76 protein-coding genes, 7 tRNA genes, 3 pseudogenes and 1 riboswitch (1 of these 87 cut by a window edge) are annotated in these 92,056 nt (G+C 60.5%); of the genes and pseudogenes, 54 read left to right on the top strand and 32 right to left on the bottom strand.

Translation table 11 applies throughout. The features are described 5' to 3' along the window. Positions 1-22 precede the first annotated feature (22 nt). From ACIQLI_RS06845 to ACIQLI_RS06825, 5 genes are all read right to left on the bottom strand, one after another. A tRNA-Val gene (locus ACIQLI_RS06845) sits at positions 23-97 on the bottom strand. A 25-nt stretch (positions 98-122) separates the two neighbouring features. Continuing rightward, positions 123-195: transfer RNA gene (locus tag ACIQLI_RS06840), tRNA-Gly, on the bottom strand. Between the two features lie 57 nt (positions 196-252). After that, positions 253-327 (bottom strand) — tRNA-Val (locus ACIQLI_RS06835). Between the two features lie 39 nt (positions 328-366). Further along, a tRNA-Cys gene (locus ACIQLI_RS06830) sits at positions 367-437 on the bottom strand. Between the two features lie 46 nt (positions 438-483). Next, a tRNA-Gly gene (locus ACIQLI_RS06825) sits at positions 484-556 on the bottom strand. A 249-nt stretch (positions 557-805) separates the two neighbouring features. On the opposite strand from ACIQLI_RS06825, the gene ACIQLI_RS06820 reads away from it, so the two are divergent. Both ACIQLI_RS06820 and ACIQLI_RS06815 read left to right on the top strand, forming a co-directional pair. Next, positions 806-880 (top strand) — tRNA-Val (locus ACIQLI_RS06820). 253 nt (positions 881-1,133) lie between these two features. Continuing rightward, positions 1,134-1,217, top strand: a pseudogene (locus ACIQLI_RS06815) (hypothetical protein); the annotation flags it as partial. Between the two features lie 878 nt (positions 1,218-2,095). Here ACIQLI_RS06815 and ACIQLI_RS06810 read toward each other — a convergent pair. The 6 genes from ACIQLI_RS06810 to ACIQLI_RS06785 all read right to left on the bottom strand — a co-directional run bounded on the left by ACIQLI_RS06810 (position 2,096) and on the right by ACIQLI_RS06785 (position 5,452). Further along, the gene (locus ACIQLI_RS06810; protein ID WP_400386457.1) at positions 2,096-2,242 is read right to left on the bottom strand and encodes a hypothetical protein; all 147 of its coding nucleotides are present in this window, start codon (positions 2,240-2,242) and stop codon (positions 2,096-2,098) included. Between the two features lie 369 nt (positions 2,243-2,611). Next, positions 2,612-3,031, bottom strand: coding sequence for a hypothetical protein (locus ACIQLI_RS06805; RefSeq protein WP_400386454.1), 420 nt, complete (start codon positions 3,029-3,031; stop codon positions 2,612-2,614). Between the two features lie 150 nt (positions 3,032-3,181). Further along, positions 3,182-3,577: a hypothetical protein gene (locus ACIQLI_RS06800; RefSeq protein WP_311214270.1), complete on the bottom strand. Its 396-nt coding sequence runs from the start codon at positions 3,575-3,577 to the stop codon at positions 3,182-3,184. A gap of 122 nt (positions 3,578-3,699) precedes the next feature. Then, complete coding sequence (locus ACIQLI_RS06795) at positions 3,700-3,972, bottom strand: hypothetical protein (RefSeq protein WP_400386451.1); 273 nt, start codon at positions 3,970-3,972, stop codon at positions 3,700-3,702. Beyond that, positions 3,947-5,107 (bottom strand): alpha/beta hydrolase, encoded by a 1,161-nt coding sequence (locus ACIQLI_RS06790; RefSeq protein WP_400386448.1) that lies wholly within the window; start codon positions 5,105-5,107, stop codon positions 3,947-3,949. Before ACIQLI_RS06790 ends, ACIQLI_RS06795 begins: the two co-directional genes overlap by 26 nt. Positions 5,108-5,200: 93 nt before the next feature. Continuing rightward, on the bottom strand, positions 5,201-5,452 hold the full coding sequence (locus ACIQLI_RS06785) for a hypothetical protein (RefSeq protein WP_400386446.1): 252 nt from the start codon (positions 5,450-5,452) through the stop codon (positions 5,201-5,203). Positions 5,453-5,551: 99 nt separating this feature from the next. Here ACIQLI_RS06785 and ACIQLI_RS06780 point away from each other — a divergent pair, with 99 nt between their 5' ends. Then, positions 5,552-5,782, top strand: a complete 231-nt coding sequence (locus ACIQLI_RS06780; protein ID WP_400386443.1) for a helix-turn-helix domain-containing protein — start codon at positions 5,552-5,554, stop codon at positions 5,780-5,782. A gap of 34 nt (positions 5,783-5,816) precedes the next feature. On the opposite strand, the gene ACIQLI_RS06775 is transcribed toward ACIQLI_RS06780, so the two are convergent. Beyond that, positions 5,817-6,344 carry a hypothetical protein gene (locus ACIQLI_RS06775; RefSeq protein WP_400386440.1) on the bottom strand — a complete coding sequence of 176 codons (528 nt, stop codon included), beginning with the start codon at positions 6,342-6,344 and terminating at the stop codon, positions 5,817-5,819. Positions 6,345-6,374: 30 nt separating this feature from the next. Continuing rightward, a pseudogene (locus ACIQLI_RS06770) lies at positions 6,375-6,545 on the bottom strand (ankyrin repeat domain-containing protein); the annotation flags it as partial. A 202-nt stretch (positions 6,546-6,747) separates the two neighbouring features. On the opposite strand from ACIQLI_RS06770, the gene ACIQLI_RS06765 reads away from it, so the two are divergent. Beyond that, positions 6,748-6,912: a hypothetical protein gene (locus ACIQLI_RS06765; RefSeq protein ID WP_400386437.1), complete on the top strand. Its 165-nt coding sequence runs from the start codon at positions 6,748-6,750 to the stop codon at positions 6,910-6,912. 51 nt (positions 6,913-6,963) lie between these two features. Here the strand turns inward: ACIQLI_RS06765 and ACIQLI_RS06760 are convergent, their stop codons facing one another. Continuing rightward, complete coding sequence (locus tag ACIQLI_RS06760; RefSeq protein ID WP_400386434.1) at positions 6,964-7,164, bottom strand: hypothetical protein; 201 nt, start codon at positions 7,162-7,164, stop codon at positions 6,964-6,966. A 965-nt stretch (positions 7,165-8,129) separates the two neighbouring features. On the opposite strand from ACIQLI_RS06760, the gene ACIQLI_RS06755 reads away from it, so the two are divergent. From ACIQLI_RS06755 to hisF, 14 genes are all read left to right on the top strand, one after another. Beyond that, positions 8,130-9,014, top strand: coding sequence for a cytochrome (locus ACIQLI_RS06755; RefSeq protein WP_400386431.1), 885 nt, complete (start codon positions 8,130-8,132; stop codon positions 9,012-9,014). A 70-nt stretch (positions 9,015-9,084) separates the two neighbouring features. After that, a complete protein-coding gene (gene def, locus ACIQLI_RS06750) occupies positions 9,085-9,657 on the top strand; it encodes a peptide deformylase (RefSeq protein WP_400386428.1) in 573 nt (190 codons plus the stop codon). Continuing rightward, the gene (gene fmt / locus ACIQLI_RS06745) at positions 9,654-10,574 is read left to right on the top strand and encodes a methionyl-tRNA formyltransferase (RefSeq protein WP_400386425.1); all 921 of its coding nucleotides are present in this window, start codon (positions 9,654-9,656) and stop codon (positions 10,572-10,574) included. Before def ends, fmt begins: the two co-directional genes overlap by 4 nt. After that, a complete protein-coding gene (locus tag ACIQLI_RS06740) occupies positions 10,571-12,121 on the top strand; it encodes an RsmB/NOP family class I SAM-dependent RNA methyltransferase (protein WP_400386423.1) in 1,551 nt (516 codons plus the stop codon). Before fmt ends, ACIQLI_RS06740 begins: the two co-directional genes overlap by 4 nt. 45 nt (positions 12,122-12,166) lie before the next feature. Continuing rightward, positions 12,167-12,841, top strand: coding sequence for a ribulose-phosphate 3-epimerase (gene rpe / locus ACIQLI_RS06735; protein WP_400386419.1), 675 nt, complete (start codon positions 12,167-12,169; stop codon positions 12,839-12,841). Between the two features lie 77 nt (positions 12,842-12,918). After that, positions 12,919-13,074: riboswitch (FMN riboswitch) on the top strand. An 89-nt stretch (positions 13,075-13,163) separates the two neighbouring features. Continuing rightward, complete coding sequence (pnuC, locus tag ACIQLI_RS06730; RefSeq protein ID WP_400386417.1) at positions 13,164-13,868, top strand: nicotinamide riboside transporter PnuC; 705 nt, start codon at positions 13,164-13,166, stop codon at positions 13,866-13,868. Continuing rightward, on the top strand, positions 13,865-15,004 hold the full coding sequence (gene ribD / locus ACIQLI_RS06725) for a bifunctional diaminohydroxyphosphoribosylaminopyrimidine deaminase/5-amino-6-(5-phosphoribosylamino)uracil reductase RibD (RefSeq protein ID WP_400386414.1): 1,140 nt from the start codon (positions 13,865-13,867) through the stop codon (positions 15,002-15,004). The genes pnuC and ribD overlap by 4 nt, the downstream gene beginning before the upstream one ends. Continuing rightward, complete coding sequence (locus ACIQLI_RS06720) at positions 15,004-15,633, top strand: riboflavin synthase (RefSeq protein WP_354225644.1); 630 nt, start codon at positions 15,004-15,006, stop codon at positions 15,631-15,633. Before ribD ends, ACIQLI_RS06720 begins: the two co-directional genes overlap by 1 nt. Next, positions 15,630-16,325 (top strand): 3,4-dihydroxy-2-butanone-4-phosphate synthase, encoded by a 696-nt coding sequence (gene ribB / locus ACIQLI_RS06715; protein ID WP_400386411.1) that lies wholly within the window; start codon positions 15,630-15,632, stop codon positions 16,323-16,325. The genes ACIQLI_RS06720 and ribB overlap by 4 nt, the downstream gene beginning before the upstream one ends. After that, a complete protein-coding gene (gene ribA, locus ACIQLI_RS06710) occupies positions 16,322-17,026 on the top strand; it encodes a GTP cyclohydrolase II (protein ID WP_400386408.1) in 705 nt (234 codons plus the stop codon). The genes ribB and ribA overlap by 4 nt, the downstream gene beginning before the upstream one ends. 18 nt (positions 17,027-17,044) lie before the next feature. Next, complete coding sequence (gene ribH, locus ACIQLI_RS06705; protein ID WP_207597207.1) at positions 17,045-17,530, top strand: 6,7-dimethyl-8-ribityllumazine synthase; 486 nt, start codon at positions 17,045-17,047, stop codon at positions 17,528-17,530. A gap of 113 nt (positions 17,531-17,643) precedes the next feature. Next, on the top strand, positions 17,644-17,907 hold the full coding sequence (locus tag ACIQLI_RS06700) for a phosphoribosyl-ATP diphosphatase (protein WP_024820576.1): 264 nt from the start codon (positions 17,644-17,646) through the stop codon (positions 17,905-17,907). 82 nt (positions 17,908-17,989) lie between these two features. Continuing rightward, positions 17,990-18,850 carry an ATP phosphoribosyltransferase gene (gene hisG / locus ACIQLI_RS06695; RefSeq protein ID WP_089594621.1) on the top strand — a complete coding sequence of 287 codons (861 nt, stop codon included), beginning with the start codon at positions 17,990-17,992 and terminating at the stop codon, positions 18,848-18,850. A gap of 47 nt (positions 18,851-18,897) precedes the next feature. Further along, complete coding sequence (gene hisF / locus ACIQLI_RS06690; protein ID WP_089594622.1) at positions 18,898-19,674, top strand: imidazole glycerol phosphate synthase subunit HisF; 777 nt, start codon at positions 18,898-18,900, stop codon at positions 19,672-19,674. Positions 19,675-19,734: 60 nt separating this feature from the next. Here the strand turns inward: hisF and ACIQLI_RS06685 are convergent, their stop codons facing one another. Further along, on the bottom strand, positions 19,735-20,379 hold the full coding sequence (locus ACIQLI_RS06685; protein ID WP_207597537.1) for a TIGR03085 family metal-binding protein: 645 nt from the start codon (positions 20,377-20,379) through the stop codon (positions 19,735-19,737). Positions 20,380-20,468: 89 nt separating this feature from the next. On the opposite strand from ACIQLI_RS06685, the gene hisI reads away from it, so the two are divergent. From hisI to pyk, 11 genes are all read left to right on the top strand, one after another. Further along, complete coding sequence (gene hisI / locus ACIQLI_RS06680; RefSeq protein WP_400386401.1) at positions 20,469-20,885, top strand: phosphoribosyl-AMP cyclohydrolase; 417 nt, start codon at positions 20,469-20,471, stop codon at positions 20,883-20,885. A gap of 57 nt (positions 20,886-20,942) precedes the next feature. After that, positions 20,943-22,526: an anthranilate synthase component I gene (locus ACIQLI_RS06675; RefSeq protein ID WP_354225658.1), complete on the top strand. Its 1,584-nt coding sequence runs from the start codon at positions 20,943-20,945 to the stop codon at positions 22,524-22,526. Beyond that, the gene (locus ACIQLI_RS06670) at positions 22,523-23,128 is read left to right on the top strand and encodes a Trp biosynthesis-associated membrane protein (RefSeq protein ID WP_400386397.1); all 606 of its coding nucleotides are present in this window, start codon (positions 22,523-22,525) and stop codon (positions 23,126-23,128) included. The genes ACIQLI_RS06675 and ACIQLI_RS06670 overlap by 4 nt, the downstream gene beginning before the upstream one ends. Positions 23,129-23,260: 132 nt before the next feature. Continuing rightward, positions 23,261-23,533 carry an HGxxPAAW family protein gene (locus ACIQLI_RS06665; RefSeq protein ID WP_354225662.1) on the top strand — a complete coding sequence of 91 codons (273 nt, stop codon included), beginning with the start codon at positions 23,261-23,263 and terminating at the stop codon, positions 23,531-23,533. A gap of 2 nt (positions 23,534-23,535) precedes the next feature. Beyond that, positions 23,536-24,354: an indole-3-glycerol phosphate synthase TrpC gene (gene trpC, locus ACIQLI_RS06660; RefSeq protein WP_354225664.1), complete on the top strand. Its 819-nt coding sequence runs from the start codon at positions 23,536-23,538 to the stop codon at positions 24,352-24,354. A 114-nt stretch (positions 24,355-24,468) separates the two neighbouring features. Next, positions 24,469-25,845, top strand: a complete 1,377-nt coding sequence (gene trpB, locus ACIQLI_RS06655; RefSeq protein ID WP_400386393.1) for a tryptophan synthase subunit beta — start codon at positions 24,469-24,471, stop codon at positions 25,843-25,845. Next, positions 25,845-26,657, top strand: a complete 813-nt coding sequence (gene trpA / locus ACIQLI_RS06650; RefSeq protein WP_400386390.1) for a tryptophan synthase subunit alpha — start codon at positions 25,845-25,847, stop codon at positions 26,655-26,657. Before trpB ends, trpA begins: the two co-directional genes overlap by 1 nt. A 20-nt stretch (positions 26,658-26,677) precedes the next feature. Beyond that, complete coding sequence (gene lgt, locus ACIQLI_RS06645) at positions 26,678-27,832, top strand: prolipoprotein diacylglyceryl transferase (RefSeq protein WP_400386387.1); 1,155 nt, start codon at positions 26,678-26,680, stop codon at positions 27,830-27,832. 259 nt (positions 27,833-28,091) lie between these two features. Then, positions 28,092-32,705: a glutamate synthase large subunit gene (gltB, locus tag ACIQLI_RS06640; RefSeq protein ID WP_400386384.1), complete on the top strand. Its 4,614-nt coding sequence runs from the start codon at positions 28,092-28,094 to the stop codon at positions 32,703-32,705. Continuing rightward, positions 32,698-34,155 (top strand): glutamate synthase subunit beta, encoded by a 1,458-nt coding sequence (locus tag ACIQLI_RS06635; protein ID WP_400386381.1) that lies wholly within the window; start codon positions 32,698-32,700, stop codon positions 34,153-34,155. The genes gltB and ACIQLI_RS06635 overlap by 8 nt, the downstream gene beginning before the upstream one ends. 54 nt (positions 34,156-34,209) lie before the next feature. Beyond that, positions 34,210-35,703, top strand: coding sequence for a pyruvate kinase (gene pyk / locus ACIQLI_RS06630; protein ID WP_089594632.1), 1,494 nt, complete (start codon positions 34,210-34,212; stop codon positions 35,701-35,703). 150 nt (positions 35,704-35,853) lie between these two features. Here pyk and ACIQLI_RS06625 read toward each other — a convergent pair whose 3' ends face one another. Further along, complete coding sequence (locus ACIQLI_RS06625) at positions 35,854-36,459, bottom strand: ANTAR domain-containing response regulator (RefSeq protein WP_026540371.1); 606 nt, start codon at positions 36,457-36,459, stop codon at positions 35,854-35,856. A 198-nt stretch (positions 36,460-36,657) separates the two neighbouring features. Here ACIQLI_RS06625 and ACIQLI_RS06620 point away from each other — a divergent pair. The 5 genes from ACIQLI_RS06620 (at position 36,658) to ACIQLI_RS06600 (ending at position 46,587) form a co-directional block, all read left to right on the top strand. After that, positions 36,658-36,739: transfer RNA gene (locus ACIQLI_RS06620), tRNA-Leu, on the top strand. Between the two features lie 86 nt (positions 36,740-36,825). Further along, positions 36,826-37,956, top strand: a complete 1,131-nt coding sequence (locus ACIQLI_RS06615) for a tyrosine-type recombinase/integrase (RefSeq protein WP_400386377.1) — start codon at positions 36,826-36,828, stop codon at positions 37,954-37,956. A gap of 1,566 nt (positions 37,957-39,522) precedes the next feature. Then, the gene (locus ACIQLI_RS06610) at positions 39,523-41,184 is read left to right on the top strand and encodes a hypothetical protein (protein WP_400386374.1); all 1,662 of its coding nucleotides are present in this window, start codon (positions 39,523-39,525) and stop codon (positions 41,182-41,184) included. A gap of 232 nt (positions 41,185-41,416) precedes the next feature. After that, positions 41,417-44,800: an AAA domain-containing protein gene (locus ACIQLI_RS06605; RefSeq protein ID WP_400386371.1), complete on the top strand. Its 3,384-nt coding sequence runs from the start codon at positions 41,417-41,419 to the stop codon at positions 44,798-44,800. Further along, positions 44,797-46,587, top strand: a complete 1,791-nt coding sequence (locus ACIQLI_RS06600) for a S1 RNA-binding domain-containing protein (protein ID WP_400386368.1) — start codon at positions 44,797-44,799, stop codon at positions 46,585-46,587. Before ACIQLI_RS06605 ends, ACIQLI_RS06600 begins: the two co-directional genes overlap by 4 nt. A gap of 32 nt (positions 46,588-46,619) precedes the next feature. Here ACIQLI_RS06600 and ACIQLI_RS06595 read toward each other — a convergent pair whose 3' ends face one another. Then, positions 46,620-47,807, bottom strand: a complete 1,188-nt coding sequence (locus tag ACIQLI_RS06595; RefSeq protein ID WP_400386365.1) for a protein kinase family protein — start codon at positions 47,805-47,807, stop codon at positions 46,620-46,622. 1,416 nt (positions 47,808-49,223) lie between these two features. On the opposite strand from ACIQLI_RS06595, the gene ACIQLI_RS06590 reads away from it, so the two are divergent. The 4 genes from ACIQLI_RS06590 to ACIQLI_RS06575 all read left to right on the top strand — a co-directional run bounded on the left by ACIQLI_RS06590 (position 49,224) and on the right by ACIQLI_RS06575 (position 52,378). Then, positions 49,224-49,715, top strand: coding sequence for a hypothetical protein (locus ACIQLI_RS06590; protein ID WP_400386362.1), 492 nt, complete (start codon positions 49,224-49,226; stop codon positions 49,713-49,715). Beyond that, the gene (locus ACIQLI_RS06585) at positions 49,712-50,728 is read left to right on the top strand and encodes a hypothetical protein (RefSeq protein ID WP_400386359.1); all 1,017 of its coding nucleotides are present in this window, start codon (positions 49,712-49,714) and stop codon (positions 50,726-50,728) included. The genes ACIQLI_RS06590 and ACIQLI_RS06585 overlap by 4 nt, the downstream gene beginning before the upstream one ends. Beyond that, a complete protein-coding gene (locus ACIQLI_RS06580; protein WP_400386357.1) occupies positions 50,725-51,183 on the top strand; it encodes a hypothetical protein in 459 nt (152 codons plus the stop codon). The genes ACIQLI_RS06585 and ACIQLI_RS06580 overlap by 4 nt, the downstream gene beginning before the upstream one ends. 298 nt (positions 51,184-51,481) lie before the next feature. Further along, positions 51,482-52,378 carry an alpha/beta hydrolase family protein gene (locus ACIQLI_RS06575; protein WP_400386354.1) on the top strand — a complete coding sequence of 299 codons (897 nt, stop codon included), beginning with the start codon at positions 51,482-51,484 and terminating at the stop codon, positions 52,376-52,378. A gap of 103 nt (positions 52,379-52,481) precedes the next feature. Here the strand turns inward: ACIQLI_RS06575 and ACIQLI_RS06570 are convergent. Continuing rightward, positions 52,482-52,613: pseudogene (locus ACIQLI_RS06570) on the bottom strand (helix-turn-helix domain-containing protein); the annotation flags it as partial. 199 nt (positions 52,614-52,812) lie between these two features. On the opposite strand from ACIQLI_RS06570, the gene ACIQLI_RS06565 reads away from it, so the two are divergent. Next, positions 52,813-53,319, top strand: coding sequence for a hypothetical protein (locus tag ACIQLI_RS06565; protein ID WP_400386351.1), 507 nt, complete (start codon positions 52,813-52,815; stop codon positions 53,317-53,319). Here ACIQLI_RS06565 and ACIQLI_RS06560 read toward each other — a convergent pair. Beyond that, on the bottom strand, positions 53,273-53,596 hold the full coding sequence (locus ACIQLI_RS06560) for a helix-turn-helix transcriptional regulator (protein WP_306878561.1): 324 nt from the start codon (positions 53,594-53,596) through the stop codon (positions 53,273-53,275). The genes ACIQLI_RS06565 and ACIQLI_RS06560 overlap by 47 nt on opposite strands. Positions 53,597-53,778: 182 nt before the next feature. Between ACIQLI_RS06560 and ACIQLI_RS06555 the strand changes: the two genes are divergently transcribed. Together ACIQLI_RS06555 and ACIQLI_RS06550 are read left to right on the top strand one after the other, a co-directional pair. Beyond that, complete coding sequence (locus ACIQLI_RS06555; protein WP_400386348.1) at positions 53,779-54,678, top strand: sigma factor; 900 nt, start codon at positions 53,779-53,781, stop codon at positions 54,676-54,678. A 1,341-nt stretch (positions 54,679-56,019) separates the two neighbouring features. Then, complete coding sequence (locus ACIQLI_RS06550) at positions 56,020-56,547, top strand: C40 family peptidase (protein WP_400386346.1); 528 nt, start codon at positions 56,020-56,022, stop codon at positions 56,545-56,547. 111 nt (positions 56,548-56,658) lie between these two features. Here the strand turns inward: ACIQLI_RS06550 and ACIQLI_RS06545 are convergent, their stop codons facing one another. The 3 genes from ACIQLI_RS06545 to ACIQLI_RS06535 form a co-directional block, all read right to left on the bottom strand. Further along, positions 56,659-57,234, bottom strand: a complete 576-nt coding sequence (locus ACIQLI_RS06545; RefSeq protein ID WP_400386343.1) for a hypothetical protein — start codon at positions 57,232-57,234, stop codon at positions 56,659-56,661. Positions 57,235-57,288: 54 nt separating this feature from the next. Beyond that, entirely contained in the window at positions 57,289-58,230 is a 942-nt protein-coding gene (locus tag ACIQLI_RS06540; RefSeq protein ID WP_400386340.1) for a hypothetical protein, read from the bottom strand. Between the two features lie 186 nt (positions 58,231-58,416). Continuing rightward, positions 58,417-59,220: a hypothetical protein gene (locus ACIQLI_RS06535; protein WP_400386337.1), complete on the bottom strand. Its 804-nt coding sequence runs from the start codon at positions 59,218-59,220 to the stop codon at positions 58,417-58,419. 366 nt (positions 59,221-59,586) lie between these two features. Between ACIQLI_RS06535 and ACIQLI_RS06530 the strand changes: the two genes are divergently transcribed. The 9 genes from ACIQLI_RS06530 (at position 59,587) to ACIQLI_RS06490 (ending at position 68,733) form a co-directional block, all read left to right on the top strand. Next, positions 59,587-59,886: a hypothetical protein gene (locus ACIQLI_RS06530; RefSeq protein ID WP_050684098.1), complete on the top strand. Its 300-nt coding sequence runs from the start codon at positions 59,587-59,589 to the stop codon at positions 59,884-59,886. Between the two features lie 12 nt (positions 59,887-59,898). After that, a complete protein-coding gene (locus ACIQLI_RS06525; RefSeq protein ID WP_400386334.1) occupies positions 59,899-61,314 on the top strand; it encodes a type IV secretion system protein in 1,416 nt (471 codons plus the stop codon). After that, positions 61,307-62,797 (top strand): SCO6880 family protein, encoded by a 1,491-nt coding sequence (locus ACIQLI_RS06520; protein WP_400386331.1) that lies wholly within the window; start codon positions 61,307-61,309, stop codon positions 62,795-62,797. The genes ACIQLI_RS06525 and ACIQLI_RS06520 overlap by 8 nt, the downstream gene beginning before the upstream one ends. 722 nt (positions 62,798-63,519) lie before the next feature. After that, complete coding sequence (locus ACIQLI_RS06515; protein ID WP_400386329.1) at positions 63,520-64,254, top strand: hypothetical protein; 735 nt, start codon at positions 63,520-63,522, stop codon at positions 64,252-64,254. A 26-nt stretch (positions 64,255-64,280) separates the two neighbouring features. Further along, positions 64,281-66,053 carry a type IV secretory system conjugative DNA transfer family protein gene (locus tag ACIQLI_RS06510; RefSeq protein WP_400386326.1) on the top strand — a complete coding sequence of 591 codons (1,773 nt, stop codon included), beginning with the start codon at positions 64,281-64,283 and terminating at the stop codon, positions 66,051-66,053. Further along, a complete protein-coding gene (locus tag ACIQLI_RS06505; protein WP_400386323.1) occupies positions 66,050-66,550 on the top strand; it encodes a hypothetical protein in 501 nt (166 codons plus the stop codon). The genes ACIQLI_RS06510 and ACIQLI_RS06505 overlap by 4 nt, the downstream gene beginning before the upstream one ends. 84 nt (positions 66,551-66,634) lie before the next feature. After that, positions 66,635-67,792: an ArdC-like ssDNA-binding domain-containing protein gene (locus ACIQLI_RS06500; protein ID WP_400386320.1), complete on the top strand. Its 1,158-nt coding sequence runs from the start codon at positions 66,635-66,637 to the stop codon at positions 67,790-67,792. Positions 67,793-67,844: 52 nt separating this feature from the next. Beyond that, positions 67,845-68,351 (top strand): single-stranded DNA-binding protein, encoded by a 507-nt coding sequence (locus tag ACIQLI_RS06495; RefSeq protein WP_400386317.1) that lies wholly within the window; start codon positions 67,845-67,847, stop codon positions 68,349-68,351. A 100-nt stretch (positions 68,352-68,451) separates the two neighbouring features. Continuing rightward, a complete protein-coding gene (locus ACIQLI_RS06490) occupies positions 68,452-68,733 on the top strand; it encodes a hypothetical protein (RefSeq protein WP_400386314.1) in 282 nt (93 codons plus the stop codon). 602 nt (positions 68,734-69,335) lie between these two features. Here the strand turns inward: ACIQLI_RS06490 and mobF are convergent. Together mobF and ACIQLI_RS06480 are read right to left on the bottom strand one after the other, a co-directional pair. Continuing rightward, a complete protein-coding gene (gene mobF / locus ACIQLI_RS06485; protein WP_400386311.1) occupies positions 69,336-72,902 on the bottom strand; it encodes a MobF family relaxase in 3,567 nt (1,188 codons plus the stop codon). Beyond that, the gene (locus tag ACIQLI_RS06480; protein ID WP_400386308.1) at positions 72,899-73,237 is read right to left on the bottom strand and encodes a hypothetical protein; all 339 of its coding nucleotides are present in this window, start codon (positions 73,235-73,237) and stop codon (positions 72,899-72,901) included. The genes mobF and ACIQLI_RS06480 overlap by 4 nt, the downstream gene beginning before the upstream one ends. Before the next feature lie 835 nt (positions 73,238-74,072). On the opposite strand from ACIQLI_RS06480, the gene ACIQLI_RS06475 reads away from it, so the two are divergent. The 4 genes from ACIQLI_RS06475 (at position 74,073) to ACIQLI_RS06460 (ending at position 80,597) form a co-directional block, all read left to right on the top strand. After that, the gene (locus tag ACIQLI_RS06475) at positions 74,073-74,825 is read left to right on the top strand and encodes an SDR family NAD(P)-dependent oxidoreductase (protein ID WP_400386305.1); all 753 of its coding nucleotides are present in this window, start codon (positions 74,073-74,075) and stop codon (positions 74,823-74,825) included. Between the two features lie 123 nt (positions 74,826-74,948). Then, positions 74,949-76,409 carry a CocE/NonD family hydrolase gene (locus ACIQLI_RS06470; RefSeq protein ID WP_400386302.1) on the top strand — a complete coding sequence of 487 codons (1,461 nt, stop codon included), beginning with the start codon at positions 74,949-74,951 and terminating at the stop codon, positions 76,407-76,409. Positions 76,410-76,721: 312 nt separating this feature from the next. Beyond that, a complete protein-coding gene (locus tag ACIQLI_RS06465; protein WP_400386299.1) occupies positions 76,722-79,130 on the top strand; it encodes a family 78 glycoside hydrolase catalytic domain in 2,409 nt (802 codons plus the stop codon). A 120-nt stretch (positions 79,131-79,250) separates the two neighbouring features. After that, positions 79,251-80,597, top strand: coding sequence for a family 43 glycosylhydrolase (locus ACIQLI_RS06460; RefSeq protein WP_400386296.1), 1,347 nt, complete (start codon positions 79,251-79,253; stop codon positions 80,595-80,597). 1,245 nt (positions 80,598-81,842) lie between these two features. On the opposite strand, the gene ACIQLI_RS06455 is transcribed toward ACIQLI_RS06460, so the two are convergent. The 8 genes from ACIQLI_RS06455 to ACIQLI_RS06420 form a co-directional block, all read right to left on the bottom strand. Next, entirely contained in the window at positions 81,843-82,997 is a 1,155-nt protein-coding gene (locus ACIQLI_RS06455; RefSeq protein ID WP_400386293.1) for a serine hydrolase domain-containing protein, read from the bottom strand. A gap of 223 nt (positions 82,998-83,220) precedes the next feature. After that, complete coding sequence (locus ACIQLI_RS06450) at positions 83,221-84,186, bottom strand: zinc-binding dehydrogenase (protein WP_400386290.1); 966 nt, start codon at positions 84,184-84,186, stop codon at positions 83,221-83,223. A gap of 54 nt (positions 84,187-84,240) precedes the next feature. Next, the gene (locus ACIQLI_RS06445) at positions 84,241-85,101 is read right to left on the bottom strand and encodes a fumarylacetoacetate hydrolase family protein (RefSeq protein ID WP_400386287.1); all 861 of its coding nucleotides are present in this window, start codon (positions 85,099-85,101) and stop codon (positions 84,241-84,243) included. Between the two features lie 42 nt (positions 85,102-85,143). Further along, entirely contained in the window at positions 85,144-86,055 is a 912-nt protein-coding gene (locus tag ACIQLI_RS06440; protein WP_400386284.1) for an SMP-30/gluconolactonase/LRE family protein, read from the bottom strand. After that, complete coding sequence (locus ACIQLI_RS06435) at positions 86,052-86,840, bottom strand: IclR family transcriptional regulator (RefSeq protein WP_400386281.1); 789 nt, start codon at positions 86,838-86,840, stop codon at positions 86,052-86,054. Before ACIQLI_RS06435 ends, ACIQLI_RS06440 begins: the two co-directional genes overlap by 4 nt. 35 nt (positions 86,841-86,875) lie before the next feature. Continuing rightward, positions 86,876-87,553, bottom strand: a complete 678-nt coding sequence (locus ACIQLI_RS06430) for an SDR family NAD(P)-dependent oxidoreductase (protein WP_400386278.1) — start codon at positions 87,551-87,553, stop codon at positions 86,876-86,878. A gap of 16 nt (positions 87,554-87,569) precedes the next feature. Beyond that, positions 87,570-90,467 (bottom strand): FAD-binding and (Fe-S)-binding domain-containing protein, encoded by a 2,898-nt coding sequence (locus ACIQLI_RS06425; protein ID WP_400386276.1) that lies wholly within the window; start codon positions 90,465-90,467, stop codon positions 87,570-87,572. Beyond that, positions 90,454-92,056, bottom strand: the 3' portion of a protein-coding gene (locus ACIQLI_RS06420; RefSeq protein ID WP_400386273.1) for an IlvD/Edd family dehydratase. 113 nt of this gene lie beyond the right edge of the window; the window shows 1,603 of its 1,716 coding nt (coding positions 114-1,716); its start codon lies beyond the right edge, outside the window — the gene reads right to left on this strand; the stop codon is at positions 90,454-90,456. The genes ACIQLI_RS06425 and ACIQLI_RS06420 overlap by 14 nt, the downstream gene beginning before the upstream one ends.

The following is a 92,056-nucleotide window of genomic DNA, read 5'->3' as shown; positions in this document are numbered from 1 at the left end:
CAACAAACAAGTTGCCTTGTTCTGGTGGGCGATACTGGGATCGAACCAGTGACCTCTTCCGTGTCAGGGAAGCGCGCTACCGCTGCGCCAATCGCCCGTTTCCGGGTCCTACCGAGTAGGAGAGCGGACGACGAGATTCGAACTCGCGACATCCACCTTGGCAAGGTGGTGCTCTACCAGCTGAGCTACGTCCGCACATGTTGCCTGCCGGGCTGCTGCCTGGCCGTCAACAACAAACAAGTTGCCTTGTTCTGGTGGGCGATACTGGGATCGAACCAGTGACCTCTTCCGTGTCAGGGAAGCGCGCTACCGCTGCGCCAATCGCCCATGCATCCAGCCAGCTGCTGGAAGACATGGTTTTCACCGAGGTGGGTACGGGATTCGAACCCGTGTATACGGCTTTGCAGGCCGCTGCCTCGCCTCTCGGCCAACCCACCGTGTAAGCAGGATTCCGAGGAATTCTTGCCTTGACAGTGCCTTGCGAGCGGACGACGAGATTCGAACTCGCGACATCCACCTTGGCAAGGTGGTGCTCTACCAGCTGAGCTACGTCCGCAGTGTGGTTTTGACGGCCAGCCCTGCAGGCTTTCCGTCGCTTTCCGACGAGTAAAAACTCTATAGGAGGTTGTTGCAAACTCCAAATCGACGGCGGGGATTTGGTTTCGGAGGCCGCTGGATCCTTGTCTTTACGCGGTCTGCGGCGAGTTTCACGGTTGTAATTCCACCGCTGTAGTTTGGTGCGGTCATGGCGGTGCTGACCGGTTTTGCAATCAGGCCGGGGTCGGTTAGTGTTTTCTATGCACCCGGGCGATTGGCGCAGTGGTAGCGCGCTTCGTTCACACCGAAGAGGTCACTGGTTCGAACCCAGTATCGCCCACCAAGAGAAACCCCCGGAATTCCGGGGGTTTCTGGGTTTCTGAGGCATTTTCCTCCACTCCGTGGTACCTGCGTGGGACTCGCGAACGAGGTCCTTGAATCTTGCTCGGCAGGATGATGCCTACCTATTGGTCCCAAGTACCACGGGGACACCACTCCGGTACTACGGTGGGTACCACGACGAATACGTTTGTGTCAGGAGATGACACTCTCGACCTGCACGTGCCGAGGATGTTCTCCGCGCTTATTCCCTTCCCGATGTTGCTGAACGCATGGGCGTCAGCCTGAAGACCATCCGCCGGATGGTGGATTCCGGTGAGCTAGAGACCTTCCACCCCTAACGTAAGGGCCGGACCGTTCGCGTAAGCGAGCAGACGCTCCGCGAGCTCTTTGCCGCTGGTGATACGTAGTCTGATGGCCGATGGCGTGTGGAAGAACTTATTGGGTCTGAAAAGTTAGTGGGCTGCCATTTGTGGCCGTCGATGAAACCCCCACACGGGTTGGTTTCGGAAACGCCGATTGCTGGGACTCCGTGAGGAAAGCCATACCTCTGCATTGTTATGTTGACCGCTTTGATGGGCTAGAGGCGCATAGCTCATGGCTCCTCTGTGTGGTCTGCCGAAGAAACATGGAGCCTCTCGATCGCGAGCGTCAGCGTCATTGGCGGTGCACCTTCACCAAGGGGCAGGCTGTGCTGTCTTTCGACGTCGGTAGGACCCGTCTCAGCTCAGAAGATGGTGGCCGTGTAGTGGGGGATCTCGGCACTTCCAAAGCGTACCCAGCCCGAGTGCCGGCCAAGCGCCGGTCCAGTCTTTCGGGGGACCACCCCCAGTGTTCCATCGACCCAATGGCCGTCTGCGAGCCGTTCCTGACAAAAGTCCATGCGCACCTACTCCAGCAGTGGTGGCACCGATAACGGATAGGACATCCCCTGGCCGGCCAACGGTTCCGTCCAAGTGCGACTGGACAAATTAGACGACGAAACGTGCCTCGGTGCTGTCCAGCCGTGCGGCAAACTGGCGCTTCGCTTCTGTGCGAACCGAGCTAATCCCACGCTCACTGACTCGCATGCGAAGCCGTCCGTAAGCTGGTCTGCTGTGGTGTCCGGATATCTGCGCCAGATGTCGAGTCTGGGATCGCTGGTTATATAGCCACTGATAAGCGCTGGAAGGCTACGCAAGGTTTGGCTGAGGTAAAGCTTCCTCAGCGCGCAACTCCATCAGCGTGCGCCCAGATGTTCAGCCAACAGCGAGTCTGGATGCGCTGCTGCATCCCAGGTGAGCGTGAATGACCAGAAGTAGAAGTTGCTCAGGAATTCGTGAATCCCACCGTTGGAGTAGAAGCCGTTGATTCTTTGCTGTGTCATGGGAGCCTCATTTCGTAGGAGAAGCATGTGGCTGTAGCTGGGGTTCTCCTAACAGGCTCCGCCGGCGCTCTCTGCCGGTCATTCTCCATTTCTCGTGCCCCGGATTGAAGATAGACTCCCTCTGGAAATGCTGCGGGCACAGCCTCGACATAAGAGGGGGAAGCACGACATGAGCCAGGAACTTCAGCCGCAGGCAGACCGCACTGTGGCATCAGCGCAGCCCCTCGCCCACAGCGCCCATAATGCGACGAGGTCGCGCCGTTGTGGAGAGCGCACGCCTGCCAGCATCAACACCCAACCAGCTAGTCGCTTCTCGGCTTATGAGATCTGTCATTGTCCGTCGCGGCCTGACAATCGCCTTTTGATGGACTACTTACTGCCTTCCGGGTCCTGAACGCAGGGGCTGCTGCCATCTACGGATGTGTTGAGGTCACCGGTGTAGAGCTGGATGACCAAACCGTCCGGGCCGAAGCCGTTGGTCATGATGAGCTTGTTTGTGGTCGTTGATTGATCGAAGGTCTTCACGCTGTACCCATGAGAAACATAAAACTGCTGAACTCTTTGCATGAGTGTCTCGCGCTCGGTGGTGCTTAGGGGTCCCAGGGTCCGCGCACCAGCGAACGATTTGCCGTTTCCGGTTTCCTGGAAGTTGCAGTAGCCACCGGCCGGTACGTCCTCGTTCGCCCAGTCGCCTGGTGACAAGGCCTGAATCTCATCGAGGAGTCCGAAGAACTCCGTTCTGGCTGCTTCCGGGCTCGTGGTAACGCTCTTCCCGTCATCGGGAACCATGTTGCTCGCTGCGGTTTGAGAGGGTGATGGGGCTGTAACAGCACTCCTACCCGAAGACCCAGCGGCGCATCCGGACACAAGCAGCAGCAAGACGGTACCCGTAGAAAGTACGCGCCAGTACCGGCGGCGGTGCAGGGTCGTCATCGTTTCCTACCGGAATTTGCCTTCCGGGTCGGGAACGCAACGGGTATTTCCGCCGAGGGAGATGCCATATTTGCCGGTGACGAATCCCATGACGAACTTGTCGGGGCCGAACACGTCCGTGCTTCTGATGAAGTTTGGGCCACCATCGGTCTCTTGCTTGACGGTGAACCCGGTGGCTTCGAAAAGTGTCTTGACCTTGTCGTGAAGAATGTCCATTTCTTCCCGGCTCACCGGGTCCCGATGGAGATCAATTGAGAATTGCGTGCCGTCAGACCTGTCCGGGAGCCGGCAAACATCGCCTTTGATGTCAGGGGGGATTACAACACCCCAGTCTCCTGGGGCTAGAGCTTGGATTTGGGTGAAGAGGTCGAGGTATTCTTTGCGGGCTTGTTCTGGGTCCATGGTTTGCTCCGCGGTGCTGGTAGATGGGTTGGTGCTTGGCGTTGTCCCGCACCCTGCAAGGGTGAGAAGAAGGATCGCAGCGGCGGGAAGGACGCGCCGGCATGGGGCAGGGGTTTTGGTTGTCATCGTTTCGCATTCGTGAGTTGGTCGACCACGCCCAGGGCGATCCTGGCCTGGTTTTTACTTGACTCGGTTCTCCTGTCGAAGTACCCGTGGATGCCGTCCGTGCCACCGGTTTGTCCGTCGTGGGTTTTCGTGGGGTGCTCGATGGCACCATCAGATCCTGTGGTGCCGTCCGTGCCAAAGGTGACAGCGCCGAATCCGGAGTCGTCGGTACTCTTACGCTGCCAGCCGAGCCCATGCCCGACCTCAGCTACGTGGTCCCAGTCGCACACCCAGACCCTGGGCCGGCTCAACACCAATCCAGGCAACAACGGCAAGACGGTCCCGGTCGATCCCGGCCGGGTCCGCAAGCAAGCGTTGATCGAGTCGTTGATCATTGGCCTGGCTGGTTTTTGATGCCATGTCCTTGTCGATGGTGGTGTCCAGTCCCGGGAGCTGGTACGTGACGTGCTTGGCGGTGTCAAGGTCTCCCACGGAAATAGATGCACCGAACCCAGTCTCCGATCCTTGCCCCAGACCAAAAGGAACGAAGCTGATCAGTTGCCGGATGCCGGACGGATCCAGAGAATTAATTTTCGGCCTGGCCTCGCTGTCGTAGAGCGATTCCCAGACTTTGTTGACCATGCCTTCCTGGGAGCCCTCATCAGCTTCTCCGCCGTGCTCGTCGTGGTACTTCTTCAAGTAGTCGTGCATCTGCAGCAACTTCTTGCGGTTGGCTAGGTCCCTGGCGGTCGCGGTGACACCGTTCAGGTTCCCTATAAGTTCCGGCAGTGCATCGATCAGGAGCTGCTGTTCTTCACCGACGGTAACTTTCCCGGTGGCAGGCTCGACGGAGTGGCCGAGGCCAGACCACCACGTGGCTGTGGCTACGGGGTCCAGTCCTGGTTGGGTCAGTAGTTCCCGCAGCCGGGCGGTGCCGCCATTACCGAGCCAAACCTTCAATTGCGCTGCACTCATGGTTCCGAGGTCGTTCAGGCCGACTTGGTTTGGTGCTGCGTACTGGATGAAGAGGCCGTTGAGCATGCTGTCTGCGATAGCGCCGCTGCCGGCTGTTTTGAATGCGGTGGCGACCTGCTCTATCCAATCGGCGTCTGCTGCGTTGGCGGCGAGCAGCCGCTCAAAACCAGCAACAAGAGATTCAGTCTCGATGGTCACCCAGGAACACGATGCTGTGAAGCTGCTCCAGGCGTTCCGGACTGCGACAAAGTGTGAGCTCAGGGTGTTCGTGGCCGTCCGGGACACTGACGCGAAGCCGCGCAGTTTGCCCGGGTCAGCCGAGGTGGTTCCGGTTCCTGGTCCGCCGGCGAACCGGGGCCGGTCCCGCGGCGAAAACACCGCTGAAAGAGCCGGTGCAGGGACCGGCGTGCTCTCGGGCATCGGGTCCAGGATCATGGTGGCAACTGTCACTGATGCTTCGGCGATGTTCCCGGAGAGCAGGTGCTGTTTGCGGATGTTGTCGCGTTGCTGCCAGGCTTCGATGTTCTTTTGCCGGGCTTTCTCTTACTGCGCCCTGTGCTTGGCCTCGCCGACGTCCTCGGCCAGAACCGCGAGGACACCTGCCAGCTTGCCGCGATCATCGGACCTGATGCCGCAGGCGTCCTTGAACAGGCGCCCGTAGCCGCCGTTGAAGTCCTGCACTGCCTGCTCCACGGCCCCGTACAGGAAGCCTCCCTCGGCACGCAGGAGTTCGTCGGCGGAGTTCGCGGCACGGATCAGCGCGTCGGCTGCGCCGTCATCAAAAGCAATTCCCATGCCTGCCCCCAAACCAGAACAATAAATCCAACGACTAGCATAACTGCTGATTGCTTCTCTTGAGGGTCTACGCAGCCGGACGGATTTAAGGATGGACGGGTGTCCGACGAAAAGAAGAAGCGCCGGTTCCTGACAACTGAACAGGTGCCCGAGGAGCTGAATGTGTCAGTGAAGCAGATCAGGGCGCTGCTCAAAGCCGGCGATCTGCGGGGTATTCAGGTCGGAGGCCGGAGCGTCTGGCGCATTGCTGCCACCGACGTCGAGAGCTACATCGCTGAGGCGTACAAAGTCACAGCAGAGCGCATCGCCGCCGGCGAACTACCGGAGTGATGGCCAGGCGAAAAGGCTTGAAGCGATGCTGCGCCTAGCGGCGGCTTCCCCACGTCTTGTGCCAGTACTCGGCGCTCTGGCTGCCGGTACGCAGGATGGCGTCGGGTTCTGGCGTAGCTGGCCACATCTCCAGGAGGTAATGATCGACGACTTCTTCGGAGAACTCTCCATCTTCTCCTGCATCACGGCCCTTCGCGCTGACCCGCAAACGGTAGTCGCCGGGCGGTACGTTAGCTAGTTCTCCGGTCGTCTCATCGGCCCACGAGGCCCAACGCAGATCGTGTCCTGGGGGGAGTGTGAAGGATAGCTCGACGATGTCCTCCCACGAGGAATCGCTGTTCATCCCAGCTGGCTCATCCAGGAGAATGATGCGCACGTCTGACCGGCCGGATCGCCGGCCGAAGTGTACGTAGATCCCGTAGGGATTGGACGCCCCGACCAGGCCGTTGGCCTGGCCCTCGAAGAAACGTTCAAAGATCCCGTCAAAGCCATAGCCGGCCCACAGAAGGTCGAACTGGCCGTAGTCGGTCCGGATGACTTGATCGAGCAGGACTCTCTCCACAGGATCAGCCTACGGGTGGAGCAGCGAAGGCTATTCAGCTACGTCGGTGAAGTACTGCGCGACGTCGTAGTTGCCGATCAGGCGTGCCAGCCCTACGGGAGTCTGGCCACTACCGTTGACGCAGTGTGGATCAGCGCCGTGCGATCGGAGGAGTTTGATCAGTTCGCCACGGCCGTTTGAATTGAAGACCGCAGTAAAGAGCGCAGTGTTACCCTAGCCGTTTTGAAGATCAACGGTGGCGCCGGCATCAAGCCACTACCGAAATCGCGGAACTCTTCGGCGTGGCCCGTTCCACCGTCTACCGGGCGATTCAGCGCGCCGCATCATCCTCGCGACTTCGTCGTCCGCGGGGATCTCTTCGTGCGCGGCGCGTGTCGTGTGAGGGCGCTGCGCTTCTAGGATGGTGACACGACGTACAGGGATACGCATTGAGCTCGATATGGGGACCGTGGTGATTCACCCCGCGGTTGATGAGGTCTATGTCGAGATTGCTATGCTCATGGGCTTCGAAGACCGGTCCTGGATGGTCTGGCGCCCTGGCGAGGACAGCTTCGAGGACCTGCACTAGCTGGAAAATAACTTGCTCATCCGTGAAAGCGTGACTGGCATTTGCAGAGAGCTAGTTGGGGCTGGTCTGTTTCTTATCGTTCTGGCCTCTGGCCGTGGCGAGAAAAACAGCCACGCCGAGGATGAACGAAGTAGAGATCGCGGCGGCCGCTGGGATATTCCCGTTAACCCACAGCGCCGCAAAAAGCGAGAACGCCGCAACAGCCAGTCCTGAGAGTATCGAAAAGGTCATCGTCTTGCCGTTTGTCCCCATGCGCCCAGTGTAGGGCACCCCTGAGAGCTGGCAGGCATCTGTTTTGCCTTTACCTGATGACGTGGTTTCGAGCAGCCGACCATCCAAGCGCGGCTGAACTTAGGACCGTCGTGCAGGAGGGTCCGGAGCGCGTTGCGACTTCGCGGACGCAGGACGATTGACCCAAAGCGACTGACTATCTGCCGGTCAGAGACGTTGCCCGTTCTAACGTGAGCTGGCGCTGACTCGCTTCGAAGAAGACCGCGACAGACCCCTGACTCCGAAATAATTAGATAGGGCTGCCCAACCGATAGCTACGGCGGCTGTCGCATAAGTCCACCAGCCGTCCGGGGTGGCTATGAGGAACACGCCGATTACGGCAGAGGCAAGACTCAATACGAGCATGGCCCGACCGTAGGCGCGAGGTACCGGTTTGGCTGTGGCGTCCAAATTCTCACTCATAGCTACGAGTCTTGTGATGGTGCTTGAAGGCATGGTGCGGTTCACTGCCATTGGCTGCAGCGATGCTCCTGGTCCTGTGAGCCCACACGTGTACTGGAGCAGCGGCGCCGGATATGAGCAACTGACCTCGGTGTCTGAGGATGGAAAATTGTCGATCCGCGTCGGCCCGGAGTTTCAGGCCGTGCTGGAAGCAGTTATGTCCAGCGACTGAGCTTTTTACCGTCCCGTTCACCTGAGGTGTCGGTTGCACATAGGGCGCATGGCGGGGCTTTAATTGCACGGCATTCGACAACCCCGATGGGTATTTCGCGTCACGAAACGCTTCATCGGAGCACTTTCTCAACATGCGTGCAGATGATGAAGCTGATGTGCCTTGGAGCGCTCTTGACCCTGGGCTGCCCTCTGCGGAGCTGGAGGTGACGGCTCCAATCCTTGCGGCGAAGCTTGCCAGGCTGGCACCGGAGCAACTGGCAATGATCTTCCCTCCGGAGAATTCTGTCGGCCCTGTATGACACAGTCTTTATATGACTGCTCCACTGCTTGCCCACGCTACTGACTACGGCCGGATGTATGCCCGCTCCACTACGGAGCAATTTTCGGTTCCCTCCATCACCACGGTGATCGGACAACAGGCCCACTCGCTGGACGGTTGGTTCAGCTACATGGGTGCGAGCAGTCTCGCTGCGGATCCGGAGCTTCCGGCGATTCTTGGAAGCCCGGCTAAAACCCGCCAAGCGATTAACAAGGCGGCCAAAGCTGCTGAGGTATATAGGGATGCGGCAGCCGCTCGAGGCGACCGGGTCCACACCTACTGCGAGCAGGTGGCCCTGCGTGCTCTGGGCCGCCCCCACCGGATGCAGGAATGCCGCGATGACCTCGCAGCCCATGGTGAGCAGGCCTTCGCTGCCCGTTTCGACGAATGGTGGGAGCTGTACCGGGTGGAGCCTTTAGCCCCGGAGATCACCGTGTGGAACAAGACGGTGGGCTATGCCGGGACACTTGACCTTGTAGCCCGGATCAACGGGCGTATCTGCCTGATCGACTACAAGACCAAGGGCTCTACCAGGGACGGAACGGTCAAGGCCTTGGATGACAAAGTGGTCATGCAGCTCGCCGCCGGAATGAAGGCGGAGGAAAGCCTGGTCGATCCCGTTGCCGGTGAATGGGAGCCGTGGAAATACGGAGATAACCCCATGCTGCTCGCTGTAGCCATCGGAGAGACCGAAGTCAGGCCGATGCGGGCCAACCCGGAAATCCTCAAGCACCACTGGTGGAAGTTCTGCGCGCTTCGCCGCGTCTGGGAAATGTCGGCAGATGTCTCTGCGGCGGGACAAGCACTGTTGCCTGTTGCTCCGCCGGTGTTCGCAGCGGTCGGTGCCGGAGCCGCCAACAGCAGCAGCGGCGAATGACCTCAACTAAACTGGCTTAGGCTCCGCAACACCCGGAGCCGGGTTTGACGATAGTGAGGACTGACAGCACATGGCAATTTTGAGTATCCGAATCATCGGGGATCCGGTGTTGCGCACCGTAGCGGACCCCGTCACCGATTTCGGTCCGGAGCTCGCCAAGCTGGTAGCTGACATGACGGAAACCATGGAGGACGTGGAAGGCGCAGGCCTCGCTGCACCTCAGATCGGCGTCAGCCAGCGTGTTTTTACGTACCGCATTGGGGGAGTGGAAGGCCACATCATCAACCCTGTCCTGGAAAACAGCGATGACTTCCAGCCGGACGAAGTAGAGGGTTGCCTCTCGATCCCCGGCTTGGGCTTCCCGGTCCGCCGTTTCCGGACAACCAGGGCTACTGGTGTTGATATCAACGGCAACCCGGTTTCGGTGGAAGCCGAGGGCATGCTTGCCCGGTGCTTCCAGCACGAGACGGACCACCTTGACGGCATTTTGTACACGGACAGGTTGGAAGGGGAGGGCCGGAAGGCAGCTCTCCGCGCCATCCGGAACGCTAACTACCACGCCATCACGGAGAAGACTACGTCCCAGCGTGCCACCAGCGTGGGATCAAGCTTTGGTGGCGGCAGTTTCGGGGCTCCCGAGTGAGGGTCCTTTTTGCTGGCACCCCAGCCGTGGCGGTCCCGTCTTTGGACGCACTGGTTAAGGCAGGATTCGACGTCGTTGCTGTCCTGACGCGCCCGGACGCGCCGGTCGGCCGGAAGAGGGTCCGGACACCTTCACCCGTCGCAGCGCGGGCGATGGAACTGGGTATCGCCGTCATTCGTGCGGTCAGGGTCGATGCGGACACCACCGCCCGGATCTCGGAGTTCGCCCCGGATGTCGCCGCCATTGTTGCCTACGGGGGGATTGTTCCGAAGGCAGCTTTGGGAGTTCCGACGCATGGGTGGGTCAATCTGCATTTCTCCCTCCTTCCTGCTTGGCGGGGCGCTGCCCCGGTCCAGCGTTCAATCATCGCGGGAGACGAGATCACCGGTGCCGTGACGTTCCAGCTCGAGGAAGGCCTGGACACCGGGCCAGTCTTCGGTACCCTCACTGAAGCTGTTCGGCCAGACGACACCGCCGGAGACCTCCTTGAACGCCTCTCCATCAGCGGGGCCGTGCTTCTTAGCCAGACGCTTTCTGCGATCGACGCCGGTCAGGCTGCCCCGCAACCGCAAACCGGGGAAGTCTCCCTCGCTCCTAAATTGGGGCTGGATGATGGCCGCCTTGACTGGCAGTTGCCTGCCCTGGCTCTCAGTCGCCGGGCTCGTGGCGTCACTCCCGAGCCGGGGGCATGGACAACGCTGGAAGGCCAGCGGATCAAACTTGAACCAGTGACCCTCCGTCCTGAGGTTAAGGACTTGGCTCCCGGCACCATCAGGGTGGATGGCAAATCTGTTCTGGTAGGCACCGGATCCCACGCCGTTGAGCTCGGCAGGATCCAGCCGGCCGGTAAGAAAATGATGTCGTCGGCTGACTGGGCCCGCGGCTTGGCAACACCCGAGAGAGTGGTATTCGAATGAGTGAGTCCGGCCGGCGAGGCCCCAACAACAGCGGGAACCGGGACGGCGCCGGACAAGGCAACCGGGGTGCGCGTGGCGAAAGCCGGCGTGACGCCCAGGGTCGGGAGCGAAACCGTGGCCCTCAGCGGGGCTTCACGAACAATGCCCCCTCGCAGCGTACGCGCCGCGCTGACCCGGCCCGCCTGGTGGCCTTCGAAGTGCTCCGTGCTGTTGCTTCCGAGGATGCCTACGCTAACTTGGTGCTTCCAGCCCGCATCCGGGAACACCGCTTGGATCGCCGGGATGCCGGCTTTGCCACGGAGTTGAGCTATGGCGCTTTGCGGGGCCAAGGCACCTATGACGCCATTCTGGCCCGCTGCGTGGACCGCCCCCTTGAGCAGCTGGATCCTGCCATCCTGGATGCCCTGCGGATTGGCGCCCATCAGTTGCTCTCGATGCGTGTTCCTGCGCATGCAGCCTTGGACCAGACCGTTGGCTTGGCGCGTGCCGTCATAGGCGCAGGTCCGTCTGCCCTGATCAACGCCGTCCTGCGCAAGGTCACTGCCCACAGCATGGGCGAGTGGCTGGACATCCTGTTGGCCAACGAAACCGATGAAACCCGGATCGCCTCGCTCCGGCATGCCCATCCTGAATGGATCGTCCGCGCACTGCGCCAGTCGCTGGTCAACCACGGCCGTCCGAAGTCGGAGATTGATGACCTGCTGGAGGCGGACAATGCCGCGCCGGTGGTCAATCTTGTGGCGCTGCCGGGTTTGGGAAGCCTGGACGAGGCTTTCGACAATGGGGCCACGGCTGGCGAACTGGTGGAAGATTCGGCGTTGTCCGCCGGCGGAGACCTCGGCCGCCTGGAGACGGTCCGTCGCGGAACCACCCGTGTCCAGGATGTCGGATCCCAGCTGGTTGCCCGGGCTCTGGCTGGCGTGGACCTTGGCGGAGGCACTTCCGAAAGTGAACGCTGGCTGGACTTGTGCGCAGGTCCGGGAGGCAAGGCCGCTCTTCTGGCTGCCCTGGCGCACCGGGACGGCGCTACTTTGTTGGCCAATGAGCCCGCGCCACACAGGGCGAAGCTCGTTCAGCAGGCCCTTTCAGCTGTTCCGGAGGACACTTGGTCGGTACGGACCGGTGATGGACGCGACGTTGGGTCGGAGCAGGCGGAATCTTTCGACCGCGTACTGGTTGATGTTCCCTGCAGCGGGCTGGGAGCGTTGCGCAGGCGGCCCGAATCGCGCTGGCGGCGCTCACCCAAGGACATTGGCGACCTCGGCCCGTTGCAACGTGATCTCCTGAAGTCTGCAATTGACGCAGTGAAGCCCGGCGGGGTGGTTGCCTATGTGACATGCTCGCCGCACCCGGCCGAAACCACTGCGGTTGTCAGCGACGTCATGTCCAAGCGTGAGGACCTGGAACTGCTCGACGCCGGGCAGGCGCTTGACGATGCCAGCCTCACCGGACACTTGGGTGCCGGTCACGAACAAACGGCCCAGTTGTGGCCGCACGTCCACCAAACGGATGCCATGTTTATGGCCATCATCCGTAAAAAGCCGTAACTGCCGGAACCCGGCTTTCGTTCCCACCGACCCAGAGGGGCTGCTTTGTCTCAGTGCTGTATCAACCCGAGCATCTTGTCTGCCGATTTCGTCAACCTTGAGGCGGAACTGCAGCGGATCAGCAATGCCGATGCCGTCCACGTCGACGTCATGGACAACCACTTTGTCCCCAACCTGACGCTGGGCCTGCCGGTGGTGCAGCGGATCCAAGCAGTCAGCCCGGTACCGTTGGACGCGCACCTGATGATTTCCGACGCCGACCGTTGGGCGCCTGCCTACGCGGATGCCGGCGTCGCTTCGGTGACGTTCCATGCGGAAGCCGCCATGGCCCCCGTCAAGCTGGCACGCGAACTGCGTGCTAGAGGGTCCAAAGCTGGAATGGCCCTTCGTCCCGCCACACCGGTTGAGCCCTACCTGGACATGCTCAGCGAGTTGGACATGCTGTTGATCATGACGGTGGAGCCCGGATTCGGTGGGCAGTCCTTCCTGGACATCACCCTGCCCAAGATCCGACGTGCGCGGGCCGCTGTGGAGGGCTCCGGCATCGGCGTGGCCATCCAAGTGGATGGGGGCATTACCGAGGAGACGATCATCAGGGCTGCGGAAGCAGGGGCCAACGTGTTCGTGGCAGGCTCGGCAGTCTATGGGCACCAGGACCCAGCGGCGGCGATCGAGCGGCTCCGTGCAGCGGGCCAGGCTGTGACGGCGACGTTCGCCTGACGATCGTCACCACATGTTACGAAGATGGCTGGGAATAGCCTGGCCATCTTGGTAGTTGTGGCAGAATAACAACACACATACGTGCTCCGGGGTCGGTGTAAGTCCGAACCGGCGGTTATAGTCCGCGACCCGCGAGCCATCGGATTCCAAGCTATTGGAGCTTCGATGGCAGACGGTTGAACCGGTGAAATTCCGGTACCGACAGTTAAAGTCTGGATGGGAGAAGCACGTACAGTCATGCCGTGGGCGTTCCTTTAGCGACGCCCGGCATTGCGCTGTCGTACACCCCCGGAGTCATCGCGGCTAACTGGGAAGGAACGGCATGGACTTTCTGCGATGGCTCTTCGAAGCACAGATCCCCGTTGGAGGATCTGCTCTTGTCTTACGCGAAGTGCTTGGAAACATCTTTGGGCTCCTCAGCGCCCTCGGCGGTATGCGCCGCAAAGTCTGGGCTTGGCCGATCGGCATAGTCGGCAACATCCTCCTGCTCACGGTCTTCCTGGGTAACGTCTTTGGTGCTGCAGCGCCGGCTACCCTGTGGGGGCAAGCAGCACGGCAGGTGATGTTCATCGCCGTCGCCGTTTACGGCTGGTATCGGTGGCAGCAAGGCCGGCAATCGAGCAGCCAAGGGCGCGCCATTGTGCCCGGCTGGGCCAGCAACAAGGTCCGCATCGCTCTGGTTGGCGCCATGGTGGCCGGCACGGCAGCACTGACGCCTTTGTTCGATGCCCTCGGCTCCTACCCGCCGGTCTGGGCCGACGCCTGGACCTTCATGGGGTCACTTCTGGCAACCTACGGCATGGCCCGTGGATGGACTGAGTTCTGGCTGATCTGGGTTGCCGTGGACATCGTGGGTGTGCCGTTGCTGTTCAGCGCCGGCTACTACGCCAGTGCGGTCATGTACCTGTTTTACGGCTTCTTCACCTTGGCCGGCTTCTTCGTCTGGTGGCGGGCCGAAAAGCGCGAACGTGCCGGTCGCGATGCCAGCACACCGGACATTGCCGTACCGGCAGGAGCTGGACGATGACCGCCGATACAACCCTCTACACTCCGGCGGAACACGCGGCGATGGATACTGCACTCGCCGCAGCCCTTGCCGGTCCCCGCGGAGCCAACCCGTTGGTTGGAGCAGTCATCCTCAGTCCCGGCGGCGAACAGTTGGCGACGGGGTACCACCGGGGTGCCGGCACGGCCCATGCCGAAGCAGACGCGATCTCCGAAGCCCGCAAGCAGGGCATCGACACTGTGGGAACAACCATGGTGGTGACCTTGGAACCGTGCAACCACGTGGGCCGCACGGGACCCTGCGCGCAGGCAATCATGGCGGCGGGAATCTCAAAGGTGATTTACGCCGTCGACGATCCTCACGACCCCGCTGCGGGCGGCGCCCGCACGCTCCGCTCCGCCGGCGTGGAGGTCCGTTCCGGGCTGGCGCTCGACCGGGCGTTCGACCTCAACCGGGACTGGTTCGACGCCGTTGCCGCCAAGCGCCCGTTCGTCACGTTGCATATCGCCCAGACGCTGGACAGCCGCATTGCGGCCGACGACGGCACCAGCCAATGGATCTCCAGTCCGGAGTCGCTCGCGGACAACCATGGGCTGAGGGGACTCATCGACGCCATCCTGGTGGGCACGGGTACCGTCCTGATTGACAATCCCCGGCTCACTGCGAGGGACGCGGAGGGAGAACTCTCCAGCCGGCAGCCGGTCCGGGCCGTGATGGGTCTACGGGACGTTCCTGAAGATGCCGCCGTCCGGGGAGCCGACGGGCGCTTCGTGCACCTGCCGACACGGGATCCGGCAGAGGCTTTGGGCATGCTGTTCGACCAGGGCGTCAGGCACGTCATGGTGGAAGGAGGCTCGTCCATCCTGAGCACATTCCTGGGTGCGCACCTCGTGGACGAACTGATCGTCTACATGGCTCCGACGTTGCTGGGGTCCGGAATACCTGCACTGCACGACCTCGGAATCACCACGCTGAAGGACGCCCAGCACTGGTCCTGGGACGACGCCGGAGGCGGAGCAGTCCGGATGCTCGGCAACGACCTTCGGTTGCACCTGAGGTCCCCAAGGGGCACCGCCGGCACCATCAAGAATTCGGCACTACACAAGAGTTTGGTTCCGCGCAGTGAAGCTGCGGAACACGTCACAGGAGGACACTGATGTTTACGGGAATCGTTGCAGAACAAGGCACCGTGCTGGGCATTGATCACGACGGCGATGCCAGCGCCACGCTGCGGCTGAAAGCACCCACCACCACCGATGGCTTGGCCTTGGGTGGATCCATCGCCGTCAATGGAGTGTGCCTGACCGCCACGCAGATCGACGGGCAGGACTTCAGCGTTGATGTCATGGGCGAAACCCTCGTCCGGACCACTATCGGCGGGTTGGCCCCGGGGGACACCGTAAACCTTGAACGCTGTGTTCCAGCAGGCGGACGCCTGGACGGCCACGTGGTGCAGGGGCACGTGGACGGTGTGGGGGAGTTGCTGGAGCGCGAGGCCTTGGGCAACTGGGATCGGCTGCGCTTCGGCGTCCCGGCCCCGCTGGCACGCTACATTGCCGAGAAAGGTTCGATCGCCGTCGACGGTGTCTCACTGACGGTGACCGCCGTCAGCGCTGCAGCCGAACCGGCGCCGTGGTTTGAGGTGGGGCTGATCCCCACAACGCTGGAAGAAACCGGGCTGGGAGCCAAGCCAGTGGGTGGCCGCGTCAACCTTGAAGTGGACGTGTTGGCAAAGTACACCGAACGCCTCCTGTCCTTCGCGCCGCAAGCAGGGAGCACACGATGAGCGCCCCTGCCAAGACATCACAGGCCGGAACACCCCGTACTGGACTGGATCCCGTGGAAGCCGCCATTGAGGCCATGGCCGCGGGCCGGGCAGTGATCGTGGTGGACAACGAAGACCGTGAAAACGAAGGCGACATTATTTTCGCCGCCCAGCACGCCACGCCCACCCTCATGGGATGGACCATCCGGTATTCATCCGGCGTCATCTGCGTCCCTTTGGACGGCGAACGTGCGGACGCGCTGGTGCTGCCCGCCATGGTGGAGATCAACGAGGACGCCAAGGGGACCGCATACACCGTTTCCTGCGATGCGGCGATCGGCGTCAGCACAGGCATATCGGCTACGGACCGGGCTCTGACGGCCCGCATTCTGGCTGATCCGAGCAGCACCCCGGCCTCAATCACCCGTCCCGGGCATATTTTCCCGTTGCGTGCGGTTAACGGGGGAGTGCGGGAACGTCCGGGTCACACGGAAGCTGCTGTGGACCTGTGCCGTCTTGCCGGGCTGGCCCCGGTGGGTGTGATCGCAGAGTTGGTACATGATGATGGTGAAATGATGCGCTTGGACAGCCTGCGCGACTTCGCCGCCGAGCATGGATGCCCCCTCATCTCCATAGAGGACCTGGTGTCGTATGTTGAGGCGGTAGAGTCCCAGGCGGCACATATTTCACAGGAGGACGAGGAGAAGCGATGACCGCATCGACCACGCGCAGCAGTGACCATTCCGGCCCGGCGCCGCATCCCGTCAGCGGTGGACCCGTGGTGCAGCTGCCCACGGCATTTGGAGACTTCGTGGCACAAGCCTGGACGGACCACGTGACCGGTGTTGAGCATCTCGCCGTCAGTTCGCCCAATCCGCCCAAGGACGGCCGTGCGCCCCTGGTACGGCTGCACTCCGAATGCCTGACCGGCGATGTTTTCGGCTCATACCGCTGCGACTGCGGAGAACAGCTTGCTTTCGCCCTGGAACTCATCCATGCCGAAGGCGGAACGCTGCTCTACCTGCGCGGCCAGGAGGGCCGTGGCATCGGACTGGCCAACAAGATCAAGGCCTACGCCTTGCAGGAAGCCGGGTTCGACACCGTTGAAGCCAATGAGCAGCTGGGCCTGCCGGTGGATGCACGTTCGTACAGTGCTGCAGGGCAGATCCTGGCCGAAATGGGCCTCCACGAAGTCCGGCTGCTGAGCAACAATCCCGACAAACAGCACCGGCTCGACAAAGCCGGAGTGACCGTAGTGGAAATGGTGCCCACCGAGGTGCCCTCACGCGAACAAAACCTGCGCTACCTGCAAACCAAGAAGGACCGGATGGACCACCGGCTGACGCTCGATGTCGAGCCCGTCAGCAATGGCAAGACGCCTTCGAACCACACCTTTGACAACAACCAAGACTGAACGGATCCCCAGCACACCATGAGCGGACACGGCGCGCCCACTATTGACCTCACTACCCTCAACCCTGAGGAAACCTCGCAGCTCAAGCTCGCCATTGTGGCGGCAAGCTGGCATACACAGATCATGGACGGACTGGTGGATGGCGCACTTCGCGCCGCCAAGGAAGCCGGTATTGCCGAGCCCACACTCCTGCGGGTCCCGGGCAGCTTTGAGCTTCCTGTCGCCGCCGCCAGGCTCGCACCGCACTTCGACGCAGTGGTGGCACTCGGCGTAGTCATCCGCGGCGGGACACCGCACTTTGACTACGTATGCCAAGCCGCGACGTCGGGACTCACCGATGTCAGCGTCCGCACCGGCGTTCCGGTGGGCTTCGGTGTCCTTACCTGTGACACCGAGCAGCAGGGCCTGGACCGCGCAGGCCTGCCCGGTTCCAAGGAAGACAAAGGCCACGAAGCTGTCACGGCGGCCCTCGCCACGGCAGTGACGCTGAAGCAGTTCAGCTAAAGCCGTTGCCTGCGGGCACTCAAGGGGATGTGGGTGTGTCTTCACTCACATCCCCTTCGTCATGCAACGCCCCAACAAGCGGTGTCCGCCCCGGAGCAAGTAGTCTGGAGGGCGTGAAGAATTTCGAGACGCTGTTCGCAGAACTGAGTGAGAAAGCAGCGACCCGCCCGGCAGGCTCGCGCACGGTTGCCGAACTGGACTCCGGAATCCACGGCATCGGCAAGAAGGTGGTCGAAGAGGCCGCCGAAGTCTGGATGGCCGCGGAGTACGAATCGGACGAAGCCGCCGCTGAGGAAATCTCCCAGTTGCTGTACCACCTGCAGGTCCTCATGCTCGCCAAGGGCCTCACCCTGGAGGACGTTTACAAGCATCTCTAGCCACGCCACTCCACTTGCCTGTAGTGGAGCCCCTGCGTGGCCCGGTGCCTGAAAACCTCCCTTCCAACAAGAAAGTCTCCCCATGCTCCGTGTAGCAGTCCCCAATAAGGGATCCCTGTCCGAAGCCGCCTCGGCCATGTTGTCCGAGGCCGGTTACCGCCAACGCCGCGATACCCGCGAGCTGGTCATGGTGGATCCCGACAACGACATTGAGTTCTTCTTCCTCCGTCCCCGTGACATCGCTGTTTACGTGGGTCAAGGAACGCTGGACGTCGGCATTACCGGCAGGGATCTCCTGCTCGATGCGAAGGTCGAAGCCGAGGAAATACTTCCCTTGGGCTTTGCGCCATCCACCTTCCGTTTCGCCGGTCCGGTAGGTGACTTTGCCGGCGTCGAACAGCTTGAAGGCAAGCGCCTGGCCACCAGCTATGACGGCCTCCTGCGCGACTACCTCGCCGAGCGCGGCGTGAACGCCACGGTGGTTCGACTGGATGGTGCTGTGGAGTCCTCCGTACGCCTCGGTGTCGCGGACGCTATTGCCGACGTCGTTGAAACCGGCAACACCCTCAAAGCAGCCGGCATGGAGATCTTTGGCGATCCCATCCTGAAGTCCGAGGCCGTGCTCATCCGCCGCTCCGGTTCAGGTGGAGCAGCCAACGGTACTGCCAAGGAAATCGAGATCCTCATCCGCCGGCTCCAGGGCGTCCTGGTGGCCCGCCAGTACGTGCTGATGGATTACGACATCCGCAAGGACCTGGTGGAAGATGCCGCTGCGCTGACTCCCGGCCTTGAGTCGCCCACGGTATCGCCCCTGCGTGATTCCGAGTGGGTTGCCGTGCGTTCCATGGTTCCCAAGAAGGAAACCAACCGCATCATGGACGAGCTCTACGACCTCGGTGCGCGCGCCATCCTGGTCAGCAGCATCCACGCCTGCCGCATCTAGCCCACGCAGTGATCGAGTAGAGCCCCAGCAGAACTGAGGAGCAGCACATGGCTGTAGCCGTCCGCGTCATACCCTGCCTTGATGTCGACGCAGGCCGCGTCGTCAAAGGCGTCAACTTTGAAGGCCTTCGCGACGCCGGTGATCCGGTGGAACTTGCGCACCGTTACGACAATGGCGGGGCCGATGAACTGACGTTCCTGGACGTCACCGCCTCTTCCGGGAACCGCGAAACCACGTTCGACGTCGTCCGCCGCACGGCTGAGGAAGTCTTCATTCCCCTCACTGTGGGTGGTGGCGTTCGTGGCGTGGCCGAGGTGGACAAGCTCTTGCGCTTCGGCGCGGACAAAGCGTCCATCAATACGGCGGCTGTTGCGCGTCCGGAGGTCATTGACGAAATTACCCGTCACTTCGGCTCGCAGGTCCTGGTGCTCTCCGTGGATGCGCGCCGTACCCGCGAAGGTGATGTCCCGACGTCGTCCGGTTTTGAAGTGACCACCCATGGTGGCCGCACCGGAACCGGCATCGACGCCATCGCCTGGGCCAAGGAAGCAGCGGACCGGGGTGTGGGCGAAATCCTGCTCAACTCGATCGACGCCGACGGTACCAAGGACGGCTTCGACCTTGAATTGATCCGCTTGGTCCGTGCTGCGGTGAACATTCCGATTATTGCCTCGGGCGGCGCCGGCGAGCCGGCACACTTCCCGCCCGCCGTAGAAGCAGGAGCTGATGCCGTACTGGCCGCCTCCGTGTTCCACTTCGGGCCGGACGACATGATTGCCCAGGTCAAGGCCGCCATCCGCGAGGCCGGCTTCGAAGTCCGCTGATCCACTGAGATTTAAAAAGCAAAGGGACGGTCACCGTGCAGGTGACCCTCCCTTTGTTGTTTAGAGGCCGATGTCGGCTGACTGCAACAGCGCGACGGCGTCCGGCTGGCCTTCGAAGGTAACCAAAGCCTGGCTGGTGCGGCCGTGCGCATGCATGAGCAATTCGCCCGGTTCGCCTACAATGGCGACGGAAACGGGGGCGCGCTTGGCGACATGCCGCGGCCCGGTGGGGCGTACCAGCACGATGCCGAGGTCTACGCCGCGGTACAGGAAGGCAGCCCGTTTGATGAGGTCGTCCCAGAGGGCATCTGAATACGCTTCATCGAGTGCCCGGGGCGCCCAACGGTCGCCGGCGCGGCGGACATCCTCGGTGTGGACAAAGTACTCAATGAGGTTGGACGTCTCATCCAGGGCTTTGATCTTCAAGGGGGAGAGGGCCGGAGGGCCGGCGCGGAACGTCTTGATGAGGTCCGCGTAGGCGTCAGGGCTCTTGAGCTTGGCTGCAAGTTTGGAGGTGGCCTTTTCCGAGGCCTTGCCCAAACTGGGAATCAGAAGGCCCAAACCCACTGCAATCTTCCGTTCGCGCAGATACAAATGCGCAGCAAGATCCCGCGTCTGCCACCCTTCGCAGAGCGTGGGGGAGTCAGGTCCGGCCGCCAGCAGGGTTTCGGCCAGTACTTCTCGGGAAGGATCGACGAAATGCATCACTTGTGAAACTAGCACGATCGGGGCGCTCTTGCGCACTGGAACCGCCGCAGAATCCGCCTCCCGTCAAAGGCACTAGACTTGATCTGATGTCAGAGCAGTCCGCCCCCAGCCACTCTCCCGCCGTGGAGCTCTCCAGCGACCCCGCAGGCCCCCTGCCCCAGGAGATCGCCAGCGCCCTCAAGCGTGATTCATCCGGGCTCGTCGCCGCGATCGTGCAGCAGCACGATACCAACGAGGTCCTCATGCTCGGCTGGATGGATGACGAGGCGCTCCACCGCACCATGACCACGGGACGCGTGACGTTCTACTCGCGCTCCCGGCAGGAGTACTGGCGCAAGGGCGACACCTCCGGACACGTACAGTTCGTGAAGTCTGTCGCCCTTGACTGCGACGGCGATGCCCTCCTGATCCGCGTGGACCAGATCGGCGCAGCCTGCCACACCGGCACCCGGACCTGCTTCGATGGTCGCGACTTCACAGTCGTTACGGGCCACCGCGACTAAGGCACCCACTACTTTCCACTGACGCACCACCTCAGACAAAAGGCGGAGAACATAGCCATGCAGGACCTTGGAATCATCAGCCCGGGCCTGGAAGAGTTCCGCGAACTCGCCGTCCACAGCCGTGTCATCCCTGTCCGACTCAAGGTCCTGGCAGACGCCGAGACTCCCATTGGCTTGTACCGGAAGCTGGCCAAGGGACAGCCCGGAACATTCCTCTTGGAATCCGCGGCGGTTGGCGGCGCGTGGTCGCGCTACTCCTTCATCGGATCCAAGTCCCGTGCCACGCTGACCACCAAAGACGGACAGGCCCACTGGATTGGTGAGCCGCCCGTGGGTGTTCCCGTCTCGGGTAACCCCGTTGACGCGGTGCGGGACACCATTGCGGCGCTCCAAACTGACCGCTTTGATGGGTTGCCGCCGTTCACGTCCGGTTTGGTGGGCTTCCTCGGGTGGGAAGCTGTCCGTCACTGGGAGCGGCTGACGTCCCCTCCCGAAGACGACCTGCAGTTGCCTGAGATGGCACTCAACCTGGTCACGGACATGGCCGTTCACGACAATATGGACGGCACCGTCCTCCTGATTGCCAACGCCATCAACTTTGATGACAGCTCTGAGCGCGTGGACGACGCCTGGCATGACGCCGTCGCCCGCGTGAAGGGTTTGCTGGACCAGATCAGCACCCCTGTGGCCCAGCCGGTCTCCGTGCTGGAAACCGCCGCCCTGGACTTCGCTTCCAGCGTGCAGGAACGTTGGGATGAAGCCAAGTACCTCGAGGCGATCGACCGCGGCAAGGAAGCCATTGTTGACGGCGAGGTTTTCCAAGTGGTGATCTCGCGGCGCTTCGAAATGGAGTGCGCGGCAGACCCCTTGGACGTTTACCGCGTCCTGCGTAACACCAACCCGAGCCCGTACATGTACCTCTTCAGCCTGGAGGATGCGGACGGCCGCGAATACTCGATTGTGGGTTCATCACCGGAAGCGCTTGTGACGGTCACCGGGCAGGAAGTCATTACCCACCCCATTGCCGGTTCGCGTCCCCGTGGCAAGACCGTTGAGGCGGACAAGGCCCTGGCGACTGAACTGCTTGCTGACCAAAAAGAGCGGGCCGAGCACCTCATGCTGGTGGACCTGTCGCGCAACGATCTGTCGAAGGTCTGTGTGGCAGGAACGGTGGACGTCACGCAGTTCATGGAAGTCGAGCGGTTCAGCCACATCATGCACCTCGTGTCCACCGTGGTGGGGGAGCTCGCTCCCCAGGCCAAGGCCTACGACGTCCTCAAAGCAACGTTTCCGGCGGGCACGCTGTCCGGTGCTCCCAAGCCCCGCGCGCTGCGCCTGCTCGACGAACTGGAACCCCACCGGCGTGGCATCTACGGCGGCGTGGTGGGTTACCTGGACTTCGCCGGTGACATGGACATGGCGATTGCCATCCGGTCAGCCCTGCTCCGTGAGGGCCGCGCCTATGTCCAGGCCGGCGGTGGAATCGTGGCCGATTCGCACAAGCCATCCGAAGCGCTGGAGACAGTGAACAAGGCGGCCGCGCCCCTTCGGGCCGTCCACACCGCTGGATCGCTGCAGAACATTTCCGCAGAGACGGTAGGAACTACAGACATCCACGACGACGGGACCTCCGCCTCATGAGCACGGCACCGTCAGCGTCTCCCGTCAGGCAGCCGCCGCGCTGGGCACGCAAATCCACGCTGGTCCTGGCCACCACCATCCTTGCCCTGGCGGTATTCGGCGCCACCACGCAGACCTGGATCGAGGTCCGGCTGGACCCCACCGGAGCGTCCAACAGCGACCTCCACGTCCAAGGCAGCAAGGCAGCCACTGCGGTGACCGCACTCGCGGTGGTCGCCTTGGCCGGCGGACTGGCAGCGTCCATCGCCGGAAAAATCGCGCGCTGGATCATCGCGGTCCTCATTGTCCTGTCAGCGGCAGGGATCATCCTTGCCGCAATCACCGTCCTGCTTGACCCGCTGGGTGCCGCCCAAGGGGCCATTGCGGCGGCAACAGGCGTTTCCGGAGGGCAGGCTGACGCTGCCTCCACAGCGTTCCCGGTGGTGGCCATTGTGGCTGGAGCCCTGCTGGCCCTGTGCGCTGTTGCCTTGCCTCTGGCCGGCCGCCATTGGACCTCGCGGACCAAGTACGACGCCGGCGCGCGGGGACGGAAGAGCAGCAACGAACCGGTCGACGAGATTGACAGTTGGGACAGCCTTTCACGCGGTGAGGACCCCACGTAGCCAGCCATAGGGGGCTCGCGGGCGGGTGCGGCGCAACAAAAGCCCACACGCCTGTCCTGACGTCGGACGATGTCCCGGACGCCGCCAATAAATGGCAGAATGTAAGCAGTATTCATCCTGAGGAGATTTCACATGAGCAAAACCACAGTGTCCGCAAACCAAACTGAATCCACCATGGCCAGCCACGCTGACGCCATCGGCCACGGAAACAGCCCGGCTGCCTGGACCTGCGTACTTGTGATGCTGGTCGGTGCCCTGATTTCCTCCATCGCGTTCGTCATCGCCAGTACCCCGATCTTCATCGGTGGACTGGTTGTCATGGTCATCGGCCTGATCGTGGGCTTCGTCATGCGCAAGGCGGGCTACGGAGTTGGCGGCAGCAAGCTGCAGAACAACGGCCACTAATCGTGACCGTTCTTGATGACATCATTGTTGGCGTCAAGGAGGAGATGGAGACGCGCAGCCGTCTCGTGTCCCTTGCGGAGCTGAAGGACCGCGCCGCAGGTGCCGCCCCGGCCCACGATGCATGGGCCGCCCTGGGCGGTCCCTCATCCGTCCGCAACGACCTCAAGGTCATCGCAGAAATCAAGCGTCGCAGCCCCTCCAAGGGCGACCTCGCGCCCATCGCGGATCCCGCCTCCCTGGCGGTGCAGTACGCCGACGGCGGAGCTTCCGTCATCAGCGTCCTGACCGAACAGCGCCGTTTCGGCGGCTCGCTGGCCGACCTCGATGCCGTCCGTGCCGCCGTCGATGTTCCCTTGCTGCGCAAGGACTTCACGGTGGACGAGTACCAGATCTGGGAAGCCCGTGCCCACGGCGCCGACCTCATCCTGCTTATTGTCGCGGCGCTGTCCGACGCGGAACTCGCCGAGTACAGCGCGCTGAGCCACGAGCTCGGCATGAACGTGCTGGTGGAAACCCACACGGAAGAAGAGATCGAACGCGCCGTCGCGGCCCAGGCCAAGATCATCGGCATCAATGTCCGCAACCTCAAGACGCTCGACGTCGACCGCTCGGTTTTCGGTTCCCTGGCCGGATTGATTCCTGCCGGGGCCGTCATCGTGGCCGAATCGGGTGTCAGGGGCGCGGACGACGTCTCGCATTACGCCGCGGGCGGCGCCAACGCCATCCTGGTGGGGGAGGCGCTGGTCAGCGACTCCACGCCGCGCGAACGCATCACCGAATTCAAGGCAGCTGGAGCTGCCGCCATCGCCGTGAGGAACTGAGGCAGTCACTGAATCACGGCGAACAGCCGCAAGGCAGCCCGGGCTTGAGCCTGCGGCTGCCTTGTGGCACGTGGAACTACCCAATGAACTAACTTGAACAGGACGGTGAGACTGATGGTCGACGCGCCAACAGCCGGCTCAGAAGAGAATGCGGCTGACGCATTCCTGCAAGGTGGCCCTTCGCTGCGCAACGCCTCCGGGCCCTACTTCGGCAACTACGGCGGACGCTGGATGCCCGAGTCCCTCATCGCCGCCCTCGACGAAGTCCAGGACACCTTCGAGAAGGCCAAGGCTGACCCCGATTTCATCGCTCAGCTCAAGGACCTCAACAAGAACTACTCCGGCAGGCCTTCCCTGCTCACTGAAGCCAAGCGCTTCTCAGAGCACGCCGGGGGAGCACGCATCTTCCTCAAGCGCGAAGACCTGAACCACACCGGGTCCCACAAGATCAACAACGTCCTGGGCCAGGCCCTCCTCGCCAAGCGCATGGGCAAAACCCGTGTCATCGCGGAAACCGGCGCCGGCCAGCACGGCGTTGCCAGCGCCACTGCCGCTGCCCTGCTGGGGCTCGAGTGCGTGGTGTACATGGGTGCCGAGGATTGCCGGCGCCAGGCCCTGAACGTTGCCCGCATGCAGTTGCTTGGTGCCACCGTGGTGCCCGTGACCAACGGCTCCCAGACACTCAAGGACGCCATTAACGACGCCCTGCGCGATTGGGTCTCGAACGTGGAGCACACCCACTACCTTCTGGGTACCGCAGCCGGGGCGCATCCGTTCCCTGCCATGGTCCGCTACTTCCACGAAGTCATCGGCGAAGAAGCCCGCAGCCAGATCCTGGAGCAGACGGGCAAGCTGCCCGATGCCATTGCCGCATGTATCGGTGGTGGGTCCAACGCAATCGGACTGTTCCACGCTTTCCTTGACGATTCATCCGTGAAGATCTACGGCTTTGAAGCCGGCGGGGAGGGTGTCGAAACCGGCCGCCACGCGGCTGCGATCTCCCTTGGCCGTCCCGGCGTCCTTCACGGCGCCCGTTCCTACCTCATGCAGGACGAAGACGGCCAGACCATCGAGTCCCACTCCATCTCGGCGGGCCTGGACTACCCCAGCGTGGGTCCGGAGCACTCGTACCTGGCCGACATTGGGCGCGTCACGTACGAGGCCGTCACGGATACCGAAGCGATGGACGCCTTCAGCCTCCTGTGCCGGACCGAGGGCATCATTCCTGCCATCGAGTCCTCGCACGCTTTGGCCGGCGCCATCAAGATCGGCCACCGGCTGACCGAAGGCAAGGAAAACCCTTCCGACGTCACGGTGATCGTGAACCTGTCCGGTCGTGGAGACAAGGACGTGGAAACAGCCGCGGCCTGGTTCAACATGTTGGATGAAGAAGGGCACGTCAAGGGCACTACGTTGTCTACACGTAAGCCCAAGGGCCCCACCGAGCGCACGTCCGATGCAGCCGTGGATGTCAACGAGGACCAGAACTGATGACTGAAGAATTCGCCAGCAAATCTGCTGCCGCCATCGATCGTGCCAAGACAGAAGGCCGCGCCGCCTTGGTCGGCTACCTTCCTGCGGGGTACCCCACGGTCCAGGAGAGCATCGAGGCGGGCATCGCCTTGGCCCGCAATGGCGCTGACCTTATCGAAATCGGCATCCCGTATTCCGATCCCGTGATGGACGGCCCGGTCATCCAGGCAGCCACCACCGAGGCGATCGCCAACGGATTCCGTGTCAGCAACGTTTTCGACGTTGTTGCCGGCATCACCGCCGCTACCGATGCGGCCGTGCTGGTCATGACCTACTGGAACCCGGTCATGCGCCTGGGCGTCGATGAATTCTCACGTCGCCTGGCCGAAGCCGGGGGAGCAGGGCTGATCACCCCCGATCTGGTCCCTGACGAGGCTCATGAGTGGTTCGAGGCCTCGGATAAGTACGGCTTGGACCGGGTGTTCCTTGTGGCACCTTCTTCCACCCCTGAGCGGCTGGACATGACCGTCAAGGCAAGCCGTGGATTCGTCTACGCTGTCTCGATCATGGGCGTCACCGGAACGCGCACCTCTGTCAGCAGCAGCGCTGAAGATGTGGTGGCCCGGGCGCACGCTGCCGGAGCCGAGCGTGTGTGCGTCGGTTTGGGCGTGTCCAACCCGGACCACGTCCGCGAAATTGCTGCCTATGCTGACGGCGTGATCGTTGGAACCGCCCTGGTGGCGGCCCTCCGCGATGGCGGCGTGGACGCTGTAGGGCAACTCACCAAGAACCTCAGCGCCGGCCTTGGCCGCGCAGCTGCAGAAGCCTAGAAAAGGAAACAGCGAAGCGTATGCAGACCGTCCTCCACGCCGCGGCAATGGTCCCCATGAGTATCCCGAGCCCGTCGTGGTCCGGTTTCGACATTCCGCTGCCGTGGGGGACGCTGCGTATCCACGCTTACGCCCTCTGCATCCTGGCGGGCATCATCGTTGGCCTGTGGCTGACGTCAGCCCGATGGAAGCGCCGCGGCGCTCCCGAAGGCAGCCTGTGGGATATAGCCATCTGGGCAATTCCTTTCGGCATCATCGGCGGCCGGCTCTACCACGTGTTCTCCTCGCCTGACGCGTACTTCGGTCCGGGCTTTGACGGTACCGGGGACCTGTCCCTGATTCCGCAGATACAGCGAGGCGGACTGGGTATTTGGGGTGCCGTCATCCTGGGTGCGGTAGGCGCATGGATTGGTTGCCGCCGGGCGGGCGTCAAACTGACGGCCTTCCTGGACGCAGCAGCGCCCGGACTCCTCCTGGCCCAGGCAATCGGCCGTTTGGGGAACTGGTTCAACCAGGAACTCTTCGGGGCGCCGACCACCCTGCCTTGGGGACTGGAGATTGATCCCGCCAACGCGAACTTCCCGCCGGATATGGCTGCAGGCACGCTGTTCCACCCCACGTTCCTCTACGAGATGCTGTGGAACCTGGTGGGCGTGGCTATCCTGCTGCTGCTGGACAAGAAGTTCAACTTCCGGTGGGGACGGCTCTTCTGGCTCTACGCGGTGTACTACACCCTGGGCCGTGTGTGGATCGAGGCGTTGCGCATCGATGATGCTGAACAAATCAACCTGTTTGGCATTACCACCAGGCTCAACGTGTGGACCAGCATCTTTGTCTTCATTGCAGCACTGGCCATCTTCTTCATCCTTGGCCGACGCGGACGTCCGGTGCCCGATACCCCTTATTTGGCGGGGCGCGAGCCGGAAGAGAAGGCCGAAAAAGAGCCGATGCCGGTGACGAGCGTCACCAGTCATGATGTGGACGCATCTGTCTCAGATACTGGTTCGCGTGGTAATCTCCCTGATAACCAAAGCGATTCGGGCCACGTTGACGAGCCGCAGGAAACAGTAGGGAAGCCGGAAAAGGACACCACGTCCGCCACGGATTCCACATCTGCTGCAACTGCCGCAAGGAAGGCCCCCGGATCCACGCCGAAGGCTGACGACACCAAGTAGTCACGTTCGGTAAAGGGGCAACAGAGTCACCGCTCGTAGGGCCCAGTCCACAGCGTCGTGGCACCCCGGAAACCGGACCGCAGCACACCGATGTTCACTGGTCAAGCCGGGGCCAGAGGTCTGCGTAACTGTTCGTTGCGCTGGATCGGCTGGCCTACAATTCCAATTACTAGCGCTTTGTTGTGCCCGTCACAGGGCAGGCAAGGTGGGGCCAACGTTGTCCCTTCCATACGCACGATCTCGAGGAAGGACGTCTCCCATGACCCATCTTCATAACCCCGGTTGGTCCGAAAATATCGAACCTCAGGGTGCCATGTCTCCGTTCAAGCGCTTTGCCGCGCTCCCGGAGGCCCAGGGTCTTTACAACCCTGATACGGAGAAGGACGCCTGCGGCCTGGCCATTATTGCCACGCTCCGCGGGGAACCGGGATACGACATCGTGGAAGCGGCCCTGACCGCCCTCCGCAATCTCGAACACCGCGGCGCCGTGGGCGCCGACGAAGGTACTGGCGACGGTGCGGGCCTGCTCATGCAGGTTCCGGATGAGTTCTTCAGGGCCGTCACCGAATTCGAACTGCCTGCTCCCGGCCAGTACGTGGTGGGCACTGCCTTCCTTCCTGCTGAGTCCCGCGAGGCGGAGACCGCCAAGGCCGGCATTGAAGCCCTTGCCGCTGATGAGGGCCTGACAGTCCTCGGCTGGCGTGAGGTTCCCGTGGTCGCTGACCTCGTAGGCGCCATGGCACGGGCTTGTATGCCGTACTTCTCGCAGCCGTTCTTCGCCTCCGCCACCGGCGAGCAGTTGGAACACAACGAGCTGGACTCCCGCGCCTGGCGTATCCGCAAGCGTGCCCAGAACAAGTTCGGCGTGTACTTCCCATCGCTGTCCTCGCGCACCATTGTGTACAAGGGCATGTTGACCACTGCCCAGCTGGAGCCGTTCTATCCGGACCTCTCGGACCAGCGTTTCAAGACCAAGCTCGCGATCGTCCACTCGCGCTTCTCCACGAATACGTTCCCGTCGTGGCCCTTGGCGCAGCCTTTCCGCACCATCGCGCACAATGGCGAGATCAACACAGTCAAGGGCAACCGCAACTGGATGCGTGCGCGCCAATCGCAGCTGGCAAGCCCGCTGCTGGGCTCGGTTCCCGAAGAGCTGTACCCGATCTGCACACCCGGTGCCTCGGACTCCGCTTCCTTCGACGAGGTTGCCGAGCTCCTGTGGCTGTCAGGCCGTCCCATTACGCACTCCATCATGATGATGATCCCGGAAGCGTGGGAGAACCACGCCACCATGGATCCTGCCCGCCGTGCTTTCTACGAGTACCACTCACTGCTCATGGAGCCGTGGGATGGACCGGCTGCAGTCTCGTTTACCGACGGCAACCTCGTTGGGGCAACGCTGGACCGCAACGGCCTGCGCCCGGGACGCTACTGGATCACCGAAGACGGCCTCATCATCTTCGCCTCCGAAGTCGGCGTGATCGAGGTAGAGCCTTCCAACGTGGTCAAGAAAGGCCGCGTCGCCCCCGGCAAGATGTTCCTGGTGGACACCGAAGCCGGCCGCATCATTGACGACGCCGAGGTCAAGGCCGAGGTCGCTGCTGCAAACCCGTGGGCCGAATGGCTCAAGGACAACCTGATCGACATCAACGAGCTCCCTGAGCGCGAGCACGTGGTCCACACCGCTGCGTCGGTCAACATCCGCCAGCGCACGTTCGGGTACACCACCGAAGAACTCAAGATCCTCCTCGGACCCATGTCCCGCACCGGTGCCGAGCCCTTGGGTGCCATGGGCTCTGACACCCCTGTCGCTGTCCTTTCCAAGCGCCCGCGCCTGCTGTTCGACTACTTTGTGCAGTCCTTCGCCCAGGTCACCAACCCGCCGCTGGATGCCATCCGCGAAGAGCTGGTGACCTCCCTGAAATGCGCCATCGGACCCAACGGCAACCTTTTGGACGGCAAGCAGGTCCGCCAGCCGCAGATCTCCCTGCCGTTCCCCGTGATCAACAACGATCAGCTGGCCAAGATCGCGAATATCGAGACGCCCGACGGCGACCGCATCGCCATGAAGGTCCGCGGACTTTACCGCCCCGAGGGTGGAGAAGCGGCACTTCGTGCACGCCTGACCGAAATCTGCGAACAGGTTTCCGGGGCCATCAACCGCGGCGTGCAGTACGTGGTGCTCTCCGACCGTGACTCGAACGCCCAGTGGGCGCCGATTCCCTCGCTCCTGCTGGTCAGCGCCGTCCACCACCACCTGCTCCGCAGTGCCAACCGCACCAAGACAGCACTTGTTGTTGAGGCCGGCGATGTCCGCGAGACGCACCACGTGGCGGTACTTATCGGTTACGGCGCATCTGCCGTCAACCCGTACCTGGCCATGGAATCGGTGGAACAGCTGATCTCCAACGGCGACGTCACCGGCGTCACTGCAGAAGACGGCGTCTACAACCTCATCAAGGGCCTCGGCAAGGGTGTCCTGAAGATCATGTCCAAGATGGGCATCTCCACGGTGGCTTCCTACACCGGCGCCCAGACCTTCGAGGCACTGGGCCTGTCCCAGGAACTCGTGGACGAATTCTTCTCCGGCACCCACTCCCAGCTGGGTGGCGTCGGCCTTGATGTCATCGCAGCCGAAGTTTCCGCACGCCACCAGATGGCCTACCCGGAGGGTGGCATCGAGCACCCGCACCAGCCGCTGCTCGGCGGCGGCGAGTACCAGTGGCGCCGCGACGGCGAACCGCACCTCTTCAACCCCGAGACGGTCTTCCGCCTGCAGCACGCTACCCGCGAACGCCGCTACGACATCTTCAAGTCCTACACCAAGGGCATTGATGACCAGTCCGAGAACCTGATGACCCTGCGTGGGCTCCTGAAGTTCAAGGACGGTGTTCGGCCTGCGGTTCCGCTCGAGGAAGTGGAGCCCGTCTCCAGCATCGTCAAGCGGTTCTCCACCGGCGCCATGAGCTACGGCTCCATCTCCAAGGAAGCGCACGAGACCCTGGCCATTGCCATGAACCGTTTGGGCGCAAAGTCCAACACCGGTGAAGGTGGCGAGGACGTTGACCGCCTGTTGGATCCTGAGCGCCGCTCCGCCATCAAGCAGATCGCCTCGGGCCGCTTCGGCGTCACCAGTTTGTACCTGACCAACGCCGACGACATCCAGATCAAGATGGCCCAGGGTGCCAAGCCCGGCGAAGGCGGCCAGCTGATGGCCCAGAAGGTCTACCCCTGGGTTGCCCGGACGCGTCACTCCACCCCTGGCGTCGGACTTATTTCCCCGCCCCCGCACCACGACATCTACTCGATCGAAGACCTCGCGCAGCTCATCTACGATGCCAAGCGCGCCAACCCTTCGGCCCGCGTGCATGTGAAGCTGGTTTCGGAAGTCGGGATCGGCACGGTGGCGTCCGGCGTCACCAAGGCCAAGGCCGACGTCGTACTTGTTTCAGGTCACGACGGCGGTACCGGGGCCTCGCCGCTGAACTCGCTGAAGCACGCGGGCGTCCCGTGGGAGCTCGGCCTGGCCGAGACCCAGCAGACCCTCATGCTCAACGGTCTCCGCGACCGCGTGGTGGTTCAGGTGGACGGCCAGCTCAAGACCGGCCGCGACGTCGTCATTGCCGCCCTGCTGGGTGGCGAAGAATACGGTTTCGCGACTGCCCCGCTGGTGGTTTCAGGCTGCATCATGATGCGCGTCTGCCACTTGGACACCTGCCCCGTTGGTGTTGCCACACAGAACCCCGAGCTCCGCTCCCGGTTCAACGGCAAGCCCGAGTTCGTGGTCAACTTCTTCGAGTTCCTCGCAGAAGAAGTCCGCGAAATCCTTGCAGAACTCGGTTTCCGCAGCCTGGAAGAGGCCATCGGCCACGCCGAGGTGCTGGACACCCGCGAAGCGATCAACCACTGGAAGGCCGAAGGGCTGGACTTGGATCCCATCCTGCACGGGCTGGAGTTCGACGACGACGTGCCGCTGCGCAACATGACCGGCCAGAACCATGAGCTGGACAAGCACTTTGACCAGCGGCTCATCACCATGGCCCAGGAAGCCCTCAGCGACCGCATGCCCGTCAAGATCACCCTGGACGTCATCAACACGGACCGTTCCGTGGGTACGATGCTGGGCCACGTGGTGACCAAGACGTTCGGCATCGATGTCCTGGTGACCGATACCATCGACGTCACGCTCAACGGCACCGCAGGCCAGTCGCTCGGAGCGTTCCTGCCCGCAGGCATCACGCTGCGGATGTTCGGCGATTCCAACGACTACGTCGGCAAGGGTCTTTCCGGCGGCCGCATCATCGTCCGCCCGGACCGCACCAACGTGTTCCAGGCAGAGCGCAACGTCATTGCCGGCAACGTCATCGGCTACGGTGCCACCAGCGGCGAGATGTTCCTGCGTGGCCAGGTGGGCGAACGCTTCCTGGTCCGCAACTCCGGTGCGACCGCCGTCGTCGAAGGTATTGGCGATCACGGGTGCGAGTACATGACCGGTGGGCAGACTCTCATCATCGGCCGCACCGGCCGTAACTTCGGTGCCGGCATGTCCGGTGGTACGGCATATGTGCTGGACCTGCAGCCCGAGCGTGTCAACAAGATGGCCCTCGATACCGGCGAACTCCAGCTCCTGGAGCTCGACGCCGAGGACCGCGAAATCGTTCACGGCCTGCTCACCAAGCATGTTGAGGAAACCGAATCCGTCCTGGCCGGTCGTCTGCTCGAGAACTTCGACGACACCGCCGCCCGCATCACCAAAGTGCTGCCGCGCGATTACGCCGCAGTCCTGCAAACCCGCCTCGACGCCATTGAAGAGGGCCTTGACCCCGATGGTGAAGAAGTATGGTCACGAATCCTGGAGGTAACCGGTGGCTGATCCACGCGGATTTCTGAAAGTCCGGCAGCGCGAAACGCAGCCACGCCGTCCCGTTCCCGTCCGCATCATGGACTGGAAAGAAGTGTACGAAGCCCAGGAAAAGGGCGTCCTGAAGAGCCAGGCCGGCCGCTGCATGGACTGCGGTGTTCCGTTCTGCCACCAGGGCTGCCCGCTGGGTAACCTCATTCCCGAGTGGAACGACCTCGTGTGGCGGGACAAGGGTGAAGAAGCTATTGAGCGCCTTCACGCCACGAACAACTTCCCGGAGTTCACCGGCCGTCTGTGCCCTGCTCCCTGCGAAGCGTCCTGCGTGCTGGGCATCAACCAGCCTGCTGTGACCATCAAGCAGGTTGAGGTTTCGATCATCGACCAGGCGTTTGATAACGACTGGGTCCAGCCCCTGCCGCCGACGCGCCTCACCGGCAAGACAGTGGCCGTGGTGGGTTCCGGCCCGGCCGGATTGGCCGTGGCACAGCAGCTGACCCGCGTCGGCCACACCGTTGCCGTGTACGAGCGTGACGACAAGATCGGCGGCCTGCTCCGCTACGGCATCCCCGACTTCAAAATGGAGAAGGACCAGGTTGACCGCCGCCTGGAGCAGATGAAGGCCGAAGGCACCCGTTTCCGGACCGGCGTCGCTGTTGGTACGGATGTGACCTGGGAGCAGCTGCGCCGCCGTTACGACGCCGTCGTAGTCGCCACCGGTGCCACTGTGCCGCGTGACCTGCCCATCCCGGGCCGTGACCTTGAGGGTGTCCATTTCGCCATGGATTACCTGGTTCCTTCGAACCGTATGGTGGCAGGGGAGAACCCCGAAAACCACATCGATGCCCGCGGCAAGCACGTTGTCATCCTTGGTGGCGGCGATACCGGTGCTGACTGCATCGGCACCGCCCACCGCCACCAGGCCGCTTCGGTGACCACGCTCGCGATCGGCAAGCAGCCGCCGTCGGAACGTGCAGGACACCAGCCGTGGCCGACGTTCCCCACCCTGTTCGAGGTCGCCAGCGCCCACGAAGAAGGCGGCGAGCGTACCTACCTTGCCTCAACCGTTGAGTTCGTTGGAGAAAACGGCAAACTCACCGGCGTCAAAGTTGCTGAAACCGAGTTCGTGGACGGCAAACGCCTGCCCAAGGCCGGTACAGAACGGATCATCCCAGCTGACCTTGTCTTCCTGAGCCTTGGCTTTACCGGCGCTGAGCCGGCAGGAATCACGGAGCAGGTCAGCGCAGAGTTCGACGGTCGGGGCAACGTTGCCCGCGACGGCTACTACATGACGAACACCGAGGGCGTGTTTGTTGCCGGCGATGCCGGACGTGGCCAGTCACTGATTGTGTGGGCCATTGCGGAAGGCCGTGCATGTGCGGCCGCAGTGGACAAGTTCCTGATGGGAAGCACCATTCTCCCGGCACCGGTCGCCCCCACCGACCGGGCGATAGCGGTCTTATAGCGCCGGCAGGAACAACCTTTTACTCAATCAGCATGAACTACTTAGGGTAGGTATATGAGACGCGCAAAAATTGTGGCAACTTTCGGCCCGGCTATCTCCAGCTTCGACAACACCCTCGCGGTGCTGGAGGCCGGCGTCGACGTTGCTCGCATGAACATGAGCCACGGCGACTACTCCGTGCATGACATCACCTACGAAAACGTCCGCAAGGCTGCGGCGCAGCTGGGCAAGCCCGTTGCGATCATGGCTGACCTCCAGGGACCCAAGATCCGTCTTGGCCGTTTTGTTGACGGGCCCCACGAGCTGGCCGTCGGCGACACCTTCACCATCACCACCGAAGATGTGCCCGGCACCAAGGACATCTGCTCCACAACGCTCAAGAGCCTCACAGAAGACGTCAACGTGGGCGATGCCCTGCTGATCGACGACGGCAAGGTGGCCATGCGCGCCATCGAGGTTGACGACGTCAAGGTAGTTGCCACCGTGACTGTTGGCGGCAAGGTTTCCAACAACAAGGGCATCAACCTGCCCGGTGTTGCCGTCAACGTCCCCGCCTTGAGCGAAAAGGACGAGGACGACCTCCGTTGGGCCCTCAAGCGCGGCGCCGACCTCATCGCCCTCTCGTTCGTGCGTGATGCCTCAGACATCAAGCGCGTCCACGAGATCATGGACGAAGAAGGCCGCCGCGTTCCGGTGATCGCCAAGATCGAAAAGCCGCAGGCAGTGGAGCAGCTCCACGAAATCATCGACGCCTTCGACGCCATCATGGTTGCCCGTGGTGACCTCGGCGTCGAACTGCCGCTCGAAGAGGTGCCGATTGTCCAGAAGCGCGCCATTGAACTGGCACGCCGCTGGGCCAAGCCGGTCATCGTGGCCACCCAGGTCCTGGAATCCATGATCGACAACCCGCGTCCGACGCGCGCCGAGGCTTCAGACTGCGCCAACGCAGTGCTCGACGGCGCCGATGCAGTCATGCTCTCCGGCGAAACTTCCGTGGGCCAGTACCCCATCGAAACCGTCAAGGTCATGGCCCGGATCATCGAGTCCACCGAAGTCCACGGCCTCGAGCGCGTCCCCCCGCTGGGCACCAAGCCCAAGACCCGCGGTGGCGCTATCACCCGTGCCGCCGTCGAAATCGCGGATCAGCTGGATGCCAAGTACATCTGTACTTTCACCCAGTCCGGTGACTCGGCACGACGCCTCTCGCGTCTTCGCCCCGTCAAGCCTGTGTTCGCCTTCACGCCTGTGGAGCACGTGTGGAACCAGCTCGCCCTCACCTGGGGCATCCAGCCGGTACTGGTTCCCTCCGTGGGCCACACAGACGAGATGACCGCACAGGTGGACAAGAGCCTGCTGGAAATGGATCTTGTGGACGAAGGCGACCTGGTTGTCATCGCTGCCGGTTCCCCTCCAGGACAGGCCGGTTCCACGAACTCGCTGAAGGTCCACAAGGTGGGCGACCTCGCCGATACCTCCAAGGTTGACGACGGTTCCCGCAAGGAACCTGTTGGCCCGTGGCCGGAAAAGAAGTCCAAGACCAAGAGCTAGTTTCTTCGGTTTGTGAAAGTGGGTCCCGCCTGTTTGGCGGGGCCCGCTTTTGTTTTGTTGGTTTTAGGGGAGCGCGACGGCTTTGGTGAGTACGACGGCGGCCGCCTACCTCGCGTGAGGTGAGCGGCCGCCGTCGTGCGTTGCTTGAGGTTAGTTGACCTGGTTGATGATGGTTTCGGCTACCTCGCGCATGCTGAGGCGACGGTCCATGGAGGTCTTCTGGATCCAGCGGAAAGCTTCCGGCTCCGTCAGGCCCATCTTGGTGGTCAGGAGGCTCTTGGCGCGCTCTACAAGCTTGCGCGTGGCGAACTGCTCCTGGAGGTCGGAAACCTCGTTCTCAAGGGCCTTGATTTCCTCATGGCGGGAGAGAGCAATCTCAATGGCCGGGATCAGGTCCGCGGGGGAGAACGGCTTGACGACGTAAGCCATGGCACCGGCGTCGCGTGCCCGCTCCACCAGTTCCTTCTGGCTGAAAGCAGTCAGCAGGACAACAGGCGCGATGCGTGCCTTGACGATCTTCTCAGCCGCCGAGATGCCGTCCATCACGGGCATCTTCACGTCCATGAGGACAAGGTCAGGCTTCAGTTCCTCGGCCAGCTGCACAGCTTTCTCGCCGTTGTCTGCCTCGCCGACGACGTCGTACCCCTCGCCCTTCAAAATCTCGATAATGTCCAGGCGGATGAGCGTCTCATCCTCGGCTACGACAACGCGTCGGGCCGGCTGGGCTGTGGGTGTGGACTCCGTCTGTTCGGTCACGGGATCTCCTTGAAAAGGTTCGGCGGGTTCATGTCCATCTTAGTGTGGACTCTTTGATGGCTGGTTTTTGTTGCATCAGCGCGCCCGGTTCTTTGAATCAGCCTATCTGCATGTAGAGTAGTTTCGCGTGCTGGGAAAGGATCGCGTTGCTCACAGAAATGAGAGCAGTCAGCGAGATTTAACTTCCCGGTAATCCGCGCCCGAGTGGCGGAATTGGCAGACGCGCTGCACTCAAAATGCAGTATCGAAAGGTGTGTGGGTTCGAGTCCCACCTCGGGCACTGTATTGTCGCAGGTCAGGGGCCTATATGGCCCCTGACTGTTGACAAAACCCCCAAATCTGTTGACACGGAACTAGCATTTTTATGTGGCTAGTATCCGGAAACGCGTCAAAAAGGACGGCTCTTCGTCCTTCATGGTGGTCTGGCGCGACCCCAAGATCCGGAAGCAGCAGGGCATCACTGTCGACTCCGCGCATGAGGCTGAAACGCTCAAGCGGTTGCTCGATGCGAACGGTCAATCCTTCGAAATCGCGCAGCAGGCACTGTTAGACAACAGGGCGAAGATACCCACGGTTGGCGAAGTCATTCAGGAGCACATCGACCTGCTGATCCGGCCGTCCAGCGGGACCGTCAAGACGTATCAGACGATGCTTGATCTCCATGTGAAAAAGGTCATCGGGCACGTCCCCGTCGACAAGCTCGACTATCGGATGATTGCCTACTGGGTGAAGTCGATGATGGCCAAGGGTCGCTCACCGAAGACGATCAAGAATGTGCATGGGCTGATATCTGCTTCGATGAACACTGCGGAGATGCTGGGGTACATCACCCGCAATCCTTGCCGCGGCGTGCAGTTGCCGAGCGTTGAGAAGGCCGAGGACGAAATGATGTTCCTCACCCATGCGGAGTTCGGCCTGATTATGGACGGGATGGGGGAGCGGTACCGCGATTTCACCAACTTCCTGGTCATGACAGGGACGCGTTTTGGTGAGGCCACGGCACTGACCGTCGCGGACATTGATTTGTTGGGGAAGCCGGCCACGGCACGGATCAACAAGGCGTGGAAGCGTGACGGGAAGAACCAGTTCTACATTGGGCCGACAAAGACGGGCGCCGGCAAGAGGACTATCGGGCTGAATCCGGCGCTTGTTGATTTGCTGATCCCGTTGGTGGCCGGGCGCCTTGGTGGCGACTTGCTTTTCACAACGCCCAAAGGTGAGCGAATCGTTCACAAGCTGTACTGGCACCACTACTGGATGCCGGCGGTCAAGGCTGCGCAAGAACGCGGCTTGCGGAAGAACCCCCGCATTCACGATCTGCGGCACACGCACGCTTCGTGGCTGATCCAGGACGGTGTGCCTATCTTCACGATCTCGCGTCGGTTGGGGCACGCGTCAACCAGGACAACAGAGGGAGTTTATGGGCACCTGATGCCCGAGGCACTGCAGGCTGGGGCAGATGCTACTGAGCGTTCTGTGTCGGCATTTATGCGTTAGTGCGCTGAGCTTTTCGGGTTCCCTTACGAAGCCATGCGGTTGCGGGCTCTTGCGCCGATTAGTCTGGTGCTGGTTGTTCCGCCGCGTGGGGCGGTCGCGGGGTGAGCGCCGGGCAAGACTTCACTTAGCCGGGCGATCTCTGCAATGTGCTCGGATGTGAAGACGATCTTTCCCTTACCCCAGCATGCGTGCGGGAACCGACCGGCAGCGGCGCCATCGCGGAGCCAGCCTTCACTGCACCGCATTAGCGTTGCAGCTTCCGCAGGTTCAAAGAATTCCAAGTCCATGCCGTCCTCTTCCAGTTGCTTCGCCCTCTCCTATTCATTTGCAGTAGTACCGTCGCAACATGACGATATTGCCAGCCCTGACCGTCGACTTGGGGCCTTGGGCTCGGCCAGTGTAGGACTGCATCGTGGTATACACACCGTTGCACGGAGCATTGGGGCTTCCGCCCTCACCGTTGAGTATTCGATGATTCAGGCAGCTGTGGATCAGCATGTGACCGATCGGACAGACATCGATTGGAAGTCGCCTCTTCATGAGAAGCAGAAACCAAGGAGCCGGAAGAACTCGCCAAGGATATCGGCGATGGTCAATGTCGGCAGAGGGGTCATTGTTATGGCGGTATAGAGGACAGGGCTAGCAGCGCCGCAAACAACATCTTCGGGTTGAAGGTTGGTCCGACGCTGTTCAAAGGATGCTCTTGGGGTGGGCGCATCTGCATGTTCATCCGCCCCTACATGGCTTCAGTTCACAACTTTGCAGAACGACCAAGGTGACATTGGAGGTTCTCCAGTAGTCGCTATGCCGGTGCCTGCAAGCTTTGAGACGCCGCATCTGGTGATGGTCGGCGATTCCATCTAGGCACCATGCCGTTCGGGATCCCGAACCGTGTACATGAATGAGGGGGAGATCGGGCGTGCCTACCGTGCACGGCTCGATGATCGCCGCAGCCATGAGCGGCAGGTATCGGATCTTCTGAACCAGGTGCTGTCAGGAATTCGCCCCACTCAGCTGTGGCAGGCAGCTGCTGCGAGGCCGATCAACTCTCGGCCGGTGTATGCCGGCCGAGTCCCAGAAGAGGTTGCGGGGGAAATATTTTCAGAACTGCGGACCAGTAATCCGTTTCGCAAGGATGGGCCCAGGTACCAGCGGGGCACTACCCGATGCTCCTTCGGAGAAGGTGAGATGTCGCATCTATAGCAATGCGGGCAAATGACCGCATGGGTTCACTTCTGACAATTCCATTGCACGAAATTGTCCGCGCTGCGGGAGTCCACTGATGCTTCCCAGAGGGTAGTCTCTCGTTCAGACGGTGCTCCTAGGTGTGGTTAAGTCCAGGCCCTTTCCCACCCAGCTCGGCGTGGATTTGAACGCTCTGTGTCGGATGCCAGCGAGATGCGTCAGACTGTGTTCGACGGGAATTGAGGCGGTAGCGACATGCAATTTCGTACGAGGTTCCAGACGATCAAACTGGTTGTCCTTGCAGTAGTTATTTCTCTAACCTTCTCCGCTTGCACGTGGCCGTGGCAGGGAACCACACCCCCAAGCGCTTCCCCGTCAGAGGTGTCGCTGACCAAATCGGGTGGAACGATCGAAATAGACGGCGCACGCGTCGCAGCCGTGGAGGGCACAGCCCCCGAAGGCACTCTGATGACGGCAGCGTTCAAGGAAGCCGATCTTCCACTAGGGCTGGATGCTTCCTTTGAGGCCGTATCTAAACCGCTTAGCATCAAGTTAGGCGATGGAATGCAGCCCGAGAAACCGCTGCGTGTGACATTCCCCGTCGATCCAGGCTCTGTCAATGGATTTGACAGTTCAAATCCTGCGCTTGGCATTTTAATCATGACAGAGGGCCAAGAGAAACCTGATTTTGCTTTGGCTACCTGGAATGACAATGATAAAACAGCCACGGCCTGGTTGCCGCATCTGACCGATGTTCAGCTCGTATTTTTCAATCTTAAACAATGGATTAGTGGAATCAACTCAACGATTCAGCAGAGCGCCGGACTGGAGTACCCGAAACCAAACTGCACTGATAAATCCGTCAAGATTGGATACGAAACCTACACCGCCCAGTCGGACGCGCAGGAGTGGACCTGTGTACGTGAGTCCAGCGGTTCACTTGTCGTCACAGCGCACTCCAACTCGCCCTTGCCATTTATGGTTACATCAGAGCCCCGTCGACCCGGCCGGACCGTCACAGACGTTTCCCGGTCAGGGATCATAACAGCCGCGTTGGGCAATCAACTCTTGAGCCTCACGGGCAGTGGCGGATCAGCGGTTATGTTCCCGGGCGGGGCGACAGAGTTCATCTTCGATAAACCTGTTGAGGGAATATCCCTAAAGTTCAAAATGCTGCCCAACATTGCTCTTCTTGCAATCCTTACACAGACATTGGATGCACTCTTTAACAAGTTCGGACAAAAGTTACACCTGGACAAGCTCTCCAGCCTCGAATGTTGGAAGAATATACTCGACACGTCGATGCATCCGGACATCAGTTCAGAAAGTGTGAGCTCCTTCGTTAAGACCACCTTTTCATGCATTGGTGAATTTGCTGATCTGACGGCTGTTGGAAGAGCAATTGTTGTTCTGGTCTCAGCAGCCCCAGCGGCCTTTGCCTCAATGTTTATTGGACTCTTACAGACGCTTAACGGGCAAGCAAACTTCTCCACGGCTGTTGGTTATGACATTGAACTTCTAACCTTCTCGGATCCGAAAATGGGCATCAGCTTCAAGTACCCTGCCAACTGGGTCGTGACCAAGCCAACAGACCCGCGAGATCAGACCGGCGCCAAGATATTCAATCAGAAGGGCGCAGAGATCGCTCAGGTCAACTTTGGAACTGCTTTCGATTTCCAGCCCTGCGCCCGGAAAAAACCATACAAGCTCATAGACACGACCCAAACGGGACCCATCCCAGGTATGGACACCTCGACTGCGCCGACCTCAATCAAGGTGGAGACCGTCGACGTTGGCTCTGAAAGTGCGTACTATCCCGACAAACAGCCCATACGCCTAGGTATCTCGCTCTACTCCGGACCTGGGCAGGTCACGGGGACTACGAGCGTATGCAATCTGGCGGCCTTCTTCCAGGCAGGTGGAAAATTTGGGTTCTTCTCAGCAGGGTTGGGGTTCCAATCAAATGAAGCGGTAGTTGCCTACACCAAGCAGAGCGAGTACTTCCAAATCAGAGCCATGCTGGCATCCCTAAGGTTCCTCTAACGTGGTGAGCCCCTACCACTGCACCAGGGTGGATCCCCGGACGCTCACTTGCGGAAAAAGCCGTCCCCGGACTCCGACGTGTAGTTGCTTGGCAATTTGAATTAGCCAGTAAATCCTTCCAGGTTCCACTTTGGGGGGCGAGTAGGTGCCAACATGTCTTGAGTCACACTCTGGGAGCCTTGTTCATTGTCCGTTTAGGATGGCGGTAAGAGTTCTGAGATCAGGTGGGGGAATGACGCAAGAGTTCATCGGGGGTCGATATGCGGCGATCAGGGGTAGCCACAGACAAGGTGGACAAGGAGATGTTTTCAAGGGTGTAGATCTGGAAGGCGGCCAAGAAGTCGCCGTTAAGGTGATCCCGGGCACAAAGGATGCAGTCAACGCCATCTTTTTCACCAGGGAGACCAATGCTCTTTCCCGGCTCAACCATCCCAACGTCGCCCGGCTTCTGGACAAAGGCTTTGACGCCGCACGTGGTGACTACTACATCGTTTTGGAGTGGATCCCGAATACCCTAACGGACTGGCTAGCGGGACTCGGTGACACCCCTGGGTGGGATGATCTGTGCGAGACGGTGGGGCTCCCGCTATCGAGCGCGCTGGCTCATGCCCACGCCAACGGTGTATTGCACAGGGACATCAAACCCGCCAATGTTTTGTGGGACGGTAGCAAACCGCTGCTTGCCGACTTCGGGATCAGTAAGATCAAAAACCAAGTGGCGGCCCCGGGAGATGCCACCGTAGTAGATCACGCGTCTACGCCGTATGCACCGCCGGAAAAAGCAACGAAGGCAGCCGCGAATCGGGATGTCCATGGGCTTGCAGCGACCCTGGTCCGCTGTCTCGTCCCTTTTGAATTAACCAACTATGCTGACATTTCTCGCGCTTTGACCGACGAACTGGTAGGCATAGACGTTCCTGATCAGGTGATGGATCTGCTGAAACGCTGTCTCAGCAACGATCCGAGCAGCCGGCCCAAAGATGGTCAGGTGCTTGACTTGGAGCTCCGTAAGATACAGTCCAGCCGAAGCCGGAAATGGCGTGCTCAAACCGAGATGAACATCAATCTCTCCGCCCAGGCTCGATCGCAGTTGCTGAAAGCGCGTACCGATTCCACGCCCGAACGATTGATCGAAACCCTGATGGGAACAGCCACGTACGCCGTCCCCCGGCGAGCACAGACGGCTACGGGCATCACTCTTAATCCGGATGAGTTCGAGCTCGTGGGCGACGAGCTTTGTCTCGTCCTTAGGATCACATCGGGAAGCATGGTCTGCACTCGAGCTGATGTCCGCGATTTCTACGACCTCGAGACACGCCGACGCTCACCGGCAGCAGTGCTCCTCCCCTCAGACCAATACGTCTGGACTGCTCGGCCGCCGGCGAGCCCGCTCGCTGCCCACAAGGCCAGCAAAGAGCTACATGACCTCCTTCGCCAGGCCATCCAGGATGCAGAGGACCGAGACAGCGAAAGATTCCGACAGAGCCGACTTGACGGTTGGTCACGATTGATCGAGGCCAAAGAAGAACTTGATAGGAAACTTGAAGATCCCGTCGCCTACAGCCTCACCTCTCGTCATTGGAACACCGCAAACCTCCAACTGAAGCACGAACCTGGTGACAAAATTCTCGACCAGGACCTCTTGGCTCGCGAAACTTCTAGGCCAGCGCCTAGAACCGGAATTCCATGCGTCGTGGAGGAACTCGACGGTGACGAAGCAACAGTCCGCATCTCAGGAAACCCTGCCGACTTCCCTGAAGAGGGGGTTTTGGTCCGAAACCGGACTGCCTCCAACACTGCAGTGCGGCGGCAGCGGGAAGCGCTCAGCTCGCTCCGAGACAAAAGAAGCCTGCGCCCCGATCTTTGCAGCCTGGTTCTTGACCCCTCCACAAGTTCCCCCACCGAACCGGTGGAGTTTGCGCCCATAAACGCGGACCTGGACGATGACAAGAAGATCGCGGTATCAAAAGCCCTCGGGGCCTCCGACCTGTTCCTCGTTCAAGGCCCGCCCGGCACAGGAAAAACGTCCTTCATTTGCGAGCTTGTCGCCCAGCACCTCAGGTCCCGCCCGCACGACAGGATTCTCCTCGTCAGCCAAATGCACGTGGCACTGGATAACGCCGTAAGCCGGCTCGATAAAGCAGGAGTGAACGGCATCGTTCGGCTCTCAACTCGAGAAGACCAGGCGGCCCCAGATGCAGCCCACCTCCTCCTCCCGAGCAAGATCAAAGCCTGGACGGAGGAGGTTCGACACAGGGCCAGCCAAGGACTTGAACACCTCGCTGTTGCCGTGGATGTTTCACCCGCGCGCCTCCGACTTGCGTTCGCGGCAGAGGAAGCTGCAGCGGCATTGCGAATTCGAGATCGACGCCGGGCAGAAGCCGAATCATTAAACACGCAGGACAGAGACGAGGACGTCGAAACCGAGCTTAGGGATCGGCTGGATAGGGCCGAAAGCGCCGCTGCCCTCCTCCTGAACACAGTTGGGCAGCATGCAGGCGATCTCAATGTCAACATGGCCGAACTGGAAAGCATCGAAAACCTCACTCATCTCGCCGCGGTTTGTCTGGATGGGAATCCTGACGCTGCCCGGCTTCGGGACATAATGCGTGCACAGGCCGATTGGCTGGCAAGCCTGCAGGATCCCCGTTCGGCCGAACTGCTGTTCCTTCCGAAGCAGTCGGTCATAGCTGGGACATGCATGGGGTTCCTGGGAAACCAGGGTGTCCGCGATATGGACTTTGACCTCTGCATCGTTGACGAGGCATCCCGGGCAACGTCAACCGAGCTCTTCGTCCCTATGGTGCGTTCGCGTCGGTGGGTTCTTGTGGGAGACACCAAACAACTTCCACCGATGCGCGAAGAGGTCATGGACCACAGCGAGCTGGTCGATACCTACAATCTCGACGAACTCCTTGGCTCCGATTCGTTGTTCAGCATCCTTGCGACAGAGTCGCCAAATGAATGCAAAGAGAGCCTCGTCACTCAGCATCGAATGGCCCGCTCCATTGGAGAACTGATCTCCAAGACCTTCTATGACGAGCAACTGATACACGACCCGCACCCGTCCCTAAGCGGGGAGGCCCTCCGTGATCAACCCCGCGTGGCGTGGTTCTCAACAAGTCGCCGTGACACGCGGCACGAAGATGTGGCAAAGGCCAAGAGCTCCTCCAACACCACCGAGGTCGACATCGTCTGCCGCCGCCTTCGCCGACTGGAAGAAATGGCCAGCAACGGCGAAATCCAACGTCTCGACAACGACAGAATCGAGGTCCTTGTTCTCACCGGCTACCAGCGGCAGCTCCACATGCTGGATCGCGCAGTTCGTCGTCTGAATCTCCCTCACCTCAACACCAGCGTCAAAACGATCGACGCCGTACAGGGTAGAGAGGCCGACGTCGTAATCTTCTCGGTAACTCGGAGCAACACCAGGTTCGACATGGGATTCCTCTCTGAGTCTTTCGGAGAAGGCCGGATAAACGTAGCGCTCTCACGCGCACGCGAACTCTTATGGATCGTCGGCGACTCGGAATTCTGCGCCGCGAAAGATGGACCGCTGAAAAGAGCCCTCGACCACATCCAACATTCTGACGACTGCCGAATGGAGTTCGTGTGACAGATCCACTGGCGCTCGCTGCCCGACGCCACGCCCACGTGATCCCAGGCCATATTTTGGTGTCAGCGGAGCCTTGTGTCATCCCCGCATCAGTCCTCACCGTGGACCTGCTGGCGGAAAGGGCGAGTGAACTTGGTGTCGCCGAGAGGTATACCCTCCGGGCCATCAAGTTAGGCCTAGAGCGGATCGAGGAGGTCTCTTGGTTTCTTGGGCTTGACCAGGACGATACTGCCAACGTCATCGGGGCTCTTTTGCAGCGAGAGATGATCGACTACCGTGCTGCGGACACGGGTGATCGCCGCATACGGCTTCTGTCTCCTGGGCTAGAGGCACTCGAGGGCGTTGTGGCTGAAGCGCCGAAGGTAGTTACTCTCCCGGTGACGTTCGATAGGATCATCCGCAAACCAGTTGCGTGGACCAAGCGATCCCTCACTCGGGCGGGCGAGATTGGAAACCGCAAGGGCATACTGGTCCTGCCGCCAGCCTCAGGCGAGCCTGCTAACGTAGACGATTTGTCCACTGCTGACCTCACTGCAATTTTGGGGGGCAGGAACCAAGTCAATCGAATACTTGGCACCATCGGAGCCACGGAGAACCGGAAGTATTTCAAAGAAGCCATTCTGCTGATTTACAAAGGAGTCGATGTCGATTCAGTTCGACTGGGCCTGGACATTGACGGCACTTGGAGTCCGGCTCATGAGAAGGAACTCGAGCACCTTCGGGCCGTAGATCGACTTGGCATCAGCGTCGAGGGGCCGCGGTCGTCCATGGACAGCCAGAACCGGACCGAATTTCCAGAGCCCGCCGGAACCCCGAAAATGGCGCGCGAAGAAGTTCTCACGCTCCAAGCGATGGCAGATGCACCCCCCATCCATGCTGAGTCAGCAGTTAGGGATACCGGCACCCAAGCCAGCCAGGCCGTTAATTCTGCCGCGATACGGTGGCTCGGCACCTATGAGCATCCTTGGATCCTCGATGAAGCAGTGACAAAAACTCGGCGGCGACTCCTCATCATTAGCCCTTGGATCACAAGTGCTGTCGTCACAAAGACCTGGATCAGGCAGATCGAAAAACTAGCAACTAAGTGCGCAGTCACAATTGCATGGGGATACGAAGACCATCCAAAGATTGACGATTCCCTCAGCGAGCTCCATGCAGCAGCAAGACGGTCAAAGCAGCTTGCGGTCGTGCGGTTGAAAAACACCCACGCCAAAGTGCTGGTAGGCGACGACTTCTATGTCACCACCAGTTTCAATTGGCTATCGTTCAGAGGCGACAAGGACCGACGGTACCGTATGGAAGAAGGGACTCTCGTACGTAACCGCGATCTCGCGGACCTGGCTTATGAGCGGCATCTAGACCAGATCAAGGAACAGGCCGAGGAAGTAGTCGGTAATCTCCCCAATCGGCCCGGTGCTGTCCCTGCCGGTGTCAGCGCCCCGAACAAATCCCACAACGCGCCACCCAATACCCAACATGAGAGCAGCAATGCTCGCCGGAACAAGCAGCCACCGCCTCGAAAGGGCACAGTGAAACCGCCCCTCGCGAAGGCATGGGCCGAGCTTCGCGCCGGGGAGAAGATTCCCGGCCGGATCCAAGGCATTGCCGCCTTCGGAGTGTTTGTCACCCTCGAAAACGGAATTGTGGGACTCATCCACAACTCGCAACTACCCTCTGCAATGCGACGGGATCAGGGGAAAGCCTTCGGAATCGGAGAACGCGTCCTCGTTAGGATTCTTGACGTTCAAGCCGATCGTAAACGCGTTTCACTTTCACTACAGAGTTAACCAGTGACACCTTCTGCCGGAGGAACCAGTCTCTACTCCTCTACGATCTTCATGTTGGCGTCGATTATGGTGTTCGTGAGCTGCTCGATGTCGCTGATGATCGAGCGCACGTTTGGATACCGGCGGCTTAGGTCTTGGTCTGTGCATTTGCGGACAATTCGGCTGACCTCCCCAGAACCAGTAACGAGTGCTTCCCTGCCTGTAAAGATGTAGGACAGGATCCAGCCAATGGCGTAGATCTCGTTGGTGACACTGTAGTCCTTGAAAGCGTGAAGCTGGGGGTCGCGTATCGTCCCTCGCATCTCGGTTTGAGTACGTGTGAAGGTTGAAGATGTGTCCTTGACGAGCCCGAAGTCAGAGAGTTTCACGATCACAGCGTCGTCACCGAACGTCTTGAGCAGGATGTTCTGAAGACTGACATCGCGGTGGAGATAACCCTTACCATGGAGAAAGTTGATGCCGTATAGAAACTGGAGGGCGATTCTCCTGCGGTAGTCGAAGCCCAGAGTGGCGTTTCGCTGCTGGATGAAGTGGCGCAGAGTTTCGTCGCAGAACTCCAACTTGTACTCGTTTCGCGATTCGTCGTACTGGTAAACCTCAACAAGATAGGGGTGGCTGAGGCTTTTCAGGATCCGGAACTCCTCCCTGAATCGGTAGAGGTCTCGCTCCCGCAAGTCTGACTTCGCTCGTTTCAGAGCAAATCTAATGCCGTAGTCGGGATCCTCGAATGAGAAGACCCTCGCGTAGGATCCTTCCCCGATCAGGCGCAGAGACTGGTTCGTCCCGTTCTTCCTGAGCCGCACGGTAGCATCTGGCCGGATGAAGATGGGATGGTACTGGATGACCTTGATGGGAGTGAAGTCGTCGGGGATCGTACTGCCCCGGAACGGTGCAAGCCAAGGTTTGCACCGTTCGATTTCGGCTTGGTATTCAGGGGAGAATCTGACTTCGATCCCTGCTTGTTGCAACACGAAGAGTGCTTCTGGCACCTCTTCGATAAGCGACAGCAGATCCCGGCTGTTGTCTGCCCAGTAGTAGTTCGTTGTTTTGGCCCTGCCGTTGATGGCCTCGAAGTGGGAGTTGAGTCGCTCGTGAAGATTGGCGAAGATCCTCCTGAATCTTGCCTCGTCCGGGTAAAGACGCAGGTACGCTCCCGTTGTTGGGAGTTGGGCGTACTTTTCTTCAAGGTCGAGGATCATCAGCTCGACCGGGTCAGCCATAACGCCTCCATTCGGACTCAAAATCCATCTGTAACAAAACTATACGTGCGAGGTCATGGACGATGGTCAGTCCCGTGGTGAGGACGGTGCAAGATTGAACAAGCGGGCGGAGGGTGCGGAAGGTTCGGATGTGGAGGGCCCGCCATCTGATGGGAGCTACTAAGCACTGGTGTAGATAGTCCGGATGGCGACATTGATCCTGGCTCCAGCATGGGCGGCTCTGATTGACCGTCTGGGGCTTCGGCCTATGAGCTGAGTCTGCTGGTGCGAGCGGCGGGGGAGTGCGCCGGCCGACTTGACGGGCAGACGGCTATGTCCTCTTCAGACCTGGGCTGTGGGCGCCCTGGGACGAGTACGGCTCTGATGGTCATCCAGTGTTCCAGGTTCAGCAGTCGATGCAGTCGATCGTTGTTGCTGCAGTCGATGGCGACTGAACCAAGCTGGGTGACGGCGTTGTCGTCGTAGTCCTCGAGGACACGCGAGAGCTCCTCAAGCCTACGATGATGCAGGTCGGCCCGTTCTGGCTTTGACTCGTCTCAGAATCCCTTTCTGTAGCGCTGACTGGTCTTCAGGGAACAACTCGAGGATCTAACTGCTCTCGCTGATCTGGGATTCGCGGGTGGTCCCCCTGCCGGGCTGCTTTCGTGCAAATGGGATCAGCGGTTACACCCGGGCAAAGGTCCGATGGTTTGAGCATCCTCGGGTGACGATGGCCATGTCGGGAACCCATATGCGTGAACTGCGAGGATCCGGTTCAGCGTGGCACCCACGTGGCTGTACCGGATACTTTGTGTGTGATTTTGTTCTGGGACTAGGGGGATTCTTACGCGCATGCCATGGTTTCCGTGGTCCCTGGGTCGTGTTAGCTCTGAGGCCTGTTCTCTCGTCGCTAAGACGCGGTCTAGCCCCGCCAGCGGGTTAGCGCATGACGCACAAACCCTCAGCACTGGCCGGGACAACTATCTGTCTGCATGGTGGCCCGCGCGCTGGAGTTGAGGTACAGAGCCGTCGAAGACGTTCCACCGATGTGTCACAGGATGGCTTCCGTACTCACAAAGGTTCGCTGCCCTCCAGAAGCGCTGGCTCACGTACGAGCTGGATCGGTTCATGCAAAACGCAATTAATCTGAAAACGCGAATTTGTCTAGGGTGCTAGTTTGCTCGTTGAATCAGACGCTGATGCCTTCCTCGCGGAGGAGCGCATCAAGAAATGTGACAACTCTTGAGATGCTGACTATCGGGCGACCATGTCTAGAACCAAAGAGCGCGAAGCGAAGTAGTACCTCGGAGAGGCCGCTCCTCTGGACATGTCCAGAGGAGCGGCGTTCAATGGGACTAAGGGTTCGTGTCGGGCTCGCGAGTGCTTTTCGCGTTGGGCCAGCAACGAACCGAGGTTGACGCATCACTGGGGATGCCCATGAACAGCAATCCATATCCCTCAGGACAATCGCCGGCTGAACGCGCAGCGAGTGCCTTCGCTTCACTATTGCTTCCGACCCACCTGAACTTGGAACGACTCGTTGAAGTGGTTGAGGGTGTCCGGCATCGGCCCATACAAATTGAAGCTGCCAGAGCACTGAATGGTGGATCAGTCTGCGGTTTGTGGCTGTCCACGGATGATGTCGAGATCATCTTGCATGCCATCAGCCCATCCGGACTTCACCGTCAACAGTTTGTCCTTCACGAGCTGGGGCACATGGTCTTGAGGCATGACGAACTTATCGTGCCGGCCGACTACATAGGGGTCCTCTTCCCGAACCTTCCGACCGGCCTGGTATCTCGCGTGTTGGCCAGGAGCAGCTTCACTGACGACTTGGAAGCCGCTGCGGAATCGCTGGCAGATCTCTTCGCAGCAGCAATCCGGAACAGTGCCAGGGAGCCGCGATCGTTCGAGAAGGTCTTCGAATGATCCAGATAGTGGCCGCAGCTATGATTTGGCTACTCGTCGTTTGCCTGTTGCCTGGTTTCAGGATTCGGCGCGATCACAGCGTGCTAACGGCCGCCATCACGATTGCAGTCGCACTGACGCTCAACATAGATCAGGTCTACTTGGGCTTTGATTCTGTACTGGGCGGTCGTAACTTTGTGGATCTGGTGTCCAACATATCTATGGTCGTGGGCATCTACTTTCTCTCGATAGCTATCATCCGGGCGGCTAAACCGGAAGAGACGGTCGAGAGACGAGACACTGCTGGCTTAGTTCTCTTGGCCGCGGTAATTGTGGGCCTTGCAGCCAGCTTCAGTGCCATCGTCAGTCAGGGCAGTTCCACTCGTTTCATGGTGGATTACGGCCACCAGTGGCCTGCTGCCCTCTACTCATCCATCCAGTTCGTCTACATAGGCTGGGTGGTTTGCGTTACCGGTGTTACCTGTTTCCGCTTTCGCGGTGACATGTTGCGGCCCTACTTCCGCGCGGCATTTACGTGCATCGGGGTCGGCTGTAGCTTTGCCGTTCTCCTTGTATTGCTAGTGCTGGTCATGGATGTTCTGCATTTGCAAGGGCGGCTGGATGCCATGCATGCGGTCTCGCCCATCTATGATGTGGCGGTAGTTGCCGCCATGGCCTTCCTGTGCGTAGGTCTCGCCATCCCGCCCGTGGCGCGTCGAATTCTCCGCCGTAAGCAATCCGCGACCGAGGCGGAGCTGGTTAGCGACCTCACGGAAATCTGGGACAAAACAACAAAGAAAAGGCAAAACCTTCGTCTCGTACGGGACACCGAAATGATCAGCCGCAACGACCAGGCCCAAAGACTCCATAGAATGCTTGTTGAAGTACAGGACGCACTGCTAGTCGAACCCGATTTAGGCAGATCCTTGGACATCCATGACCTCAATGTTCTGACCGCTGCAGAGAATTACCTGGCGGGACCGATCGTGCGCCAAGTTCCAGTTCGTCGACGGAAGGGGGAACGGGCGACATGACAGATGATGCCACTTCCTCCGAAACCCCTCAGACCAGATTGGCGCGAAAGCTCAACCTTCTTCTTGACCTCTATGAGGCCAAGGGATCGGAGGCGTTGACCTACCCCGAGATAAGTCGGCACATGAGTCAACGTGGAACGCCACTTTCCCGCTCTCGCTGGGCCTACATGCGCAGTGGGGATAGCTCGTTGGCGACCGATGCCTCGTTGCTTCGAAACCTTGCAGAATTCTTTGGAGTGGACCGGGATTACCTCTTGGACGATGCCGGGGAGATACCAAAGCTCGTAGACGCTCAGCTGGAACTTCTTCGTACCCTGCGTGAATCACGCGTGCGGAACTTCGCCGCTCGTCAGTTGCAGGGGATCTCTTCGGAAACCCTGGTGAGGCTTCGCCAAGTGATTGACGAACGCAAGCGGGGTAAGGGGGTGGACGATGCCGACAGTGAACAGTCGTAGAGCTCTAAAGGTTGGAGTTCTTGGTGCATCCGGGGCTTTGCTGGCAGGCGTCTCCGGTGCAGCCTACTTCGCTCGTCACGTCGTAGTACCAAAATACAGCCGTCGTGAGGGTCTGGAAGTTCGGGCTGTGCACACCAATGGGGACGGATCCCTAGAGATCGAATTCCTCGCTACGGACCAAACGAGAGCGCCGGGACGATACAGCCTATGGTTTGAGCAGGGGATGGGCCACGCATGCCTCGGGCCGGTCGTTGGCTCCCACCCTGACCGAAACTCAGTAGTCCGGGTAGTTGAGCGAGTGGATTCGGGGGACCTTGAACAAGCCAAGGCGGGCATCTGGAGTGGGTACGTCTACTCGAAACCGGAGCAGCTTGGTTTGCCGTACCAAGACGTAGAGATTCCAGTCGCCAACGGTGTCGCCCCGGCGTGGAGATTTGACCCGCCCGCCGGAGCCGCAGCCCCTGGAACATGGGCCGTCCACATCCATGGAATGGGCGGCAAAAGGGCCGGAACTCTCCGCGGAATACCGGTCGCGAGGCGTCTGGGACTGACGTCGCTGGTTGTCTCGTTCCGCAACGACGGCGATGCACCGCCGTCGTACGATGGCCGTTACAATCTCGGTCAAGGCGAGTGGCACGACGTCGAGGCCGGCATCAACTACGCCATTTCCAATGGCGCGGAGCGCATTGTCCTTTTTGGGTGGTCACTCGGCGCTGCCATCGCCCTTCAAACGGCGGCCCTGTCGCAGAGTTCGTCACGAATAGCCGGGATGGTTCTCGACGCGCCAGTCTTCGACTGGCGAACGACCCTGGCAGCGAACGCCAAGGCGGCCGGACTTCCTCGGCCACTCGTGCACCTGGGATTCACCATTCTTCGGTCTAAGGGCCTCCGGTGGGTGACCGGCCTTGCTGAACCGATATGTCTCGATTCCCTGGATTGGCTGGCGCGAGCAACTGAATTGAACAAACCTGTCCTCGTACTCCATGGAGAGAAGGACGAAACAACGCCCTTCGAAGCATCCAAGAAAGCTGCCAGTCTGAGGCCGGACCTAGTCAGATTGGTGGAGTTTGAATCTGAGGGCCACTCTCTGGAGTGGAATGTCGACCCCGAAAAGTGGGAGCGATCGGTCGAGGAGTGGTTCTACGGTCTCCCGCTGGCTGGCTCCAGTCCTGAACCAGCGGGAGCGCAGTCGTAGGAGGCATTTGCACTGAGAACTGGGCTGCTAGGTCAATGAGCTGACACTCGACGAGTGAGGCGTGAGCGGAGTAACGGTCGTCTGCCAAAGCCTGGATGTAACCAGCCGACTCAAGGACGAGGAGATGACGCCGGACCGTCGCGCGGGAAGCCCGTAGTCCTGACGCCAAGACGCCAGGGGTCGATGGCCCACTTCTGATAAGGAAGCGAAGGATCTGGCTCCGTGTTCGGTTCATCAAGATGGATGTCGACATTCAAACCACGGCTCAGGTTTGGGGGATGCTTGCTGTAGACGGGTCTACAGCAACAGGATACGCCTCATGTAGACCGCGGAAAAGATTCAATGTCCAGCTGATTGTCTAGCCTCGGCGCTCGCGGAATACTGAGGGAACGCAGCAGTATTTCTCATCGAACGAGGCGGTGGAAAGGTGGAGCATGCCGGCAAAAGACGCTAGCCGCAACGGTGAGTTGTCACCCCAGGCGATCCTCGCCCGCCGACTGAACCTGCTGCTCGACGTTGTTGTAGCCGAGAGAGGTTCGCCCGTCACTTTCAGGGAGATTGAGGCCGGACTCCGAAGTCGAGGCGTCAAGATCTCCAGGGCCAGGTGGTTCTACATGAAGGATGGAACAGGGCGTCTGGTCAGTGATCCGCAGCTGCTTGCCGCCATCTGCGAGATGTTCGACGTCGATCCCTCCTATCTGCTTAACGGCGTCGAAGGCGACGTTCCAGAACGCATCGATTCGCAGTTGGAGTTTGTGAAGTCTCTGAGGGCAGCCCGGGTGAAGTCATTCGCCGTTAGGGCGCTCGGGGACGTCTCGCCGGAAACGCTTCGTGCAATCTCCGAGTACCTGAACAAAGACATCGGCTTACACCCGAATGGGGAGATAGCCGCGGCTACTCCTCCAAGACATACCGGAGATGGGCGTCCAGCAACTCCTTGATGCGGGCAGGATTTGCTGAGTAGCGAGGAGAGCGGCCGTGGCGCCGTCCGGCCTCCACATCGACCTCAATCGCGCCGACTTGTTCGAGTGCCACGAGGTGTTTGGCGACGCTGGGCTCGCCGGCGCTGACGGCTGCGACGATGTCCCCTCTGGATGCAGGACCGTTTGCCGTCAGAAATCTCAGAATCTCATTCCTGGAGCGGTTCCCGAACGTTGCCACGGCGTCTTCAACGTCAGGCGACCAGGCGTCGTCGTGAGGCTGCGTGATCCGTGGCATGGCTCCATTCTTGCTGAACAACATGCAAAAAGTAAGAACTTGGGTCTTGACGGTACTACAAATATCTTTGACAATAATTTAAAGAAGCTTGTGTTGTGGTCAGGATCGCTACTGCCACGTCGTGTCGCCCCGTATGGTGACGCTGAAGGTATTCGAATCCGTTAGTCGAAGCGGTGAGAGCCATGAGCCTGGAACACCTGCCGGGCAACGCTGAAATAGAGAACTCAAATTCATCCCCGGTGGACTTTTCGCTGCTGAATCCGGTGACACCGACCCTGCGAGTTTCCGTCGACCAAATGATGGGAGCGGTCGAAGGCGTGCGTCGATACGTCATCTCGCACTTGGCTCGGATCGGCCGCTCGTGCGATGTGGACGATGTCCTGCAAGACGTAAGGATGGCTGTCTGGGACGGAGTGTCACGCGGAAATTATCGTCAGATCCCCGGAGTTCCGTTCGGGGCTTGGGTGCAAGGCGTAGCCGGGAATGTCTGCGCAGCGCACGTCCGCAGGGAACTCGGCCACAAAACGCTGCCGCTTCTTTTGGATCCGGGCAACAGCGAGCGCTCCGACAATCTCCAACAACTAACGGTGCTGGTTGTGTCCCGTGATTATCGCGATGCCGAGGAGATCATCGATCAAGAATGGGCGCATATGGTTCTTGGACTGACTCGGGCTGCTGTATCAGCTCCGGTATGGCGCCTCGCAGTGGGCAGCCTTACCGAGCCGCGACGATACGCCCCTCCGTCGCCGCAAGACCGTCGCCGCTGGAATGCAGTCACCACTGTTCGGCAGACTGCAAAGACGATAAGCCAAGCGTTGAATGTAGATCCTGAAGCCGTGCACGACATGCCCGGTCTATGCCGGCACGCCGTTGGTTGTCTGCCGAGTCCGCTGCTGCGGGGAGTGGCCGAAGCAATCGTTCTGCCCGAACATCACGGCGTCGAACGGCAGGTTGCCATCGCCGCTGTTGCCGAGGATTTCAAAGTGACTGATCGATATGTGGCAGTTCAAATCGGCACGGCCCGTCGCCTGTACCAAACGGCATGGAGAGTCATTCGCAGTTCCATGACTTCGGCCGTTTGAGTCATGTTGCTCATTGGCGAGCTGCGCATGAACAGGCCAGGAGGCAAACATGGTTGAGTCACCTTGGCATGGGCGAACAACGCGTCGGTGGGTGTTTGGCTTAGCACTGGCGGCCATCCTAGGCGCCCTCATTGTCGTTCTGGTCGCACCGCGGGAGTCCCCGTCTACGAAAGGGGCGGGTGTCCCATCGGCTGAATCTTCGACGCCGCGGGATCTGCCGAGCATTTCCCCGACTACTACAGCGAAGCCATCGAGGTCAGCTCCACTCTCTAAGGCGCCTGCGTCCGCTCCGCCTGTCACGGCCGATTATCGGGCACTTGCTTCCGCGGCCGCAGTGGCCATCTATAGCTGGGACACCCGAAGTTCGTCCTATTCGGATGTGTACGCTCGAATTCGAGGTTGGTGGTTCGTCCTCCCTGACGGATCCAATCCGTTGGCCGTGTTGGTCCAGGAGTTCGAGGCAACGGGCATAAACGCGGGATCCTACGCTTCGCTTGCGGGCCAAGGTGCCTACAGGGTAGCAACGTTCGAATCCATGGCATGCGACAACGACCTCGTGAAAGTTCGCGAACGCCCGGCTCCGTGGGTGGGGCTTCATGTCTGCACGGTTCGACTCAAGGTCGTTGACCAGACAGTCAGTAGCAGCAATTCATACACCGCGCCGGTCAGTGTGATGGCTAATTGTCCGCCAGCAGCTACCGCCCCGCCTGATCGATGCCAGATGGTCGGCTTCTATGCCTCGACTAGCCGGATTGTCTACTGATGCCGCATCCAGCTTTGGCGATGGCCATAGTCAGGCGCCGAACGCTCGTACGGGCTGCATCCGCCGTCGTTCTCGTCATCGTGCTTTCCGTTGGTGTTGTTGTCAGCGCCGTCGCTCTAGCCCTGGCAGGCGACAAGCCGGAATCGCTTGTCGGGTGTGTGCCGAGCAGCGGCGCTGTCACACAAAGCGTCCTCGAGAACAGTGGATCTCGGACGAATGGTCAAGCCCTTGGACTCTCCGCAGGGCAGATTGCTGTGGCGCAGGGGTACATTTCCGTCGGGAAGCAACTTGGCGTTCCTCGGGAGGCGATGGTGATCGCAATTATGATGTCTCTCCAGGAGTCGACCCTCCGGATGCTCGCCAACGCGAATGTCCCTGCGTCATTTCAGTTTCCTCATGACGGGGTTGGGAGTGACCACGACTCAGTAGGTTCGGCACAGCAGCGGCCAGCGGCGGGATGGGGAACCGTTGCAGAGCTGATGGATATTTCTTACAACGCACGGGCATTCTACGGAGGGCCGTCGGGACCGAATCAGGGTAGTCCTCGGGGTTTGCTGGACGTGCCAGGTTGGTCTGCCATGAGCAAAGGGCAGGCTGCCCAAGCAGTCCAAATTTCAGCGTTTCCAGAGCTCTATGCTCGATGGGAACCACAGGCGACAGCCATCGTTGAGCTGCTTCAAGGTGTCACCACGGCTCCGACGTGCAGCGTTGGGGAGAGCAGCCGGCCGGACCCGGTTTCCGCTGAAGGCTTGCCACAAATCCGACAGGATGTTCTGCGTTTCACACAAATGGGCGTGGGTGGTGCCTATGTCTGGGGTGGCACAGCTTTCAAGGCATGGGACTGCTCGGGCTTCGTTCAATGGATTTACCGGCAAGCTGGAGTTGAACTGCCGCGCGTGGAGCAATGGAGGGTTGGGACAATGACTGATCATCCTCAAATCGGGGATCTTGTTGTTCAAAACCCGCAGGGTCCCTACAACTGGGGACATGTCGGCATCTACGCGGGTGATGGCATGATGTACAGCGCACTAAACCCGTCCGCTGGGACACTGCTGCATCCAATCGACTGGAACTCGGGGACTGCTTACGTTGATCTTCTGAATTAGACCTTCGGGTTCACAACCAACCCCGACGGTCGGGACCGCGAAAATATAAAAGGCGCCGTCACGCCGAGCGAAGGTCTGAAACCGGGACACCACATCGGCTTAGGGGCGCACTCAGCCGGTTTTTGGAAGCTTTCCCCACTTGGCGTGCAGTTCAACGGCAGGGGCTTTTTCGTCACTTTTTTCGGCGTCGTCCAACGCAGCCGACTCGATTATCGGATGGAATATGGAAATCAGGCGTAGGAACTTTACGCCGCAGAGTACCAAAGAGTATTCAAATATCCATCTGGCAAAGATCGGCAGCCAGGCAGCGATCCCACCGCCTTCGAGGTCGACTGCAAGGCACGTTAATGCCATGGCGGCAGCAAATATGGCAGATAGATAGATTGAGCGCCAATTGTTGGCTAGAGACTTCGCGCCGTGCTTCTTGAGCGTCGTGACGCGTTCGCCCTTGCCGGATGAAGCCTGTGCGATAGCTACGCCACTGAATGCACCCAAAAGGGATACGACAACCGCTGTCGATGAGTAGAGGGCACGGCGTTCGTCACGTGAGGCGTACGACATGAAGTCATAGCCTGATGCGCTAATTGTGAGCATGACATGGACTCCAACCACGAAGCAGGACAGCAGTATGTCCAGCCACAGGTGATCGATCCAGTAGTCCTTGGCTGCAACTAGTCTTGCCTTCATACCGGCCCCCTCAGATTGTCGTCGTCAGTCTATGGCGACTCTCTGACAAGATCACTAGCTGCCAACGATGCGGCGCAACTCATCGTCGTGTTCGGCGGCCACAGCGAGGATGGCGTCTATGGCTGATCTGTTTCTTATAGGGCTTCCATCTTCGGATAGGGTGGCGATCTTACGTTTGGCCGTGACCTTATGCTTCACAAAGTTCACTTCTTCGGTCGTGGCCTCTTCGTCAGCGTCGAGGTAGATCAATTTTGCTTTGGCGCTTTGCACGTCCTTGCTGTCGGCGGCCTCCAGTAGCACCTCTGCCTCACGTCGAAGTGTTTGTCGTCCTTCAGACTGGGCCTTTGCCCGGGAAGCTTGCAGGATGACGGTAACAGTCATTGGGCCGTACTCTTGTCGAATGGAACGGAGAAGCCCGGACAGCTTAGAGCCGTGAGCTTCGAGGGCATCCGCCTTATTCGTGTGGATTCGCGTCTCGATACGTGCCGTTTCGGATGCCTGACGGAGCTTTCGGCTGCTTTCGCCGGACATCAACGCGAGCACGTCGACCTCACTGGCCAAGAGTTCTATCCCGTTGAGCCACTCTGCGAGGGCTCCTGGCGTCGGCGCTGACGGGGAGCCCTGGATCATGCCCACAACGTTTCCGAAAGGCAAAAACGAGATGATTGAAGTTTCCAAGAGAGCCGAGTTATCCATGTCGAGATCGTCGACTGATTCTACATCCGCATGGTAAATGCCAACCCATGCACTCTCATCGCGCACACGCATTAGTTTGAGGTGCATTTCACCGTTATGAGAGATCACTTCGCCAATGAGGGTGCGGTTAGTTCCGTTGAAGACCCGCTCACCGAGTTTGGTTCCTTCGAGTTTCCCGAGATATTCAGACCAAGAGGCTTGCTTCGTCCGAGCCGTGACTCCCTTTTCTCCTACGGTCACAACCTCATAAAAAGCGATAGTGCGTTCCCGCTGCTTCACCGGCTTTACTTTGTCGGCCACTAATGCCCCCATCTGCCAAAAACACCCTAATCTTCTCCACCGGTGGGAGCTGACATTAATTGAAGCACATCAGGTGCAAGATAACGTCTCTGCACTGCTTAGTGACGAAACTGGGGACAGCGGTCGACCGAGGTCTCGCATCCGTCCGCATGGAGTACGGCACCTGGCCGAGGTGAGCGGCATCATCTAACGAAGCTCTACGAGGAATTGCCGCGCGCCCTCTTGGGCGACATCTCGCATCGTGTGAGCCATGGGGACGGCCGCTTGCCATGAGATGGAAATTCGTCCTGATGTGCCCCCGGCCGAATTCCCCGTTGAATGCTGGGCTGTTTTCTCAAGAGTTTGAAGGTAACTACTCATGCTAAGCAGTACTCCGAACTCGTCGAAGGCATTGACCATCCGGACAAGCCCGTCCTCAAGAAGGGGAAAGTTCAGCGTGCTGTCCCCGGTAGGCCAATGATCTTCGTCGGCATCCCACGAAGCGTGTCCGGACCATTTGTTCCGAACATGTCGAACATAGAGAAGGGACTTTGCCCGGTCCGGGTTCGTCAACTGCCATATGTGATCGATGAGGTGAATGGTGGCATGGGTCTCGCTTGTGTGTGGGTTTTCAGGCGATTCCTCGATACTTTTCTGCATGGCCCTGAGTGCAAGAGGCAGCGACTTTGTACGACCGGTCGCCTCATCTATGGTTTTTGCGATGGCCATAACAGCGTTCTTAACTGTGCTCGCACGCACCTCTCGCAGCCCCGAGGCGAGCGGCCCGGGTCGTTCTAGAGCTAAGCGGGCGAGATCAGCATCTAATGCCTTGGCAAAGTAGTAGCTGTAGACCGCTTCAAGTATGAGTGCGTAGGCCTCCTCCATCCGCTTTTCTATCGGGAGGGCCGAGAGGGCGTCATTGAGTGGGGGATGTTCCATTGGTTTGCTGTTGTGGGCAATAACGGGTACGTCGCCAGGTGCAAACTCGGACAAGAACTCAGGAATATTCACCCCACTAAGGTACAGACTTCCGGTTTTGACTTCTATGGCCGCCACTATGTGCCATGTCGGTAGTCGATCCGTACGAGATGGGGCCGGTGGGACACCGCCGTTAGTTAGTGACCTGGCGCTGGGTGCGATCGCTGAGGCTACCGGGAACCAGCCCGATTGCGTCGGTTGCTTCTACTCGGCGCTAAGAATGCTGGCGCCTGTGTGCCCGCATCGTCGAGTGGGTCTTGACCTGTGATTAAGGAATTGGTTCGACACAAGGGTGTCCGAGTCCGAACCTCCTGTTACAGCTCTTGGTCATGTCGTTGCCTCCCTCCACACCCATGAAGTCGTGAGCCCAAGCAGCTCATTCCATAGGAAGACGACTGGATGGAGCACCAGATGGTACTGGCAGCGGTGGATCCTGGGATCACACCAAACGCGAACTTTCCTTTTCTTGAGTCACTCAAGCAAATAGGCGGCGGCATCCTGGTCGGCGCCTTCATCGTCATCGCGATCGTGGCGATCATCGGAGCCGCGATGCTGTTGGCCGGCAAGTTGAGCCAATCGTCCCGCCTTGCCTCAGGCGGCGGGGTGATCCTGCTGTGGACCGGCCCGGTCGCGGCAATCCTCGGCGGTATCAACGGCTACATCCTGTGGTCCCAGACGGCCTTTCCGTTGGGCTTTTAGCCGCTCGCGATCATGCCTATCGAGTGTGACCTCAACGGTTGGTGGCCGCCGGGCTGCGGACTGGTTTCCCAAGCCAACGACGGCGTCCAAGGTTCCATAACTTCAATCTTCGCCAACGTCCTTCAGAACATCGCCTCGTGGATGTGGGGGTTCATCACCGGGGCCTTCAGTGTTTCCGAGGTCGACGATTCGCAGTGGGCCGCCATCGGCGGACTGACCAACTGGTGGGTCATCGTGATGATGACTCCGCTGGTGGTTGTGATGATCCTTCAACTCCTCTCCGGGCTGATCAGCCAGCAACCTCGCCGGCTGATCAGAGCACTGGTTGGGGGAGCTGCAGCTGTGCCTTTGGTTGCCGCGGCGGTTTACCTTGTCCAGCAACTCACCCGAGTGACTGACTCTGCTTCGGCTGCTCTCTTGGAGTCCATCGGGACGGATCCGTATGTCGTCTTTATGCGACTCTTCGGCTTTGAACGCGCTCCAGCAGGGTCCGAGCGCGAATGGAACGTCATCTCCCTTGCGCCGGGCAATCAAGGCGGAGCCGTCGGCGGCGCGATAGTGACCGTAATGGCAGTCATCGTCGTCTGGATACTGGCGTTCATCCTCATGTGCTCGATGATCTTCAGGACGTTCGCCCTCGCCGTCCTCGCGGCTGTCGCACCGGTCGCCCTCATGATGATGCCCTGGGAGAAGTCAAAGGCCTGGGCCGGACGGTGGTGCGAAGTCGTCGTCGCGCTCTTGCTGGCGAAACCTCTGGCAGCGACGGTTCTTGCGGCGGCGATCAAGCTATTTGCGGACTCGACGTCTTTTGCCGGGTTAGCGGCTGGCACTGTCGGTATGGTTCTTGCCTGCGGGGCGCCATTGATGGCGCTGAGGCTGGTGAGCTTTGCGGGTGGCGAACTCGCAGCAGCGGCTCAAACGGCTGGCGGTGGCCACGTTCTTGCTCGCAGCAGCAGCGTTGTCTCTAGGCAGTTCAGCCGACAACTCGGTGGCATGACGATTGCATCAACGTTGGGCAGATCGTCATTGGCTCGACCAATTCCCTCAAGTCGCAGAGACATCCCCACCCGTGTCCTGCCACCTTCAGTGCCCCTGCCGCGCAGCCTGACAAGCACGACGCCGGTACTCACCTCAGGTGCAAATGCTTCGGCATCGTACGGAGCAAACTCTGCCCGCGGAGGCGACCCAAGGCAGGACGACGTCGTGAGTGGAGAGGTCGTCACCGAGCAGAACAAGCAAGCTTCATCTGTGAGACCTTCGCCGATGGGCCGGGAGTCGGCCGCCGGACCGCCAAAGGCAAACCGCCCTAGAACCTCTCGGCAGCCCGAAGTGCGTAGTCCCGGCAGCGCACTGCCCACATCCCAATTGCCGCCCATCAGGCCCAAGGCGTCTGAGGGGCACTTCCCACCGGAGAAACCCCATGACTGACGATTCCCGCGCCCTTGAGGCCGTCAAATTTCCCCGATACGAGCGCCGCGGCATCTTCATGGGGCTGAAGTGGTACCAGCTCGTGTTGCTAGGCCTCGGCATCCTGACGGCGATTATTGCCTCTGCGACGGGAGGCCCGGTCGGACTGACGACGATGAGTCCCATTTGGCTGCTGCTCATGCTCATGGGAGTGCTCCAACACGCTCGAATCCCTTATCCCATCTGGGTCAGCCTCATCACCCTGTTCTTCGTTCGACTGATCCTGGGGCAGACCCGTTACCTCGCCCGCCCCGAGAAGGCACTCAAAGCGGGGAAGCTTGCGCTGCCAGGTGGACTCGGCAGCCTGAAACTACAGATGACCAGCCGTGGAGAGTGCTTTATCGTCGACCATCAAGGCAAAGAAGCAACGGTGGTCTTGCGATGTACCACCAGATCATTCGCTCTCCTCGACGACGATGACAAAGCGTGGGCGGCCCAGGCTTGGTCACGTGTGCAGGCTGGACTCGCGCAACGCTCAGACATAGCAAGAATCGCCGTGCAGGACTACACGGTTCCGTATCCGTCGTCCGCCCTTCAGGATTTCTATGACCACACCATCGTGCAAAATGGCGGCCATCCTCGTGGCAATTCGTGGGGTGAGTTGGCATATCAGGATTTGATAGCCGCTGCTGGAGCCGCCATGAGTCACGACGTCTTGTTGTCCGTTGTCGTGGATACGGCCAAGTCGAGGAGGCGCATCAAGGAATCGGGCGGAGGCATCGGCGGGCTCGAGCGCGTTCTGCGCTTGGAGGTACAGGCAATCACTACATCCCTGGCAAGTCATGGAGTACGGGTGGACGAGTGGCTTTCGGAGTCCCGGCTACTTGAAGTGTTTAGGGGTTCCTTTGATCCTGAGATGGTCTCCCGAGGGTCGGTGAAGCAAGACAACGAGCCGCAGGATGCCCAGCCCGCGCGGAAGCGGCGACTGAGTTCAAGCCCAATGGCCCTCGAGGAGCACTGGACTTATCTCCGTACTGACTCCGGGTTCCATCAGACTTTCTGGATCGCAGAGTGGCCGAGGCAAAAGGTGTATCCCGGATTCCTGCACCCGCTGGTTTATGTCGGCGACTTCCGGCACACGGTCACGCAGGTTATCCGTGCTGTTCCCACCTTAGAGGCGCTGCGAGACATCCGATCGGCCCAGGAGGCTCACGAAACCCGCCGCAGGATCAATGCCAGGTTCGACCGACCCACCACGCGGGAGCAGCGAGCCGAGGAAGAAGAAGTCTCACAACGCGAAGAAGAGATCGTTGCCGGGCATGGCGATGTACGTCCGACGGCCTTCGTGACGATTACCGCAGCGTCCCTGGAGGACCTCGCCCGACACCGTCACGAACTCGAGTCCGCAGCAGCCGGCGCGTTCGTCGAGCTTCGATTGCTGGCAGGGCAGCAGTGGGCAGCCTTCATCGCGGGTGGACTGCCGTTGGGAAGGGGATTGCGATGAGCCTGAAGAACCAAGAGGTGACCTATACGCCGTCGGGCACTCGCGCAGAACGCAAGAGTCTCAGGAAGGCGACAACCGCTGAGTCATTGCAACCTAAGCGCAAACTCGGACAGCGGATCGATGAAGCCTTGGAACGGCGCGGTGAACGCGAGCGCCTTGTCGGTGATTGGGGGAGCAGGGAACGGCAGTCACTATGGGGACCGCATCGACTGCGGCCGGCACCTCACCGCGCCTCGACAATGACCTTCGCGGCGGCCTACCCCTTCATCACGGAGTCAGGACTTGGCCACGAGGGAACGTACATAGGAACTGACGTCTTTGGTTCGGGCGCCTTTTCCTATGATCCGTGGATCCTGTACGACAAGGGAATCATCAGCGGACCGTCGATCGTCGTGATTGGAACGGTGGGCACGGGGAAGTCCATGTGTGGGAAGTCGCTGGTTGCCCGCTCCATCACGTTGGGGCGGAAAGCCGCGGTCGCGTCGGATCCCAAGGGCGAATGGGTGGCAGTGGCTAATGCGGTGGGTGGGAAGGTTATTTCCGTTGGCCCAGGGCGCACTGCACGTGTGAATCCTCTAGATGCTGGCCCTCGGCCTAGTTCACTTTCGGACACGCAATGGAAGGCTGTCGTCCGGCAGAGGCGACGGCAACTGATAGTGGCCTTAGTGTCTCTCATGCGTCAGGGCACACCGTTGCATCCCGTTGAGCACACTGCCCTCGACATGGCCCTCATGGAAACCACCGCGGAAAACTCGACGCCGACCCTTCCTATGGTGCTGGACCACCTCTTGAGTCCTTCCGCAGAAACGCTCGCGCTTGTCGGTAAAGACGGCGGCGCATCGGTCAGTCACTCGCTGCGGCGCACGGTATCCGGCGACTTGGAAGGTATGTTCGATGCGCCGTCCACGGTGGCCTTCGACGCCGACGCGCCAATGATGGTCATGGACACCTCCGCGCTCATCGGCGCATCCGAACAGGCGTTGTCGCTAGCCGCAGCCTGCAGTGCCACGTGGCTTGAGGCGGCAGTGACAAACCCCGACGGCGGCAAGCGGCTTGTGGTGTACGACGAAGGTTGGCGGATGCTCGCCGATCCCTACATGTTGGCCAAGATGAGCGAGCAATGGCGGCTTGCTCGCACCTACGGGATCGCGAACCTCCTCATCATGCACAAGGTGGCTGACCTCAATGAGATCGGCGACAGCACAAGCGGCCACCGTCAGAAAGCCCTGGGGCTGCTGACAGAAGCGGACACGCGCATCATCTATCGCCAGAAGCATGACGCCATGCGCCTGACCAAGGAAGCCCTGGGTCTCACCGAAGCTGAGTGCGAGCACGTCGAGAACCTTCCGAAGGGCGTAGGGCTTTGGAAGGTTGGGAACCGTTCATTCATCGTTGCCAACAGAGTGACCACGGACGAGCTGGACGTGTTTGGCACCGATGACCGGATGCACCTGTGAGGGCGAGATCGAGTAGCAGCAGTCCCATGGTTTCAGTGGGACTCTGGGCTTTGACCGGTTACATGGCTTTCTGCCTGTTGGTCCAGGCAGCTGCCCACCTTGCTGGCACGGGGCACTGTGGCGGCAGGACGCCGTCGTTCTTCAACCCCGGTGCAGGCGCCGGGCTGTTTGCGGGCCGCCAGGACTGGATTGTTGGTGCTTCCCGCAATTGCACCTTAGACATGGTGGCAGTCTGGTGGATTGTGGGAGTCGTCCTCACGTTGCTTGCGGCGCTCGCAGCCGGGTCGGCGCTGGCGTTGAGAACCTGGAAACAGTCCGGCGCGTGGCTACGGCAGGACATCCTGGGCAGGGATGGCGTGGCTGGCCGGGCAGAGATACTTCGGGACTTCGGAGCCAGAGCGGTTCGCAAGCGTGGGCAATACACTCGCCCGGGCCTCAGCAAGCCGAGCATTCACGATGTTTCGTGGACACTTGGGCGCTCCCGCGGGGTGACTATCCATGTTTCCACCGAAGAGTCGATGGTTATTCAAGGGGCTCCTCGCTCCGGCAAGGGGCTATACGTGGTCATCAACGCCATTCTCGATGCGCCCGGTGCTGTTGTCACCACATCAACGCGAGCTGACAACCTGGTGGTCACGATGCGAGCGCGGATGTCTGATGGGCGGCCGGTTACAGTCTTTGATCCTCAGGGCATGTCGGGTCTGCCAACGACGCTGCGCTGGTCGCCGGTACGTGGTTGCGGTGACCCGGATATCGCCACCCGACGGGCACTTGTGATCACCGCAGATACAGAGATGAAGGGCGAGAATGCTGCATGGCAAAAGCGCTCGCTGATCGTGCTCCAGTGCCTGCTCCATGCGGCAGCGCTGTCAGGGGAGGGAATAGCTGCATTTCGCAGATGGTCGTCCAGTCCGGTGTTGGCCAGAGAGGCGCTGGATATTCTGGGGCGTCCGGGTGCGGCTTTGGGGTGGCAAGCCGATCTGATGGGGATCTTGGAAGATGACCCACGAAACACGTCCAACTCCTGGATCGGGGTCTCAGCAGCCGTGGCCCCGCTTTCATCTCCGAGAGTGTTGGCTGCACTGAACCCACAGGACGAAGCTCAAGAGTTCGATCCAAAGAGCTTCATCAGGCAACGGGGGACTCTGTACCTTATTGGCACCCGCTCAGGAGCTGCAGCGGCCGGCCCCTATCTCTCGGCTCTGATTGACGACATCGACAATGCTGCGCGTGAGCTGGCCTTCGTCGCACCCGGAGGCCGACTCGATCCGCCGCTTTCACTAATCCTCGACGAGATAGCGAACCTGTCGCCGTGGCCGGGTCTGCCTGTGGTGCTATCTGATGGTGGTGGTATCGGCATCTCAACGCTCGTGATTCTGCAGTCCCTTTCGCAGGCGCGGAGCGGATGGTCGATTGAGGAAGCGGCCACCATTTGGGATTCTGCGATCATCAAGGTGATCTTCGGCGGAGGTTCGGATGAACGTGACCTGCGCTCGCTGGCGGGTCTGCTGGGGGAACGGAGCCTCATTCTGAACACTCGTTCCTGGTCGTCTCAGGGCCGTCAGGACGGCGAACAGATCAGGGAGAGTCCGGTGATCCGTCTGGACGAGATCCGGCGCCTTCCTGTTGGTACGGCGCTCATGCTCGGCCGACGAACTCGTCCGATTCTCTTGGACTTGCGTGACTGGCATCGGCGGAAGGACGCCGCTGAGCTGGGTCGGTCGAAGCTGGAGACCGAGCGAGAGCTGGCCGCTGGCCACCTGAGTCGGCAGGAAGCGAACAGAGAGCCTGACTCATGAGCACCCAGGCGGACGATTCTGACTTCGAGGTGGGGCGCGTATCTGACTTGGATGACGAACTCACGGCGGAACTGTTCCGTTCCTCGTTCCAGCCGTCGCCGCGCAGCGTCGGTGTGACCCATCGTTGGCGGGACATGCCATCGGCGCAGGCGGAGGTGGCATGGCAGAGCCTCTTTGACTGGGTTCGCTGGTTTGTGGCCACGTATCAGCTGACGACGTCGGTGGTGCCGGACTGTTGGTGGCGGCACTCGGAGATTGTGGCCGAGTTGTATGCGCTTCACCGGGCGGAAGCGGCGTCCTTCACGTCAGATGACTCGGGATTCGGTCCGCTGGCGTTCCACGAGAGGCTGCCCCACGGCGTCGAACGTCTCCGATCCCATACTCGGACCGCCGGGTGCGTCGGGTTGCAGAGTCACAAGGAACCGGTCATGAGGATCGTGCCAGCCGAGCCGGACTTCGAGGACTGGAAGCTGGGCACCCATCAGACTCGAAGCTGACCCCGTCATGACGTTGCTTCGTTTGCTCGACATGAATAGGTGATCCCTACTTGGGGCCGTCTAGAAGCACGAAGGATGGCTGTCGTGGCCTCTGAATCTGAACTGAATGCTGACGCAAGCGGGGTTGAAGAAGCCGCCGCGCCGCCGTCGAACGTTCGCCTGTCACCTGAGGAGCGCATAGCCGACCTGACCAGGGGACTTCACACAGCACTTGAGGAAGCCATTGATTCGCCCATGCGCTGGCAGGTTCTGCTTGACGCCTCCGCAACCCTGTGGCGGTACTCAGGAGGTAACGTCGCCCTGCTGATGATGCAGATGGCACAGCGCGGCACCCAAGAGCCTACTCTGGTAGCCGGCTACAAAGAGTGGGCCCGGCATGGGCGAACAGTCCTGCGGGGAGAACATGCGCTTTGGGTGATCGCGCCCCGGACGGCCTCGATGCAGGAAATGATTTTGCCGGACGGACAGCGCAAGCTCCTACCAACGAATCAGGCTGCACCTGATGACGCTGTCAGCAGAGGCAAGAAGAACGTGATCACAGGTTGGCGCGGGCAGGCTGTCTTTGACGTTACTCAAACGGAGGGCACGCCGCTGCTGGTGCCTCGCGCGGATGCTCACGGTGGGACGGACGTGGGTGATCTGTGGAGTTCCCTGCGTGAGGTTGCGAAGGAACACAGCTTCCGGGTAGAGGTGTCGGGATTTCAACACGGCTACACCAGTGGCTATACCGACTTTGACGCCCGCCGAATTCAAGTTGGTGCCTGGATGAACGACGAGGAGCGGGTTGCGGTTCTGGCCCACGAACTCGGTCACGTCCTTTTGCACGGACCGGATGACCGTCTGGGGCGACTGTATGGAAGCAGCGCGAACCATCGTGGCCTGGCGGAAGTAGAGGCTGAATCAGTTGCCTATACCGTCCTGCGGGCCCACGGCATCGATCGTGGACCGCAGTCAGCGTCCTATCTCGCTGGGTGGGCAGACGCTGTGATCCGTGCGGAAAAGGACTTGAAGCACGACTCCTCAGAAGGTTGGATGCCGACGTCGCGCGTCGACATTGCCAAGTCGGTACTGGGACGGGTGACTGCAGCGACCAAGGGGATCCTGGCGATCTCGAATCCTCCTGGGTCCGGAGGGAAGTTCGCGGCCGCCAGTGCTGACCGTTCCGTCGTGACGAGTCCGAGCTATGCCGGCGTTCCTGGACCCAACGCGACATCGAACGGTCCGGAGATTGCAGGTCCCTGAACGCGCAGATGTCCGTCGGGAGAGGCCCGTCGACTAAGGAAGGTAACCCATCATGAATACAAAGATCCCCATCACTATCGCGGGGAACCTGGTCGCAGATCCCGAACTGACCATCGGGGAATCTGGAACTCCGCACGCGAAACTCCGTGTTGCTGTGAACCAGCGGATTCAGAACCCAGATGGGACGTGGCGAGATGGCGAACCGGTCTTTCACAACGTGTCTGCTTTCCGGATGCTCGCGGAGAACGCTTCTACTTCTCTGAAGAAGGGTGACCCTGTGACGGTGTCGGGAGAGCTTGAGTTCCGGTCGTACGATAAGGACGGGGAACGACGTGAAGCTCGGCGGATAATAGCCGAGACCATTGGGCCGGACCTTCGCTTTGGCACTGCGACGTATCAACGCTCGGCCCGAGCGGTCGCCGAGCCCGAAGCCGCTATGGAGGCTGCAGGGCCACAAGCGACGACGGCGACTGGCTGGCCCGCTTACAACGTGACGACGAAGGGGCCGGTGGTGGCGTCCCCTTTAGGCGGAGCCCGGGTGAATGACATGACGGTCTGATCGGTTTTCGCGGTTTTTGGCCCACGTCTCGATTGTTGAGACGTGGGCTCCTATTTGTACTCAGGATCCGCGTTCGAATATATGTTCTAATCTTGTTGGTATGAGACCGAAGCAAGACTCCACCGCTTTCGCCCGGATGATGGCGCAGATTGACGCAGACAATAGCCACCCAAAGCCTGACGACGGCAAGATCATCGAGCTCGAGCCTGGGAGCCAGCCACTGGTTCGCGTTGGGGAGATCTATGGTCGGGCGATCAAATACACGAGGACCTTTGGGCTTGTCGAGTGGGTGGACGACGGCCGGGTCTATCACGTTGAATGGCTCCCGGCTGGGCAAGTTAGACGCGTGGACCAGGAATCGTGGAGGGGGCGCCCGCTGTAGGCTCTTGGTAACGGCTTCTGGACATAGGCCCGCTATACGACTTGATTTGAACCGCGGCGGTTGGCGATCGCGACAACTAGGCGAGCGGTGCACAAGCCAGGACATTGTCGCCACTGATCCGGTAAGTCTCTGGCCACGGAGCTCCCGGTTGAACCTGCGCTGGATCTGGCCGTATCAGGAGAACGGAACCAGGCCAGATGGGCTCCGAAAGTGCTTCGATCCATGCTGGTTGGATGTAGTCGAAGCGATTCCACCTGATGGTAATCCAGGAGCCGGTCGGCTGCAGAGAGTCAACGGTCAGAACTGTGATCTCGGTTGTGGTCCCGCCAGCCGCCTTCAAGCTTTCGATCCGCTTCCATTGTGCTGCGGTTTCGGCCTGCCACTGCCGTTGACCGCGGAGACGTTGGGCCCAAAAGAGCAGGACAACTACACATAGAGTCGTGAGGGCGACCAGCAACCAAGCCGTGCCGGAAATCGTGAAGCTGAGAACTGTCAGGATCACAGCAAGCACCAACGTCACTGCGCTCGCAACGATAAGAGCGGGTGTGGCTACTCTCGGCTTGAGGACTGGGTTCATCTGCATACTTGCTCCAGCTTCCAGTTTAAAGCTGCCATCCCGCGCTTGTCAGGCTTATTGGGGAGTCGAACTCATACGAGTTGCCGACATCTGCTAGCGCTTGCTTTGGTGTGGCAGCTTGGGTGATTTCTTGCCGTAGGTGGTCCCACTGCGCTCGCTGTTCCCATTCCCAGTCCGCGGGAGTCGCACCAAGGGCGAGTGCCGCGCTATGGACGCCCCACCGATCCCGGTACACGGCCACATCACGAAGCATTGCGGCCGACTCGAACGGATCTGCACCCGCCTCGATGTCTTTTCGCAATAGTGTGGCCCATTCAGGGTCATCGAGTAGAACCGCGTTGGCGACGTGCTCCGCACGGTTCCCAATCCGCCTTCGTACTTGGTCCAGCAACGCTGCGAGGTCTGGGCGGTCCATCAGCAGCTGCTCAGTCAACGGATCGATGGGCGATGGGGGCATCGCCGAGCAGAACCTGCGAAGCCGGGCGTGGATAACGGCGGTCAGGTCCCGCGCAGTGGCTTGTGAGCCCAGTGTCTCGTTCAAGGCCCGATGGGCTCCTAGGCGACTGATGTTGTTGGCACGTCGCCACGCAGCGACGGCGGCGCCCCAAGCAGGAGATTCGCGCATCTCCTCAGAGAAGCCGGGCATAAGACCGTCGATATCCCTGGCGAGTTCAAGACCGGAAGCGATTTGAGCCAGGTAATCGTATTCGCGGCACATACGCTCGAGGCTGTCGGCGTGCTGCCGTTCGAAGTCCCGTACCTCGTGAGCCGTTCGTTCCGCGCCTTCAGCAGCAAGGACCTCGCCAAGGATCACCCGCCAGCTCGAACGGGCACTCGGGTCCAGGATCTCGTCCTCGTCCGGGTCGTTCTCGCTGACGTAGGCAGTGTTGGAGTGCCGGCCCCGGGTCATGCTGACATACAGCAGTTCCCGCGTGAGGCGCCCAGGGGTGACGACGGTGTGGCCGTTGTCGACAGTGAGGCCTTGACTGCGATGGGCTGTGGTGGCGTAGCCGAGCTCTAGGGATGATTCCACGTAACTGCCCGGCAAGGATAGGGCAGCTCCGGTGTCCTTCCGTATTGAGTTTAGAGCACCGTGACGCCTATCGACTCCCGTGACTTGGAGCAATGCCCCATTGCGAAGGAACTCACCTCGCTCGTCGCGAATGGATCTGTCGTTCCGACGGGCAATAACGATGTCGCCACGACCGGCCCGCAGCCCGTCCCGAAGGGCTGCGGTAAGTTCCACATCCACATCGCCCAGACTTACCCGGTCGGCCTGAGCCCGTTCATTGAGCATTTGGACGGTCTCGTTATCAGGAGCTATCAAGACCGAGACTTGGCCAGCCAGGATATCCGAGTGCCACGCGGAGTAGGCATGGTCGACCATGTCCGAGTAGTGGCCGTGCTTGATGCGACCATGGTCCTCATACTCTGCGAGCACCGACGGACGACCCTCCCGCAGCCCGAGGGAGGCTGACCGTTCCCACGGATCCCTGAAACGCCAAATCGTTCTCAACCGGGCTGCCTTTCCTTGCCGATCAAGCCAACCGAGCACACCGCCGGCATCGATGGAATCGAGCTGGGCCGGATCTCCTACGAGGAGGATCTTGGCACCGGTTTCGTTGGCTTGGCGGACCAGTGCTGCGAGCTGGAATGTTGAGACCATGGAAGCTTCATCCACTATTACCAGCTGGTTTGGCCGGAACAGCCATTGGTTCTGCTCGGCGGCCAGACGAGCGACCTCTTGCTGAAGGCGAATAACGATGGGGCCGCTGGACGTGGCGGCCGTGCGGAGTCGATCGTCTGTTCGGAAGAATCGCCCTGCTCGCTCCGCCGCACCAGACCCCACGGATTCATGCAGCCACTTAGCAACGTTCTCAGTAACCATTCGCAGCTCCGAGCCCAGAACCTCCGCGCTCGCAGCAGCCGGTGCCAGGCCAACAACGCTGCCCAGCCCATACGATGCCTCCCATACTGCTTTGACCGCGCCAAGGGTTGTAGTCTTCCCGGTCCCGGCCGGTCCGACGATGGCGTCGAGCCTGCTGGAGCTCAGCAGGACCTCCGATGCTGCTGTCAGCTGATCATCGTGCAGGGGTGACCCTTCGCCGTTTCTGTATGAGGTGAGCGTCTGGAAGGTGACATCGACTGGAACAGCCGGGCCGCCGTCGTCGTTCTTCGCGGCCAGGACTTCGTCCTCAAAGGCGAGCGTCGACTCATCCGTGTAGAGGCGCGACCCGTGAAAATCGAAGACACTGCGCCCGGCGAATCGCAGATCATCAGCCGCATCCGCGGGGATGCCGTACCGGTACTCGTTGAGTGGCACGGATTGACGTTCTGCCGCGGTGGCCACGGCATCGATCATCGCGTTACGGTCGGCGGGGGAGGCGCAGCGGATCTCAGCGCACACACGCTCACCTTCGGCGATCAGGTTCCAGCGGTTCCAGGTTGAGCGCTTGGTCGCCACCCGTTGTCGGGTTACGAGACCGACGGCGGTAACCCAGTCTGGGGCGAAGTCGCCAATGCGAAACGGACGCGAGTGGGAGCGGCGAATGGTGGAATCTACGACGGATTCGGGATCAAAACCCTTGGCCCTTGCTCTGTCCCGCCAATGTGCGGACAACGTCCGTAGTGGCGACGGCGAAGCGTTCTTGGGAGTTCGAGTCGAGAGGGTGGCTTGTTGGCGCAATCTCACGATGGTTGTCGCTGTCGGGCGAGCTCCGTGGTCCGTGGTCCACTGTTTGACCAGGCGATCGGTTTCGATGTCGATGAGCCTTGAACGGTTGGAGAATTCGCGGACAAGGGCTTCAGCGATGCCGGTGAGTTGCTGGCTTGGATTATGAGTGTTTTGCGCTGGGGCTCGGATATCGGTTTTTGTGCCGAGGCTCGAGTGCAAGGCATCAAAGAGGAGCCCGTTGTAGTGTTCGCTGGCGGCGACGACGGCTTTGTATAGGGAGCGGGAGTCCAAGGTGACCCACGCGCCGTCCGTGACGCGCTGGACTCTGTTCGCGATGACAAGGTGGGTGTGAAGCTGAGGGTCTCCGGCGCGGGATTCCCAATGGTCGAATGCTGCGGCGATCACGCCTCTAGTGCCGACGTGTGCAACTCCGTTCCGCCCGGATCTGGTGTTGATGACCTGATCTTCGATCCAAGCAAGCGTTGCGTCGATGGCTTCGTGGTGGATCTGCAGGATTTGTTCTTGAAGATGTCGTGGGCTGAGTGCCCACAGCGTGGAGACGGATTTCGGGACGCTGAACGTGAGGTCGAAGCCTGCGACGGCGTGCTTAACCGCTTTTTGATCGCTGGGCTCTTGGCTGATCGACGGCTGCCCATGTGGCCTCCCTAGCGGTTCCTTACTTTCGGGATGGGTTGCATCTTGGAAAATGGAACGGGCGTCGGTTTCAGTGACTTTGTCTCCGGCTTCCCTGGCGATTCCTTGAAGACCGTTGCCCAACCAACGACCTTGGGGTGTTCCTGTCTTCATGTAGTAGCTGATGGTGTCTGGAGGAGCAGGGGAGAAATCGTCCAGCATTGTGGACTTGAAGAGGTATTCGAGCCCTGAACGTACGGAGAGCCTGGCGATGGACATGGTCATGGGCGTGCTCCCGTGCGGGGCCTGGTGGGAAGCCAGCCTCGCCGCCGGAGGATGTCGAGCGTCACTGGGTCGAGGGCGATGCCTTTTGCCCGCGAAATTTGGAGCAAGACAGCTGCCACGCGGGCGAGGTCTTGGACGTTCGTTCGCTGGGCGCGCTTCAGCCGCAGGACTTCGTTGTGGAGTAGGCCGTTTCTGGTTTCCAGCTCTTCGTAGATGGCGTGGAGTCGTTCGAGTTCGGATGACTGCGATCGCAGCTCTGTCAGGAGTCGGTCTGTGGGGTTGGCGTCATTTTCAGTGTCGCTACGCGTTTGCTGTCCGGAGCTGTGCTTGTTCACGTCAGTTCATGAGTTCTGCCCGCACCACCCGCATGATTTCGCAGCGGACTCGCCCTTGGATGCCAGAGGTGTGAGGGCCTTTAGCTTGAGGGCTACTAGTTTTGAAACTGGCGCGGCTGATCTACGGAGATTGGGGTGTGCTTCTCTACTTTGGGTTGCGCGAGAGGCGCTCCGCTGCACAGGGATTCGAAGGAAGTTTGTCCTCCGAACGGGGTTAAGGATTCACCCATGCTTGGGTGTGCTAGGTAGCGGGTCTGGGCGGGGCCAAGACCTGGCGCACTGGTGGCGTCGATTGCCGCTTTGTCTGATAGGCCCGTCGTTGATCCTTGCCAGTGATGCCGCATCCGGCCGTTCGGCAGTGGATGCTGCCTAGGTAACCATGTTAGGGAGGAAGCAAATACCGACCGCTATGGCTTATGCGTCCATTCGCGCTCTTCCCGCTTCGACTGGACTTCCGGCAGGAGGCTCTTCAGCCATCAGGGAAAAGGACCACGTGATTTCCCACCAGACCGTGCTTCACGGGCGTGAAAAACCCCGCACGGCTCAAGCCTGTCGTGTGGTGCTTCCGTGAACCCGTTCGCGGAATCTCCGAAGCCGCGCGCGAGGGCCGCAACTGAGCCCGGTTAGCCCAGCGCCCGGTGCGTCAGGCATGCTCTGACACCGCTGATGTTCAAAATAATAGACAGACGATCCATTTTGTGGAAAGCTGTGGGCGGATGCAGTTTTCCATCTTTCGGTATGATGTTTCATCTATCAACATGGAGCGCGTGTTTTTACACGCCGGGAAGACGCGGAGACTACATTTCGATGCTCCACGACAAAGGAGGGAACCTCGATGGGTGACTTTGATGGGCTTGCTGCGATAGTAACAGGCGGAGCCTCGGGCATCGGCGCCGCTGTGGCGAGGAAGCTGCAGGAAAGCGGCGCGAACGTTGCGGTGATGGACCTTGCGCCTTCCGAGGACCCCGGCGTATTTAGTGTCCTGGCGGACGTGTCTAATGATGATTCTGTCTGCGCGGCAGTGGATGCAGTGGTTCAGCGTTTTGGCCGAATAGACATTGTTGTGAACAACGCGGGCATTGGTGCGCAAGGGCATGTGGGCAGCAATACGGATGATGAGTGGCATAGGGTGTTCGACGTGAATGTGCTCGGACTCGTGCGAGTAAGCCGGGCTTGCTTGCCGTACCTTCGCGAATCGCCGGCGGCAGCCATTGTTAACACGTCCTCGTTGGTGGCCACGGCTGGACTTCCTAAGCGGGCGCTCTACACCGCCTCAAAAGGTGCGGTACTCTCACTGACTCGCGCCATGGCCGCTGACCATCTGCATGAGGGCATCCGTGTCAACTGCGTAAACCCTGGCACGGCCGACACGCCATGGATCGGCCGCCTTCTCGCCGCAGCAGACAACCCGGCGGCAGAGCGGGCGGCCCTTGAAGACCGCCAGCCGCACGGCCGGCTTGTCACCCCGGACGAGGTGGCCGATGCGATTATCTATTTGGCCAGCCCCCGTTCCGGGTCCACCGCGGGTTTTGACTTGGCAGTTGATGGCGGGATGCAGGCCTTGCGGCTCCGTCCCCAGGTGCGCTGAAACGCCCGCGTTACCTGTTCCTCGGTGCCAGCTGTCTCTATCAGTGATAGGCCACTCATAAACAAAGACGCAACATCCGCGTCTAACCCTGATTTGAATTCTCAGACTTGGAGCCCAAGAAGAATGTCAACGCCGACAATTGCCAGGTTCAGCGCTAACGACGGAACCGAACTTGCACTCTACATTTACCGCCCAGGGCACGGCCGGCCGGCGCCCGTCGCTCTTTCCATGACCCCCTACACGGCGACGCCAGATGCGGATTCGTTCATCCCAGCGCTCCTCTCCGCCGGTTATGTGTTCGTCGCCATGGACGTTAGGGGTACCGGCTGCTCTGGTGGTGAATTTCTGGGCCCCCTGTCACCCCGGGAGATCGACGATGCCGTCGAGGTGATTGACTGGCTCGCCGAGCAAGAATTTTGCGACGGTCAAGTGGCTCTCGTCGGGCCCTCCTACCTTGGGGCCAACCAGTTTTTGGTGGCGGCTCGGCAGCCGCAAGCCCTTAGGTGCATCGCTCCGGCCGTTGCCCCTATCGACTTTTACCGTGATTGGACACATCGTGGCGGTATACCCAGCCACCAGAACTGGGCTGCGGATACCTTTCTTGCCCGTCCTAACCAGCCCAGTCGATCACAGGGACCAGCGCTTGCGTTCTATAACGCCGCGATGCTGGCAGTAGAGGATGGGCCCCTCTTTCGGGAGAGGTCGCCTGAGGAGTTCATCCACGATATCCGGGTTCCGGTGTTCCTGATCGGAGGCCTCCATGATTTCTTTCGCGGAGCGACTCTGCGCGCATTCGAGTCCGTCCGAACCCCGAAGAAGCTACTCATGGGGCCTTGGGGTCACGGCGCATCCGCCCCGCAGGAACTCATTGCTTGGCTCGACCACTGGACAGGTCGCGCTCAGCTGACAGGTGTTAGTGACTCGCAAATGCGCTGGTGGATCCTCGGTCGCGAGGAGTGGATTGACTACGACCCAGATGAGACCTCCGAGGTTGTCAGCGCGCCACTTCCTGAGGAAATTGTTGTTTGCAATGGCGATCCCCTGATCCAGCCACCAGCATCTCCCACGACCGATGAGGATCTAGCGGGGGGCTCAGGGCTTCATCTGTGGGCGGAACGGCAGCGGGTTGTCATCGACACCCCCGGGCATGGTGTCGTCCGGGGCTGCCCGGTGGCGGAGCTCTCGCTGCGCGTCGACGGCTGGGCGGACGCCGACCTCTACATCCGACTCAGCGTTGCAGAGAAGGACAGCCCAACCCGACAGCTTACCGAAGGGCGCCTGCGCCTCTCTCAGCGAGCAATCGATACCGAGCGTTCAATTTTTGACGAACGTGGCCGACTCAAACGGGTTGTCCTGACTCACAAGGACCCCAGCCCGGTTCCGTTCCATACGGATTTCAAGGTGGCGATAGAGCTACTTCCCACGTGCTTCGAGCTCGCCGAGGGTTCGCAGCTCGTAGTCGGCTTCGACTCGACTCCGGTCGGCGGGCTCATGCCGAACGAGGGCGAACTCCGGATCCTCCCCGGAAGCTCGGTGCACCTCCCGTTCGCTGTTACCCTGCACTCCGATGCTATCAAGTCCTGAATCGCAGGCACTTATGCAGGCTCGGAGTTCTGTTTCACTGCCTGAAGGACCACCCTTGTGACTAATATTTTATTCCACCCCGGCCCCAAGCCGACGACAGCTTCACCGCGCCGGCTCCGCGTCAACCACCTCGAGAAACCATTGGGACTTCTCCATACGCGCCCGCTTCTTTCTTGGGCACTACCGTCCGGAGCCATCACACAAAAAGCATACCGAGTCCGAACGACTAGAGGCTGGGATTCGGGCCTGGTCCAATCACCTGAGCACCTCTTCGTTGCTTACGGTGGCCCTGCCCTACAATCCGGGGAGCGGGTGGACTGGCAGGTCATGGTGTGGACGGATGCAGGCGCCAGTGACTGGTCCGAGATGGGACGATTCGAAGCTGGACTACTGCGGGCTCAGGATTGGAAGGCACATTGGATAACTCCGCCCGAATTGATCCCAGCGTTACCGGGGGAGCGTCCCGCCCAACTCATCCGTTCTGAATTTACTATCGATCGAGAGGTTCAATCTGCGCGCATTCATGCCACCGCGCGTGGGCTCTACGAGGGCTTTATTAATTCTGCGCGCATAGGTGATGACGAGTTGACCCCGGGATTCACCCAGTACCGCGAACGTCTGCAAGTACAAACGTTTGACGTCACAGCGTCTGTGCGGCTGGGACGCAACTCGATCGGATTTATCTTGGCTGACGGTTGGTACCGGGGCCAGATTGGGTACTTTCGCGCGCATGATCAGTGGGGCACTGACGTCAGTCTTCTGGCGCAACTGGTCGTGGAGCATCGTGATGGCACCTCAACGGTGATCGGAACTGGTGAGGGGTGGCGCAGCACGATCGGCCACGTCGTTGCGGCCGACCTGATCGCAGGAGAACGATGGGACCTGCGCAGATTTCCGCGCGGGTGGGCGGAGCCTTCCTTCGATGACTCACGCTGGCATGAAGTGGTCATTGGGGATATCGATGTGAGCAGATTGGTAGAGTCCCCTGCTCCTGCAGTTCGACGCGTGCAGGAGATGCGTCCCATCTCGGTCACTCGCCTCGATAAAGACCGTCAGATCGTCGATCTAGGACAAAACATCAACGGCTGGATCCGCTTATCCAGACTAGGTCCTGAAGGCGCCACAATCCGCCTCGTTCACGGGGAATGGCTGGACAGGGAAGGGGACGTCTTGACACAGAACCTCGCTCCGGACTATCCCGAGCTCAGGGCCGCCGGGCAGGTAGACACGGTTATTTCGGCAGGATGCCCTGGAGACGTTTTCGAACCGAGACGAACTACGCACGGCTTCCAGTACGTCAGGGTTGAGGGGCATCCTGACGATCTCACCCCGGACGACGTAACCGGCGTGGTGGTCCACACCGACATGCAGCGAACAGGTTGGTTTGAATGCAGCGACGACCGTCTGAACAAACTACACGAAGCAACGGTGTGGAGCTTACGCGATAACTCGTGCGACATACCGACGGATTGCCCCCATCGGGAGCGCGCTGGTTGGACTGGCGACTGGCAGCTTTTCGTTTCCACTGGTGCATTCCTTTACGACGTAGCAGGATTCTCTAAAAAGTGGCTGAGGGACGTCGCCGCCGATCAGACTCGCGATGGAACCGTCCATCATTTCAGCCCCATGGCACCGTACGACGCAGAGAAGAGCCCCGCCAGGGTTTTCTCTGGGTCAGCAGGATGGGGTGATGCCTGTGTGATCGTGCCATGGGCGTTGTATTGTGCATACGGTGACCGTGCGGTGCTTGAAGAATCCTGGCCGATGATTGTCGCCTGGTTGGGCCGTATCGAGCACATCGCTCTGACCAAGCGTCACCCTGACCGTGCCCTGCGCCGTCCGTCCCCGCTGCCCCATGAACGTTTCTTGTGGGACGCCAGTTCCCACTGGGGCGAATGGCTTGAACCGGGGCGCGAGATAGTTGATCTTGACGAGCATGCCGAACGGGACCAAGGGCATCTGGCCACCGCCTACTATACTCACAGTGCGGGTCTCGCGAGCCGCATTGCAGAGGTCCTGGGTAAGAGCGCGGAGTCAGAGTATTACCGCGGTCTGGAATCGGGCGCGCGGGAGGCTTGGCAACGGGAGTACATCGGACCTGACGGCTCCCTTACACCTGATACCCAAGCCAATCACGTCCGGGCTCTTGCATTTGACTTGGTGCCCGCCGTGCTCCGCGAGAGAACGGCCCAGCGACTCGTGGAACTTGTTCAGGAGTCAGAAACTCATTTGGCAACTGGCTTCCTGGCGACGCCTTTTCTGCTTCCGGTGCTGGCCGAAGCTGGTCATCTGGACCTCGCCTACTCCCTGCTTCTGCAGGACACAGAGCCTTCTTGGCTGGCAATGATCGACCGCGGGGCTAATACGATTTGGGAGAATTGGAACGGTGTCACGGCAGACGGCGCAGTGAACGCATCACTCAATCACTACTCCAAGGGAGCAGTGGTCTCATTCCTGCATCGGCATGTAGCTGGCCTGTCGCCGCTCGACGGTGAAGTTGCCTGGCGGCGCTTCCACGTCCGTCCCCAGCCTGGCGGTAACCTCAAGTGGGCAAAGGCTCGCCACGACAGTCCCCACGGTCTTATCGAGTGTGAGTGGAGACTTGCCGAGGACCAGTTACGCCTTTGGGTGGTCGTTCCTCCCGGCACTGAAGCCTTAGTAACTATGCCTGACGGGCTCGAACATGTTGCGGGACCGGGTAAGCACGTCTTCACCGGCTAAGGTCGCGGCAGCCTATTGAGCATTTACCAGTCATGTTCACGCTGCACCTGCCCTGGGCATCTCAAATCGTTACAGCCCTACCCTTAGGCAAACCCGGAACAACCGGAAGGACTACAGACCATGAGGCAACACCCACAAGAACGTACAGCTGGCATACCTGGTGCCGCGCGCAACCCCGTGCTGCCAATTTCCCATCACGTACCTGATGGTGAGGCTCATGTCATGCCGGACGGTCGGCTTTATGTATACGGCAGCTACGACACAATGGACAACTGGTACTGCTCCGACCTGTACCACGTGGTCTCTACATCTGACTTTTGCGAATGGAGGGTTCATGAGGTGGCTTTCCGGGGACAGCAGGTACCGTGGTTTCCTGACCCGGCCGGATATGGCGCGACCGTGCCTAAAAGTACAGTGCTTGCTTCAGCCGGGGGAGAAGATGCGGACGTGCCCTCTGAACTTGCGGGTTCCCCCTTGTTGTACGCTCCTGACGCTGTAGAGCGCCACGGGCTCTACTACCTCTACTTCTGCATGGCCGATGGCAGCGAAGGGGTCGCGACTTCAGACCGTCCTGAGGGACCGTTCGTCGATCCTAAGCAACTACCTGCCCGCGGCATCGATCCCGCGATTTTCATCGACGACGACAACAAGGTCTACTTCTACTGGGGCCAGATTAGTGCGCGTGGTGTGCAGATTGAGGACGATATGATGTCATTCGATCCCCAGGAAGTTGTTGAGGATTTAGTTACCGAGGCCGAGCATGGGTTTCACGAGGGGCCCTCTATGCGCAAAATAGGCGCTCTGTACTACCTAGTGTTCTCAGACGCATCCCGTGGTCGGCCCACCGCGCTCGGCTACGCTACGTCTGTCTCTCCCCTCGGTCCCTTCCAATACAAAGGCATTATCATCGACAATGCTGACTGTGACCCCGAGTCATGGAACAACCACGGATCGATCCAATGCTTCAATGACCGATGGTACGTCTTCTACCATCGCAGTTCTCGAGGTGGGCGCTTCCATCGTCGTCTTTGCCTCGAACCCCTTCAGGTGCTCGAGGACGGGAGCATCCCGGAAGTTCCCATGACGTCACAGGGGGTAGGGGAGCCATTCTCTGCTGGAGAGTTCGTCGAAGCCTTCCGCGCTTGTGCAGTTAGCGGGGGAGCGCGCATCGACGTTGACCGGAATGGCGACGAGTTTCTCACGGGCCTTTTCGATGGTGATGAGGCGGCATTTCGGTTTGTTCGTTCAATTGAAGGATTCTCGTCCATCAATCTCGAGCTCGAAGGGGACGGCGAAATCGACGTATTTTTAGGTGAGACTCACCTGTGCAGCTTGCAGGCCAGCGGTGGGAGGCAGTCCTATCGCGGTTTCTTCCCCCGCGTCGTTGCTTCGCATGAAGAAGAACTCAGGCTGAGGGCTCGGCGTTCCACCGGCTTATCAATCTGGGGCTGGGAACTGGGCGAGTAGACGCACACTATAGGGTGGAACCCTACCCTAACCTGCTTAATGTCAGAATCTCATCCTAGATAAGGGCCTTTGACAGGCTGATCCTAGTTCCTGGGCCGCAGGCTGACAATCGTAATGGCACGCACAGGATCGCACTAACACCGCATGGAAAGGGGCTGGCCATTGCGAGGTTCCTGCCGTCACGCGTATGGACGGTCTCGGCGATATAGGAGACTCAGGGTGTTTGGACTCCCAGACCCAGGACTTGCCAACGGGGAAAGCTCGTCTTGAAGTCGCGATCGACAAGCATGTCCCCATGTCGAATTCGTGAGGTGATCTGCCGAGCTCAGCTCTTCCGGAATTCCAGGCAGCCCCCTAAGTCTCTTGGACAAACGCTGTTCGAACAACACTTGAGTTGCGGCCCCACGTTCACCTGGGCCGGTAGGTCTTGCTGATTGGACGCCTACAGATAGGTCTATCCAACTGTATTGAGGCCCTGTGTGTAACCAGCCCTCAATGCTGAACAGCTAGTTCGTTTGAACTCACCGTCCGCTCCTTGGTCACCGACTGGTATTTCTGGAGCGCGGTATTCCCTGTGCAATCGGAAGGGTATGGCCGTTACGTAAAACGCGCTGATCTCAAAAGTACTAGGCGAGATTGAACTGGGTGCAGCTCAGGCCCAACCTGAGTTGGGATACGCTCGGAGTTGGGCCGGATTTCCCGGGCGTCGCCTCGCTCCGCTCCCGAGCAGTGATGCACAAAAGCACAATTCGGAACTGCGTGCGGGAGCGCGAGCCCTCGGCGTTCTCCTCGACCTAGAGATGTCAGGGGCGATGGCAGCCCACGCTTGGTCCTGATGTTCGATGTGGAGACGGCCGACGGAATCTCGTTCCGTGGTCTCGCAGACGCGACTTCACGATCACGGCGCTCACCCGACTCGTCTAGGGACGGACGTTGCCCGTGTGCTACGGCCGGCCATCACGAACCTTACGTCGCCCTTGCCCCGGGTGCGGACTCCATTTGCAGAATCGACCCGCACGATCCGACAACACCTCCGCGAGCGCAGCATCAAGGCCCGTCATTCCAGAGCCCAGAGAGCAGGAGCGGCATCGCAAACGCCGCGACTCACGCGGTCGCAGGCCGGTTTCGCTCGACGCTTACGATGACGAGAACCGCAATGTGAGCGACGGCGGTTCTGCCAAAGGAAGCAAGGTGTGGCCTCGTCACGGCGCAATCGCTTTGGATACACGCATGGTCAGACATGGCCTAACTGCTATATCCCATCGCGCAGTCCCGCGCCAGACGGGCAAGTTCTATCGCCCTGCGGTCTGCACCGCCGGGGTACTGCATGGGCGCTGGAATGTAGCCAAACGACATCTCCGATTCAGGGTCAGCAAATGCGAGTGCACCCCCCGCTCCATCATGTCCAAACGCACGGTGTCCCGCATATGGCATGCGCGGATGGGGCAGCATGAAGATGACCCCGAAGGCATTCTGTATGTGAAGGACTCTGTCCAGTCCCCAGGAGTGAAGTTGTGACATGAGCGCGAACGTTTCGGGCCGCGCGATAGGGTTGCTAGCTCCTGGCAGTGCATCCGAGAAGAGGCGTGCGAGGCCCCGTGCAGATCCCACGCCACCGACTGCAGAGGCACCGATCCGGCGCATTCTGGCGTTGTTTGCCCCCACGGCGCCCGCTGTGCTCTCGGAACCACTTCCGAACGATCCTAAAGCAAGGGCGGATATTCCATCGGCCGGAGCTTTCCCCAGGTCTGCCACTTCACGCAGCTGTTCGGGTGTAAGTCTTGCTTCACCCACAGGCACGTACCTGTCGTCCGAACTTTCTGGCAGACCAAGATAGAAGTCTGCCCCGCGCGGTGCCCGTATCTCGAGTTCATACACTTCTTGCAGAGTCGCACCTGTTACTCGCCTGACCAGCTCCTCCATGAGGATCCCGATAGTCAAAGCATGGTAGCCGAATGCCTGACCTGGTACCCAGAGAGGGGCCTGTTGGGCGAGGGCTGCGGCCCCAGTTCCAGACTCAAGAAGAAGATCGACTTCGAACTTCCCTTCGATTCCAGGCAATCCTGCCTGGTGCGACAGTAGCTGACGGACGGTGATAGCGGATTTTCCCGCTACTGAAAATTCTGGCCAATAGCGTGCAACCGGCGCATCGAGTTCCAGACGCCCGTCGTCAATGAGTGTGGCAATGACTAACGCGGCAACGCCTTTCGATACCGAAAAGACTCCCGTGACTGAGTCTGGTGTTAGTTCCGGTCCCCCCGCTATGTCCACGACAGGCTTGCCACGCCACCAAACCGCCAGTTGGCCACTGTAACCATCGCTTTCGAGGTATTGCTCGAACCTCCGGCCAACAGCGGCGAACCGGGTATCCATTTGCTCTTCCGCAAATAGTGCTTTCATGAAGATACCTCCCACGGCAACTTGTTGGCGTACTTATGTTGAAGGAAGGCTCGAAAACAATCGAGCCGGTGTTAATTTGTAGTCCCACGACGGGCGCTACCTCTACGCTGCCATTCTGTAATGCGTCGAATTTCCGTAGCCGAGCAACTTCTGGCGTTCACTATCGGAAAAGGTGTCCGCCAAGGACCTACGTCCTCTTCAAGGTGGCGCAGCAGATCAGAAATTAGAGTCGAGGGTCTACATGCATTTTCGGGCCCGCCCCGGAACCGTCAGGTCGTTCCCCGGAGAGGATGCCGGCTACGCCGTCGAGCCCCACCGTGTTAGCGACAAGCGGCCTCGGATCGACCGCACCGGAGGCGTAGAGTTCGATGGTTCCGGCGAGTCCTGGCGACGCACTAAGGATGCCCACAGCGGTGACGTCTTTGAGGGCCAAGGTCCGGGTGTCTATCATGCTGGGGCTGCCGGCAAGGCCAACATAAACGATGCGCTTTCCGGGTTCGACCAGTCCCAGCGCTTTTGCCGGCAGCGCGGGAGCATTGGAAGCATCGATCACCGCATCGAAAGGCAGGTCGGGGAGGTCGGCTGAGGCCCAGACACCGTCAAGTCCCAGAGTTTTGGCGAATTCCAAGGACCGGGGGGAGCGTCCCATCAAATGCACTTCAGCGCCCTGGGCCTTGGCGAAGAGTCCGGCCAGTAGGCCGATGGTTCCCGGCCCAAGGATGAGGACACGATCCCCTGGCTGCAAGGCGGCTCCCCGGACGGAGCGCAGTGCGTTGCCTCCGGGCTCTACCAAAGCGCCGAGAACTTCGTCAACGGTGTCCGGAAGCTCGTGGAGGGACGTCACAGGCACTGCGAGCTGCTCGGCAAGTGCCCCGTGGAACCCGCCGCGGATCCCCAGTTCATATCGGTGTTCACAGACATGTTGATTGCCCTTGCGGCAGCGGCGGCATATGCCGCAACCTAGCATAGTGTCTCCAGTAACCCTGCGGCCAAGCCAGTGCTCGTCTACGCCTTCGCCCACCGCGGAGACTGTTCCACTCCATTCGTGGCCCAGCCGTATCGGAAAGCGTGCGTGGCCCTCGTTAAGGTATTGCATTTCTCCGGTGAAGAATTCAACGTCTGTTCCGCAGACTCCCACGCGTTCGACGTCGATGATTGCCTGCCCAACGTTTGCTGTGGGAGGGGGCACGTCTTGAACTTCGGCGTCCTTGGGTCCGTTCAGTACGAAGGCTCTCACTGTGGTCTACCGGGGCGCCAGGACGGGCTGGCGCTGAGAGCCGAGGCTCTCGATGCCGAGTTCCATAACATCACCGGGCTTGAGCCAGATTTGAGGTGTGAATCCCATGCCGACGCCCGGCGGCGTCCCGGTGTTGATCAGGTCTCCGGGTTCCAGCACAAGGAACTGGCTCAGGTAGTGGACGATGAAGTACGGGTCGAAGATCATGGTGGATGTGGAGCCGTCCTGGCGTCGGACGCCATTGACATCCAGCCACATCCCGAGGTCCAGGACGTCGTCGATCTCGTCCGGGGTCACCAGCCACGGGCCTGCGGGATTGAAAGTTTCAGCGGACTTTCCCTTGGCCCATTGGCCTCCGCGTTCGATCTGGAACGCTCGCTCGCTGACGTCGTTGACGACGACGAAACCGGCAATGGCCTCGCGGGCTTCATCCACGCTGTTCAGGTAGCTGGTCCGCTTTCCTATGACGATGCCGAGTTCGACCTCCCAGTCCGGTTTGGTTGCCCCCCTCGGGATGCGTACTTCATCATTAGGGCCCACCAGGGTGTTCGGGGATTTGGTAAAAAGGATGGGTTCTTCCGGCACGGCCTGCCCCGTCTCTGCCGCGTGATCGCTGTAGTTCAGGCCAATGCACAGAATCTGGTGAGGCCGCGCAATCGGGGCCCCGATGCGTTCACCGGCAAATTCCTTTATGTTTCCAGAGGCGACACATTCGGCGACGACACCTTTGAGCTTGGCAATGCCGTCGTTGCCGAAGAACGCTTCGTTAAAGTCAGCGATGCTGTCCGACACATCCACATAGTGAGTGTCGCTGATCCGTACGACCGGCTTTTCTGCGCCGGCGTCTCCGATTCTCATGAGGTGCATGATTAGTTCTCCTGTGATGTCTAGGTGGTAAGGATTTGGTGGCTATGTGTTAAAGGTCGTCGCTGCGGTGATGCCGGCCCCGGACCACGGGCTGCAGGGGTTGCCCGTTACGCCTACACGGGCAGTGAAGAGCCGTCCTGCGTCCGGGTAGGTCTGGAAGTCGGCCGGGGCAAGATCCCGCGATGACGTGGTGATCAGCAGCAGGTCCAGTTCCGGGCCAACAAATGCGACGCTGGAAGGGTGAGGGCAGGGGACTGTCACCGTGTTTTCGTGCTTGCCCTCCGGTGAAAATGACCGGATCTCACCGGCGCCCCAGATGGCGACCCAGAGGCCGCCGCGAGAGTCAGTGCAGATTCCGTCCGGAAAGCCGTCGGTGATGCGAAGGTGTTCCCGCCTTAGTCCGACGGCCCCGGTGGCCGGTTCGTAGTCGCGAACGCAGATGATCCCCGGGACAGTATCCGTGTTGTAGAAAAGGCGGCCATCGGGGGACCACGCCAGCCCGTTGGAGAGGAAAAGGTCCTCGTCGATACAGGTCAGGTCTCCGCTGCCCTCAAGTCGGACCAGGATTTCTGCCCCTGTGCGCTCATCCAACGGGAGGGTGCCTATCAGGAATCGACCTGACGGGTCGCAAGCTCCATCGTTGGTCCGGCTGGATGTGCCGTCGGGCACGATCTTAGGGCCCGGGATTGTGTCACCAGCGGCGGTGACGACGAAGAGCTGATCCTGTCCGGCGACGAGCAGGTCTCCGTTGGCGGACCTGACGGCGGCACCAATGGTGCCGTCGAAGTCGTGGCGGTTGGTTTGCAGGATTCTGTCACCCTCCAAAAGGCCTTCGAAGGCTTGCCCTTTGACGATGTCCACCCAGAGGACTTGTTCGGTGGAAGCGTCCCACACCGGGCCCTCGGCCAGGACGTGGCGTTCGACGGACGCCACGGTGGCCGCATATGTTGTCATGAGATTGCTTCTTCGTATTGGCCGGCGATGATCTTTCGAATGGTCGGAAGGTCACTAACCAGGGTTGCCAGGGGTGTGCGGTAGGCAAGGGCGCTGATACTGATGGCTCCAGTCGGGACGCTGGGGGAAGACAAGTAGACGGGCAGGGCGACGCAGTTGACGCCGGGCTCGTTTTCCTGGGCATCGATGCTGTAGCCGCGTTGCCGGACAAGTGATAACTCGGCGTCGAGTTCCTCAGCGGTAGCGGCGGTGTGTTCGGTGCGCCGCTCGAGCTTGCGCCCTCCCACCCAGTTACGCACTGACTCCAGATCCGGAAGCTGCAGGGCAAGCAGCATCTTCCCTACGCCTGTTGCATGCGCCGGGTTCCGTCCCCCCACAGTGGAGGAGAGCTTCATGGCACCGACGGTTGGATCGACTTTGGCCCTGTATACGACGTCGTGACCGTCCAGGACGGCATAGTGGGAGGTCTCACCGAATCGTTGGGTCAGCTGTTCGAGGATCGGTTGAACACGAAGATGGTCAGGCCGTGCTTCGTGGTGGGCAAACGCGATGCGCAAGAACTCGTCTCCCAGAACATAATGGCCGTGCCCGTCCTGGCCGGCCAGGCCTGCCCGGCGCAAAGATGCCAATGCCCGGTGCACCGTGGGTTTGGCACCGTCAATTCGCTTCGCCATTTCGTCAAGGCTGATGCCGGCCGGATGACGGGCAAGCTCAAGCAGGACTGCGAGAACCCGGTCTGAGCCTACAAGTCGTTCGTCTTTCCCAGCGGGTTGCGTTTCTTCCATGTGTTGATCTTAGTTCCTATATCTGGAATGACATTTTAGTATGTTGCCCGACCGCCGGATATGTCGTACACGGCTCCGGTGGAGAAGCTGCACTTGTCTGACGCGAGCCAGGCAACAAGCTCGGCCACTTCCTCGGGGCGTCCTACGCGGTTCATGGGTATGAGGCTGGTGATGTGTGCGAGTACGTCGGGGGCGGTTGAGGCATTCATCGGTGTAGCGACCACGGCGGGGGCTATGGCGTTGACGAGTACGCCGTTCTTTGCAAGGTCCTTGCCCATCGTTTTGGTTAGTCCGATGACGGCTGCCTTTGTTGCCGAGTAGGCTGCCATGTTCGGGTTGCCGTCTTTACCGGCCATGCTGGCGAAATTGACGATGCGTCCCCATCCTGCTTCAGCCATTGACGGCGCAAATGCGCGGCAGAGATTAAACGTCCCGTCGACGTTGACGGCGAAGGTGCGCTTCCATTCGTCGTCGGTGACTTCCCAGAATGGCTTGTTGGGCCCGACGATCCCGGCGCTGTTGATGAGGATGTCGATGGGGCCGATCTCGGCGGCCGCACGGCGGACGGCGTCGGCGTCGGAAACATCAAGGGTGACGTCGGCGCCATCGCTGATGTCAATGGTGACAATCTCGGTGCCGTCTTTTGCCAGCCGGGCCGCTACTGCAGCCCCTAAGCCACTGATGCCGCCAGTGACGACTGCTTTCCGGATCATGATTTGAGTTCCTTTATTAGTGAGTGATGCGGCGAACCGCAGTGGTTTTGGTATCTGGTGCTTCTGTAGGCGATGTGACAGAAGCGAGCAGTTCTAGAACGTGCTGATATTGGTGTCCCGTGGCTCTGGTCATGCCCAGTTCGCAGGTTCTGTTGAGGGATGCGTATGCGTCAAAGTTCCGCTCGTTGACGGACCGGGCCTCACTCGCCGTAGCTGCTGCCGTCAGTTCGGGGTGGAGCATTCCTCGGTCGCCGGCGAAGGCGCAGCATCCCCAGTCTTCGGGGATGATGACTTCTTCTGCGACTGCCGCCGCAACTCTGCCGAGAGCTGCGTTGAGTCCCATGCGTGTGGACGAGCAGGTTGGGTGCAGGGCCAGGCTGCCGATCTTTTTGCCCAGTGGCAGGGTGTGAATCACGTGCTCATCCACAAATGCGACTGCGTCAACAATGCGTAGACGCGATTCGCCCGAGACGATGGTGAGCAGGGTTTCAAGGCCTTCGGTGCATGAGGCCGCGTCGCAGACTACCGGAAGCTCGCCGTGGCGGCTTGCTTCCCAAACAGCCGGAAGGACCTTGTCGCGCATCCGTTCGTAACCCGCGGTCATGCCCTTGGACTTCCACGGTGTACCGCAGCACATGTCCACAATCCCATCGGGTATCGCCACGGCAACTCCTGCGCGGTCACAGAGCGCCAGGAAAGCACTTGAAACACCCGGTCCGTCGGAGGAGGCTGGACCAAACATCGTGTTGATGCAGGCTGCCAAGTACACAGCTTTAGGTTCCGGCGCGTGCAGCGGAAGGCGGCGAGTACCGCCTCCGGGCAGGTCCCTGTCCCAGCGGGGCACTCGGTCAGTGCCCGCGAGCAGCCGACCGGCTTCGGAGGCCGCGGTGACAAGCGGTGCCGGCAGATACTTGACGGCCGAGAGGGCCAATCCGCCAACTTGAGCTACCGCACCCCAGTTGCCCGCGGCCGCTTTCCAGCCCGTTCTTTCGATGCCGTTGCGGCTCTCCGCCCGGAGGCGCTTCACGAGCTGTCCGGTGTCAATCAGGACTGGGCATGCCGTCTGACACATGCCGTCGACAGCACAGGTTTCAACGCCGTCGTAACGGTAATCGTTCTCCAGCTCGGCTTTTAGTGCGGTGTCCCCGTTGTGGTCTGCCCTGGCAATCTCACGCCTCAATACGATGCGTTGGCGAGGCGTGAGCGTGAGGTCCTTGCTGGGGCACACCGGCTCGCAGTAGCCACACTCCACACAACGATCCACCTCTGCCTCCACCGTCGGGGAGGTCTTTAGGTGGGCCATGTGTGATTTCGGGTCGTCGGTAAGAACGATTCCCGGGTTGAGGAGTCCGAGCGGGTCGCACAAACGTTTGATTTCGCCCATCATCCCGTACAGGCTGTCCCCGTACTGGCGGCGGACAAAGGGAGCCATTATCCGCCCCGTCCCGTGCTCGGCTTTCAGAGTCCCCCCATTGGTCAGCACAAGGTCTACCATTTCGTCCGTGAACGCGGCATAACGCTCAAGCGTGGACTGACCGCTGGCCTGGTCGAAGTGCTCGTTGAGCAGGAAGTGAATGTTGCCATCCTTGGCGTGACCGAAAATGACACTGTCCTCGTAGCCAAAGCGCTCGAAGAGAGCCACCAGCCCCTCGCACGTCGGCAAAAGATTCTCGAGTGGAACCGCAATGTCCTCCAACAGGGCAGTTGTGCCGCTGGGTCGATTGCCGGCAACGGTAGCGTACAGACCTTTCCTGATGTGCCATAACGAGGCACGTTCGGCGGCATCCGATGACAGGGCTGCGGGCCGTACCAACGGCAATGACCCAAACAGGGCCGCGCTGGACATGATTCGGTGGGAGAGTGCTTCCTCGTCGGCTTCCTGGAATTCGACCAACAGGGCGGCATGCCCTTCCACGTCAATGGAGCGGAGGGCTTCGTTCGCTTCAGGATCCCTCTGGGCGACGCGCAATGATGTCGCGTCCAGCAACTCGATAGTGGCGAAGCCGGCCGAGACCAGCGCGGGCAGACTAGCTGTGGCCGCGGACAGTGAAGGGAAGTAGAGGAGGCCGGTGGCAGTGTGCGGCTTGACCGGCACGGTCCGGAACGTCGCTTCGGCAATAAATGCAAGTGTTCCTTCACTGCCGACCACCAGGTGTAGGAGGATATCGACAGCCCGTTCGAAGTCCAGGAAAGAATTCAGCCCGTAACCCATCGTGTTCTTGATGGAGTACATACGCCGGATCTGCTCAACGTCGGAAGTGTTGGCAAGAAGCCTGGAGCGCATGGCCAGGAGGCCCGCGTGAAGGTCAGGCTCCTGGTCGCGCAGGCGGTCGTCGGCGTCAGAGTGGCTGGTGTCGATCGTCGTTCCGCTGGGCAGGACGATTATTGCGGATTCGATGGTGCGGTACGTGTTGAATTCCGTGCCGCATGCCATGCCGCTGGAGTTGTTGGCAATGACGCCGCCGATCGTGCAAGCGGCTTCGCTCGCCGGATCGGGCCCGAGCTTGCGCTTGTGCATCGCAAGGCGTGCATTCACCTGACGCACGGTCGCCCCGGACTGGGTCCGCACATGCTCGCCGCCGTCGAACACCTCCACGGCGCGGAAACTCCGGCGAGTATCGACGAGAACGCCGTCAGTTGAGGCCTGCCCGCTCAGGCTTGTACCGCCCGATCGGAAGGTCAGGGGTACTCCGTGGCGCGCGGCTCCACGCAGTAGCGCGGCGACCTGTTTGGCGCTTTCTGGGACCACGACTGCGCGGGGCGTGAGGAGGTAGTGGGATGCGTCGTGGGCGTGCGCCAGGCGGTCGGACGCGCGTACGCGGACCCCGCCAGGAACGGCGCATTCCAGTTCTTCAATCAGTGCCCTGTCCACTCCCGGTAGGTGGGAGCGATGGCTGGAGCTAGTGCGACTCACGTGACACCTCGGGACCGGACGACCCGAGGAGGAAATCCATGTCGACGCCGGTATCTGCTTGCAAAACGTGGTCGACGTAGAGCCGTTCCCAGCCCCGCTTCGGATTCGCATAGCCTTGCACTGTCGCGGCGTTGGGTGTGCGGGCGGCCAGTGCCTCGGGCGCGACCTCCATGTCGAGGAGGCGCTTGTGGACGTCGAGGCTAATGATGTCCCCGGTACGTACCAGCGCAAGGGGTCCGCCGGCAGCTGCTTCCGGAGTTACATGAAGGACTACTGTTCCGTAGGCCGTGCCGCTCATTCGCCCATCGCAGATTCGGACCATATCGCGGACGCCCTTTTCGAGCAATTTTTTCGGCAGCGGCATATTCGACACTTCAGGCATGCCCGGGTACCCCTTTGGCCCGCACCCGCGCAGGATGAGAACGGAGTTCTCGCTGACATCCAGGTCAGGGTCGTCGATCCTGTGGTGCATGTCCTCGATGCTGTCGAAAACGACCGCAGGGCCCCGGTGCTGCATCAGGTTAGCGGAGGCAGCGGAGGGTTTGATGACGGCTCCTCCGGGGGCGAGATTGCCCCTTAGGATGGCGATGCCGGCTTCGGCCTGAAGTGGAGCGGAGCGCCGGCGGATGACGTCTTCGTCCCAAATGCGTGCCTCATCGAGGTACTTCACGAGAGGTTGACCGGTCACGGTCAGCGCTGTGGGGGAGAGCAGGTCCTTAACTTCGCGCAGCACGGACAGGAATCCGCCTGCCCGGTGCAGGTCATCCATCAGGAACTTGCCGGATGGCTGGAGATTGACGAGCAGGGGGACTCCCGCGCCGGTACGGTCGAAGTCGTCGATCGAGAGTTCTATGCTCAGCCGTCCGGCGATCGCCAGCAAGTGCACGACGGCGTTTGTCGAGCCGCCGATTGTGGCCAGGGCGACGATTGCGTTGAGGAAGGACTCCTTGGTCAGGAGCCGGCCAGGGGTCCGCTGATCGCGGACCATCTCTACGATAAGGCGCCCGGTCTCGTGCGCGCCGGCGAGGAGATTGCTGTCGATGGCGGGGGTGCCGGCCAGCCCGGGCAGCACCATGCCCAAGGCTTCGGCAACCAGGGCCATGGTAGAGGCCGTGCCCATGGTGTTGCAGTGCCCACGGCTCCGGATCATGGAGGACTCGGACTTCAGGAACTCGCGGTTCGACATTTCCCCGCCACGAACCTCCTCACTGAGGCGCCAGACGTCGGTACCGCAACCCAGGGGGGTGCCACGAAAGGTGCCCGTGGCCATAGGGCCTCCGGGGACCACGACGGCAGGAATGTCCACCGAGGCGGCAGCCATTAGAAGAGCCGGGATGGTCTTATCACAACCGCCCAAGAGCACTACGCCGTCGATGGGGTTCGCCCGCAGCATTTCCTCGGTCGACATGGCTGCCATGTTCCGCCAGAGCATCGCCGTAGGCCGGACTTGGGTCTCACCCAGGGAGACAACAGGCAGATTAAGCGGAACCCCGCCAGCCTCCCAAATGCCTCTCTTAACATGCTCGGCGACCTCGTCCAAGTGTGAATTACACGGAGTGAGGTCTGAGGCTGTATTTGCGATGGCGATC

Origin of the sequence: Paenarthrobacter sp. NPDC091669 (assembly GCF_044756725.1) — a bacterium.
GTDB classification, from domain to species: domain Bacteria; phylum Actinomycetota; class Actinomycetes; order Actinomycetales; family Micrococcaceae; genus Arthrobacter; species Arthrobacter bambusae_C.
This window is presented reverse-complemented; position numbering and strand designations above follow the sequence as displayed.

Excerpts from the sequence above, each read along its gene's own strand:
- ACIQLI_RS06810 (WP_400386457.1), bottom strand. The coding sequence starts at position 2,242 with ATGACACAGCAAAGAATCAACGGCTTCTACTCCAACGGTGGGATTCAC.
- ACIQLI_RS06805 (WP_400386454.1), bottom strand. The coding sequence starts at position 3,031 with ATGGTTCCCGATGACGGGAAGAGCGTTACCACGAGCCCGGAAGCAGCC.
- ACIQLI_RS06800 (WP_311214270.1), bottom strand. The coding sequence starts at position 3,577 with ATGGACCCAGAACAAGCCCGCAAAGAATACCTCGACCTCTTCACCCAA.
- ACIQLI_RS06785 (WP_400386446.1), bottom strand. The coding sequence starts at position 5,452 with ATGGGAATTGCTTTTGATGACGGCGCAGCCGACGCGCTGATCCGTGCC.
- ACIQLI_RS06760 (WP_400386434.1), bottom strand. The coding sequence starts at position 7,164 with ATGGGGACAAACGGCAAGACGATGACCTTTTCGATACTCTCAGGACTG.
- ACIQLI_RS06755 (WP_400386431.1), top strand. The coding sequence starts at position 8,130 with ATGACTGCTCCACTGCTTGCCCACGCTACTGACTACGGCCGGATGTAT.
- def (WP_400386428.1), top strand. The coding sequence starts at position 9,085 with ATGGCAATTTTGAGTATCCGAATCATCGGGGATCCGGTGTTGCGCACC.
- ACIQLI_RS06740 (WP_400386423.1), top strand. The coding sequence starts at position 10,571 with ATGAGTGAGTCCGGCCGGCGAGGCCCCAACAACAGCGGGAACCGGGAC.
- pnuC (WP_400386417.1), top strand. The coding sequence starts at position 13,164 with ATGGACTTTCTGCGATGGCTCTTCGAAGCACAGATCCCCGTTGGAGGA.
- ribD (WP_400386414.1), top strand. The coding sequence starts at position 13,865 with ATGACCGCCGATACAACCCTCTACACTCCGGCGGAACACGCGGCGATG.
- ACIQLI_RS06720 (WP_354225644.1), top strand. The coding sequence starts at position 15,004 with ATGTTTACGGGAATCGTTGCAGAACAAGGCACCGTGCTGGGCATTGAT.
- ribB (WP_400386411.1), top strand. The coding sequence starts at position 15,630 with ATGAGCGCCCCTGCCAAGACATCACAGGCCGGAACACCCCGTACTGGA.
- ribA (WP_400386408.1), top strand. The coding sequence starts at position 16,322 with ATGACCGCATCGACCACGCGCAGCAGTGACCATTCCGGCCCGGCGCCG.
- ribH (WP_207597207.1), top strand. The coding sequence starts at position 17,045 with ATGAGCGGACACGGCGCGCCCACTATTGACCTCACTACCCTCAACCCT.
- hisG (WP_089594621.1), top strand. The coding sequence starts at position 17,990 with ATGCTCCGTGTAGCAGTCCCCAATAAGGGATCCCTGTCCGAAGCCGCC.
- hisF (WP_089594622.1), top strand. The coding sequence starts at position 18,898 with ATGGCTGTAGCCGTCCGCGTCATACCCTGCCTTGATGTCGACGCAGGC.
- ACIQLI_RS06685 (WP_207597537.1), bottom strand. The coding sequence starts at position 20,379 with ATGCATTTCGTCGATCCTTCCCGAGAAGTACTGGCCGAAACCCTGCTG.
- hisI (WP_400386401.1), top strand. The coding sequence starts at position 20,469 with ATGTCAGAGCAGTCCGCCCCCAGCCACTCTCCCGCCGTGGAGCTCTCC.
- ACIQLI_RS06675 (WP_354225658.1), top strand. The coding sequence starts at position 20,943 with ATGCAGGACCTTGGAATCATCAGCCCGGGCCTGGAAGAGTTCCGCGAA.
- ACIQLI_RS06670 (WP_400386397.1), top strand. The coding sequence starts at position 22,523 with ATGAGCACGGCACCGTCAGCGTCTCCCGTCAGGCAGCCGCCGCGCTGG.
- ACIQLI_RS06665 (WP_354225662.1), top strand. The coding sequence starts at position 23,261 with ATGAGCAAAACCACAGTGTCCGCAAACCAAACTGAATCCACCATGGCC.
- trpB (WP_400386393.1), top strand. The coding sequence starts at position 24,469 with ATGGTCGACGCGCCAACAGCCGGCTCAGAAGAGAATGCGGCTGACGCA.
- trpA (WP_400386390.1), top strand. The coding sequence starts at position 25,845 with ATGACTGAAGAATTCGCCAGCAAATCTGCTGCCGCCATCGATCGTGCC.
- lgt (WP_400386387.1), top strand. The coding sequence starts at position 26,678 with ATGCAGACCGTCCTCCACGCCGCGGCAATGGTCCCCATGAGTATCCCG.
- gltB (WP_400386384.1), top strand. The coding sequence starts at position 28,092 with ATGACCCATCTTCATAACCCCGGTTGGTCCGAAAATATCGAACCTCAG.
- pyk (WP_089594632.1), top strand. The coding sequence starts at position 34,210 with ATGAGACGCGCAAAAATTGTGGCAACTTTCGGCCCGGCTATCTCCAGC.
- ACIQLI_RS06605 (WP_400386371.1), top strand. The coding sequence starts at position 41,417 with ATGACGCAAGAGTTCATCGGGGGTCGATATGCGGCGATCAGGGGTAGC.
- ACIQLI_RS06595 (WP_400386365.1), bottom strand. The coding sequence starts at position 47,807 with ATGGCTGACCCGGTCGAGCTGATGATCCTCGACCTTGAAGAAAAGTAC.
- ACIQLI_RS06590 (WP_400386362.1), top strand. The coding sequence starts at position 49,224 with ATGAACAGCAATCCATATCCCTCAGGACAATCGCCGGCTGAACGCGCA.
- ACIQLI_RS06585 (WP_400386359.1), top strand. The coding sequence starts at position 49,712 with ATGATCCAGATAGTGGCCGCAGCTATGATTTGGCTACTCGTCGTTTGC.
- ACIQLI_RS06580 (WP_400386357.1), top strand. The coding sequence starts at position 50,725 with ATGACAGATGATGCCACTTCCTCCGAAACCCCTCAGACCAGATTGGCG.
- ACIQLI_RS06565 (WP_400386351.1), top strand. The coding sequence starts at position 52,813 with ATGCCGGCAAAAGACGCTAGCCGCAACGGTGAGTTGTCACCCCAGGCG.
- ACIQLI_RS06560 (WP_306878561.1), bottom strand. The coding sequence starts at position 53,596 with ATGCCACGGATCACGCAGCCTCACGACGACGCCTGGTCGCCTGACGTT.
- ACIQLI_RS06555 (WP_400386348.1), top strand. The coding sequence starts at position 53,779 with ATGAGCCTGGAACACCTGCCGGGCAACGCTGAAATAGAGAACTCAAAT.
- ACIQLI_RS06550 (WP_400386346.1), top strand. The coding sequence starts at position 56,020 with ATGAGCAAAGGGCAGGCTGCCCAAGCAGTCCAAATTTCAGCGTTTCCA.
- ACIQLI_RS06545 (WP_400386343.1), bottom strand. The coding sequence starts at position 57,234 with ATGAAGGCAAGACTAGTTGCAGCCAAGGACTACTGGATCGATCACCTG.
- ACIQLI_RS06530 (WP_050684098.1), top strand. The coding sequence starts at position 59,587 with ATGGAGCACCAGATGGTACTGGCAGCGGTGGATCCTGGGATCACACCA.
- ACIQLI_RS06525 (WP_400386334.1), top strand. The coding sequence starts at position 59,899 with ATGCCTATCGAGTGTGACCTCAACGGTTGGTGGCCGCCGGGCTGCGGA.
- ACIQLI_RS06520 (WP_400386331.1), top strand. The coding sequence starts at position 61,307 with ATGACTGACGATTCCCGCGCCCTTGAGGCCGTCAAATTTCCCCGATAC.
- ACIQLI_RS06515 (WP_400386329.1), top strand. The coding sequence starts at position 63,520 with ATGGCCCTCATGGAAACCACCGCGGAAAACTCGACGCCGACCCTTCCT.
- ACIQLI_RS06510 (WP_400386326.1), top strand. The coding sequence starts at position 64,281 with ATGGTTTCAGTGGGACTCTGGGCTTTGACCGGTTACATGGCTTTCTGC.
- ACIQLI_RS06505 (WP_400386323.1), top strand. The coding sequence starts at position 66,050 with ATGAGCACCCAGGCGGACGATTCTGACTTCGAGGTGGGGCGCGTATCT.
- ACIQLI_RS06495 (WP_400386317.1), top strand. The coding sequence starts at position 67,845 with ATGAATACAAAGATCCCCATCACTATCGCGGGGAACCTGGTCGCAGAT.
- ACIQLI_RS06490 (WP_400386314.1), top strand. The coding sequence starts at position 68,452 with ATGAGACCGAAGCAAGACTCCACCGCTTTCGCCCGGATGATGGCGCAG.
- mobF (WP_400386311.1), bottom strand. The coding sequence starts at position 72,902 with ATGACCATGTCCATCGCCAGGCTCTCCGTACGTTCAGGGCTCGAATAC.
- ACIQLI_RS06475 (WP_400386305.1), top strand. The coding sequence starts at position 74,073 with ATGGGTGACTTTGATGGGCTTGCTGCGATAGTAACAGGCGGAGCCTCG.
- ACIQLI_RS06470 (WP_400386302.1), top strand. The coding sequence starts at position 74,949 with ATGTCAACGCCGACAATTGCCAGGTTCAGCGCTAACGACGGAACCGAA.
- ACIQLI_RS06460 (WP_400386296.1), top strand. The coding sequence starts at position 79,251 with ATGAGGCAACACCCACAAGAACGTACAGCTGGCATACCTGGTGCCGCG.
- ACIQLI_RS06455 (WP_400386293.1), bottom strand. The coding sequence starts at position 82,997 with ATGAAAGCACTATTTGCGGAAGAGCAAATGGATACCCGGTTCGCCGCT.
- ACIQLI_RS06445 (WP_400386287.1), bottom strand. The coding sequence starts at position 85,101 with ATGCACCTCATGAGAATCGGAGACGCCGGCGCAGAAAAGCCGGTCGTA.
- ACIQLI_RS06440 (WP_400386284.1), bottom strand. The coding sequence starts at position 86,055 with ATGACAACATATGCGGCCACCGTGGCGTCCGTCGAACGCCACGTCCTG.
- ACIQLI_RS06435 (WP_400386281.1), bottom strand. The coding sequence starts at position 86,840 with ATGGAAGAAACGCAACCCGCTGGGAAAGACGAACGACTTGTAGGCTCA.
- ACIQLI_RS06430 (WP_400386278.1), bottom strand. The coding sequence starts at position 87,553 with ATGATCCGGAAAGCAGTCGTCACTGGCGGCATCAGTGGCTTAGGGGCT.